This is a genomic window from Phyllobacterium sp. SL163 (assembly GCF_049896885.1).
In the GTDB taxonomy this organism is placed as follows: domain Bacteria; phylum Pseudomonadota; class Alphaproteobacteria; order Rhizobiales; family Rhizobiaceae; genus Phyllobacterium; species Phyllobacterium calauticae.
In genome coordinates this window covers 1-112,073 of the sequence record NZ_JAFCVE010000008.1, presented here as the reverse complement: position 1 = coordinate 112,073, position 112,073 = coordinate 1, and the positions used below count along the sequence as shown (strand labels likewise).

General features: G+C 60.9%; 106 protein-coding genes and 1 pseudogene (1 of these 107 running past the window's edge). 52 read left to right on the top strand and 55 right to left on the bottom strand.

What is annotated here, in order from left to right:
* Positions 1-35, top strand: the 3' end of a protein-coding gene (locus ACP7B1_RS18455) for an alpha/beta fold hydrolase (protein WP_346307469.1). Its footprint begins 730 nt before the window's first position; only the last 35 of its 765 coding nucleotides appear in the window; the start codon falls outside the window, past its left edge; it ends in the stop codon at positions 33-35.
* A 76-nt stretch (positions 36-111) separates the two neighbouring features.
* A complete protein-coding gene (locus ACP7B1_RS18450; protein WP_346307468.1) occupies positions 112-744 on the top strand; it encodes a hypothetical protein in 633 nt (210 codons plus the stop codon).
* A 3-nt stretch (positions 745-747) separates the two neighbouring features.
* Here the strand turns inward: ACP7B1_RS18450 and ACP7B1_RS18445 are convergent, their stop codons facing one another.
* Positions 748-1,671 carry a metallophosphoesterase gene (locus tag ACP7B1_RS18445; RefSeq protein ID WP_346307467.1) on the bottom strand — a complete coding sequence of 308 codons (924 nt, stop codon included), beginning with the start codon at positions 1,669-1,671 and terminating at the stop codon, positions 748-750.
* Positions 1,672-1,756: 85 nt separating this feature from the next.
* Here ACP7B1_RS18445 and ACP7B1_RS18440 point away from each other — a divergent pair, with 85 nt between their 5' ends.
* Positions 1,757-2,227: an NUDIX domain-containing protein gene (locus tag ACP7B1_RS18440; RefSeq protein ID WP_403183917.1), complete on the top strand. Its 471-nt coding sequence runs from the start codon at positions 1,757-1,759 to the stop codon at positions 2,225-2,227.
* 2 nt (positions 2,228-2,229) lie between these two features.
* On the opposite strand, the gene ACP7B1_RS18435 is transcribed toward ACP7B1_RS18440, so the two are convergent.
* Positions 2,230-3,207 (bottom strand): glutathione S-transferase family protein, encoded by a 978-nt coding sequence (locus ACP7B1_RS18435; protein WP_346307466.1) that lies wholly within the window; start codon positions 3,205-3,207, stop codon positions 2,230-2,232.
* A gap of 307 nt (positions 3,208-3,514) precedes the next feature.
* Here ACP7B1_RS18435 and ACP7B1_RS18430 point away from each other — a divergent pair, with 307 nt between their 5' ends.
* On the top strand, positions 3,515-4,027 hold the full coding sequence (locus ACP7B1_RS18430) for a GNAT family N-acetyltransferase (RefSeq protein WP_346307465.1): 513 nt from the start codon (positions 3,515-3,517) through the stop codon (positions 4,025-4,027).
* Between the two features lie 8 nt (positions 4,028-4,035).
* Here ACP7B1_RS18430 and ACP7B1_RS18425 read toward each other — a convergent pair whose 3' ends face one another.
* Genes ACP7B1_RS18425 through ACP7B1_RS18410 form a run of 4 tightly spaced genes read right to left on the bottom strand, consistent with a single transcriptional unit; the run spans position 4,036 to position 10,871 of the window.
* Entirely contained in the window at positions 4,036-6,117 is a 2,082-nt protein-coding gene (locus tag ACP7B1_RS18425; RefSeq protein WP_346307464.1) for a hypothetical protein, read from the bottom strand.
* Between the two features lies 1 nt (position 6,118).
* Positions 6,119-8,950: a DUF4159 domain-containing protein gene (locus ACP7B1_RS18420; RefSeq protein ID WP_346307463.1), complete on the bottom strand. Its 2,832-nt coding sequence runs from the start codon at positions 8,948-8,950 to the stop codon at positions 6,119-6,121.
* Positions 8,950-9,864 carry a DUF58 domain-containing protein gene (locus ACP7B1_RS18415; protein WP_403183911.1) on the bottom strand — a complete coding sequence of 305 codons (915 nt, stop codon included), beginning with the start codon at positions 9,862-9,864 and terminating at the stop codon, positions 8,950-8,952. Before ACP7B1_RS18415 ends, ACP7B1_RS18420 begins: the two co-directional genes overlap by 1 nt.
* Positions 9,864-10,871, bottom strand: coding sequence for an AAA family ATPase (locus ACP7B1_RS18410; protein ID WP_403183908.1), 1,008 nt, complete (start codon positions 10,869-10,871; stop codon positions 9,864-9,866). Before ACP7B1_RS18410 ends, ACP7B1_RS18415 begins: the two co-directional genes overlap by 1 nt.
* Before the next feature lie 134 nt (positions 10,872-11,005).
* Here ACP7B1_RS18410 and ACP7B1_RS18405 point away from each other — a divergent pair, with 134 nt between their 5' ends.
* From ACP7B1_RS18405 to ACP7B1_RS18395, 3 genes are read left to right on the top strand one after another with little or no spacing between them, the layout of a single operon-like run.
* Positions 11,006-11,614 (top strand): DUF1285 domain-containing protein, encoded by a 609-nt coding sequence (locus ACP7B1_RS18405; RefSeq protein ID WP_346306277.1) that lies wholly within the window; start codon positions 11,006-11,008, stop codon positions 11,612-11,614.
* Positions 11,611-12,252 carry a CoA pyrophosphatase gene (locus ACP7B1_RS18400; RefSeq protein ID WP_346306278.1) on the top strand — a complete coding sequence of 214 codons (642 nt, stop codon included), beginning with the start codon at positions 11,611-11,613 and terminating at the stop codon, positions 12,250-12,252. Before ACP7B1_RS18405 ends, ACP7B1_RS18400 begins: the two co-directional genes overlap by 4 nt.
* Positions 12,253-12,254: 2 nt before the next feature.
* Positions 12,255-13,523, top strand: a complete 1,269-nt coding sequence (locus ACP7B1_RS18395; protein ID WP_426137199.1) for a CCA tRNA nucleotidyltransferase — start codon at positions 12,255-12,257, stop codon at positions 13,521-13,523.
* Here the strand turns inward: ACP7B1_RS18395 and ACP7B1_RS18390 are convergent.
* Positions 13,520-13,702, bottom strand: a complete 183-nt coding sequence (locus ACP7B1_RS18390; RefSeq protein ID WP_105732019.1) for a DUF1059 domain-containing protein — start codon at positions 13,700-13,702, stop codon at positions 13,520-13,522. The two genes, ACP7B1_RS18395 and ACP7B1_RS18390, sit on opposite strands and share 4 nt — an antisense overlap.
* Positions 13,703-13,826: 124 nt before the next feature.
* The gene (hemF, locus tag ACP7B1_RS18385; protein WP_346306279.1) at positions 13,827-14,741 is read right to left on the bottom strand and encodes an oxygen-dependent coproporphyrinogen oxidase; all 915 of its coding nucleotides are present in this window, start codon (positions 14,739-14,741) and stop codon (positions 13,827-13,829) included.
* A 147-nt stretch (positions 14,742-14,888) separates the two neighbouring features.
* Here hemF and ACP7B1_RS18380 point away from each other — a divergent pair, with 147 nt between their 5' ends.
* Together ACP7B1_RS18380 and ACP7B1_RS18375 are read left to right on the top strand one after the other, a co-directional pair.
* On the top strand, positions 14,889-15,161 hold the full coding sequence (locus ACP7B1_RS18380) for a hypothetical protein (protein WP_223612567.1): 273 nt from the start codon (positions 14,889-14,891) through the stop codon (positions 15,159-15,161).
* Between the two features lie 238 nt (positions 15,162-15,399).
* Complete coding sequence (locus ACP7B1_RS18375) at positions 15,400-16,503, top strand: ABC transporter substrate-binding protein (RefSeq protein WP_288192683.1); 1,104 nt, start codon at positions 15,400-15,402, stop codon at positions 16,501-16,503.
* Positions 16,504-16,552: 49 nt separating this feature from the next.
* Here the strand turns inward: ACP7B1_RS18375 and ACP7B1_RS18370 are convergent, their stop codons facing one another.
* A complete protein-coding gene (locus tag ACP7B1_RS18370) occupies positions 16,553-17,026 on the bottom strand; it encodes a tRNA (cytidine(34)-2'-O)-methyltransferase (RefSeq protein WP_346306284.1) in 474 nt (157 codons plus the stop codon).
* 410 nt (positions 17,027-17,436) lie between these two features.
* Between ACP7B1_RS18370 and ACP7B1_RS18365 the strand changes: the two genes are divergently transcribed.
* From ACP7B1_RS18365 to ACP7B1_RS18340, 6 genes are all read left to right on the top strand, one after another.
* Positions 17,437-19,287 carry an ABC transporter ATP-binding protein gene (locus ACP7B1_RS18365; protein ID WP_403183900.1) on the top strand — a complete coding sequence of 617 codons (1,851 nt, stop codon included), beginning with the start codon at positions 17,437-17,439 and terminating at the stop codon, positions 19,285-19,287.
* A 179-nt stretch (positions 19,288-19,466) separates the two neighbouring features.
* Complete coding sequence (locus tag ACP7B1_RS18360) at positions 19,467-21,317, top strand: ABC transporter ATP-binding protein (RefSeq protein ID WP_346306281.1); 1,851 nt, start codon at positions 19,467-19,469, stop codon at positions 21,315-21,317.
* Positions 21,318-21,552: 235 nt separating this feature from the next.
* A complete protein-coding gene (gene petA, locus ACP7B1_RS18355) occupies positions 21,553-22,116 on the top strand; it encodes a ubiquinol-cytochrome c reductase iron-sulfur subunit (protein ID WP_105732026.1) in 564 nt (187 codons plus the stop codon).
* 21 nt (positions 22,117-22,137) lie between these two features.
* A complete protein-coding gene (locus tag ACP7B1_RS18350; protein WP_346306282.1) occupies positions 22,138-23,436 on the top strand; it encodes a cytochrome b in 1,299 nt (432 codons plus the stop codon).
* Positions 23,437-23,456: 20 nt separating this feature from the next.
* On the top strand, positions 23,457-24,326 hold the full coding sequence (locus ACP7B1_RS18345) for a cytochrome c1 (protein WP_105732028.1): 870 nt from the start codon (positions 23,457-23,459) through the stop codon (positions 24,324-24,326).
* Positions 24,327-24,438: 112 nt separating this feature from the next.
* Positions 24,439-24,984: an adenine phosphoribosyltransferase gene (locus ACP7B1_RS18340; RefSeq protein ID WP_403183893.1), complete on the top strand. Its 546-nt coding sequence runs from the start codon at positions 24,439-24,441 to the stop codon at positions 24,982-24,984.
* A 20-nt stretch (positions 24,985-25,004) separates the two neighbouring features.
* Here the strand turns inward: ACP7B1_RS18340 and ACP7B1_RS18335 are convergent, their stop codons facing one another.
* Genes ACP7B1_RS18335 through ACP7B1_RS18315 form a run of 5 tightly spaced genes read right to left on the bottom strand, consistent with a single transcriptional unit; the run spans position 25,005 to position 28,487 of the window.
* Positions 25,005-25,475, bottom strand: a complete 471-nt coding sequence (locus ACP7B1_RS18335) for a MaoC family dehydratase (protein WP_346306553.1) — start codon at positions 25,473-25,475, stop codon at positions 25,005-25,007.
* The gene (locus ACP7B1_RS18330) at positions 25,472-25,942 is read right to left on the bottom strand and encodes a MaoC family dehydratase (protein ID WP_223612574.1); all 471 of its coding nucleotides are present in this window, start codon (positions 25,940-25,942) and stop codon (positions 25,472-25,474) included. The genes ACP7B1_RS18335 and ACP7B1_RS18330 overlap by 4 nt, the downstream gene beginning before the upstream one ends.
* Positions 25,943-25,992: 50 nt before the next feature.
* Positions 25,993-27,096, bottom strand: a complete 1,104-nt coding sequence (gene ychF / locus ACP7B1_RS18325) for a redox-regulated ATPase YchF (RefSeq protein WP_346306552.1) — start codon at positions 27,094-27,096, stop codon at positions 25,993-25,995.
* A 12-nt stretch (positions 27,097-27,108) separates the two neighbouring features.
* Positions 27,109-27,822 (bottom strand): aminoacyl-tRNA hydrolase, encoded by a 714-nt coding sequence (gene pth, locus ACP7B1_RS18320; protein ID WP_346306551.1) that lies wholly within the window; start codon positions 27,820-27,822, stop codon positions 27,109-27,111.
* A 26-nt stretch (positions 27,823-27,848) separates the two neighbouring features.
* Positions 27,849-28,487 (bottom strand): 50S ribosomal protein L25/general stress protein Ctc, encoded by a 639-nt coding sequence (locus tag ACP7B1_RS18315; RefSeq protein ID WP_223612577.1) that lies wholly within the window; start codon positions 28,485-28,487, stop codon positions 27,849-27,851.
* 272 nt (positions 28,488-28,759) lie between these two features.
* On the opposite strand from ACP7B1_RS18315, the gene chrA reads away from it, so the two are divergent.
* Positions 28,760-30,067 carry a chromate efflux transporter gene (gene chrA, locus ACP7B1_RS18310; protein ID WP_426137173.1) on the top strand — a complete coding sequence of 436 codons (1,308 nt, stop codon included), beginning with the start codon at positions 28,760-28,762 and terminating at the stop codon, positions 30,065-30,067.
* Here chrA and ACP7B1_RS18305 read toward each other — a convergent pair.
* The 6 genes from ACP7B1_RS18305 to lgt form a co-directional block, all read right to left on the bottom strand.
* Positions 30,064-30,996, bottom strand: coding sequence for a ribose-phosphate pyrophosphokinase (locus tag ACP7B1_RS18305; protein WP_223612579.1), 933 nt, complete (start codon positions 30,994-30,996; stop codon positions 30,064-30,066). The genes chrA and ACP7B1_RS18305 overlap by 4 nt on opposite strands.
* A gap of 133 nt (positions 30,997-31,129) precedes the next feature.
* Entirely contained in the window at positions 31,130-31,786 is a 657-nt protein-coding gene (locus tag ACP7B1_RS18300; protein ID WP_346304955.1) for a hypothetical protein, read from the bottom strand.
* A 69-nt stretch (positions 31,787-31,855) separates the two neighbouring features.
* The gene (locus ACP7B1_RS18295; protein ID WP_346304956.1) at positions 31,856-33,007 is read right to left on the bottom strand and encodes a M24 family metallopeptidase; all 1,152 of its coding nucleotides are present in this window, start codon (positions 33,005-33,007) and stop codon (positions 31,856-31,858) included.
* Positions 33,007-33,804, bottom strand: a complete 798-nt coding sequence (pgeF, locus tag ACP7B1_RS18290) for a peptidoglycan editing factor PgeF (RefSeq protein ID WP_346304957.1) — start codon at positions 33,802-33,804, stop codon at positions 33,007-33,009. Before pgeF ends, ACP7B1_RS18295 begins: the two co-directional genes overlap by 1 nt.
* Before the next feature lie 66 nt (positions 33,805-33,870).
* Positions 33,871-34,953 (bottom strand): class I SAM-dependent methyltransferase, encoded by a 1,083-nt coding sequence (locus ACP7B1_RS18285; RefSeq protein ID WP_346304958.1) that lies wholly within the window; start codon positions 34,951-34,953, stop codon positions 33,871-33,873.
* The gene (gene lgt, locus ACP7B1_RS18280) at positions 34,950-35,801 is read right to left on the bottom strand and encodes a prolipoprotein diacylglyceryl transferase (protein ID WP_223612584.1); all 852 of its coding nucleotides are present in this window, start codon (positions 35,799-35,801) and stop codon (positions 34,950-34,952) included. The genes ACP7B1_RS18285 and lgt overlap by 4 nt, the downstream gene beginning before the upstream one ends.
* Before the next feature lie 162 nt (positions 35,802-35,963).
* Here lgt and ACP7B1_RS18275 point away from each other — a divergent pair, with 162 nt between their 5' ends.
* The 3 genes from ACP7B1_RS18275 to ACP7B1_RS18265 all read left to right on the top strand — a co-directional run bounded on the left by ACP7B1_RS18275 (position 35,964) and on the right by ACP7B1_RS18265 (position 37,645).
* Positions 35,964-36,287 (top strand): accessory factor UbiK family protein, encoded by a 324-nt coding sequence (locus ACP7B1_RS18275; protein ID WP_346304959.1) that lies wholly within the window; start codon positions 35,964-35,966, stop codon positions 36,285-36,287.
* A gap of 487 nt (positions 36,288-36,774) precedes the next feature.
* Positions 36,775-37,275, top strand: a complete 501-nt coding sequence (locus ACP7B1_RS18270) for a YbjN domain-containing protein (protein WP_091877999.1) — start codon at positions 36,775-36,777, stop codon at positions 37,273-37,275.
* Positions 37,276-37,306: 31 nt separating this feature from the next.
* Complete coding sequence (locus tag ACP7B1_RS18265; RefSeq protein ID WP_346304960.1) at positions 37,307-37,645, top strand: tRNA-binding protein; 339 nt, start codon at positions 37,307-37,309, stop codon at positions 37,643-37,645.
* 72 nt (positions 37,646-37,717) lie between these two features.
* Here the strand turns inward: ACP7B1_RS18265 and ACP7B1_RS18260 are convergent, their stop codons facing one another.
* The 3 genes from ACP7B1_RS18260 to ACP7B1_RS18250 all read right to left on the bottom strand — a co-directional run bounded on the left by ACP7B1_RS18260 (position 37,718) and on the right by ACP7B1_RS18250 (position 40,396).
* The gene (locus ACP7B1_RS18260) at positions 37,718-39,289 is read right to left on the bottom strand and encodes a GMC family oxidoreductase (RefSeq protein ID WP_346304961.1); all 1,572 of its coding nucleotides are present in this window, start codon (positions 39,287-39,289) and stop codon (positions 37,718-37,720) included.
* A gap of 48 nt (positions 39,290-39,337) precedes the next feature.
* Positions 39,338-39,913, bottom strand: coding sequence for a gluconate 2-dehydrogenase subunit 3 family protein (locus ACP7B1_RS18255; RefSeq protein WP_346304962.1), 576 nt, complete (start codon positions 39,911-39,913; stop codon positions 39,338-39,340).
* 87 nt (positions 39,914-40,000) lie between these two features.
* Positions 40,001-40,396 (bottom strand): VOC family protein, encoded by a 396-nt coding sequence (locus ACP7B1_RS18250; RefSeq protein WP_346304963.1) that lies wholly within the window; start codon positions 40,394-40,396, stop codon positions 40,001-40,003.
* Positions 40,397-40,626: 230 nt separating this feature from the next.
* On the opposite strand from ACP7B1_RS18250, the gene ACP7B1_RS18245 reads away from it, so the two are divergent.
* Positions 40,627-40,938, top strand: coding sequence for a ribbon-helix-helix domain-containing protein (locus tag ACP7B1_RS18245; RefSeq protein ID WP_223612590.1), 312 nt, complete (start codon positions 40,627-40,629; stop codon positions 40,936-40,938).
* Positions 40,939-40,941: 3 nt separating this feature from the next.
* Here ACP7B1_RS18245 and ACP7B1_RS18240 read toward each other — a convergent pair whose 3' ends face one another.
* The 3 genes from ACP7B1_RS18240 to ACP7B1_RS18230 form a co-directional block, all read right to left on the bottom strand.
* On the bottom strand, positions 40,942-42,237 hold the full coding sequence (locus ACP7B1_RS18240; RefSeq protein WP_426137198.1) for a sensor histidine kinase: 1,296 nt from the start codon (positions 42,235-42,237) through the stop codon (positions 40,942-40,944).
* 175 nt (positions 42,238-42,412) lie between these two features.
* A complete protein-coding gene (locus ACP7B1_RS18235) occupies positions 42,413-43,123 on the bottom strand; it encodes a response regulator (protein WP_223612591.1) in 711 nt (236 codons plus the stop codon).
* Positions 43,124-43,185: 62 nt separating this feature from the next.
* Complete coding sequence (locus ACP7B1_RS18230; RefSeq protein ID WP_223612592.1) at positions 43,186-43,689, bottom strand: MarR family winged helix-turn-helix transcriptional regulator; 504 nt, start codon at positions 43,687-43,689, stop codon at positions 43,186-43,188.
* Positions 43,690-44,050: 361 nt separating this feature from the next.
* Between ACP7B1_RS18230 and ACP7B1_RS18225 the strand changes: the two genes are divergently transcribed.
* From ACP7B1_RS18225 to ACP7B1_RS18215, 3 genes are all read left to right on the top strand, one after another.
* The gene (locus tag ACP7B1_RS18225; RefSeq protein ID WP_346304964.1) at positions 44,051-44,941 is read left to right on the top strand and encodes a branched-chain amino acid aminotransferase; all 891 of its coding nucleotides are present in this window, start codon (positions 44,051-44,053) and stop codon (positions 44,939-44,941) included.
* 178 nt (positions 44,942-45,119) lie between these two features.
* Positions 45,120-45,431, top strand: coding sequence for a hypothetical protein (locus ACP7B1_RS18220; RefSeq protein WP_346304952.1), 312 nt, complete (start codon positions 45,120-45,122; stop codon positions 45,429-45,431).
* Between the two features lie 107 nt (positions 45,432-45,538).
* Positions 45,539-46,183, top strand: coding sequence for an MBL fold metallo-hydrolase (locus tag ACP7B1_RS18215; protein WP_223612595.1), 645 nt, complete (start codon positions 45,539-45,541; stop codon positions 46,181-46,183).
* 55 nt (positions 46,184-46,238) lie between these two features.
* On the opposite strand, the gene ACP7B1_RS18210 is transcribed toward ACP7B1_RS18215, so the two are convergent.
* The 4 genes from ACP7B1_RS18210 to ACP7B1_RS18195 all read right to left on the bottom strand — a co-directional run bounded on the left by ACP7B1_RS18210 (position 46,239) and on the right by ACP7B1_RS18195 (position 49,529).
* Entirely contained in the window at positions 46,239-46,655 is a 417-nt protein-coding gene (locus tag ACP7B1_RS18210) for a BA14K family protein (protein WP_223612596.1), read from the bottom strand.
* Positions 46,656-47,021: 366 nt separating this feature from the next.
* Positions 47,022-47,237 (bottom strand): cold-shock protein, encoded by a 216-nt coding sequence (locus ACP7B1_RS18205; RefSeq protein ID WP_105732051.1) that lies wholly within the window; start codon positions 47,235-47,237, stop codon positions 47,022-47,024.
* A gap of 428 nt (positions 47,238-47,665) precedes the next feature.
* Positions 47,666-48,493 (bottom strand): transglycosylase SLT domain-containing protein, encoded by an 828-nt coding sequence (locus ACP7B1_RS18200; RefSeq protein WP_426137197.1) that lies wholly within the window; start codon positions 48,491-48,493, stop codon positions 47,666-47,668.
* Positions 48,494-48,617: 124 nt separating this feature from the next.
* A complete protein-coding gene (locus tag ACP7B1_RS18195) occupies positions 48,618-49,529 on the bottom strand; it encodes a lipid kinase (protein WP_346304951.1) in 912 nt (303 codons plus the stop codon).
* A gap of 148 nt (positions 49,530-49,677) precedes the next feature.
* Between ACP7B1_RS18195 and ACP7B1_RS18190 the strand changes: the two genes are divergently transcribed.
* Entirely contained in the window at positions 49,678-50,376 is a 699-nt protein-coding gene (locus tag ACP7B1_RS18190) for an HAD family hydrolase (protein WP_346304950.1), read from the top strand.
* Between the two features lie 206 nt (positions 50,377-50,582).
* Positions 50,583-52,490: a DUF3857 and transglutaminase domain-containing protein gene (locus ACP7B1_RS18185; RefSeq protein ID WP_346304949.1), complete on the top strand. Its 1,908-nt coding sequence runs from the start codon at positions 50,583-50,585 to the stop codon at positions 52,488-52,490.
* A 20-nt stretch (positions 52,491-52,510) separates the two neighbouring features.
* Here the strand turns inward: ACP7B1_RS18185 and ACP7B1_RS18180 are convergent, their stop codons facing one another.
* Positions 52,511-54,028, bottom strand: coding sequence for an ATP-binding protein (locus tag ACP7B1_RS18180; protein ID WP_346304948.1), 1,518 nt, complete (start codon positions 54,026-54,028; stop codon positions 52,511-52,513).
* Between the two features lie 54 nt (positions 54,029-54,082).
* Positions 54,083-55,165 (bottom strand): NAD(P)-dependent oxidoreductase, encoded by a 1,083-nt coding sequence (locus ACP7B1_RS18175; RefSeq protein ID WP_346304947.1) that lies wholly within the window; start codon positions 55,163-55,165, stop codon positions 54,083-54,085.
* A 107-nt stretch (positions 55,166-55,272) separates the two neighbouring features.
* Between ACP7B1_RS18175 and ACP7B1_RS18170 the strand changes: the two genes are divergently transcribed.
* Entirely contained in the window at positions 55,273-55,860 is a 588-nt protein-coding gene (locus ACP7B1_RS18170; protein ID WP_346304946.1) for a TetR/AcrR family transcriptional regulator, read from the top strand.
* 174 nt (positions 55,861-56,034) lie between these two features.
* Here ACP7B1_RS18170 and ACP7B1_RS18165 read toward each other — a convergent pair whose 3' ends face one another.
* The gene (locus ACP7B1_RS18165) at positions 56,035-56,925 is read right to left on the bottom strand and encodes an alpha/beta hydrolase (protein ID WP_346304945.1); all 891 of its coding nucleotides are present in this window, start codon (positions 56,923-56,925) and stop codon (positions 56,035-56,037) included.
* 121 nt (positions 56,926-57,046) lie between these two features.
* Between ACP7B1_RS18165 and ACP7B1_RS18160 the strand changes: the two genes are divergently transcribed.
* A complete protein-coding gene (locus ACP7B1_RS18160) occupies positions 57,047-57,604 on the top strand; it encodes a CGNR zinc finger domain-containing protein (RefSeq protein WP_346304944.1) in 558 nt (185 codons plus the stop codon).
* Positions 57,605-57,637: 33 nt separating this feature from the next.
* On the opposite strand, the gene ACP7B1_RS18155 is transcribed toward ACP7B1_RS18160, so the two are convergent.
* The gene (locus ACP7B1_RS18155) at positions 57,638-58,942 is read right to left on the bottom strand and encodes an MFS transporter (protein WP_346304943.1); all 1,305 of its coding nucleotides are present in this window, start codon (positions 58,940-58,942) and stop codon (positions 57,638-57,640) included.
* Between the two features lie 109 nt (positions 58,943-59,051).
* On the opposite strand from ACP7B1_RS18155, the gene ACP7B1_RS18150 reads away from it, so the two are divergent.
* Positions 59,052-59,630 (top strand): TetR/AcrR family transcriptional regulator, encoded by a 579-nt coding sequence (locus tag ACP7B1_RS18150; RefSeq protein WP_223612604.1) that lies wholly within the window; start codon positions 59,052-59,054, stop codon positions 59,628-59,630.
* A 183-nt stretch (positions 59,631-59,813) separates the two neighbouring features.
* On the opposite strand, the gene uvrB is transcribed toward ACP7B1_RS18150, so the two are convergent.
* The 4 genes from uvrB to ACP7B1_RS18130 all read right to left on the bottom strand — a co-directional run bounded on the left by uvrB (position 59,814) and on the right by ACP7B1_RS18130 (position 65,601).
* The gene (uvrB, locus tag ACP7B1_RS18145) at positions 59,814-62,573 is read right to left on the bottom strand and encodes an excinuclease ABC subunit UvrB (RefSeq protein WP_346307429.1); all 2,760 of its coding nucleotides are present in this window, start codon (positions 62,571-62,573) and stop codon (positions 59,814-59,816) included.
* Between the two features lie 124 nt (positions 62,574-62,697).
* Positions 62,698-62,955: a SemiSWEET family sugar transporter gene (locus ACP7B1_RS18140; protein WP_223612606.1), complete on the bottom strand. Its 258-nt coding sequence runs from the start codon at positions 62,953-62,955 to the stop codon at positions 62,698-62,700.
* A 139-nt stretch (positions 62,956-63,094) separates the two neighbouring features.
* Complete coding sequence (locus tag ACP7B1_RS18135; protein WP_346307430.1) at positions 63,095-64,264, bottom strand: alpha/beta hydrolase; 1,170 nt, start codon at positions 64,262-64,264, stop codon at positions 63,095-63,097.
* A gap of 140 nt (positions 64,265-64,404) precedes the next feature.
* Positions 64,405-65,601 (bottom strand): mandelate racemase/muconate lactonizing enzyme family protein, encoded by a 1,197-nt coding sequence (locus ACP7B1_RS18130; RefSeq protein ID WP_346307431.1) that lies wholly within the window; start codon positions 65,599-65,601, stop codon positions 64,405-64,407.
* A gap of 226 nt (positions 65,602-65,827) precedes the next feature.
* On the opposite strand from ACP7B1_RS18130, the gene ACP7B1_RS18125 reads away from it, so the two are divergent.
* Entirely contained in the window at positions 65,828-66,172 is a 345-nt protein-coding gene (locus ACP7B1_RS18125) for an acyl-CoA thioesterase (RefSeq protein ID WP_105733051.1), read from the top strand.
* 10 nt (positions 66,173-66,182) lie between these two features.
* Here the strand turns inward: ACP7B1_RS18125 and ACP7B1_RS18120 are convergent, their stop codons facing one another.
* Positions 66,183-66,599, bottom strand: coding sequence for a VOC family protein (locus tag ACP7B1_RS18120; protein WP_346307432.1), 417 nt, complete (start codon positions 66,597-66,599; stop codon positions 66,183-66,185).
* Between the two features lie 197 nt (positions 66,600-66,796).
* On the opposite strand from ACP7B1_RS18120, the gene ACP7B1_RS18115 reads away from it, so the two are divergent.
* Positions 66,797-67,981 carry a low temperature requirement protein A gene (locus ACP7B1_RS18115; RefSeq protein ID WP_346307433.1) on the top strand — a complete coding sequence of 395 codons (1,185 nt, stop codon included), beginning with the start codon at positions 66,797-66,799 and terminating at the stop codon, positions 67,979-67,981.
* Positions 67,982-67,987: 6 nt separating this feature from the next.
* Here the strand turns inward: ACP7B1_RS18115 and ACP7B1_RS18110 are convergent, their stop codons facing one another.
* Entirely contained in the window at positions 67,988-68,965 is a 978-nt protein-coding gene (locus tag ACP7B1_RS18110) for an extensin family protein (protein ID WP_346307434.1), read from the bottom strand.
* 120 nt (positions 68,966-69,085) lie between these two features.
* On the bottom strand, positions 69,086-69,973 hold the full coding sequence (locus ACP7B1_RS18105) for a DMT family transporter (RefSeq protein ID WP_223612612.1): 888 nt from the start codon (positions 69,971-69,973) through the stop codon (positions 69,086-69,088).
* A 288-nt stretch (positions 69,974-70,261) separates the two neighbouring features.
* Between ACP7B1_RS18105 and greA the strand changes: the two genes are divergently transcribed.
* The 3 genes from greA to ACP7B1_RS18090 are packed head-to-tail and all read left to right on the top strand — an operon-like array spanning position 70,262 to position 72,532.
* The gene (greA, locus tag ACP7B1_RS18100; RefSeq protein ID WP_112526015.1) at positions 70,262-70,735 is read left to right on the top strand and encodes a transcription elongation factor GreA; all 474 of its coding nucleotides are present in this window, start codon (positions 70,262-70,264) and stop codon (positions 70,733-70,735) included.
* Positions 70,707-71,807 (top strand): glycosyltransferase family 4 protein, encoded by a 1,101-nt coding sequence (locus ACP7B1_RS18095; RefSeq protein ID WP_346307435.1) that lies wholly within the window; start codon positions 70,707-70,709, stop codon positions 71,805-71,807. The genes greA and ACP7B1_RS18095 overlap by 29 nt, the downstream gene beginning before the upstream one ends.
* Complete coding sequence (locus ACP7B1_RS18090) at positions 71,804-72,532, top strand: glycosyltransferase family 25 protein (protein ID WP_346307436.1); 729 nt, start codon at positions 71,804-71,806, stop codon at positions 72,530-72,532. The genes ACP7B1_RS18095 and ACP7B1_RS18090 overlap by 4 nt, the downstream gene beginning before the upstream one ends.
* Here ACP7B1_RS18090 and ACP7B1_RS18085 read toward each other — a convergent pair.
* Together ACP7B1_RS18085 and ACP7B1_RS18080 are read right to left on the bottom strand one after the other, a co-directional pair.
* A complete protein-coding gene (locus ACP7B1_RS18085; protein ID WP_223612615.1) occupies positions 72,529-72,999 on the bottom strand; it encodes an Lrp/AsnC family transcriptional regulator in 471 nt (156 codons plus the stop codon). The two genes, ACP7B1_RS18090 and ACP7B1_RS18085, sit on opposite strands and share 4 nt — an antisense overlap.
* 109 nt (positions 73,000-73,108) lie before the next feature.
* Positions 73,109-74,509, bottom strand: a complete 1,401-nt coding sequence (locus ACP7B1_RS18080) for a TrkH family potassium uptake protein (protein ID WP_346307437.1) — start codon at positions 74,507-74,509, stop codon at positions 73,109-73,111.
* A gap of 277 nt (positions 74,510-74,786) precedes the next feature.
* On the opposite strand from ACP7B1_RS18080, the gene trxB reads away from it, so the two are divergent.
* Complete coding sequence (gene trxB, locus ACP7B1_RS18075) at positions 74,787-75,761, top strand: thioredoxin-disulfide reductase (RefSeq protein ID WP_346307438.1); 975 nt, start codon at positions 74,787-74,789, stop codon at positions 75,759-75,761.
* Between the two features lie 60 nt (positions 75,762-75,821).
* Positions 75,822-76,718, top strand: coding sequence for a LysR family transcriptional regulator (locus ACP7B1_RS18070; protein WP_105732078.1), 897 nt, complete (start codon positions 75,822-75,824; stop codon positions 76,716-76,718).
* A 338-nt stretch (positions 76,719-77,056) separates the two neighbouring features.
* Here ACP7B1_RS18070 and msrP read toward each other — a convergent pair whose 3' ends face one another.
* Complete coding sequence (gene msrP, locus ACP7B1_RS18065) at positions 77,057-78,037, bottom strand: protein-methionine-sulfoxide reductase catalytic subunit MsrP (protein WP_346307439.1); 981 nt, start codon at positions 78,035-78,037, stop codon at positions 77,057-77,059.
* A 138-nt stretch (positions 78,038-78,175) separates the two neighbouring features.
* Positions 78,176-79,378 carry a pyridoxal phosphate-dependent aminotransferase gene (locus ACP7B1_RS18060; protein WP_288193566.1) on the bottom strand — a complete coding sequence of 401 codons (1,203 nt, stop codon included), beginning with the start codon at positions 79,376-79,378 and terminating at the stop codon, positions 78,176-78,178.
* A 237-nt stretch (positions 79,379-79,615) separates the two neighbouring features.
* Between ACP7B1_RS18060 and ACP7B1_RS18055 the strand changes: the two genes are divergently transcribed.
* A complete protein-coding gene (locus ACP7B1_RS18055; RefSeq protein ID WP_346307440.1) occupies positions 79,616-80,242 on the top strand; it encodes a glutathione S-transferase family protein in 627 nt (208 codons plus the stop codon).
* Here the strand turns inward: ACP7B1_RS18055 and ACP7B1_RS18050 are convergent.
* The gene (locus ACP7B1_RS18050; protein ID WP_346307441.1) at positions 80,231-81,157 is read right to left on the bottom strand and encodes a LysR family transcriptional regulator; all 927 of its coding nucleotides are present in this window, start codon (positions 81,155-81,157) and stop codon (positions 80,231-80,233) included. The two genes, ACP7B1_RS18055 and ACP7B1_RS18050, sit on opposite strands and share 12 nt — an antisense overlap.
* A gap of 123 nt (positions 81,158-81,280) precedes the next feature.
* Between ACP7B1_RS18050 and ACP7B1_RS18045 the strand changes: the two genes are divergently transcribed.
* Both ACP7B1_RS18045 and ACP7B1_RS18040 read left to right on the top strand, forming a co-directional pair.
* A complete protein-coding gene (locus ACP7B1_RS18045) occupies positions 81,281-82,312 on the top strand; it encodes an NAD(P)-dependent alcohol dehydrogenase (protein WP_346307442.1) in 1,032 nt (343 codons plus the stop codon).
* 211 nt (positions 82,313-82,523) lie between these two features.
* The gene (locus tag ACP7B1_RS18040; protein WP_346307443.1) at positions 82,524-83,945 is read left to right on the top strand and encodes an amidohydrolase; all 1,422 of its coding nucleotides are present in this window, start codon (positions 82,524-82,526) and stop codon (positions 83,943-83,945) included.
* An 89-nt stretch (positions 83,946-84,034) separates the two neighbouring features.
* Here the strand turns inward: ACP7B1_RS18040 and ACP7B1_RS18035 are convergent, their stop codons facing one another.
* Positions 84,035-84,247: a cold-shock protein gene (locus ACP7B1_RS18035; protein WP_027233379.1), complete on the bottom strand. Its 213-nt coding sequence runs from the start codon at positions 84,245-84,247 to the stop codon at positions 84,035-84,037.
* A 333-nt stretch (positions 84,248-84,580) separates the two neighbouring features.
* Between ACP7B1_RS18035 and ACP7B1_RS18030 the strand changes: the two genes are divergently transcribed.
* Complete coding sequence (locus ACP7B1_RS18030; protein ID WP_346307444.1) at positions 84,581-86,365, top strand: ABC transporter ATP-binding protein/permease; 1,785 nt, start codon at positions 84,581-84,583, stop codon at positions 86,363-86,365.
* A 178-nt stretch (positions 86,366-86,543) separates the two neighbouring features.
* Here ACP7B1_RS18030 and ACP7B1_RS18025 read toward each other — a convergent pair whose 3' ends face one another.
* The gene (locus ACP7B1_RS18025; protein WP_346307445.1) at positions 86,544-87,419 is read right to left on the bottom strand and encodes an NAD(P)H-binding protein; all 876 of its coding nucleotides are present in this window, start codon (positions 87,417-87,419) and stop codon (positions 86,544-86,546) included.
* A 218-nt stretch (positions 87,420-87,637) separates the two neighbouring features.
* Here ACP7B1_RS18025 and ACP7B1_RS18020 point away from each other — a divergent pair, with 218 nt between their 5' ends.
* A complete protein-coding gene (locus ACP7B1_RS18020) occupies positions 87,638-87,985 on the top strand; it encodes an ArsR/SmtB family transcription factor (RefSeq protein WP_223612626.1) in 348 nt (115 codons plus the stop codon).
* A gap of 46 nt (positions 87,986-88,031) precedes the next feature.
* On the opposite strand, the gene carB is transcribed toward ACP7B1_RS18020, so the two are convergent.
* Complete coding sequence (carB, locus tag ACP7B1_RS18015; RefSeq protein WP_426137172.1) at positions 88,032-91,514, bottom strand: carbamoyl-phosphate synthase large subunit; 3,483 nt, start codon at positions 91,512-91,514, stop codon at positions 88,032-88,034.
* Between the two features lie 369 nt (positions 91,515-91,883).
* Here carB and ypfJ point away from each other — a divergent pair, with 369 nt between their 5' ends.
* A complete protein-coding gene (gene ypfJ / locus ACP7B1_RS18010; RefSeq protein WP_223612628.1) occupies positions 91,884-92,828 on the top strand; it encodes a KPN_02809 family neutral zinc metallopeptidase in 945 nt (314 codons plus the stop codon).
* A gap of 180 nt (positions 92,829-93,008) precedes the next feature.
* Here the strand turns inward: ypfJ and ACP7B1_RS18005 are convergent, their stop codons facing one another.
* On the bottom strand, positions 93,009-93,731 hold the full coding sequence (locus tag ACP7B1_RS18005; RefSeq protein WP_346307118.1) for an aspartate/glutamate racemase family protein: 723 nt from the start codon (positions 93,729-93,731) through the stop codon (positions 93,009-93,011).
* A 146-nt stretch (positions 93,732-93,877) separates the two neighbouring features.
* Here ACP7B1_RS18005 and ACP7B1_RS18000 point away from each other — a divergent pair, with 146 nt between their 5' ends.
* The 3 genes from ACP7B1_RS18000 (at position 93,878) to ACP7B1_RS17990 (ending at position 96,733) form a co-directional block, all read left to right on the top strand.
* Entirely contained in the window at positions 93,878-94,342 is a 465-nt protein-coding gene (locus ACP7B1_RS18000) for an Lrp/AsnC family transcriptional regulator (protein ID WP_346307119.1), read from the top strand.
* 158 nt (positions 94,343-94,500) lie between these two features.
* Positions 94,501-95,757 (top strand): TCR/Tet family MFS transporter, encoded by a 1,257-nt coding sequence (locus tag ACP7B1_RS17995; RefSeq protein ID WP_346307120.1) that lies wholly within the window; start codon positions 94,501-94,503, stop codon positions 95,755-95,757.
* 55 nt (positions 95,758-95,812) lie between these two features.
* Positions 95,813-96,733, top strand: a complete 921-nt coding sequence (locus tag ACP7B1_RS17990) for an aldo/keto reductase (protein ID WP_346307121.1) — start codon at positions 95,813-95,815, stop codon at positions 96,731-96,733.
* On the opposite strand, the gene carA is transcribed toward ACP7B1_RS17990, so the two are convergent.
* A complete protein-coding gene (gene carA, locus ACP7B1_RS17985) occupies positions 96,734-97,957 on the bottom strand; it encodes a glutamine-hydrolyzing carbamoyl-phosphate synthase small subunit (RefSeq protein ID WP_346307122.1) in 1,224 nt (407 codons plus the stop codon).
* Between the two features lie 298 nt (positions 97,958-98,255).
* Between carA and ACP7B1_RS17980 the strand changes: the two genes are divergently transcribed.
* On the top strand, positions 98,256-98,705 hold the full coding sequence (locus ACP7B1_RS17980; RefSeq protein WP_223612634.1) for a GatB/YqeY domain-containing protein: 450 nt from the start codon (positions 98,256-98,258) through the stop codon (positions 98,703-98,705).
* 140 nt (positions 98,706-98,845) lie between these two features.
* Positions 98,846-99,079, top strand: a complete 234-nt coding sequence (locus tag ACP7B1_RS17975; protein WP_426137171.1) for a hypothetical protein — start codon at positions 98,846-98,848, stop codon at positions 99,077-99,079.
* A 205-nt stretch (positions 99,080-99,284) separates the two neighbouring features.
* Here the strand turns inward: ACP7B1_RS17975 and ACP7B1_RS17970 are convergent, their stop codons facing one another.
* Entirely contained in the window at positions 99,285-100,955 is a 1,671-nt protein-coding gene (locus ACP7B1_RS17970) for a Na/Pi cotransporter family protein (protein WP_346306726.1), read from the bottom strand.
* Positions 100,956-101,338: 383 nt separating this feature from the next.
* Here ACP7B1_RS17970 and dnaG point away from each other — a divergent pair, with 383 nt between their 5' ends.
* Entirely contained in the window at positions 101,339-103,309 is a 1,971-nt protein-coding gene (dnaG, locus tag ACP7B1_RS17965; RefSeq protein ID WP_346306725.1) for a DNA primase, read from the top strand.
* A gap of 305 nt (positions 103,310-103,614) precedes the next feature.
* Positions 103,615-105,639, top strand: coding sequence for an RNA polymerase sigma factor RpoD (gene rpoD / locus ACP7B1_RS17960; RefSeq protein ID WP_105732097.1), 2,025 nt, complete (start codon positions 103,615-103,617; stop codon positions 105,637-105,639).
* A 140-nt stretch (positions 105,640-105,779) separates the two neighbouring features.
* Here rpoD and ACP7B1_RS17955 read toward each other — a convergent pair whose 3' ends face one another.
* On the bottom strand, positions 105,780-106,304 hold the full coding sequence (locus ACP7B1_RS17955) for a TIGR00645 family protein (protein WP_223612639.1): 525 nt from the start codon (positions 106,302-106,304) through the stop codon (positions 105,780-105,782).
* A 130-nt stretch (positions 106,305-106,434) separates the two neighbouring features.
* Complete coding sequence (locus ACP7B1_RS17950) at positions 106,435-108,759, bottom strand: OmpA family protein (protein ID WP_426137170.1); 2,325 nt, start codon at positions 108,757-108,759, stop codon at positions 106,435-106,437.
* A 263-nt stretch (positions 108,760-109,022) separates the two neighbouring features.
* Between ACP7B1_RS17950 and ACP7B1_RS17945 the strand changes: the two genes are divergently transcribed.
* The 3 genes from ACP7B1_RS17945 (at position 109,023) to ACP7B1_RS17935 (ending at position 110,801) form a co-directional block, all read left to right on the top strand.
* Positions 109,023-109,487 carry a YcgN family cysteine cluster protein gene (locus ACP7B1_RS17945; RefSeq protein WP_346306723.1) on the top strand — a complete coding sequence of 155 codons (465 nt, stop codon included), beginning with the start codon at positions 109,023-109,025 and terminating at the stop codon, positions 109,485-109,487.
* A gap of 117 nt (positions 109,488-109,604) precedes the next feature.
* Entirely contained in the window at positions 109,605-109,958 is a 354-nt protein-coding gene (locus ACP7B1_RS17940) for an antifreeze protein (RefSeq protein WP_346306722.1), read from the top strand.
* Between the two features lie 111 nt (positions 109,959-110,069).
* Positions 110,070-110,801, top strand: a complete 732-nt coding sequence (locus ACP7B1_RS17935; protein ID WP_426137169.1) for an SIMPL domain-containing protein — start codon at positions 110,070-110,072, stop codon at positions 110,799-110,801.
* A gap of 69 nt (positions 110,802-110,870) precedes the next feature.
* Here ACP7B1_RS17935 and ACP7B1_RS17930 read toward each other — a convergent pair whose 3' ends face one another.
* Entirely contained in the window at positions 110,871-111,542 is a 672-nt protein-coding gene (locus tag ACP7B1_RS17930) for an HAD family hydrolase (RefSeq protein ID WP_346306721.1), read from the bottom strand.
* A 176-nt stretch (positions 111,543-111,718) separates the two neighbouring features.
* Between ACP7B1_RS17930 and ACP7B1_RS17925 the strand changes: the two are divergent.
* Positions 111,719-112,073 (top strand): annotated as a pseudogene (locus ACP7B1_RS17925) (homoserine dehydrogenase); the annotation flags it as partial.

Below are 112,073 nucleotides of genomic sequence, written 5' to 3'. Positions count from 1 at the left end.
TCAGTCTCATTTCGACAACTGTGCGCACAGGCTGAATTCGGACAAGTTTGTGATGCAACGACGGACGCATATTGTTAATGATGCCTTAACCCCACCTTGCCGGAAACGCCTATGAGTGAGATGCACGACAAGATCAGCCCGATGGATGCCAGGCGCAGGCTGGGCGATGCCATTCGCGGTGCGCAGGTGGCAGCGGCCGACCGCGGCGATGTCGTTATCGACATGAAGGAAGCCGATCTCGCCCGGATCGAAATCCTGGCGCAGGATCTGAAGCCGGTTTTCGATGAAGTTCCTGCCGATGACGAGCAGTGGGATTTTGCCATTTCCACCGGCTTGCAGCCGCGCCTGTGGATCGATGCCACCGCGCATGTGATGATGGGCCGGGACAGGCGCACCTATCGCTTTGTCAGGGATACAAGGCTTGGGCGGAGCGTTCTGGCGGAGTCGCCCGAAGTGAAGCCGATCTCCGACGCGGTCACCACCTACATTGCCGAGCGGATCGTCGAACGGCAGCGCATGATGGAGGGCGAACGGGTCAGCCTGCGCTCCACGGCTGTTGCTGCGCCATCCGGTCCGGCCGAGCCCGCCCCGCAATCGGCGGCGGCACCGGCGGTCCAGTTTCGGCAGCACCGCTCGATGGCGAATGATTTCGTCAATGCGGTCATCTGGCTGCTGATCGGTGCTTTCGCGGGTGCGGGTGCACTGCTCGCCTTTTTCTGGGACCGGCTTTCACCCTATTTCTAACGCTCAGGCGGGCGCGGAAACAGCGCCGACATGAAGTTCGTGCTCGGCTATCGTCTCGACGGTCATGGCGGCATCCACGATGCCGCGCTCCGTCATGCGGCATGACCAGCCGGAAGCGGTCTTCGCGATGGCAAAGATGTTGAAACGGGCCGCTGGCTTGTGGCCGCCGAAGCTCTGGCTGGCGGAAGGCACGCAAACAACGGGTATCTTCCAGCCGGGGCCGTCGATTGCGTAGCGTGTCGCCAGATGCGTATGGCCATGCAGGACAAGTTCCGCCCCGTGCCGCCGCACGGTCCGCTGGAACAGGCCGATGCCGAGCAGCCGCTTGTGCGACGGCGCTGCACCGCGCACCGGCGGGTGATGGATCATGATCACCCGGAACAGGCCGCGCTTGGCGGTTTCATCGAGAATTTCGCCGAGGCGGCGTGCCTGCCGGTCGCGCAGATCGCCGGTTGCCATGAACGGTGCGGTGGCGCGGGCCGATGACACCCCGATCAGGGCGACATCGCCGCGAACCCGCAGGTAAGGGAACTCAACCGGACGCTGTTCGGCTGCCTCGCGGTCGCCCAGCATCCATGGTGCCCAGTAACGCCGGGTTTTTTTCAAAGCGCCGGGCACATAGGCGTCGTGATTGCCGGGGACAACGGACACGTCATGCGGATTGCCCAGGGTTTTGAGCCAGCGTTCGGCGGTCTCCAGTTCCTCATCCAGCGCCAGGTTGACGAGATCACCCGTCACCGCCAGATGGTCCGGCGCCTGCGCCTTCAGATCGGCAACCAGGGTATCGAGCGTGCCTTCCGTCATCGAGCCCTTGCGGTTGGACCGCCAGTTGATATAGCCGGTGATGCGTTTCGACACGAGCTCACGCAGGCTCAGCGCGGGCAGGGGCGACAGGTGAATGTCGGAGATATGTGCAAGACGGAACATTATTTCAGCTTTAAGAGAGTGTAGCGTAGGAATCCAGTGTTAGAACCTTTGTATCGTTACTGGGTTCCCATTTAGGACCGGTGAAATGGCTGACAAAAGCGTGAAATGGCGGCATCGCCTGTTTCACACCTATTTTCTCCTGCGGCGCCCGATGACGTTGGGCGCGCGTGGCGTGATCCTCGACGAAGCGGCGCGGTCGGTCTTTCTCATCAGGCATACCTATGTGCCCGGCTGGCAGTTTCCCGGCGGCGGCGTGGAAACCGGCCATACGATCGAGCACACGCTGGCGAAAGAGTTGATGGAAGAAGGCAATATCGAACTGACGGCCAGGCCGCAGCTTTTTGCCATCTATCACAATGCGCATGCCTCAAAGCGCGACCACGTCGCGCTCTATGTCTGCCGTTCGTTCCGGCAGACCGCACCGCGCCTGCCGGACCGCGAAATCGCCGAGACCGGATTTTTCCGGCTCGATGCCCTGCCGGAAGGCACCACCGCCGCAACGCGGCGGCGGCTTGCCGAAATTCTCGACGGCGCCGAGATATCGCTCACCTGGTGAGTTCAGAACCGGTCGCGGTCGTGGGGGGCGGCAAAATCCAGCTGCGGCCCCTTGGGGACGATGCCCGTCGGGTTGATGGTTTTGTGGCTGCCGTAATAATGCGCCTTGATGTGCAGCATGTTCACGGTCCCGGCCACATCAGGCACCTGATAGAGATCGCGGGTATAGTTGGACAGGTTCGGATAGTCGGCAATGCGCTGCCGGTTGCATTTGAAATGCCCGACATAAACCGGATCGAAGCGCAGCAGGGTGGTGAACAGCCGCCAGTCCGCCTCGGTAACCCGATTGCCCGCGAGATAGCGCTGCCTGCCGAGACGCTCTTCCAGTTGGTCGAGCGTGGCAAACAGCTGGTCGAACGCTTCTCCGTAGGCTTCCTGCGTGGTGGCAAAGCCTGCGCGGTACACGCCATTGTTGATATTGGGATAGACCAGCGCATTGACGGCGTCGATCTCGCCACGCAGGGCTTCGGGGTAGAAATCCCGCGATGCATCGCCAAAGGCATCGAACGCCGTGTTGAGCATGCGGATGATTTCGGAGGACTCGTTCGAAACAATGGTGTTCTGCTGCTTGTCCCACAGAACAGGTACGGTCACGCGGCCGGAATAGGAAGGGTCCGCGCGCGTGTAGATTTCGTGAAGCCGTTTCGAACCGAACAGATGATCCGGTGTGGCTCCATCCACGGCATGGAAGGTCCAGCCTTCGGCGCCCATGAAGTGATCGACGACCGAAACGGAAATGACATCCTCGAGCTTCTTCAACGCGCGAAAGATCAGCGTGCGGTGAGCCCAGGGGCAGGCATAGGAAACATAGAGGTGATAGCGCCCGGCCTCGGCCTTGAAACCGCCCTTGCCGGAAGGGCCGGCAGAGCCATCCGCCGTCACCCAGTTGCGGAACTGCGACTCCGAACGGATGAAGCGCCCGCCGCTGTCCTTGGTGTCATACCACTGGTCGTGCCACTTGCCGTCAATCAGAAGACCCATTTCATACTCCTTGGCGCGTAAACCTGCGTGCAACGGTAACTGCGTTTATTGCCGATTGCCTATACCTAGACACAAATGCCGTCCAAACCACCCCGGTCCAGGTGAACAGAGTGTCACTTTTTGCCATGGACGCGCGAAAATCGGTTTACGGCGGGCGGCTGAGATGCTACGCGGAAAAAAAGGAGACATTTTGTGACAGGATTCCTCTTCATCCGACGATGAAACCCGAACCGGCGCTTGAACAGCGCGGCGGACTTTCCTGTGTTGGCCAAAGGCCATTGTCTACTCCTTTATGAAGATACCCAGCATGCTGACCCATGTCGTGACCTACGCACCGGAAGAACCGGTGCATGACGCTGCCATCGAAGACATCAACAAGGAAGCATTCGGCCCTGGCCGTTTCACCCGTGCCGCCTATCGCATCCGCGAAGGCGGTCCGCATGACAGCACCCTGTCCTTTGTCGCACTGAACGGCGAACATGTCGTGGGGTCGGTGCGGTTGACGCCCATCCTGATCGGCAAGACACCGGCGATGCTGCTCGGTCCGCTGGCGGTCCGGCCGGCCTGGAAGAAGCAGGGCATCGGTGCGGCTCTCATGCGCATGTCCATGGAAGCCGCCCGGCTTGCCGGACACAAGCTTGTCATTCTGGTGGGCGACGAGCCCTATTATGCGCCGTTCGGTTTCCGCCCCATTGTCGGGCATCAGATCGAAATGCCCGCGCCGGTCGAGCCATCGCGGTTCCTTGCCTGCGAACTCACGCCGCGCGCCCTGAAAGACGTGCAGGGCCGGGTGCGGCATGCGGGGATTGACGGTCAGTAGGCCGGTCTTCACCGGCCTTCGCGGTACCACATGCTGCCAAGGACAAGGATCATTGCGGCAAGGCCGAGGAAGCCGGAGAACAGCGGCAGGCGGTTGACGCTTTTCAGCACCGTTTCACTGGTTGGGCGCAAGCCGATCCAGTTGTCGCCGCTGGCACTGGCAAAGCTGCGCGAGGCGACGATGCTGGGCACTTCAATCGATGTCTGGTCTGCGGTTGCCCGCAGGCGGCGGGCACCGCCGCCGGTTTCGCGGGCGAAGCCGTCGAGCTTGGCTGTCGTCGATATGTAATCGGCAAACTCCGGCGCATCGACCGGCCCGACATGGGCCAGCGTCGTCAGATCGCCATTGGCAACCTGAAACAAGCCGATTTCCGTTGTCGGTACCGAGGCGGTGAACACGCCGGGTTCGGTCTCGGTGAGCGGGATGTCCTGTTTCTTGCCGGATGGCGTGATGATGCTGGCCTGCTGGGCGGTCTTCTTCATCGTCTGACGGCGGATTTCCAGATTGCGGCCGCTGCCCGTTGCGGTCAGGGCTTCCTCTTCCAGTTCCGGTTCCTTCATCAGCCAATGGGCAATCCGGCGGTAGAGCGCGGCATGCGGGCCGCCGCCTTCAAAGCCGCGCGCCCACAGCCAGCCCTGATCGGACAGGAACATGCCGACCCGGCCTTCGCCCATACGGTTGAGCACGAGCAACGGCTTGTCGCCGGCATTCATCACCACCGTGCCATCCGGCTTGTTGACATCGATCACGCGGAACCAGCGGCTCCACTGTGGCGGTTCCTGCGTGCTGCCTTCAAGCCCGCGCGTCACGGGATGGCGCTTGCCGTCGTCGCTCAGGCGCGGATAGAAGGCTTTTTCGGTAACGTCGCCCGTCGGCGTAGCCGGCAGGATGGTCAGGAGCGGCGTGTTGGCGATGGAGACGTTGCCGGCATATTCGGGACCGGCGGCAATCAACAATGCGCCGCCCTTCTGCACATAGTCGTTGATGTAGTCGTAATAGAGCAGCGGCAGCACGTCCCGATGCTGATAGCGATCGAAGATGATGAGATCGAACTGGTCGATCTTCTCGACGAACAATTCCCGCGTCGGGAAGGCGATCAGCGACAGTTCATTGATCGGCGTGCTGTCCTGTTTTTCCGGCGGGCGCAGAATGGTGAAGTGGACGAGATCCACAGAAGCATCGGATTTCAGCAGGTTGCGCCATGTGCGCTCGCCATTGTGCGGCTCGCCGGAAACCAGCAGTACTTTCAGGTTCTCGCGGATGCCATCGACCATGGCGACGGCGCGGTTGTTGATTTCGGTCAGCTCATTGGGAACGGCATCGACTGCCAGCTCGACAATATTGACGCCGGCGCGCGGCAGCGTCACCTCAAGCGGCATTTCCTTGCCGATGACGGCATCCTGCGACAATACCTCGTTGCCGTTCACCCGCACGGTGACGCGCGCCCGGCCGCCCTGGGGTTCACCGGCGGCCGTGACCTTGTAGGTCATCTGCTGCGGCTTGCCGGTGATGCCGAAGCGCGGCGCCCGGACAAACTGGATGCGCCGGTCGATCTCGCCCGGCCTGCCGGTGATCAGGCCATGGATCGGCGCGTTGAAACCCAGCGCCGCAACATTGTTCGGGATATCGTGGATCTGCCCGTCGGTGATCATGATGGCGCCGCCGATGCGCGAGGGCGGAACATCGCGGAATGCACCGTTCATGGCCTGGAACAGCCGCGTGGCCGTGGCATCGTCGGTTTCGCTGGCGCGGTTGGTCTCGACGGTCCGCACCTCGAACTGCGGCAGGCGCGCCAGCGCGGCCTGGACCTGCTTGAGCGCCTCGGTCGTATCGGCGGTGCGGTCGCCGATATCCTGGCTCTGGCTGCGGTCGGCGATCACGGCGACGACGCTTTTGAGCGGCTCGCGTTCCTCGTTGATGACAACGGGATTGAACAGGGCCATGGCGAGCGCGGCCACGGCGAGAAGACGGATCACGCTGCCACGCTGGCGCAGGTACAGGCCTGCCAATGCTAGCGCCAGCAGAGGCAGGAGCAGCAAGGCCAGCAGCGGGGTCGACAGCAGGGGCTGGAAATCGAGGGAGAGATACATGTCAGTTCGCCAGCCGCTTCAGGAGATCGGGCACGTGCACCTGATCGGATTTGTAGTTGCCGGTCAGCATGTACATGACGATGTTGATGCCCGCGCGATAGGCGAGAACCCGCTGATCCGGGTCATTGGGGATCGTCGGGAGCAGGGGAGCGCCGCTGGCGTTGACGGCCCAGGCGCCCGCGAGATCATTGCCGGTTATCATGATGGGCGAAACGCCGTCGCCGACCCGCACCGGGCGGTCCTTGTTGGCTTCGGGTGCCTGCGAGGCCTGCACCCACAGCTGGCTGCCGCGGAACCGGCCGGGAAAATCCTGCAGGATATAGAAGGCCTTGGTCAGCACATGGTCATTGGGGACCGGTTCCAGCGCCGGTATGTTCATGCCGGAAAGAATGTCGCGCAAGCGCGCATTGGCCGGTGTCGAGCTGTTGTCAAAGCTGATGGCGGCGGCATCCTGATCGCGCGTGTCGAACAGAACGGTTCCGCCCTGCTGCATATAGGCGTCGATCTTGGCAATCGCGGCCTGCGACGGCATTTTGGCCGCGGGGTCGACGGGCCAGTAGATCAGCGGAAAGAAGGCGAGCTCATCGGTTTCAGGGTTGACGCCTATGGGCTCGCCGGGCTCCAGCGCCGTGCTGTCGGCAAGTGCCCTGGAAAGCCCGAAAAGGCCCGCCTTGCTGATGTCGTCAACGGCACGATCCCCGGTGATGATATAGGCGAGGTGCGTGGCATTGACCGCGTCCAGGATCGTCTGGTCGCCCGGTTTGCTGTCGTTCTGCTGGGCATGGGCTGGAGAGGGGCCGAATGCCAGGATGGCGGGAATGAGCAGGATCGCCAGGGAGGCGGCGGTAACCGTCTTGAAGCGGCGGCGCAAATGCCCGCCAAGCCAGAGAATGGCAAGCGCGTCGAGTGCCAGCAGCAGGGCGGCGAGCCCGAAGAGCGGGCCACGCAGCGGCACCGATTCATCGACGGCATAGCGTGCCGTGGTCACGGGAATGGCAAGCTCGGGACGGACCAGAGGCTTGATAACGCTGTCCGGCTTGAAAAGGTTGAGGGCAGTCATGGAATCCTCAACGCCATAAAAGCCGGGCGGATTGTCAAAGCTCACCATGCCGGTTTCGCCCGGCTTGAGGATAAGCGGTTTGGCATCCGCACCCGGAGGGGTCAAAGCCCCTTCGGCGTTCAATGTTAGATAGGGCGGAAAGGCGCGGGAAGCCCCAGCGCCGTTTTCCTGCGGCGACGGTCCGGTGTTGCGCGACAGGGTAACGATGCGGTGCAGCATGTCGACAAAACTGCCGCTGATCGGCAGGTTCGACCATGTGGCTTCCGGCGTGACGTGGAAGAGGACGAGCTGGCCGCGCCCGCGGGTCTCGCCCGTCACCAGTGGCGTGCCGTCGGCAAGATTGGCCCAGCTCTTCTCGAAGAGGTCGATGGCGGGCTCCGCCAGAACCTGGCGGTTGACGGTGACATCCTGCGGCGTCGGCAGCCCGGCAAACGGACCCGTATCCGGGAATGCGGCAACCGGCTGGGATTCCTTCCACGACAGGGCGCCGCCCAGGGAACGTTCGCCCTTGCGCAGGTTGACCGGCAGAAGCGGGTCGTGCTCGCTGTTGCCCGCAAGGCGTGGCCCGGCAAAGCGGATCAGTGTCCCGCCCTTGGCGACCCAGTCCACCATGGCCTGTTCGGTCTCGCCGGGCAGTTTGCCGATATCGGCCATGATGATGACGGACGGCTTCTGTTCCAGAAGTTCCGGAATGGCCTTGATCAGCTCCGCGTTGCGTGGCCGCAGGAGATCGGCGAAGGGCTCAAGCGCGCGCGAAATGTAGTAGAGCGGCGACAGCAGCGGCTGCGACTGATCCGCTTCGGAACCGGACAGCAGGGCGACGCGGCGGCGCTTGTTGTTGTCGTCGACAAGGAACGTGGCGCCCGCATGCGGGGCATTGTCGATGCGCAGGCTGTGAAAGTCGTTGCGCAGTTCGTAGGGCGCCGCGATGACGGCTTCGCCGGTCGCTTCATTGGCCCGGAAAACCAGTCCGGTTTCGGCGATACGGCGGCCCTTTTCATCATAGGCGCCGATGGTGATGCCGCCCGAGGCGCGGCTGTCATCGGAACGCACGGCGTGGACCGTGAGCCCGTTCGCATTGTTCTCCACCTGCCGTATGGCAGAAAGGGCCGCGATCGACGGCTGATACCAGATCACCGAGGCGATCCCGCTCCCTTCCATGGATTTGATGGCCGTCGCCGCCTGCGGGGTGTCGACACCGTCGTTGAGATAGGCGACGCGCACGCCTTTGACATTGGCAAGGACGGCCTTCAGCCGGTCGAAGGCTGCCCCGCGGTTGACGGGAATCGGCCGGACATTCAGCGCGCGCAGCCGCTCAAGCGCGGTTGCAGCATCGAACGGGCCAACATCGGCATTCAGTTTCTCGGCCGTACCCAGGATATAGATCAGCGCGCCGGAGGCATTGGCATCGGCGATGAGCCGTTCTGCCGTTTCCTTGCGGGCGGTCCATTCCTCATTGGAGGACCAGCCATTGTCGAGCACGATGGCGACCGGCTCCTTGCCGCTCAAGGTCTCGGCGCGCGGATTCCAGACGGGTTCGGCGAGCGCCAGAATGACGAGCGCAGCCAGCACAAGCCGCAGCAGCGTCAGCCACCACGGGCTGCGGTCCGGCGTTTCCTCTTTCTTGAGGATCTGGGCCAGAATTTTCAGCGGCGGGAAGGATTCCCGGACCGGCCGCGGCGGCGTTGCCCGCAGCAGCCACCAGATGACAGGCAGGGCCAGAAGGCCGAAAAGGATTGCCGGTGCACCGAGGGCAAGGGGAAAGGCACCCATCATAGGCCCGTCCTCTGATACCCGGCATCGGCGGTCATGTTCAGATGCACGGAAACCAGCGCTTCGGAGGCAAGACGGTCGGTGCGGTTGGCGGTGTAGCTCCAGCCGATCCGGCGGCAATAGGCGCTGAGTGTTTCACGCCGTGCAAGGAACAGGCGCTTGTATTCCTCGGCATAGTCCTGCGCCCGGCCGACGGTCAGCATCGCGCCGGATTCCGGATCGACGAATTCCGTGCGCCGCTTGTAGGGGAAATCCGCTTCGGCCGGATCGTAGATTTCGACCAGATGCGCGCGGGCGCCGCGCTGGGCAATCTGCTCGAGCAGGGCAAGGGTCTCGCTGACCGGCTCGAGAAAATCGCTGACCAGCACCACATCGGAAAAGCGCCGGACCTTGCTGAAATCCGGTTGCTTCGGCAGATCGATGACATGCGAGAGCGCAACCGCCAACCGCTCCGCGCCATTGGCGGCGGAGGTCGGATCGGTCACGTCGGGAAAGGCGATGCGCTCGCCGCTGCGCGACAAAAGTTCGGCCAATGCTAGGGTAAGCACAAGCGCGCGCGATTCCTTCGACACCTGCGCCATATCCGATTTGTAGAGCATGGAGGCCGAGGAATCGGCCCACAGCCAGACCGTATGGGCGGCTTCCCATTCCTGATCCCTGACATAGGTGCGGTCATCGCGCGCCGAACGGCGCCAGTCGATGCGCGCGATGGCTTCGCCGTCCGTGTAGGGCCGGAACTGCCAGAACGTCTCGCCGACGCCGCTCTTGCGGCGGCCATGCCAGCCGGTATTCGTGGTGTTGGCAATGCGGCGGGCTTCGACCAGAAGATCGGGCAACAACGCGGCGCGCTGGCGTGCACGCGCCAGCGCCTCGCGTGTCGCGGTCTTCTGGACCTGCGCGCCGATGGCTGCCATCAGAGTGCGGCCTTGGTCAGATTGGCGATGACCTCGCGCACATTCATGCCGTCGGCGCGCGCGGCGAAGGTCAGTGCCATGCGGTGCTGCAGAACCGGCTCGGCCAGCGCCCTGACATCGTCAATCGACGGCGCGAGACGCCCGTCATAGAGCGCGCGGGCGCGGGCGCACAGCATCAGCGCCTGGCTCGCACGGGGGCCGGGGCCCCAGGCGATGAATTTTTGCGCGATATCGTTGTCCGCACCGGGGCGGGCCGAACGCACGAGCTTGAGGATGGCCTCGACAACGCCTTCCGCCACGGGAATCCGGCGGATCAGCTGCTGCATTTCGCGCAGGCGCTCGGCAGTGATGGTCTTGGCCGCCCGGGCTTCCGAGGTGCCGGTGGTTTCGAGAAGGACGCGGCGCTCCGCCTCCAGCTCCGGATAAAGGATATCGATCTGCATGAGAAAGCGGTCAAGCTGCGCCTCGGGCAGGGGATAGGTGCCTTCCTGCTCCAGCGGATTTTGCGTCGCCAGTACATGGAACGGCGCGGGCAGGTCGTGCCGTTCACCGGCAACGGTTACATGGTATTCCTGCATGGACTGGAGCAGGGCCGACTGGGTGCGCGGCGAGGCGCGGTTGATTTCGTCGGCCATCAGCAGCTGCGCGAAGATCGGGCCTTTGACATAGCGGAACGAGCGTTTGCCGTGATCGTCCTGTTCCATGACTTCCGAGCCGATAATGTCCGACGGCATCAGGTCGGGCGTGAACTGCACGCGGCGCTCGTCGAGGCCAAGCACCGTGCCGAGGGTTTCGACCAGCTTGGTCTTGGCAAGGCCGGGAACGCCGACGAGCAGGGCATGGCCGCCGGCAAGCAGCGCGACGAGCGTGCGCTCGATCACGCTTTCCTGGCCGAAGATGACAGTGCCGACGGCAGCGCGTACCCTGGAGATATCGGCCAGAGCCTTTTCGGCCTCTGCGATCATGGCCTTCGGATCGGACGGTTCCCCGGTTTTGATGATTGTCATGGTTTACCTCGTCTCTGGCCTGCGGAGCTGGTTTATGGTCAGCTTCACACTTAAATGAGTCTAGATCACTATGACATGCAGACAAGCGGTTTAACGGTGACTATTTCGTGACGAATGAACAAAAAGGTCTTGGTATGGCACAGTCAGAGGGCACGTTGCGCGATGCGGCAGGGCTTGAAGCGCTGATTTCGCGCGCCGCGGCGCAAGGCAAGGGCTTGCCGCCGGTGGAAAAGTGGAACCCCGACTTCTGCGGCGATCTCGATATGGAGATCAAGGCTGATGGCACCTGGTTCTACATGGGAACACCCATCGGCCGCGCACCGCTGGTCCGGCTGTTCTCCACGGTGCTGCGCCGGGATGCCGATGGCAAGACCTATCTGGTCACGCCCGTCGAGAAAGTCGGTATCCGCGTCGAGGATGCGCCCTTCCTTGGTGTCGAGCTTAATGTATCGGGCGAGGGCGCCGATCAGGTCATGACCTTCCGCACCAATGTCGGCGATATCGTCGAGGCTAATGCCGACAATCCCCTGCGCTTTGTCATCGATCCGGCCAATGGCGGGCTTAAGCCCTATGTGCTGGTGCGCGGACGGCTGGAAGCGCTGCTGGCCCGCCCGGTCATGTACGAACTGGTCAGCCATGGCGAAGATATCGTCGTCGGCGGCAAATCCATGTTTGCCGTGCGTTCCGGCGGTACGGTCTTTCCGATCATGCCGTCGGGCGAACTGGAAGAGCAAAGCCTATGAACCAGACAGTATTGAGGGATGACGGCTTTTCCGCCCGGGCCTTTGCGCAGCGCGTCGCGGCGAAGGGCCATGAGACGCTGAGCATCGATCATGGCGACCACCTGCTCAATCCCGACCTCGATGCCCTGATCGCGGCGACCAAACTGCGCGAGGCGGCGGTGCTGATCCCCATCGTCGATCACGGGGATGAAGCGGGCGTCATTCTCACACTGCGCAATGCCAACATGCGCAAGCATTCGGGCCAGGTGGCGTTTCCCGGCGGCGCCATCGATCCGGAAGACGATTTCCAGCCGGAAAAGGCGGCGCTGCGGGAAGCGCATGAGGAGATCGGTCTGGAAGGGCGGCATGTCGAGCTGCTCGGCCGTCTGCCGCGCTATCTCACCACGACGGGCTATTCCATCACCCCGGTGCTTGGGCTCGTTCATCCGCCCTTCGACCTGACGCCCAATCCGGATGAGGTCGCCGATGTGTTCGAAGTGCCATTGTCCTTTCTGATGAATCCTGCCAACCACCGCAGGGAAAGCCGGATATGGCAGGACAAGGAACGCTTCTATTATACGATGCCGTTCGGCGACCGCTTCATCTGGGGCGTTACGGCGGGCATCATCCGCACACTTTATGAAAGGCTCTATTCTTGAGCATGACAGTATCGATTGCCGGCAAGGCCCCATGGCTGAAGAACGAGGCTTTGCAAAGGCTGCTCGCCGCCCTTTCCGCCGATGGCGAGGGCGCGCGCATTGTCGGCGGCGCGGTGCGCAATGCGCTCCTCGGGCAGGAGGTGTCCGATCTCGATATCGCAACCACCTGTGTGCCGGATGAAACGATTCACCGGGCGCAGGCGGCGGGGTTCAAGACCGTGCCGACCGGTATCAGCCATGGCACGGTGACCGTTGTCGCCGACAAGCGGCCGTTCGAGGTGACCACGCTGCGCGCCGATGTCGAGACTGACGGGCGCCATGCAGCCGTAGCCTTCGGCCGCGACTGGCAGGTCGATGCGGACCGGCGCGATTTCACCATCAATGCGCTCTACGTCGAAGCGGATGGCACGATCGTCGATCTGGTCGGCGGTCTTGCCGATATTGAAAGCCGGACCCTGCGCTTCATCGGCGATGCGGAACAGCGCATCCGCGAGGATTACCTGCGCATCCTGCGCTTCTTCCGGTTTTTTGCCTGGTATGGCCATGGCCGTCCAGAGAGCGAAGGCCTGAAGGCCTGTGCCCGCCTGAAGGACGGTCTGGCACAGCTGTCGGCGGAGCGCATCTGGTCGGAGCTGAAGAAGATGCTGGCGGCGCCGGATCCTTCGCGCGCCCTGCTGTGGATGCGTCAGGCGGGCGTGCTGACCGCGGTTCTGCCCGAGAGCGAGAAATGGGGCATCGATGCGATCCACGGTCTCGTCAAAACGGAAAAGGAACTTGGCTGGCCGGCTGATCCGCTGCTGCGCCTTGCCAGCATGATCCCGCCCGATGCGGAGCGCATCCATGCCATGGCGGTGCGCCTCAAGCTTTCCAATCAGGAGCGCGAGCGGCTGGAAGCCTGGGCTGGTGCCGTCCTGCCCAATGCCGAAATTTCCGAGGCGGGTTTTGCCAAGCGGCTTTATCGCAGCGACCGGCAGGGCATGATGGACCGCCTGCGCCTTGCGCTGGTTTCAGCGCGCATGGAAGCGCTCAACGACAATGCCGCCATGATGCGTGCCGGTCATCTGTCAAAATTGCTGGAATTTGCCGGACAGTATGAGAAGCCCAAATTCCCCGTTTCCGGCGGCGATCTCATCGCTGCCGGTCTGGAAAAGGGCCCCGACGTGGGCAAGCTGCACCGCGCGCTCGAGGATGCTTGGATTGACTCGGGCTTTAAGCTGGACCGTGATGAACTGCTTGCCAGAATTCCCGACCTGACAGGAAAGCCTGTCTAAGCAGCCTTGCCCTTTTCAGGCTGGATATTGGCCTTGATCGTTTCGAGCATGGCTTCGCGGATGGCCGTTTCGCCGTGGGTTTCGCGAAGGTGCTCGGTGGCGCGGCGGATGATCTCGGCTTCGGTGTCGTGACGGGTATGCCACTGGCAACCGGGAACGATGCAATGAAGTTCTTTCATGGCCTTTTCTCCCTGTTGTGGGCCCGGTGCGACGCGAGCCCTCTCCATCGAGATACGGCTTCAGATACCGTACCGGCAGCACCATAACGCATGAAAGCCGGGATTGATCCCTGAAAAAATCACATCACGGCCATTTGACCGTTGGCGGCATGGACGAAAGGATCGAATCCACGTTGCCGCCGGTCTTCAGGCCGAAGATCGTGCCGCGGTCGTAGAGCAGGTTGAATTCAACGTAGCGTCCGCGCCGGACCAGCTGTTCCTGCCGGTCTTCGGAACTCCAGTCCCGGTTGAAATTCTGCCGGACGAGATAGGGGTAGACCACCGAAAAGGCCCGGCCGACGTCGCGGGTGAAGGCAAAGTCGGCATCCCAGCCGCCATTTTCGTCGGAAGAATGCAGCCAGTCATAGAAAATGCCGCCCGTGCCGCGCGGCTCCTTGCGGTGCGGCAGATAAAAATACTCGTCGCACCAGTCCTTGAATTTCTCGTGGTTGGCGACCGCCGCATGCTTGTCGCAGACGAATTTCATCGCCTTGTGGAAGGCGGCGGTATCCGGGTCTTCCTGTGTCCGTTTGCGGTCGAGAACCGGCGTCAGGTCAGCGCCGCCGCCGAACCACTGGCGGGTGGTGACAACCATGCGCGTGTTCATGTGCACTGCCGGGACGAACGGGTTCTGCGGATGGGCAATCAGCGAGATGCCCGAGGCCCAGAAGCGCGGATCTTCATCCGCACCGGGTATCTGCTTACGGAATTCCTGGGAAAATTCGCCATGGACGGTGGAGGTGTGAACCCCGACCTTCTCGAAGACCCGGCCATGCATGATGGACATGATCCCGCCGCCGCCATTGCCTTCGTCGCGCTGCCATGGCGTCTGTATGAAACGGCCCGCCGGCCGGTCGGAGAGAGGGCCTTCCAGATCGTCCTCGAGTTGCTCGAAACTGGCGCAAATCTTGTCGCGCAATTCGGCAAACCACGCGGTGGCGGCTGTCTTCTTGTCTTCAAGTGCTTCGGGCAGGATGGCGGGAATATCCGGGCGGTCCATATTAGCGAATCCTTCTTGCTGTATACTTTATCACATCCGGGGCGCGGCAAAGGAAGGTGGTGTTTGGGCTATCCCAAAAAAATGACTCGTTTTCGGGGCGGGGTTTGATCTACTCTCTGCCGTACAGGGTTCAGGAAGGGATGCAAAATGGTCTCCAAAGTACCCAGGACACACTTTCCCAAGCCGCCGCTCGACGGCTTGCGCAAGCAGCTGAAGGAAAGCCGGGGCGAAGCCCCCCGGCAGCGTGGCGCATTCATCCGCGAGAGCTTCCGCCTGCCGCGTCTTGCCGCCCGGGAGAAGGCGAAGGAGTGGTTCGACCAATACCCGAAAGCAGCCTACTGGACGGAAATCGAAAGCTGGTACGAACGGCCTGGCGACATCATCGAATTCACCATGCGCCGTTTGCCCAATGCCGACTAAAATCGGCTGAAAAGACCGCTGCGCGTGCGGAAATCTCGAATTTCCAGGAAAAACCGGCGTGAATTGTCAACAACCGAACACTTTTCTTCATAAATGGCATCAAATTATTTCAATGATGGATTCAGGATTGTCATGAATCGTGGCTGACAGCCTGCCATAAAGACAGTAGAACTTTTTGCAGCGCCGGAGAATCTTCCGGCCGCGCAATCCGCGCAATAAAAAATTCAAGGAGGACACTATGCGCTTATCGTTGATCTCTGGCGTGGCGTTGACGGCTGTCATGGCGATGACTTCATTCGCCCGTGCTGACATCGTCATCGGCAACATCGCGCCTGTAACCGGCCCTGTGGCTGCCTATGGCATGCAGGTGAAGAACGGTGTTGCTGCGGCTGCGGAAGCCATCAATGCCGAAGGCGGCATCAAGGGCGAGAAGATCGTCATCAAGCTTTTCGATGATGCCGGTGAGCCGAAGCAGGGTGTGTCGGTTGCCAACCAGGTGGTCGGCGAAGGCATCAAGTTCGTGGTCGGCCCGGTCACATCAGGTGTTTCGATGCCGGTTTCCGATGTACTGGCTGAAAACGGCATCCTGATGATCACCCCGACCTCCACCACGCCGGATCTGACGACGCGTGGCCTGGACACCGTGTTCCGCACCTGCGGCCGCGATGACCAGCAGGCTGAAGTTGCTGCCCAGTACATTCTCAAGCACTACAAGGATAAGCGCGTCGCGGTTGTCTATGACAAGAACACCTATGGCACGGGTCTGGCCAACAATCTGAAGGCAACGCTCAACAAGGGCGGCGTCAAGGAAGTTGTCGATCAGGGCATCAATGCCGGTGAAAAGGACTACAGCGCGCTCATTACCCGCCTGAAGTCGGAAAAAGCCGACGTGATCTATTTCGGCGGTTACCATCCGGAAGGCGGCCTGATTGCCCGCCAGCTTGCGGATCAGGGCATCAAGGCCCAGATCATCGGTGCCGAAGGCCTGTCGAACACGGAATATTGGGCCATTGGCGGCGCTGCCGCTGCCGGTACGCTGTTCACCAACAGTGCCGATCCGACAAAGAACCCATCCGCTGCGAAGATCATGGAAGCTTTGAAGGCCAAGAACATTCCGGCTGAAGCCTTCACGCTCAATGCCTATGCGGCGCTGCAGGTCATCAAGGCCGGCATTGAAAAGGCCGGCTCCGCCGATCCGGCAGCGGTTGCTGCGGCACTGCATTCCGGCGCACCGGTTTCGACCGTCGTCGGCGACCTGACCTATGCAAAGACCGGCGATCTGACGACGCCGACCTTCGTTCTCTACAAGTGGGAAGACGGCAAGGCAGCCGAAGTCAAGTAAGCTTCCTGTCAGGTGAATGAGGACGCCGGTCAGAAATGGCCGGCGTTTTTCATGCGGGCAGCGAGAACTGCCGCAAGGCTTCACCGGTGGCGATGGCCGCGGACAGTGCCAGGTTGAGCGACCGCGCCCCCGGCACCATCGGGATGATCAATCTGGCATCGGCCGACTGGTGCACCTCATCCGGCACGCCGGCCGATTCGCGTCCAAGCAGCAGGATGTCGCCCTGTCGAAAGGTGAATTGCGTGTAGGGCACAGCCGCCTTGGTGGAAAACAGCAGCAGGCGGCGCTGTTCGCCCTGGCGCCAGTTCTGGAAGTGCTGCCAGTCGGCATGGCGGGTGAGCGCGGCCTGTTCGAGGTAATCCATCCCGGCGCGTTTGAGCGACCGGTCGGACACGTCGAAGCCCGCGGGCTCGATGAGATCGACCCCGATCCCGAAACAGGCGGCCATGCGCAGGATCGTGCCGGTATTGCCCGGAATATCCGGCTGGTAGAGCGCAATGCGCAGGTCGGGTTTGTTTTCAATCACAACCGGTGGGCTCCGTTGGCAATATTTTGCTCAGGCGCATGTATTTCCTGAGAATAGGCTCTCGCTTTTTCCGTTCATAATAGGTATAGGGTTTCGACCGCAACGCTAACTTTGCCAACACAAACTTTGGAGGTGTCGATGACTGAATTTTTCCGACTTCTTCCAAACCGGATGGTTTCTCCCGATGAAGCCGTGCCCGGTGTCGTTGGCGGTCTTGTGTCTGTTCTTTCCGCGTAGTTTTCTTCCCTGACACAAGTCGCAATCGTCCCATGGTTGGCGTTTGCATGTTTGTCTTTCTCTGTTTCCATCATGCTCCGGCAACCCAAGCGCAGTAACCGCCACGCTGCGTCGGAATCATTTTCGTCTCGCGCGTCATGCCGAGACCGTCGCCCGAAAGAGGTTTGATAATGTTTCGCTGGTTTGAAAAAAGGCTTGAGGCGTTTCCATCCGCCGAGCCCGGTGAGCCACCCAAGACACTGGTTGCATTCTGTTTGCACTACACGCGCGGCGTCTGGCCATGGCTCGCCGTCATGGCGGTGTGCACGGCGTCGATCGCCGTCCTTGAAGTGTCGATGTATGCATTCATGGGCAATGTCGTCGACTGGCTGTCCAACCAGTCGCGTGAAACCTTCATTGCGCAGGAAGGCTGGAAGCTGGCACTGCTTGCCGGTGTCGTGCTGATCGTCATGCCCGGCATCGTGCTGCTCGATTCGCTGGTCATTCACCAGACCCTGTTGAGCAATTACCCCATGCGCATCCGCTGGATGGTGCATCGCTATGTCGTCCGCCAGTCCATGACGTTCTTCCAGGACGAGTTTGCCGGGCGGATTTCCACCAAGCTGATGCAGACATCGCTCGCCGTGCGCGAGGCGGTGATGAAGCTGCTCGACGTCCTGAACTATGTGATCGTCTATTTCAGCGGCACGCTCATCATCGCCGCCGCTGCGGATCTGCGTCTCATGGTGCCGTTCCTGATCTGGCTGGCCGCCTATGTCGGGCTGATGTGGTATTTCATCCCGAAGCTGCAGGTGGCATCCAAGGCGCAGGCAGATTCGCGCTCATCCATGACCGGCCGCATCGTCGACAGCTATACGAACATTGCCACGGTCAAGCTCTTCTCCCATTCCAAGCGGGAAGAGAACTATGCCCGCGAGGGAATGGAGGAGTTCCTGTCCACCGCCTATAGGCAGATGCGCATGGTGACGGGATTCCATGTCATGCTCTATGCGATGAACTGCCTTCTGTTGTTCTCGGTGAGCAGCATTGCGATCTGGCTGTGGCTGGGTTCGGCCATCTCCGTTGGCGCCGTGGCGGTGGGCATCGGCCTTGTGCTGCGTCTCAACGGCATGTCGCAATGGATCATGTGGGAAATGTCGGCGCTGTTCGAGAATATCGGAACAGTGGAAGACGGCATTACCTCCATCTCGCTGCCGCGCCTTGTCACCGATGTCCCCAATGCGCCAGAACTGGCCGTCAGCGCCGGTGCGATCCGCTTCGAAGCCATCGGTTTCCACTACGGCAAGGGGGCGGGCGTCATCGACAGGCTGTCCCTCGACATTCGCCCGGGCGAAAAGATCGGGCTGGTCGGACGGTCGGGTGCGGGCAAGTCGACGCTCGTCAACCTGCTCCTGCGGTTCTACGATCTGGAGAGCGGCCGTATCACCATCGATGGCCAGGACATCGCCAAGGTGAAGCAGGACTCGCTGCGCGAGCATATCGGCATGATCACGCAGGATACCTCGCTGCTGCACCGCTCCATCCGCGACAATGTGCTGTACGGCAAGCCCGATGCCTCCGAGGAACTGATGCGCCAGGCCGTGCAGAATGCGCAGGCGGAGACATTCATCGAAGCGGCGTCCGATCCCAAGGGACGGCGCGGGTTCGATGCGCATGTGGGCGAGCGGGGCGTCAAGCTCTCGGGCGGCCAGCGCCAGCGTATCGCCATTGCCCGGGTCATGCTGAAGGACGCGCCGATTCTCATCATGGACGAGGCAACCTCCGCGCTTGATTCGGAAGTGGAAGCGGCCATCCAGGACAATCTTTACCGGCTGATGCAGGGAAAGACGGTCATTGCCATCGCGCACCGCCTCTCCACCATTGCGGCGCTCGACCGTCTCGTGGTGATGGACAAGGGCAGGATCGTGGAGAGCGGCAGCCATGAGGAACTGATTGCCGCCGACGGCATCTACGCCAACCTCTGGGCCCGGCAGTCCGGTGGCTTCCTCGGGCTGGATGACGAGCAGGAAGCGGCGGAATAGCTGCCTTCAACAGTCACACTGCACCAATGCTTCCCGGTTCCGCCGGGGAGCATTTTTCTTTGCCGGGAAATATCTGAATGAACTTTAATTTGACCGGCGAGGGGACTCGCTCAAGAGTATTCTTTCAGTCGCGCGCTGCACGTCTGACCCTGAAAGGCTCCTGATCCGATGTGCACCGCATGAGAAATATCTTCCGTCTGTTCGAAAGCTGGATCGATCCTTACGCCGCACCGCCGGCGGATCATGTCCCGTCGCGGCCGTTCCCGTTCATCTGGTTCTATGTCCGGCAGGCCAAGGCCGCGTTTTTCGCCGTGCTGGTGCTGGGCGGGCTGGTCGCTTTGACGGAAGCGGGCCTGTTCTGGTTTCTCGGCGGGCTCGTCGATATTCTGGCATCGGTCAACCCGGCAAAGGGCTGGCAAGGCCTGATGCAGGATCACGGCACGCCGCTCCTTCTGATGCTGGCGGGTGTCCTGATCGCCCGGACGATCATCCTGACGCTGTCGGCACTGGTCGAGGAGCAGACCGTCGTGCCGGGCTTCTTTAATCTGGTGCGCTGGCAGGCGCATCTGCACACCTATCGCCAGAGCCTCGCCTTCTTCCAGAATGACTTTTCCGGCCGCATCGTCACCAAGGTCTGGGCGACCGGGCAGGCTGTCGGCGATTTTATGATGACGCTTCTGCAGGCCATCTGGATCTGCATCGTCTACAGCGTCACCACCATCGCGCTGATCGGCGACCTTGACTGGCGGCTGGCAACGATCGTCGTCGTCTGGCTCGCTGTGTTCAGCCTGATTGCCCGCTATTTCCTGCCGCGTGTGCGCCGGGCCGCGGCGGAAACAGCCGAAGCGAGCTCCGTCGTCACCGGGCGGCTGGTCGATGGTTACAGCAATATCCAGACGCTGAAGCTGTTCGGCAGTGCGGAGCGCGACGACGCCTATATGCGGCAGGGCATGCAGCGCTGGCTCGATGCCATCATTCCGCTGACGCGCGGCCTGAGCGGCATCCGCATTGCACTCGGCGCAACCAGCGGTGTGATGATCTGCGCCGTGGCGATTGTTTCCATCGATCTGTGGTTGAAGTCGGAAATATCGCCTGGCGCCATCGCCTTCACCATCGGCCTTGTCCTGCGGTTAAGCATGCTTTTGGGACGGACCATGGCCAACCTCAACGGTCTCCTGCGCAATTACGGTACCATCCAGAATTCGATGGAACTGCTGGCGCGGCCGGTCACCGTTGTCGACAAACCCCGTGCGGCACAGCTTGCGGTACCCGCAGGCGCCATCCGTTTCGACAATGTGCAGTTCCACTATGACCGCTCGAAGCCGGTCTTCGACAATCTGTCGCTGAACATTCTTCCCGGCGAAAAGGTCGGGCTTGTCGGGCGTTCCGGTGCGGGCAAGTCCACCCTGGTCAACCTGCTCCTGCGTTTCTACGACGTGCAGGCCGGGCGCATTCTGATCGACGGACAGGATATTGCGGAGGTAACACAGGACTCGTTGCGCGCGCATATCGGCATGGTAACGCAAGACACCTCGCTGCTGCATCGCTCTGTGCGTGACAACATCCTGTACGGCCGTCCCGAGGCATCCGATGAACTGATGCGGCAGGCCGTGGAGAATGCGCAGGCCGACACCTTCATTGCCGCCTTGACCGATCCCAAGGGCAGGCGGGGCTTCGATGCCCATGTGGGCGAACGCGGCGTCAAGCTGTCCGGCGGCCAGCGGCAGCGCATCGCCATTGCGCGGGTCATGCTGAAGGACGCACCGATTCTCATTCTCGACGAGGCGACGTCGGCACTCGATTCGGAAGTGGAAGCGGCTATCCAGGACAATCTCTACCGGCTGATGCGCGGCAAAACCGTCATCGCCATCGCGCACCGCCTGTCGACCATCGCTGCGCTCGACCGGCTTGTGGTCATGGATGGCGGACGCATTGTCGAGAGCGGCAGCCACGACGCGCTGATCGCCGCCAACGGGCTCTACGCCGGACTTTGGGCGCGCCAATCCGGCGGCTTTATCGGGCGGCTGTGAGGCCGCTGCGAAAATGCAAACAGATTCATGGCCAAAGAGTGGAAAAGGTGTGGCGACTTATCCCTGCGACATCCTGCCCTTGTGGCTCTGTCAGGCTGGACAAGCTCATGCGACATGCTTAGAAACCACGCAATATGCTGGGGAATCCGCGAGGCTCATTCTATGGGCCAGTCGTGTATTGTGGTGACAAAGTGGACTCTCCTGCTGCGTTGTTATTCGGAAAGGAACAGGCCCCGTGAGCGCACACGATACGACCGAGCCAACACGGCGTGACTTCCTCTATATTGCGACAGGTATGGCCGGTGTGGTCGGAGCGGGAGCCTTTGCATGGCCCTTCATCGACCAGATGAGACCGGACGCATCCACGCTGGCAGTCTCGTCCATCGAAGTTGATGTTTCAGCGCTGACACCGGGCATGTCCCTGACGGTCAAATGGCGCGGTAAACCCGTTTTCATTCGCAATCGTACGCCGAAGGAAATCGAGGATGCCAAAAACGTCCAGCTGAGCCAGCTCAAGGATCCGATTGCGCGTAACGCCAATCTGCCGAGCGATGCCCAGGCGACCGATGCTGATCGCGGTGCAGGCAAAGGCAAGGAAAACTGGCTGGTCATGATCGGCGTGTGCACCCATCTGGGTTGCATTCCGCTCGGCCAGCAGGGGGATTTCGGCGGCTGGTTCTGCCCATGCCACGGCTCGCAATACGATACTGCCGGGCGCATCCGTTCCGGTCCCGCACCGGAAAACCTGCCCGTCCCGCCACTTTCATTCATTTCCGACACCGTCATCAAGATCGGCTAAGGTTCCAGGGGGAGACACGACATGAGCGGTGGACATTCATCCTATACGCCGAACACAGGTATCGAAAAATGGGTCGATGCGCGACTTCCGTTGCCGCGTCTGATCTATGATTCATTCGTTGCCTATCCTGTTCCGCGCAATCTCAACTACGCCTATGCCTTCGGTGGCATTCTGGCGATCATGCTGGTGGCGCAGATCATTACCGGTGTCGTTCTGGCCATGCATTATGCGGCTGAGACGGGACTGGCATTCAACTCCGTTGAAAAGATCATGCGCGACGTGAATTCGGGCTGGCTGCTGCGCTACCTGCATTCCAACGGCGCATCGATGTTCTTCCTTGCGGTCTGGGTGCATATTTTCCGCGGGCTCTACTACGGTTCCTACAAGGCGCCGCGCGAGCTGTTGTGGATTCTCGGCGTGATCATCCTTCTCCTGATGATGGCGACCGCCTTCATGGGCTACGTCCTGCCCTGGGGCCAGATGTCCTTCTGGGGTGCAACCGTTATCACCGGCTTCTTCACGGCGTTTCCGATCATCGGTGACCCGATCCAGCAGCTGCTGCTCGGCGGTTTTGCCGTGGATAATCCGACCCTCAACCGCTTCTTCTCGCTGCATTACCTGCTGCCCTTCATGATTGCCGGTGTTGTTATCCTGCACGTCTGGGCCCTGCACGTGACCGGCCAGACCAACCCGACCGGTATTGAAGTCAAGTCGAAGACGGACACGGTGGCGTTCACACCCTATGCAACCATCAAGGATGCATTTGCGCTGTCGCTCTTCCTGATCCTCTTTGCCTATTTCGTCTTCTACATGCCGAACTACATGGGCCATCCGGACAACTACATCCCGGCTGACTCGCTGAAGACGCCAGCCCACATCGTTCCTGAATGGTACTTCCTGCCATTCTACGCGATGCTGCGCGCCATCACCTTCAACATCGGACCGATCAACTCGAAGCTCGGCGGCGTTCTGACCATGTTCGGCTCGATCGCGATCCTGTTCATCGTGCCATGGCTCGATACATCGAAGGTGCGTTCGGCCGTCTATCGTCCCTGGTACAAGCTGTTCTTCTGGATCTTCGTTGCCAATGCCATCATGCTCGGCTGGCTCGGTTCGCGTCCTGCCGAAGGCATCTACACGATCCTTTCGCAGCTTGGCACAGCCTTCTACTTCGGCTTCTTCATCATCATCATGCCGTTGCTCGGCCTGATCGAAACGCCGCGCCGCATACCAAACTCGATTACCGAAGCTGTGCTTGCCAAGACCAAGAGCGGCGGTCAGCCCGCGGGTGTTGCGGCGGCTCCGGAAACCAAAGGCTGAGAAACGTGAAGGACTCTCCGATGAAAAAAATCCTCCTCGGTCTCGCAGCTGCCGGTCTCGGTACCATGCTGGCTTTCGGCGGCGGTGCGTTTGCGGAAGAAGCAGCCCACAATGCTGCTGAGCCGACGCACTTCCCGATCAAGCATCCGGAACAGATGAAGTGGTCCTTCGCCGGCCCCTTCGGCACCTATGACAAGCAGCAGCTTCAGCGCGGTCTGAAGATCTACAAGGAAGTCTGCTCCGCCTGTCATTCGATGAAGCTGGTGGCTTTCCGTTCGCTTTCGGAACTCGGTTACAGCGAAGCGCAGGTCAAGGCATTCGCCGCGGAATATGAAGTGAAGGACGGCCCCAATGCGGAAGGTGAGATGTTCACCCGCAAGGCTATTCCGGCCGATCATTTCCCGGCGCCGTTCGCCAATGAACAGGCAGCGGCTGCCGCCAACAATGGTGCCGCTCCGCCCGACTTCTCGCTCATCGCCAAGGCTCGTGCTGTCGAGCGCGGCTTCCCGCAGTTCCTGATCGACATCTTCTGGGGACAGTATCAGGAAGGCGGACCGGACTATATTCACGCGCTGCTGACCGGCTTCGGCGAAACACCGCCGGAAGGCATGAAGATCCCCGAGGGCACGCACTACAACCCTTACTTCATCGCCGCCAAGTCATTGGCCATGGCCCAGCCGTTGCAGGATGGCCAGGTGACCTATGATGACGGTTCGCCGCAGACACTGGCGCAGTATTCGAAGGACGTATCGGCATTCCTGATGTGGGCCGCTGAACCGCACCTGGAAGACCGCAAGAAGACCGGTTTCCGCGTCATGATCTTCCTTGTTCTGTTTGCGGGTCTCCTCTACGTCGCCAAGCGCCGAATCTGGGCCGACATCGAACATTGATCGGCTCTGACAATATCTGATCCGGAAAGGGCGCCTTGCGCCCTTTTCTTTTGCGGTGGTGGTCTATTAGACTGCACCGCTGTGCGCCTTGCAGGCACAAAGGAGTGACGACATGGATTCGACGCTGAAGCAGACGCTGGTGGATGCCATTCGGAATATCCCCGATTACCCCAAACCCGGTGTCATGTTTCGCGACATCACGACCCTGCTTGGCAATGCACGCGCCTTTCGCCGGGCCGTCGATGAACTGGTCCATCCCTATGCGGGCGGCAAGGTCGACAAGGTTGCCGGCGTGGAAGCGCGCGGCTTCATCATCGGCGGCGCCATGGCGCACCAGCTGTCCTCCGGTTTCGTGCCGATCCGCAAGAAGGGCAAGCTGCCGCATGACACGGTGCGCATCGCCTACAGCCTGGAATATGGCGTCGATGAAATGGAGATGCACCGGGATGCCATCGTGCCCGGCGAGAAGGTCATTCTCGTCGATGACCTGATCGCAACGGGCGGCACGGCCGAAGCTGCGGTGAAACTGTTGCAGCAGATGGGTGCCGATATTGTCAGCGCCTGCTTCATCATCGATCTGCCTGATCTGGGCGGGCGCAGGAAGCTCGAAGCGCTCGGCGTCAACGTGCGCACGCTCATCGCCTATGAAGGCCACTGAGGGCCTTCTGCGGCCCCTTACTAGGCTAATCCTATCAACGCGGCGCTGTTGAACTCCAGGACCTTCTGTTCGTTCTGGTTATAGGCTGCGGATGACATCTGCATCATCGCCCAGCCGGGGCGCGATTGCAGCGCGCGAAACCCGTTCAGCGTCCGGGTAAAACGGATCGTGTCCCCGGCATAAACAGGCTTCAGCCATTTCAGGTTTTCAAAGCCGGGCGAGGGGCCGAATTGCGGCGGCGTTTCGCCCCGCTCCATGGCCGCCTTGATCTGGCGTTTCATGTCCTCGACATTCAGCCGCATCCAAATGGCCGTCGTATGCCAGCCGGAGGCACACAGTGCCCCGAAATTGCTATGTTTGGCCGCTTCCGGATCCACGTGGAAACGCTGCGGATCGTACTTCCTGGCAAAGGTGACGATCTCTTCGGCGGTGAATGTGTGCGTGCCGAGATCGCGTTCGATCCCGATAAGGGCGGTGAGGGCTGCGCTCATGCTGCGGCGGGCTCCCGCAATGTGAACATGCCGGTGTTCTGCAGTTCGCAGACCACTTCGCCATGCTGATTGGAGATGGCGTGGTGCAGAACGATGAAGCCGAGGTCCGGCTTGGATTTGGATACGCGCCGTTCGATGACCGTACTCTTGCCGGTCAGCGTGTCCCCGGCAAGAACCGGCTTCTTCCACTTGGCGTAGTCGATGCCCGGCGCACCCTGCGATGTGGAATCGAGGAGATAGGCATCGCACATCATGCGCATGAACATGGAAACCGTGTGCCAGCCGGAGGCGGCAAGGCCGCCAAGGATGCTGGCCTTGCCCGCAGCCTCGTCCAGATGGAAGGGCTGGGGATCGAACTGGGTGGCGAAATCGATGATTTCACCGGCTTCGACGGATTTCGCGGGGAGCAGCCATTCGCTGCCGACCGTGAAATCCTCATAGGCATATCGGGGATTGTAGTCGCTCATGCCACCATAATAGGCATGAGCGCATTTGGTTCAAGAGGCAGAAGCGCGTCTTATGTATTGAAACGGAACAGCATGATATCGCCGTCCTGCACTACATATTCCTTGCCTTCGTCGCGCGCCTTGCCGGCTTCCTTGGCGGGCACTTCGCCGCCGAGGGTGACATAGTCATTATAGGCGATGGTCTGCGCGCGGATGAAGCCGCGCTCGAAATCCGTGTGGATGACGCCGGCGGCCTGCGGCGCCTTTGAGCCGCGTTCAACGGTCCAGGCGCGGGCCTCCTTCGGTCCGACGGTGAAATAGGTGATCAGGTGCAGGAGCTTGTAACCGGCACGGATCAGGCGATCGAGACCGGGCTCGTCCAGGTTCATCGCGTCCAGATATTCTTTGGCCTCTTCATCCGGCAACTGAGCGACTTCCGCTTCGATGGCAGCGGAGATCGTCACCGTCTCGGCGCCCTGGGCCGTTGCCATTTCCTCGACGGCTTCCGTGTGTTCGTTGCCGGTTGCCGCATCGCTTTCGGCGACGTTGCAAACGTAGAGCACAGGCTTTGAGGTCAGGAGATTGAGGCCCTGCAGAATGAGGAGGTCGTCCGGCGCAATGCCGTTCAGCATGAAGCGCACCGGCTTGCCGCCCTGCAGCAGGGACAGTGCCTGCTCCATGACGGGAAGAACGGTGAGGGCTTCCTTGTCCTTGACGCCAGCGCGCTTGCGGAACTGCACGATGCGGCGCTCGAGACTATCGAGGTCGGAAAGCATCAGTTCCGTCTCGACGGTTTCCGCGTCGGAGACGGGATCGATCCGGCCTTCCACATGGGTGATGTCGTCATCTTCAAAGCAGCGCAGCACGTGCACCACGGCGTCGACTTCGCGGATGTTGGCAAGGAACTGGTTGCCGAGGCCTTCACCCTTGGACGCGCCGCGCACGAGGCCAGCGATATCGACAAAGCTGATACGGGTCGGGACGATGTTGGCGGATTTGCCGATCTTGGCGATGGCCTGCAGGCGCGGGTCAGGCACGGCAACTTCGCCGGTGTTCGGCTCGATGGTGCAGAACGGATAGTTCGCAGCCTGCGCGGCAGCTGTCTTGGTCAAGGCGTTGAAAAGCGTCGATTTGCCAACATTGGGCAAGCCAACGATGCCGCATTTGAAACCCATAATCTGCGATCCTTATTCTTTCTTGCCGAAGAGCTTGTTCAGCATGTCGGCCATCGGGCCGGTTTTTGGAATGTTGACGTTCGGCTTGGCCGGACGTGCCTGCCGGATATGGCTTTGACCCGCCGGTTTTGCAACCGGATTCGGCTCGTTCCTGTGGCCGCTGCCGGTGGCGAGCGCCACACGGTTCATGAACCCGGCATCGTCCTTGTTGACGAGCAAACCCGTATTGTCGGCGATGGCCCCGAGAATGGGTTCGACCCATTCCCCGTCCGCCTTGGAAAAATTGCCGAGGACATGGTGTGTCACCATCTCCTTGACGCCGGGATGACCGATCCCGACACGAATGCGCCGGTAGTCCTTGCCGCAATGGGCATCGATGGACTTGATGCCGTTGTGCCCGCCCGAACCGCCGCCCGTCTTCACGCGCAGCTTGCCCGGCGGCAGGTCCAGTTCATCATAGATGACGACGAGATCGCCCAGCGCCAGCTTGTAGAAGCGCATGGCCTCGCCAACGGACTGGCCGGACAGATTCATGAACGTCTGGGGTTTGATCAGAATGACCTTTTCGCCGTCGATCGTGCCGTCGGCGATCAGGGCCTGGAACTTCTTGGTCCAGGGAGAAAAACGATGGCGACGGTGTATTTCATCCGCCGCCATGAAACCGATATTATGCCGGTTTGCAGCATATTGGGAGCCGGGATTGCCAAGACCTGCGATGAGCAGCACGGTGCCATAGCTCCCAATAGAGACGATTACTCGCCGTCTTTTTCTGCCGTTTCAGTGGTCTCGGCTGCTGCCTCAACGGTCTCGTCTTCTGCAGCGAGAACAGCCGGAGCGGCAATCGTGGCAATGGTGAAGTCACGATCGTGGATAACCGATGTTACGCCCTTCGGCAGTGTAACAGCGGAAATGTGGATCGAGTCACCGATCTGCAGGCCGGTCAGATCGATTTCGATCGCATCCGGAATTGCATTTGCCGGGGCATGCAGTTCGACATCGTGACGAACGATGTTGAGAACGCCGCCGCGCTTGATGCCTGGGGACAGTTCTTCGTTGAGGAAGTGAACAGGGACGTTCACGTTCACAACCGACTTTGCCGACACACGCAGGAAGTCAACATGCACTGGCTTGTCGCTGACCGGATCGAGCTGGAAGTCCTTGGGAAGGACCTGAATGGTCTTGCCATCCAGCTGGATGTTCGCGATCGTCGTCTTGAAGCCGCCGCCGTGAATCTTGTAGTAGAGTGTCTTGTAGTCGAGGGTAATCGAGATTGGTGCCTGCTTGTCACCATAGATGACTGCTGGCACTTTACCGTTGCGGCGAATTTCCCGGGAGGACCCCTTACCAACCCGTTCGCGCGCCTCGGCCTTGAGCTCGTATGCTTCGCTCATGGCATTTCCTTTCGAGGTTCAAATCTGGAGTGTTTTCCGGGTTGTCTGCAAAGAAAGCCCAAAAAACATGAAGCGGTCGCATGGCCATCCGGAACCGGATGAAATGACCGCCCCATTCCGCGTTGCCTCCAAGGGTGTCTACGCGGATGGCGGCTCTATAACGGAAAGAGACGCTATGTGCAAGTTTGTTGCTTGACCGGTATGCCGGGAAAGTCTGTCATTCCACCGTCATAGGCGCTGTTTAGGGCGGGACAACGGAACAGGGACGGGCGATGGCCGGGACAATAGCGCTGGAACAGCAAAAAATCGAGGCGCGCGACGCGTTTTATACCTTCGGCAAGATCGGCCTTCTGTCCTTCGGCGGTCCGGCCGGCCAGATCGCGATGATGCACCGCGTGCTGGTTGATGAAAAGCAGTGGATCAGTGAGGAACGCTTCCTGCATGCGCTGAATTTCTGCATGCTGCTGCCCGGTCCCGAAGCGATGCAGCTTGCCACCTATCTCGGCTGGCTGTTTCACGGGGTGAGGGGCGGTGTTGTCGCCGGGCTTCTGTTTATCCTGCCGGGCGCGTGCGTGATGCTGGCGCTGTCGGCGCTTTATGTCAGTTTCGGGCAGGTGCCCGTCGTCGAAGGGCTGCTGTTTGGTCTGAAAGCGGCCGTGCTGGCGATTGTGCTCGAGGCCCTGATCAAGGTCGGCAAGCGCGCCCTGACCGACTATCCCGCCTATGGCGTCGCGGTTTGCGCATTTGTCGCCATTGCCCTCATCAAGATGCCGTTTCCGCTGGTCATCCTGATCGCGGGGATTTTCGGCTTTGCGCGCTATCGCCTGACCAACAGAGTGTCCCCGTCATTGCCCGACAGAACCATTGTCGAACCCGCGGCGCGCGGTGCTTTCCGGTCCGTCCTGATGTGGACCGTGCTCTGGCTGGGGCCGCTTGCGCTCTTGCTGGCCGGGCTGGGGCAGAGCAATGTCTTTGCCGCCGAAGCAGCGTTCTTCTCCAAGATGGCCGTCGTCACCTTCGGCGGCGCCTATGCGGTACTGGCTTATGTGGCGCAGCAGGCGGTGGACTATTATGGCTGGCTGAAGCCTGACGAAATGCTCACCGGGCTGGGGCTGGCTGAAACCACCCCCGGACCGCTCATCCTGGTGCTGGCCTTTGTCGGTTTCGTCGGCGGCGCGCGCCTGTCCGGCTTCGATCCGCTCACCGGCGGGCTGCTTGGCGGGCTGACGGCGCTGTGGTTCACCTTCGCACCGTGTTTTCTCTGGATTTTTGCCGGTGCGCCCTTTGTCGAGCGGCTGCGCCATGTCGGCTGGCTGAAAGCCTCGCTGGCGGCGATCACCGCCGCCGTCGTCGGTGTCATCGCCAATCTTGCCGTATGGTTCGGCCTGCATGTGCTGTTTGGTGCGTTTCAGGAAAGGCTGGTTGGGCCGCTGCATCTGCCGGTATTGGACCTCGCCGCCTTTGACTGGGCGGCGGCAGCCATAGCGTCGGGAGCGGCAGTCGCACTGATTGCGCTGCGCTTCAACATGCTTGTTGTGCTGGGATTGGCAGCGCTGGCCGGAATCCTGCTCCGGCTCTAGTCGAACAGGCTGGAAACCGATTCTTCCGAGGCTGTGCGCGAAACCGCTTCACCGATCAGATCGGAAATCGACAGGACACGGATATTGTGCGCCGCTTCGATGGCCGGTGTCGGCTGGATGGAGTCGGTGATCACCAGTTCCTTCAGCTTCGAGCCGGCAATACGGGCGACCGCACCGCCGGAAAGCACGCCGTGGGTGATGTAGGCGGTGACGCTGGTAGCACCCTTGGCAAGAAGCGCTTCGGCCGCGTTGCACAATGTGCCGCCGGAATCGACGATATCGTCGAACAGCAGACAATCCTTGCCGGTGACTTCACCGATAACGTTCATGACTTCCGATTCACCGGGACGGTCGCGGCGCTTGTCGACGATGGCAAGCTGCGCGTCGATGCGCTTGGCCAGCGAACGGGCACGAACCACACCGCCGACGTCGGGCGAGACGACCATGACATTCGATGTGCCGTAATGAGCGCGGACATCGCGGGCGATGACCGGAACGGCATAGAGGTTGTCGGTCGGGATATCGAAGAAGCCCTGGATCTGGCCGGCGTGCAGATCGAGCGTCAGCACGCGGTTTGCACCGGCTTCGGTGATCAGATTGGCAACCAGCTTGGCGGAGATCGGGGTGCGCGGACCGGGCTTGCGGTCCTGGCGGGCATAGCCGAAATACGGAAGGACTGCGGTGATGCGCTTTGCCGAGGACCGGCGGAAGGCATCGATCATGATGAGCAGTTCCATCAGGTGATCATTGGCCGGGAAGGACGTCGACTGCATGACGAAGACATCTTCGCCGCGCACGTTTTCCTGGATCTCGACAAATATCTCCTCGTCGGCGAAGCGCCGGACGCTGGCCTTTCCAAGCGGAATATTGAGATATTTGGCGACAGATTCAGCGAGAACGCGATTGGAATTGCCCGCGAATAGTTTCATGCCCGTATTTTCCCCGGTGCCAGCCAAGTGAAGGATATGCGGGGCCTTTTACTGTGCCTGACGCACATTGCAAGCGGGCAGGGCAGATTCATGCACAGTTCCTCGCTAATATCGCGTCAAACGCGTAAATATGTCACGTCTTGGCGCCGGATACCCATTTCAGATAGCCGTCGATGGCCTTGTCGGCGATTGATTCCATCACCTTCGGCGGCACGGTGCTCCAAGGGTCCGTTCCGTTGCCGGGGACGATTTCCTGTCCCTGGATACGGTGAAGCCGGGTTCCCGCAGGGTCGAGCACGTCCCAGACATAGATGATCGTCGTCTGGTTGCCGTCAGGCAGGGCGGAGAAGTAGCCCTTCATGATATGCGTGTTGTCGGTATCGGCGGCCGTACCCAGAACGATGCCCTTGGCCTTGGCCAGCGCCGAGAGCCGTTGCGACAAGGGTGTGGCGGCGGCAATCGGGGCGCCGACGATCGGGGCGAAACGCAGTTTTGCCGTGCGGGACACACCCGGCTGCGCGGCGCCCGATGCAACGGCGGTGCCAGCGGACGTTGCGGTTCCCGGTTGCGGCGTTGCTGCGGGTGTCCCTGGCGCCGTGGCCGTCGGCGTCGCGGTGGTCACCGTTGCCGGCGTGGTGCCCGGCGTGACCGTTCCCGGCGCTGCAGCTGTGCCTTGCGCTGCCGGAAGGTCTTTCTTTGTCACGCCCATCGGCGATTCGGCGCTGTTGCAGGCACTGAGGCCAAGAGCCGCCAGCGCCACACAGGTATAGGTCAGTGATTTGCGAGACATCATCTTTGGTCTAACCCCATCATGAGCCATAGTTGTGCCATCTCGAAAAAACGAAAGCTGACAAAAGTTTTATTTTACGATCAAGTCAAGAGGTTGGCGCGAAAGTGGCTCGGCAGCGCCATTGGTCGTGAGGTAGGTCCGTCCCAATGTCATGGCCGTACCGCTGTCGGAATCCATAATGATCATATGGGCAAAAAGCGTCATGTCGGGCTGTATCCGCTCCGGATTGCCGGCATAGAACATCGGCATGTCCATCCATGAGGGTGTGAAGCGCGCGCCTTGCGAATAGCCACAGGCATTGAGCCGGTGCCGCGTCAGGTCATGCGCCTCCATCACCTGGGAATGCGCGTCAAACACATCACCGAAAGTTGATGCCGGAGTCATCGCCTCTTCAACTGCCTCGAGCGCCTCGCGGGCCGCGTCATAGAGCTCCAGATGGCGTTTCGACGCCTTGCCGGTCAGCACGGTGCGCATCATTGCCGCGTGGTAATGGCGATAGACACCGGCCCATTCCAGCGTGAGCTGGTCGTTTTTCGTGAGCTTGCGCCGCCCGGCCTTGTACCGGCACAGCAGGGCATCTTCGCCCGAACCGATGATGAATTCGTTGGCCGGGTAATCGCCGCCGCCGGCGAAGATGGCGCCCTGCATGGCCGCGAGGATGTCGCCTTCGTCGGCACCGGCCTTGATGAGCTTCAACGCTGCATCCAGCGCCTCGTCGCCAAGTTCGGCCGCCTTGCGGCTATAGGCGATTTCAGCCGGGCTTTTCAGCACGCGCAGCCTGTCGACAAGACCGGATGCGTCGACGATTTGGCCAAAGGCGGCGAGTTGCTCATCGAGCTTGCGGCCATTGGCGGCGGTCAGGCCATGGGTCTGGTATTCGACGCCGATGCGTTTGCCGAGCAGGTCGAGATCGTTGAGGAGTTCGCGCAAATCCGCTGCCGGATTGGCATTGTCGCGGTCGGCCCAGATCACGATGTTTTCGATGTTCGAGGTCTGGCGGGCCTGGCGCAAATCGGCCGAGCGGGTCATCAGCACCTGGCTGCCATCGGACTTGACGACGAGACACTGGAAGAAGCAGAAGCCGAACGTGTCATAGCCGGTCAGCCAGTACATGCTCTCCTGCGCGAAGAGCAGAATGGCATCCAGCTTCTGCTCGGCCATCACCATCATCAGGCGGTCGCGGCGTGCCGCAAATTCCTCGGGCTCGAAATGAAGGGCCATCATTGTTCCTCTAGAATGGTGATCGCCGAGATCTGGCGACCATAGTCCGGTTCCTTGCGGTGGGTGGTGCGCCGGTAGGAGAAAAACTGGTCTTCCTCGGCATAGGTGCATTTCTCCAGTGCGGCGGCGTTCACCCCGGCATTGCCCAGCCGCATGGTGATGAAAGCCCAGAGATCGAACATCTTGTGGTTTTCTTTGGCGGAGTCGCGGAAAAAACGGGTGTAGGACGGGTCGGTTCCGGTGAACTGATCATAGAATTCCGCGCCGACTTCGTAATTGTCGGGGCCGATCGTTGGTCCCAGCACCGCCTGGATGTTGCCGCGTTTCGCACCGAGCGCAATCATCGCGTCGATGGTGTTTTCCAGTACCCCGCCAAGGGCGCCGCGCCAGCCCGCATGGGCCGCGCCGATGACTTTCGCATCGCGGTCGGCAAACAGGATCGGGCCGCAATCGGCCGACAGCGCACCGATGACAAGGCCGGGTGTCGCCGTCACCATGGCGTCGGCCTTGGGCCGCTCGCCGGTGAGCGGCGCCGTAACCGTGATGACATCGGGCGAATGCACCTGATGCACGGTGACGAGATGAGAGAGGTCGGCGCCCAAAGCATTGGCGACGCGCCTGCGGTTTTCCCGGACATGGTCCTGATTGTCGTTGGAGCCGCTGCCGACGTTCAATCCGGCGTAGATACCTGTGGAAACACCGCCGATACGGGTGAAGAACCCGTGAGCGATTCGATCTTTCTCGGGAGACCCCAGCAGGGAAGCGTGCAGCGCTACTGGTTTTTCAGACGTGATCATGCCGGATTGCTCTTTCTCAAGGCTGCGGATGGTGGTGGAGCATCGACGCGAAGTCAATTGCTTCCGTCATATGGATTCGAATGGAAACAAATGTGTGGCGGAGTCCGCGACGCAAAGCACCTTGAACAGCGTGCCCATCTGATCGGGGCCTGCCAACCGCTCGACATCGGCGCGGATCTGCTCCTGGAACGCCGCCGGCTTGCCGCGGCCGAGGGCACCGGCGCGGTCGAGCAAGCCCATGGCGATGAGAAAATCTCCCTGCGTCATGGCATTCGCCGTGCAGCCTTCAGAACGCGCGGCCTTTGCCAGCATGGCAAAATCCACATGGCTGGTCAGGTCGGCTTCACCCGGCGTGTCCAGCACATCAACAGGCGTATGGCTGCGCAGCGCCTGCAGCGTATCGCCGAAACCCTGCTGCAGATGGCCGTAGTCGAAGAGCAGCGCCGCGCCGCGCGCGCGGTGCAGGCGTTCGGCGATATCCTGCATCAGCGCGCTGCGTGCCGGGGCAATCTCGACAACGCTGCCATCGGGTGCCGTGCTGTATCCGGCGGGCAAGAGCGCCGTATCGATCGATCCGCTTCCCGCCGCAAATGCCAGGTTGCCGCCGTCGTCGACGGTGACGATGCGGTCGACGAAACGCCCGCCCGATTTGACGTACTGGCGGACCGGAATGGCATCGAACAGCTCGTTGGCCAAGAGAACCAGCGGACCGGATGGCAAATCGCCGAACTGCGCATGCCACTGGATTTCTAGGCCCGATGGCGCGAGTGTCTCTTTCTGGATCTGCACGAGGCGCGGGCTGATCTCGACCATGCGGATCTGTGCCGCCGCGATGAAATCCGGAGCAAGCTTTAATGCCGTGCGCAGCACGTCCTGCATCAGCGTGCCGCGTCCGGGCCCCATCTCGCACAGAATGAATGCGGCGGGCGATCCCATCGCCTGCCAGGCACTGACACACCAGACGCCGGCAAGCTCGCCGAACATCTGGCTGACTTCCGGGGCGGTGATGAAATCGCCCTCGCGGCCGAACGGTTCGCGCGTCGTGTAATAGCCGGCATCCGGATCGAACAGGCACAGCGCCATGTAGTCGGCAACGCTGATCGGGCCGGTCAGCCCGATCTGCCGGATGATGCGTTGTTTCAGTGTCATCGTCCGGTGGAAACTTCCGGGTTGCGGGCGGTCAGCAGCGCCCACAGGCCGACAAGCACCATGGGAACGGACAGGATCATGCCCATCGTCAGCCAGCCGCCATAGAGATAACCGAGCTGGGCATCCGGCTCGCGGAAGAACTCGACAAAGATGCGCGACAGGCCATAGCCGGTGATGAAGGCGCCGCCGATAAAGCGCGGGCTCTTCAGCTTGCGGCCGTAAAAGATCAGCAGCGCCAGGGTGGCGAACAGGACGATGCCTTCCAGCGCCGCCTCGTACAGCTGGCTCGGATGGCGGACGAACGGGCCGCCGGTCGGGAAGATCATGCCCCAGGGCACATCGGTGATGCGGCCCCAGAGTTCGCCATTGATGAAATTGGCAACCCGGACCAGCCCGAGGCCGACAGGAACGCCCGCGGCGATGGTGTCGATCATGCTGAACACCTTGATCTTGCGCGAGCGGGCGAAAAGAATCATCGCCAGCGTGGTGCCGATCAACCCGCCATGGAAGGACATGCCGCCTTCCCACACCTTGAAGATGTCGAAGGGGTGGCTGATGTAGCGGGCGAGATCGTAGAACAGGATATAGCCGATGCGTCCGCCCAGAACCACGCCGAGCGCAGCCCACAGGACGAAGTCGTCGAGATCGTTGGGCTTCATCGGCGGCGTGTTGTTGGCCCATAGGCGCGGCTTGCTGATGAGTCTCTTGCCGTACCACCAGGCGAAGAGAATGCCGACGACATAGCCGAGGCCATACCAGTGAACGGAGAACGGCCCGATGGAAAAGATCACCGGATCGATATTGGGAAATGCGATCGCGGCCATCGTCGGGACAAGTATTTCGCTCACAATAGGCACTCCGTCATCATCTGGTTCATCGGCGCGGACCATGCGCGAGGGCAGGAACAGCGTCAAGCCGCCTGTCCGGTAACATTTGCGCAATTATGACCTTCGCTTGCAATCGCCTGCCGCGGCGATTATTTGATGGGGAAAGCAACAGAGGTATCTGCCATGACCAATGGATCAAACCGCGTTCTTGATGAACTGGCCAAGCTCGTGACCGACGCCGCCGGTGCAGCGCAGGGCGTCCGCCGCGAAGTCGAAACCGCTTTCCGTGGGCAGGCTGAACGGCTGCTCAACACCATGGATGTGGTGCAGCGCGAGGACTTCGAAGCGGTGCGCGAAATGGCCATCCGTGCCCGTGCCGAAAACACGGCGCTGCTCGCCCGTATAGAAGCGCTGGAAGCGCTCGTCGGTCACAAGGAAAAGCCCGCCGCCGATGCGGCAAAACCGGCAAAGGCAGCGGCGTCCGGCACGCGCGCCAAGAAGGACTGACCGTCAAAAGAATCGCATTTTTGCAGGCCCATTGCCCGTGTCCGGGCAGTGGGCCTTTTGCATTTTTGACCGCTCCGGAATCGCGGACACGCTCTGCGGGGCGCACGGGCGCCGTTTCGCGGTGATTTATCCGGCATATTCGGGCTGTCCCCAAAATAAATCTTAAGAAATTATCAACAGGTGGAAATCGCCGAAAATCGTTTTCTTAGAGTCAGTTAAAGGCTGGTCGTGAATCATTTTCATAACATCTGTCCACACCCATTCGCGCCATTTGGTCAAAAGGGGACTGGCGCTCGGACTCAGCATCAATACACTGAAATTACAGCATGATTCGTTTCAATGGTCATGCAGCGGGTAACAAGTTCATATCCGTGGTCCGGCTGGTGCGTACTGCCTGCCGGTGAGTTTTCAAGCGTTAGGTGTCCTTTGGGTGGGTGCGCTGTGCTCCCGCAGCGTCAGATGAGATTCGATTGAGCAGGTAATGGCGATGAGCCTTCTGGAAATAGAGATTGCGCGTGATTTGCATCCGGTCGATGTGATTGAACATGTGGCCCATGCCAATGAATGGGCTTTCGAGCGCACCGGGGACGACGAGATTGCCATTACGGTCGAGGGCAACTGGACCGATTACCAGATTTCCTTCTCGTGGATGGAAGATTTCGAGGCGCTGCATCTGGCCTGCGCCTTTGACATCGCGGTCAGCGAACCGCGCGTCAACGAAGTGATGCGATTGCTGTCGCTGATCAACGAACAGCTGCTGATGGGGCATTTCGATCTGTGGCGCCAGGAAGGCGCGGTGATGTACCGCCAGTCGCTGCTTCTGTCCGGCGGTGCGGAACCGACGAGCAAACAGGTGGAAGTGCTTCTGTCCAGTGCGCTGGATGCCTGCGAGACCTATTTCCAGGCATTCCAGTTTGTTGTCTGGTCGGGCTCGACAGCACGGGAATCGCTCGATAGCATTCTGTTCGAGACGGTCGGTTCCGCCTGACCTGAAGCATGTCGGTTTGTTTGAGTTGAATATGATGACCATCAGTTTTGATGATTTTGAGAAAGTGGATATCCGCGTCGGCACCATCGTCGAGGCGGAAACCTTCCCGGAAGCGCGCAAGCCGGCCTTCAAGCTCAAGATCGATTTCGGCCCGGAAATCGGGGTGAAGAAGTCCTCCGCGCAGATCACCAAGCACCATACGCTGGACGAACTGAAAGGCCGCCAGGTGATGGCGGTGGTCAACTTCCCGCCGCGCCAGATCGGCCCGTTCATGTCGGAAGTTCTGACACTGGGTTTTCCGGACGAGGAGGGCGGCGTTGTTCTGGCCGCCATCAGCAAGCCGGTGCCGAACGGCGGCAAGCTGTTCTAAATACGAGCTCTTGATGAGATTCATGGGCGCAAAAGTCGGCTTTTGCGCCCAGAGCTTTTTCAGTTCCTAAAACTAGATCGTCTTCGCCGCCATCTCCTTGGCGATGTAGTCCGCCTGCCGGATGGCAAGCGTGACAATCGTCAATGTCGGGTTTTCCGCCCCGCCCGAGGTGAATTGGCTGCCGTCGGAGACGAAGAGATTCTTGATGTCGTGGCTCTGGCCGAACTTGTTGACCACGCCATCCTTCGGCTTCTCGCTCATGCGGTTGGTGCCCAGATTATGGGTTGACGGGTAGGGCGGTGTCGGCAAGGTGCGGGTTGCGCCGACGGCCTTGTAGAGGGCCTGACCCTGTTTGTAGGCATGGTTGCGCATCGCGGTGTCGTTGGGGTGGTCGCTGAAGTTCACATTGGCGATGGGCAGGCCGTACTGGTCCTTCTCCTCCTTGTGCAGGGTGATGCGGTTGTTCTCCTGCGGCATGTCCTCGCCGACGATCCACAGGCCGGCCATGTTGGCATATTCATCGAGCGCCGAGGTGAAGGAACGGCCCCAGCCGCCCGGATCGAGAAACGCCGCCATGAAGGGCAGGCCGAGCGACAGCGTTTCCATTTCATAGCCGCCGACAAAGCCGCGCGCCGGGTCATGCCGTGCCTCGTCGCGGATGATACCGGCCATAGTGGTGCCGCGATACATGTGCACGGGCTTTTCGAAGACGCCGTAGACCGAGCCGGTGGTGTGGCGCATGTAGTTGCGCCCGACCTGGCCGGAGGAGTTCGCCAGTCCATCGGGGAACATCGTCGAGGCGGAATTCAGCAGCAGGCGCGGACTCTCGATCGAATTGCCGGCCACGGCAACGATGCGGGCCTTCTGCACATGCTGCTTGCCGTCCTTGTCGACATAGAGCACGCCGGTCACCTTGCCGCTCTTGTCGTGCTCGATCTTCTGCACCATCGCATTGGGGCGGACTTCCAGCCTGCCGGTGGCTTCCCCCTTGGGGATTTCCGTATAGAGCGTCGACCATTTGGCGCCCCATTTGCACCCCTGGAAACAGAACCCTGTCTGCTGACACGCCATGCGGTCATCCCGCTCGGCGGAGTTGATCGCCATGTTGCCGGTGTGGCATTCCTTGTAGCCGAGCTTGTCGGCCCCGGCTTTCAGCACCTTGAAGTTGTTGTTGCCCGGCAGGCCGGCAATGCCATTGGTGCGGGTCACGCCCATCTTGTCCTCGGCCTTGGCGTAGTAGGGCTCGAGCTCCTTCAGGGTGAGAGGCCAGTCGAGCAGATTGGCGCCCTCAAGCTTGCCGTAATGGCTCAGGGTGCGGAATTCGTGCTCCTGCAAACGCAGCGAGGCACCGGCCCAATGGGTGGTGGTGCCGCCAACCGACTTGACGATCCACGCGGGAAGGTTGGGAAAATCCTTGGCGACCCGCCAGTCGCCGGATGTGCTGCGTTTGTCGACCCAGGCAAGCTGGCCGAAACTGTCCCATTCGTCATTGATGAAGTCTTCATATTCATGCCGGGCGCCGGCTTCGAGTATGACGACGTCGATGCCCTTCTGCGCGAGTTCGTTGCCAAGCGTACCGCCGCCGGCGCCGGAACCGATGATGACGACAACGTGGTCGTCCTTGAGATCATAAGGTGCAGCCATGGTTTCCTCCCGATAGGCTGAAGAACAATGTGCGATGGCCGAGACGGCTCAAAGCCACTCGATGTCGCTGAAGCCGCGGGCGATATAGCCGCCCTTCGAGTAGGATTCGCCTTCATAGCCAAAGAGTGGCCACAGCTCCTTCTGGTTGTAGAGCCCGGTGACAAGACCACCTCGAATTGTCTGGAAGAACGGCGTGTCCTCGATCTGGCGCAGCAGTTTCAACCGGTGCTCTTCCCAGTCGAGACCGAGATAGCCGCCTTTGCCGGCCCGCCTGTCGAGGTCGGCGATGCCGGTCTCGATCAGCTCCTTCTGCTTGGGATCGGACCCTGCCTTGGCGTCGTAGGGTTTGACGGCAATGGCGTAGAAGCGGTCCGGAATGTTGTCATGCGGGTAGATATCGCGCGCCAGCTGGATTAGCGTCGCCATGGTCTCGGGCTTGAGACTGGATGTCTCGAGGCCCCAGGCCTGCTGCGGATGGATGATGGAATTGCCGCTGATGACCAGCAGAGCGCCGAGGCTGGCCATGCCGCCCCGTTTGAGCAGTTCACGCCGCGACAGGCCCGCCTGCGCGGCGCTGCCGGATTTGCCCGGCTCCGCGGCCTTGCGGTTGAATATCGTTACCATGGATTTCCTCCCTTGCTTGCTATCGGCGCTCTCCCCCGAGCGCGCCCTTGCTGGCTGATGGCGTCCTCCAACGCCGTTCAGCCGGTTTCAGACGAACCGGCCCTGTTGTTGCAGGACTTCAATCTTGTAGCCGTCCGGGTCTTCGACGAAAAAGAACCGGGCCAGCAGCGCGCCCTCACGCTTGAATTCGACAATGTCACGGATTGTGAAATCAAGACCTTTCAGCCTGACATGCTGGGCGTCGAGATCAGCGACGCTGACCGCGAGATGGCCGTAGCCGTCACCGAGATTGTAGGGTTCGGTGCGGCCCTTGTTGATTGTCAGTTCGAGCTCGAATGCCGTTTCGCTGTTCCGCAAATAGACGAGCGTGAAACTGTCGAAATCCAGCCGGTCGGCGACTTCGAGGCCGAATGCCTGTTGATAGAATGATACGGACCTGTCCTCATCGAGCACGCGGATCATGGAATGGATGGCTTTTGCCAAAAAGACCTCCTTTGACGTTGCGCCCCGCGGCAAAACTTCGGTTGCAGTTGCAGGGCATGTCGGCGATTATGGACCCGGGAAAACAGAATGGGTGGCAATCGGCTACCACACCGCCGGAAGAGCGGAATAATTTTCGCCGGAAACCGATCCGGTGCGCAAAATTTCACCTGCCGGGATGAAGCGCATCAAGGGGATGGCCGAGGGCGAAGCAGAAAAGGGAGGTTCGTTGGATGTGTAAGGTATTTGCAGAACAGGATCCGGAAGGCTACCGGCAGATCAACCGTTCTGTGCGCATTGCCGGGCATTCCACCAGCATCCAGCTGGAAGTCACGTTCTGGAAGCTTCTGGACGAGATCGCCGTCAGTCAGAACATGACGACGCCGCGCTTCATCTCGACGCTCTACGATGAGGCCCTGCAGGCCAATGGCGAGATTCCGAATTTCGCCTCGATGCTGCGCACCACCTGTGCGCTGTATTTGCGCGGTGTCCAGGCAACCGCCGAAACCTCCTGCGTGACGCCGATCGGCAACCGGGCCGCCTGACGATCAGGCGGGAATACGCACGACGGCGCGCAGGCCGCCCATGGGGCTTTCGTCCAGGGTGATATCGCCGCCATGGCTGCGGGCAATGTCAAGCGCGATGGCAAGCCCGAGCCCGGTGCCGCTGGCATCCTGATTGCGCGCCTCATCCAGCCGGAAGAATGGCTTGAACACCTCGTCGCGCATCTCCTTGGGGATGCCGGAGCCGTCATCGTCGATGGTGATGCTCAGCCAGCCGTCGCGGTGATCGGCGGTGACGACGACATTCTTGGCATAGCGGAACGAGTTCGATACCAGGTTGGAGATCAGCCGCGAGAAGGCATTGGGCCGGACCTGAATCTCCGGTTCGCCGCGAATGCTGGACTTGAAGCCGCGCTCCAGCAGGGTGCCTTCCTCTTTCAGCTTGGCGAAGAGGCGTTCCAGGTTGAAGGTGCCGGTTTCTTCCTCCGCCTCGCTGCGGGCAAAGGCGAGATAGCCCTCCAGCATGGACTGCATGTCCTCGATATCCTGCTCCATCGCTTCCGTATCGACCTTGTGGCCGACCAGCGCAAGCTGCAGCTTGAAGCGGGTGAGGATTGTCCGCAGGTCGTGACTGACGCCGCTCAGCATGGTGGTGCGCTGCTCGATCTGGCGTTCGATGCGCTCGCGCATGACGATGAAGGCCGCGCCCGCCCGCCGGACTTCCTCCGCGCCGCGCGGCTTGAAATCGGGCGGTGTCGCCCGGCCCTTGCCGAAACTGTCGGCGGCCGCGGCCAGTTGCTGGATCGGCTTGATCTGGTTGCGCAGGAACAGGATGGCGATCGCCAGCAGCACCAGCGCCGAGCCGGACATCCAGACCAGGAGAATCAGCGTGTTCGAGGCATAGGCCTGGCTGCGGCGGGCAAAGACCCGCAGAACCTTGCCTTCCAGCTGGATGCGGATTTCGACGAGATCGGAATCGCCTATTGTGTCGATCCAGAACGGGCGGTTGATCTGCTTGGTGATCTCGGCGCTCAGCGGTTCGTCAAGAATGGAAAAGAACGGCTTCGGACCGGGTGCAGGCAGGGGGTCGGGCGGCAGGATGGAGATGTTGAGCGACAACCTCTCGCGCGCAATGCGGATGAGGTTTTCATAGCCGGGGTCCTGCGGATAGGTGTCCATCAGGTCGATGATGCCGGAGATGTCGCGCACCACGGCCGTCGACAGGCGCTGGGTGACCGTCTGCCAGTAACGCTCCATGAACACGAAGGCGATGACCGACTGCAGCAGCACCATGGGTGCGATGATGATGATCAGCGAGCGGGCATAGAGCCGTTTCGGCATCCACTGCGCCAGCCAGCGGGAAAATTTCCGCCAGGGGCCGAGCAGCGTGCTGCGGCGGCGGCGCCAATGCCGCTGCCTGACTGCCAATGCGCGTTTTGCACTGTCCGTTTGTGCCATATGATCGGTGCCCACTCGCGCATTGGTTATTGCGTCCTGATCCCGCGGATCGGGACGTTTACTCCACGCTCAATTTATAGCCGACGCCGCGCACCGTCTGCAACCAAACCGGATTGGCCGGGTCATTTTCTATCTTGCGGCGCAGCCGGTTGATCTGCACGTCGATTGTCCGTTCACCGACATCGCCTTCCTGGCCGGTCAGCTCATGCCGGGGCACGGTTTCACCGGCACGGGCCGCGAATATCGCCATGATATCCTGCTCGCGGTCGGTCAGGCGGATCAGTTCACCCGAACGCTTCAATTCGCGCTTGGCGATGACGAAGGTGTAGGGCCCGAAAACGATCTGCTCGATCTTGGCCTGCGATGCCGGGGCGCCGCGGCGCAGGATATTGTTGATGCGCAGGATCAGTTCGCGCGGATCGAAAGGTTTCGGCAGATAATCATCCGCACCCGCTTCCAGACCGCTGATGCGGCTGTCGGTTTCCGATAGGGCCGTGAGCATCAGGATGGGAACGCTCTTTTCCTGGCGCAGGGACTGGGTGAGGGCCACGCCGCTTTCACCCGGCATCATCACATCGAGGATCAGCAGATCATAGTCAATGCCGGCAAGCTTGCGCCTGGCCTCGTCCGCATTGGCAGCCACCGTAATGCGAAAGCCGCTGCCGGTCAGATATTGCGACAGCAAGTTTCGAATCCGGGTGTCATCGTCGACAATGAGCAGGTGCGGCGCATCGTCTGAAAGCGGAAGTTCTTCACTCACCAAAATCATTCCTTCTCTCTCCGGGCATTGGCGCCCGCCCTTGGTCCCCGGACGTCCCTATCCGGCATAAACTAACCTGCCTGTGGCAGACTGTCGATCTGTTGCCTTTGGCCCGGATTGACCATCGCTTTGAGGAAATGTTCGATCACGGCCCGGTCAGCCAGACCGATTTGCTCCAATGCACTGCCAATGCGGCGTGATTGCGGTGCGGCAAGCTCAAGCGCGAGTTCTCTGCCCTTCATGGTGGGATAGAGTTCGCGCTGCCGCCGGTCGCGCGGGCCGGGTATCTGCACGACATGGCCCGTGTCGATCAGCTGCTTGAGAACACGGGCGAGACTCTGCTTGGTGATTTGCAGCACATCCAGCAGTTCCGCAACGGTCATGCCCGGCTTACGGTTGATGAAGTAGAGAACCCGGTGATGGGCGCGGCCGAAAGCCAGCTTTTCCAGAATCAGATCCGGGTCGGCGGTGAAGTCACGGTAGGCAAAGAAAAACAGCTCGATGAGGTCGAGTTCGCGCGCATCCGCCTTGGTCAGGGCTGTCTCAATATGCCGATCCGGTGTATAAGGTTTCATGCAGGGCTCCCGCTCTCATTCATGTGTCGCCGAATAATATGTCAGTCTTGTTGACTTAATTTTAGACTGCTGATAATTTTTGGCAAGCTGTTGGCCGCATTTTGAATGAAACGAAAAGCCAATAAGTGTTTCCGGGACATTTTTCCTCATCGAAACGCCTATTGCTGCCACGCATGGTCCGAAAATCGGTACGATTTTCATCGGGGATCAGGCGTGAATTCGAAATGGACAGCATCCTTTGCGCGTTCAAGAAGAACGCGCGGCGCTGTCGGGAGCCAAGGTTCACCAATTGTGAAACGGGAACAATTGGCGTCGTCTCAAACCCGTCAAACGATCAGGAATCAAACGCCTGGAGGAAAACATGGCATCCGTACCATTTGATCAGCTTGAAGGTTACATCTGGATGAATGGCGAATTCGTTCGCTGGGCAGATGCTAAGGTTCACGTGCTGACTCATGGCCTGCATTATGCAAGCTCGGTCTTTGAAGGTGAGCGCGCCTATGGCGGCGAAATCTTCAAGCTCAACGAACACACGGAGCGTCTGCACGAATCGGCGCGTATTCTTGGCTTCACCATTCCCTATTCGGTCGAAGAACTGAACGATGCCTGCCGCAAGCTCCTTGCCAAGCAGGGCTTTCAGGATGCCTATGTGCGCCCGATCGCGTGGCGCGGCAGTGAGTCGATGGGCGTTTCGGCCCAGAACAACAGGATCAACGTGGCCATCGCCATCTGGCAGTGGCCAAGCTATTTCGACCCGGCGCAGAAGCTCAAGGGTATTCGTCTGGATATGGCGGAATATCGCCGCCCGGATCCGAAGACGGCTCCCTCCAAGTCCAAGGCCGCCGGCCTGTACATGATCTGCACGATCTCCAAGCACGCCGCTGAAGCCAAGGGCTATGCGGACGCGCTGATGCTCGACTGGCGCGGCCAGGTGGCCGAAGCCACCGGCGCCAACGTGTTCTTCGTCAAGGACGGTGTCATTCACACGCCGAAGCCGGATTGCTTCCTCGACGGCATCACCCGCCGCACGGTCATCGAGCTGGCCAAGCGCCGCGGCTATGAGGTTGTCGAACGGGCGATCATGCCGGAAGAACTGGAAGGTTTCGAACAGTGCTTCCTGACCGGGACGGCTGCGGAAGTGACGCCGGTCTCGGAGATCGGGCCACACCGCTTCACCGTTGGCGAGATCGCAATCAACCTGATGAACGATTACGCCGCCGAAGTAACACCGAAGAAAGCAGCGGCGGAATAACTCGCAGTATCAGAGCGCAAATAAGGCGCGCTCAGCCCGATACTGCAAGCTTGCTAACGAAAACAACCGGTTGATACCTCTTTATTGAGGCATCAACCGGTTTGACATTGCCCAAAACTTAGTCAACATGCCAGTGTCAGGCATGAGTCTGACGCGAAACGTTGACGGGGTGTCAATTATGGGTGCACTTCTTCCTCTCATCATCCAACTGATCTCAGGGGCTGTCGGCGGCAATATTGTCGGCGGTATTCTCAAGAACCTGACTCTTGGCCCGACTGGCAACACGATTGCCGGCGGCGTTGGTGGACTAGTGGGTGGCTACTTGACGCAATACCTTGGCGCCGGTGGTGCCCAGCTCGTGGCAAACGCAGCATCATCGTCGGGATTGGATCTCGGCTCAATCATCGGCAATGTTGCCGGTGGCGGTGTTGGCGGTCTTATCCTCACTGCAATCGTTGGTGCGATCAAGAACGCGCTGGCCAAATCCTGATCATCACAGGACGCAAGCGATTTTCAAGGGCGGTCCCATTGGCCGCCCTTTTTATTTGGGCTAAAGCCTGATGTACGAGATTTCCGAAAGCATAGGGTTGGAAGAAAATGGGACAATTGCAGGCCGGTATTATCCCCGTGACGGCCTTTCAGCAGAACTGCACGATCCTCTTCGACAGCGATGACAAGCATGGCGTCCTGATCGATCCGGGCGGTGACAATGATCAGGTGCTCCATGCCATCCGCTCCAACGGCATCACCATCGACGCCATCTGGATCACCCATGGCCATATTGATCATGCGGCAGGTGCCATGGATATGAAGGAGGCACTCGGCGTCGATATCATCGGTCCGCACCAGGCGGATAAATTCCTTCTTGATTCAATGGAGGAGAAGGCGGTCCAGTACGGCATCCAGGGCAGCGGCGTGCGCAACTGCACGCCGGACCGCTGGCTTGCGGATGGCGATACGGTGTCCTTCGGGTCGCATGTGTTCGAGGTGCTGCATTGTCCGGGCCATGCGCCGGGCCATGTGGTTTACTACAACCGGGCCGCCAAGTTCGCGCATGTCGGCGATGTCCTGTTCAACGGCTCGGTCGGCCGCACGGATTTGCCGGGTGGCGACCATGAGACCCTGATCAACTCGATCAAGAACAAGCTGTTTCCGCTTGGCGACGATATCGGCTTCATCTGCGGGCATGGCCCCGGCGGCCGTTTCGGCGAAGAGCGCCGCACCAATCCGTTCCTGACCTGACAAAAAGGCCGCCGGAACGATCCGGCGGCCTTTTTTCAATCCGGCTGATCAGCGATCAGTTGGCGTTGCAGAAATATGCACGTCCGTCATAACCGCGGAACGTACCGGTTTCTGGATTGAAAGAGCGGTAGCGGTCGGCGCAATAGCGATACCAGGCGCGTGACCACGGCTGGGCGCTGCCATAATAGACCGGGCGCACTTCGCGATAGACGCGAACCGGCGCGGCGCGATAGACGGGACGATCATCGTAGTCGCGATAGATCACGTCGGGTTCGCGTGGCTGGGCGAGTGCGCCGCCGATGAGCGCACCTGCGGCAAGGCCGATAGCGCCGGCTGCGAGTGCATCGCCGCCGCCGCGATGATGATGACGGCGCCAGCCCCAATCATCAGCCGATGCCGACGAAGCAAGCGGAACGGCGATCGTTGCAAAAGCTGCCGTCGCAAGAATGGCAATCTTCATACCTTTAAACATCTGTGCCTCCTTTGAAGCATCCTTGGCGGAACTTTTGGAGCCGCCTGATCGTGTTGGGCTGGACTTTCAGTGGGGGCGCCAGCCGTGATGTGTGTTTTAAACGTTCCAGAATGAATGCAAGCTGAACGGAAAGCGGGCACTTTCGTTCCCTGCACCCCATGCGGGAAAGGCACATCGACATCATAATATCAGCAAATCCATGGCAAGAAACGCGCGAAGGGTGCCCAAACTGGATAATTGGGGGGAATTTCCACGCAAAGCATCCGCTTTGCGGACGCGCAGCCATCGCCGCGACCGGGGAGGTGGACTTTCAGGGAAAACCCCCGGGCGTGTCCGGGGGTCCCGAAGCGGCTTGCGCCGCCTGAATTATTCCGTAACCGTGATGTTGACGGCCTTGGGGCCTTTGCCACGACGGTCAGGCTCGGTATCGAAGGAAACCTTCTGATTGTCTGCGAGACCTGTGAGGCCGGATGCCTGAACGGCGGAGATATGGACAAAAATGTCCGCTGCGCCATCATCCGGTTTGATAAAGCCAAAGCCTTTTTCACTGTTGAAGAATTTGACCGTACCGGTCTGTGCCATGCTCCGTTCCTTTTCCTTACTTACCGCGTTCCCCTCCGGGCTTGCGGGATTGGTAGTGCCGCCTTTTGTAAGATACATCCGGCGTAAATCATGCAGGCAGTTCTCGAATTCAGGAAAGGAGCCGATCATTGCCGGGATTTCTCCCGACCCGGTATTCTTGCGGTTCCGGCGCGCCGTTCTTCCAGTCTTCCAGTGTTCGCAGATGCCCGAACGCTTTGAGACTGCTAGAATAAGTGTTTTTTGGCAAGCAAAAGTTTTTCCATCGTTTAGGCGACTATATCGAACAGCTGTGCAGCCGACATACTTCGCCGCGCAAAATCGTTGCCTGCAACCCATGTATTAACCGCGCGGGCCGCCGCAATTCGAGGTTGTATGCGGTAGTGATGCCGCATAAAACTGTCCAAATGGTCAAATTTTGGCTTCTAACTCTAGCGGTTGCGCAGAACAATACATGCGCCGCCGGCGCCATGCAGCTTGGCGCAGATGGCATTGGCCTCGCCGCGCGTATCGGCGCCGATGCGCACGGCATAGATGCCGCGCCGGCCCATCGGCGTGCGATAGCGGCTGATGACCGGCTCGTGCTGGTTCAGGATGGCCGGAAAGGCGCGGCGCAGCCGTTCCATCTGGTTCACGGCGGCTGAGCGGCGGAAGTTTCCGGCAATCTGGATGCCCCAGGGTTTCGGCTTGATCTGCGCCATGGAGATCGTCGCCGAGCGGACAACCGGCAATTGGCGGCACGCGGTATCGAAGCCCAGTTTGACATTGAGCGGCGCAGCGCCGATCTCCGCGCCCGCCGCAAAGTCATCGGCCGGACGCCCCGTGATATCAAGCACATAGTCCTCGGTTTCGAGTGGCAGGAAACCGCCGCTCGACAGCCATTTCGACACGCGTGTCGGTCCGGCATTGTAGGCGGCCGCTGCCAGTCCCCAATTGCCGAAGGTGGCGCGCAGATCCTTGAGCAGCGCCGCCGATGCCGGAAGCGCCTGGGCGAAATCGAAGGGATTGGCCAGTTGCCGCTCCCGGGCGGTGCCCGGCATGAACTGGGCGATGCCTTGCGCGCCGACCGGGCTTTCCGCCTGATCGTCGAAGCGGCTTTCCTTCCAGATCAGGCGGGCAAAGAAGTCGCGCGGCACGCCGTGGCCGTCGGCCTGGGTGGCGATGGCGGCGCATATCTGGCTGACGGTCGGGGCGGGCGGCTGCGGCGGTGCCGGTACGGACGGGTTATCGGCCGCAAGCACAATCGATGCGGTCAGCAAGGTGAGTGATGCCCCCAGAGCGATCTTACAAAGTGCGTTCACCCAGCCCCCATTCGTCACGCATTCCACTGATGAGCATAAAGCACAGAGACATTGCGGAGGAAAGTCTGGAGAGGCTGTCGATCTAGACAGAAGCTGCTCTGGCCGGTGTTGCCGGAGCAAAGACCCGGATTGCCTTCTCCCGTATGCGGAAATGCGCAGGGGTCCAGGTGGTAAGGTCGCCGTCGGTGTTCACGGGGCGCGGTTTACTGGTTTTGATGGTGACTTGCGTCGTCTGGAAGGCCCGCACATCGTCCCAGCGGCCGTGGGTGCCTTTGCGCAAGCTGGGCAGGAGACCCAGCAACCGCCACCAGTGATCCACCTCCAGACTGTAGAAATCCAGCCGCCCGTCGTCGGCGGTCGCGGTTTCCTCTACGGTCATGCCACCGCCATAATGGCGGCCATTGCCGACGGAAACCTGCATTGTCCGGATTGTTTCGACCGAGCCGTCATGCTCGACATAGGCGGTGAACAGCCGGGAGCGGGCGAGGAGGCGGGCGGCAACCATGGCATAGCCGAGCTTGCCCCAGCGCTTCTTGGCCTTTTCCGTCAATTCCGCGGCCAGTTCGGCACTGAAGCCGATGCTGGCAACATTGAAGAACAGATTGCCGTTGACTTCGCCGAGATCAATGGGGCGCGGTTCGCTGGAAAGGATCAGTTCCACCGCCTTGAGCGGGACGGGTGGCAGGCCGATCGTCCGGGCGAAATCATTGGCCGTGCCCAATGGCAGGACACCCAGTGGCAGGCCGGTCTCGACAAGACCGGCAGCGGCGGCGTTCAGCGTGCCATCACCGCCGCCGATGATCACGAGATCGCATGCATCCTGCATGCGCCTGATGAGGTCGGAGATGGATTCGTCCTTGTCCGGTGACGCATCGACCAGCGTCAGCCCGCCGGTTTCCAATGCCTTGCGGATGGGATCGATCGGCTTCCGGCCGCTGCGCGCATTGGGATTGACGATAAACAGGGCGCGTCGTGGCGGTTTGGCTTGGGTCAACAGGCTGGTGCTCCGGTTTCCAGTCCGCCGCAGGTGGGGTTTGATTTGTGGCGAAACAAGGCAACGTCTGCCCCGGCTGGTGGATTTTGCCGGTGGCAAGCGCTACACAACTAGGATCACCATTTCGGCAACGCATGAGAGTTCGAGAATGACCTCCCTCACCACCATCGGTTTTGACGCAGACGATACGCTCTGGGAAAACGAACAGTTCTTCCGCCTGTCGGAAAAGCATTTCGAGACGCTGCTTGCTCCCTACACGGATGTGCCCGACCTGTCGGACCGGCTTCTGGAGGTGGAACGGCGCAATCTCGATCTCTATGGCTTCGGCATCAAGGGTTTCACCCTGTCGCTGGTCGAGACGGCGCTGGAGGTGACGGATGGCAAGATACCGTCATCCGTGCTCGGCGAAATCCTGGCGGCGGGGCGGGACATGCTGCGTCATCCCATCGAAACCCTGCCGCATGTGCAGGACACGCTGGAGCACTTGGCCGGGCGCTACCGGCTGGTCCTGATCACCAAGGGCGATCTCTTCGATCAGGAGCGCAAGCTGGCGCAATCGGGCCTTGGCGATTTTTTCGATGCGGTTGAGATCGTCAGCAGCAAGGACCGGGCCACCTATGAGCGGATTTTCAGCCGCCATGGCGATGGCCCGGAGCACAGCATGATGATCGGCAATTCGCTGAAATCGGATGTGGTTCCGGCCATTCAGGCCGGCGGCTGGGGCATCTATGTCCCGCATGCGTTGACCTGGGTGCTCGAACATGTGGATGCGCCGGTGGCGGAGCCGCGCTTCCGCCAGATCGACCATCTCGGCGATCTCGCACCGCTGCTGGCTGAACTCGGCTAGAGCCTTTCCGGCTTAAACAGAACCGGTTCTATTTGAGCAGGAAAGGCGCTAATCCAAGCGGCATCTTTCCAAGTTTGTCAGGCTTGGGGTATGGTTTGTTTCCCCAAGGAATTTGCCTTGAGGGGGTGTCCCGTGCGGACATCCATATATGTTTTTGAGAATATTCAATATTAGTTACGTAATAACATTAATTTATAGGAGTCATAATGTCGTTTATTTTTATGAAGTCTCCCTTTGGAACGCTACGGTTGGGCCTCCTCATTTTATGGCTGTTTGCATTGCTGCAGCAGGCCCATGCACAGGATGCAGTGCCTGTGGTGAAGGAAGAATACATCTCCGCTTCGGATGTTATCACGGTTGAGAAGGATGGCAGCTACACCGTGGAGTGGCAGACAACGCGCCGGCTGCTTGATGCCAGCGGCCGCGACAGTTTTGCGAAGAAGACATTCAGCTTCAACGATCAGCTGGCAAGCCTTGACATCATCGAGGCGGAAACCATCAAGGCGGACGGGCGGCGCATCCAGGTGCAGCCGGATCAGATCCGGCTGCAGGAGGACCCGGCGGCGACGGGGCAGCCGGTGTTCAGCACGAGCAAGCAAAAGACCATTATTTTCCCCGACATCGAGATTGGCGACAGCGTTCGCTATCGGGTGCGGAAAATCCAGAGGGAACCGGATTTTCCCGGGCATTTTGCCTATGCGGATTCTTTTGCTCCGGACGAACGGGTGCTTGCCTACACGCTGGTGTTGAAGGCTCCGAAGTCCCTCGATCTGCGCAGTGAAGCCCTGGCGATGAACGAGGTGCGGGCGACGGATAAAAAGGGTGACGACGTTTGGAGCTGGAGCTTTGCCCAGCCCGACACCAGACCGCTTGACCACGGCAAGGCGGACGTCTTCGTAAACAGTCCGCATATCATCGTTACGAGTTTTGCCGATTGGAATGCCATCGCCCAGGCCTACCGGGCGCGCGCCGACGACAAGCTTGCGGTAACGCCGGAGATTCAGGCGCTTGCCGACGAACTGACGAAAGATGTTCCCGGTCGGCGCGAGCAGACGCAGCGGATCTATAACTGGGTGCGCGGCAATATCAGGTATGTCGCCCTGTATCTGGCACAAGGGGGCTACGTGCCGCATCCGGCCGGGGACATTCTGCGAAACCGCTATGGCGACTGCAAGGACCACGTTGTCCTGTTCGAGGCGCTTCTGCGCGCCAGGGGGATTGAAAGCCATGGCGCTCTCATTGCTTCGGGCGATCTGTTCAGTCTGCCCTCTGAAGCGCTGCCGGGCTATTTCGATCACATCATTACCTATGTGCCGGAATTTGATCTTTATCTCGATTCCACGGCCGAATATCTGCCATTCGGTTTGAAAGGCTATTGGCTGTCGTCGAAAGCTGTCTTGCACGTGGATGGCTTGACGGGCGTCCGCACAACGCCCGCCATGACGGCGCCGGAGAATTCATTGTCCACCAGCACGACCTGGTCACTCAACATGGATGGATCGCTGCAAGGCAGGATTGTGGAAATTTCGCGGGGCGGCATATCGATTGACCGGCGCCGCGCCGTCGCGGGCGTCGATCCCCTGCAGCGTGCCGGTCTCGTGCAGCAGCTTCTTGCCCGCAACGGCTTGAAGGGCAAGGGCAGCTACACTGCGGACGATCCGAAAAGCGATGCACGGGATTACAAGATCGATATCGATTTCACCGTCGATCAGACCGGCCTCGATCTGTCCGGTCCCGAGGCGTTTGCCATCACGCCCCCCTTGGCGTTGGGCTACTCCATACCGGACATGACCAGCTTTGCCATGGAGCGCCCCGAACCGCACTATGCAACGTCCTGTGCGGCCGTCGAGCTCGACGACACCTATGATGGAACCATTCCGGAAGGCGTCGGCGTCCGCTCCCTGCCAAAATCCGTGTCGCTGGCCGAAGGGCCCATCCGGTATGATGCCGCCTACGCGGCGGAGGGACGGAAAATCCACGCAAGACGTCACTACGTCATGTCCATCGACCGGGGCTATTGCACGCCGAAAGATGTGGAACAGATGGCGGAGGCTGTGGGCAAGGTGCGCCAGGATCTGCAGCGGAAAGTTCTGCTGGCACCCGCCAGCGATTGATCGGAAACGGAGCAGGCCTCTTACTCGGCGGCGTGCTGGTCCTGCGCGCCGTCATCGGGACTGTTGGGATCGCCCGCCATTGTCTCGCAGCCGAGATCGGGGAAGGCGACGACGCGGTTTCCGGCAAAATCGGTGCGGACGACCACCAGTCCCTGTTCCTCGAAATAGGTCAGGAGCCGCCGGGCGCGCCGGGCGGAATGGGTGCCGTAGGCGCGGGCAAGCGTTGCATCGGACGGGCAGGGATTGCCGGTGACCGCAGCCTGCGCGACAATGAAGAACACACCCTGCACATCATCGGGCAGGCTCTTGGACAGTTCCAGCGCCTGCTGCCACGGCTCGCTTTGCGCGGTTTCACCGTCAATGCCTGCACGCGCCACCGCCAGCTTGCGGCGGAAGGCGGGCAGTGACAGCGCGTCGCCGGGGACGCGGCGGATGCGGCAGCGCACCAGAAAATCCTGATAGAGCACCGCATCGGTGCGGAAACCGGCATCCGGGTCGCCCAGCATTTCCTGCATGACCGCATCGATCAGCGCGCTGCGTTCGGCTTCGTCGATTTCCGGGAACAGCGTCAGGGCGGGCGCTTCCGCTTCGGCCATTGCCTTGGCTTGGGTCAGCTGCGCCAGGATGTCGGCCGTTGGGGTGGGTGGCGGCGGCGTGGGCGCGCGCCGCACGACCGGGCGCCGCTCTTCGGGCGCCGGCGTGAAGATCAGCTCATGCGCGTCGTCGGCCTGCTGCGGCAGCGGGGTCAGCTTCGGGCTGGACGAGCGGGCGGAGGTTTCGACCGGGCCGATGGTGACCGGCAGCGGGCGGCGCGACAGCGCGGGTCCCAGGGCAACGAAGTGTCCGCGCGCCAGATCGCGGAACTGTTCCGCCTGCCGCCGCTCCATGCCGAGCAGATCGGACGCGCGGGCCATGTCGATATCGAGGAAGGTGCGGCCCATCAGGAAGTTGGAGGCTTCGGCGGCAACGTTCTTGGCCAGCTTGGCCAGCCGCTGCGTGGCGATAACCCCGGCAAGTCCGCGCTTGCGGCCGCGGCACATCAGGTTGGTCATGGCTCCAAGGGACAGCTTGCGCGCCTCGTCGGAGACCTCGCCGGCAACCGCCGGGGCAAACAGCTGCGCCTCATCGACCACGACAAGCATGGGATACCAGTAGTCGCGCTCGGCATCGAACAGGCCGCCGAGAAAGGCCGCCGCGCAGCGCATCTGCTGCTCGACATCGAGGCCTTCGAGATCGAGCACCACGGACACCCGGTGCTGGCGGATACGCGCGGCAATGCGGGTCAGTTCATTCTCGGTGCGGGCGCCGTCGACGACCACATGGCCGTATTTGTCGGCAAGGGTGACAAAGTCGCCTTCCGGATCGATGACGCATTGCTGCACCCATTGGGCGCTCTGTTCGAGCAGGCGGCGCAGCAGATGGGATTTGCCCGAGCCGGAATTGCCCTGCACCAGCAGGCGCGTGGCCAGAAGCTCTTCCAGGTCGAGCATGGCTTTTGCGCCTGCGGGCGCCGCTCCCATGTCGATATCGACCTTCATTGCTTCTCCAGACCGGTGGTGATTCCGCGCACGGTCAAACGCGCGCGGACCTCCTTAGCATTCCTTTTCCGCTCGTGCGCGAGCGATATGCCGCTTCTCCCCGGAAACCCACAGATGGTTTTCCGCATCGGTGCGGCGCAACACCGCGCCGAACTCCTGCATCCGCGCAACCACATAATCCGGTTCCATCAGACCGTCGGGGAAATACAGCCCCGGTGCCACCTTTTCCCCGCCGGAAAGGCCAAGCAGGCGCTCGACTGACAATGCCACATTGAGGGCAGTCAGAGGTGCCTGACCCTGCGGATGGACGATATCCAGGCGGGTTGTCGTCTGCTCGCCGGTGTTCAGTTCGCCACTGATTTCTATGACGATCTCGGTGGAAAAGGGCTCGCCCCGGCGGCGGCTGGCCGATTCGCCATACGCCATGTCGAAGCGGATGGAGTGCGCGCCGGTGGCAACGCCAAGGCTGAGGACGTCGAAGGGGGAATAGGCGCTGGCTTCGATCTGCTTACCGTCGATATCCGTGAAACTGCGGGTGGCTTCCGCGCCCGTGACCCAGCGCCATTTGCCGTTCTTGAGCGCCAGCGGATTGGGGGCGGATTGTGTCAGCCGTTCGAAATCGGCAAAGGCGGCCGGCCCGCCCATGTCCTGCTCGTCCAGCACCACCGCAATCGTGATTTCGTCTATCCGGCGGAAGTCTCGGGCGACCTGAAGCACGGGGAAGGTGGCCGACCCTGCCAGCCATGTACTGGCCATGAGAATCGCCGAACTGTTGGGTTTGTGGATGTAATGCGCCATCTCGGGGCCGACTTCGAACACTCCGCTGGAAACGCTGAGATAAGGCAGCTCACGCGCCTGCGCGAATTTCAAGCTGTTGAGCGTCTCGTCTTTCACGAACAGCACGACGGCGCTGAAGGCCTTGCCGGCGGGCTGGCCGAGATCGGCCCGGTCAAGATCAATGGAAACCGCTTCGGCACCGCCGAGAGTGTCGGCGACGGATTTTGCTTTGGCCAGATCACGTCCGCCGATGGCGATGGGCAGATCCAGGTGGAGCTTGCGCAGGGTTTGTGCGGCTTGCGAACCGACGATACCGGATCCGCCAATGATGAGGACAGGGGCTGCAATGGTTGTGGACATGGGAATTCCCTTCATGTTACTATAAGTAAGTTACCTTTAGTAATATATGGGCGTGCGATTGCAAGTCAAGGGGTTGGATTGCTAATCTGGTGAAAAAGGGAATCCGCATGAGCAAGACCGCAGCCGCCAAGAAAATGCCGAAAGCCCAGCGGCGGGAGCAGCTCATGGAAACGGCGCTGGAGATCGTTCGCACACAGGGAACCGATGCGCTGACGCTTGGCTATCTGGCGGAGCGCGCGGGGGTGAGCAAGCCGATTGCCTATGAGCATTTCGGCACACGCTCCGGCCTGCTGATCGCGCTGTATCAGCAATTGGACCAGCAACAGGTCGATGATTTGTTGGCGGCGCTGGAACAGGCACCGAAGCAACTGGCGAGCGTCGCCCGGCTGATGAGCGAGGCCTATATGGCCTGCTACCGCTCCATAGGCCCGGAATGGCACGCCATCTCCGCCGCGCTCAAGGGCGATGAGGAGATGGAAGCATTTCAGAAAGCGCTGATCGACGGCTATGTCGATCTCTACCGCACCGCGCTGGCACCCTATTCGGCACTTTCTGCCGATGATCTGCGCCTGCGCTGTGTCGGTATCATCGGCGCAGCCGAGGCCATTTCCCGGGAAATGACCTGCGGCTGCGTTGACGAAGCCACCGCATCCGCCGCCCTGGGATCGCTGATCCTGCAATGGGTGGCCAACTGATACCGGATTTGCATCGAGGTGTTGCGTGGTTCGCCCTTCGACAAGCTCAGGAAGCTCACCATGAGGGAGGTGGTTTGGTGCAAGGCAAATCACAATCGCTGCAGACTATAACTCCCTGCAATCCTCAACATCCCTCATGGTGAGCTTGTCGAACCACGCACTACAGTTTTTGCTTTAGATGCTCACTGTACGCCCAAGAAACTCCCGCATCAGCACGGCGACTTCTTCGGCATGATCTTCCAGAAGAAAATGCCCGCCATCGAAAATATGCAGCTCAGCATTGGGCAGTTGTCCGGCATAGGCCCTGGCCCCGGCAAGCGCGAAGAAGGGATCATGCTTGCCCCAGGTGATCAGCATGGGCGGCTGATGCTCGCGGAAATAGGCGTGGAAATGCGGGTACTGCTTGAGGTTTGACTGGTAATCATGGAGCAGGTCGAGCTGGGCCTCGGCAATGCCGGGACGGTCGAGGCCGTTCTGCGCGTGGGTCCAGGCATCGGGGCTGATGCGGGCCGGATCTTTCGCGCCGAACAGGTATTGGCCTCTTGTGTCCTCGATCGAGAGGTGGCGGCGCATGGCGGTCTCCGTCTCCGCATTGCGGTCGGCCCACAGGCGGCGCGCGGCGGCAAAGCCGTCCGACAGGCCTTCTTCATGCGCCACGGCGTTCTGTACGACAATCGCCGTCACCCGTTCGGGATGGCGGGAGGCGAGGCGGAAACCGACGGGGCCGCCGAAATCCTGCGCATAGAGGGCGTAGCGCTTGAGGCCAAGCTTCCGGGTGAATGCGTCGATGATGTCGGCGAGATGATCGAACGTATAGCGGAACGCCGTGTGGGACGGGGCGTCGCTATAGCCCGAGCCGGGATAGTCCGGCGCGACAACGTGGTAGCGGTCGGCCAGCAGCGGAATGAGATCGCGGAACATATGCGACGAGGTGGGAAAGCCGTGCAGCAGGAGCAGCGTCGGCGCGTCCTTCGGCCCGGCTTCGCGGTAGAAAATCTTGAGACCGTCGATCTCCTCGGTCCGGTAGCTGATCACCGGGCGTGCGTGTTCGTTCGATTGTGACATCGTTTCTGCTCCTATTGGATGAGTGGTTTCACCGTCTAAATTACATTTTGATGGTTACTCAAATAGAGTAACTTGTCAAATTGAATTTTGATGGTTACTTCTAGGGGCGAAAGGACATGCGATGCCGTTCATTTTTCTGGGCAATGCCCTCTGGCTGGATTTCGTCAACACACAGATCATCGATGGCGCGCTCATCGATCTCATCGGCAATGACGGTGCGTTTCTGCAGTGGGCGAAGACAGCCGATCTTCAGGCTGATGAGGACGATACGGCCACGTTCGACGCGGCCTTGACCGAGGCGCAGACGTTCCGCGCGCACTTGCGCGCGGCGGCGGACAGTCTCGCGGCCGGGACGGCGCTCAATCCTGCCTTTGTCGCCGATATCAACCGGCGCATGGCGGAGCATCCGGTTGCAACGGTTCTGGAGAATTCAGGGAGCGGATGGGCGACCAGCGCAAAGCCTGTCACCAGCGGGCCGCAAAGCGTATTGGCTGCAATCGCCACTGACTTTGCCCGGTTTGTTTCCACCGAAGCGACGAATGTCCGCCACTGCAGCAATGAGCGCTGCTGCATCGTGTTCTACGACACCAGCAAGAATCACACGCGCCGCTGGTGCAGCATGGAAACGTGCGGCAACCGGGCTAAAGCTGCCGGTCGCCGCGCGCGCGTTGTACAGTAGTCTTTACTGCTCGAGTCGCAGAAGCCTTGCGGCTTAATGCGCGATGGCGGGTTCGCCGACGCGGTCGTCCTTGCTGCTCTTGCGGATGGTCAGCGCCAGCAGCGCGGCGATCAGGCACAGGATACCGGCGGTGAAGAAGGCGGGGAGATAACTTGCATATTCCGTGCGGGCAAAACCGCCGCCATAGGCTGCCGACGCTGCTCCAAGCTGGTGACCGGCAAAGACCCAGCCGAACACCATGCCGGCCTTTTCACGGCCGAAACGGTCCGTTGCCAGCTTGACCGTCGGCGGCACGGTGGCGATCCAGTCGAGACCGTAGAACATGGCGAACAGTGACAGGCCGTAAATCGAAAAATTGCTGTAGGGCAGGAACAGCAGCGAGGCGCCGCGCAGGCCGTAGTACCAGAACAGCAGCCAGCGGTTGTCGACGCGGTCGGACAACCAGCCGGAGCCGATCGTGCCGAAGAAATCGAAGAAACCCATCATGGCCAGCACGCTGGCGGCGGTGACGGCCGCAAGCCCGTAATCACCGCAGAGCGCGACGAAGTGGGTCTGGATGAGGCCGTTGGTGCTGGCGCCGCAGATGTAGAAGGTGGCAAACAGCACCCAGAATGTGCTGGTGCGCGATATTTCCTTGAGGGTGGCCAGCGGCAGGATGATGAGCGACAGCAGGCCGCCGGTAATCGGCGCGGTCTTCGCCACGTCCTTCTCGCCATAGGCGGGCAGGCCGACATCGGACGGGCGGTCCCGCATCAGCAGGAAGACCGCGACGGCTGCGACGGCGAGCAGGGCGCAGACCATCATGGTCGCCGCGCGCCAGCCGTAGTTTTCACTGATGGAGGCCATGAGCGGCATGAAAGCCAGCTGTCCGGTGGCCGAGCTTGCGGTCAGCATGCCCAGCACCAGCCCGCGCCGGTCGGTAAACCAGCGGGTGGCAACAGTCGCACCAAGCACCATGGCGGTCAGGCCGGTGCCGAAGCCGATCACCACGCCCCACAGCAGGATGAGCTGCCAGATCTGCGTCATGCCGAGGGACAGGAAGGAGCCGCCCGCGATCAACGCAAGCGCCACACACACGACCTTCCGTACGCCGAAATAGTTCATGAACGCCGCAGCGAACGGGCCCATCAGCCCGAACAGCAGCAGCCGGATGGAAAAGGCGGTGGCGATCTGTTCCGTCGTCCAGCCGAATTCCTTTTCCAGCGGCACGATGAGCACACCGGGAGCACCGACCGCTGCCGCCGTCACAAGCATGGTGAGGAAGGTGACGGATACGACGACCCAGCCATAGTGGATATTGCGCCGGGCGAGCGCGGCAGCGAGAGGCGATGAAATCATGTTCGTGTTCCCTGGAGGGTAATCGGCCTTTAGATGACGGTCATCATGTTGACTATTGATGACGGTCATCATATAAATTGTCAATGCAGTTTTTTTGAAGGATTGTTTCATGCGCGTCAGCAGGGACCAGGCAGCACAGAACCGCGCCCGGATCATAGAGATCGCCGGACAGCAGTTCCGCGAAAAGGGTTTTGACGGCATCGGCGTCGCCGATGTGATGAAAAGCGCGGGGCTCACCCATGGCGGTTTCTATGGTCATTTCAATTCGAAGGATGACCTGATCGCCGAGGCCTGCGCGGCGGCCATGGCTTTGTCGGTCCGGCGGTGGACCAGCCTGTCCGAGGCCTCGCCCGACGATGCGCTCGGCGCGATCACCCAATCCTATCTGGCTGGCGACGCCCATGGCGAGGGACAGATGAGCGGCTGCATGATGGCAGCATTGGCGCCGGATATCGCGCGGCGCGGCGGTCCCGTCCGTTCGCGTTTCACCGAGGGCACCAAGGCGCTTCTCGATATTCTCGTCAACGCCGTGACCGGCCGCAGCAAAGCCCGGCAGCGTGAAAAGGCCATTGCCATCATGGCGGGGCTGGTGGGCACCGTGGTGCTGGCGCGCGCCGTGGATGATCCTGATTTCGCCCGGGAGATCAAACGGGTCGGTGCGGCTGTGTTCGGCAAAGACGCGGAGTAGGGAGGGGATTTACACCCCCCTCTGCCCTGCCGGGCATCTCCCCCTTGTGGGGGAGATCAGCTTTCAGAACCTTTCAGCCAATCTTCGGCATCGAAAATAACGCGAAACCATTGATGCCGACGTGATCTCCCCCCTTGTGGGGGAGATCACGTCGGCAGCCCAGAGGGGGGTGAGTATTCTGATCTACCGCCCCGGACGTCCCGTTTTGCCCGGTCGGCGCTTCTTGCGCGCATCGTTTGCGTCCTCATAGGAGCCGATGCCGCTGCGCTCGCGGCGGATGATGGCATCGTCATTCCGGTTGGTAGCACCGGGAAGTGCCGGTTTTTCCGGCACGGCGCCGCGTACCGGCTTCTCTGTCCGGCCAACAGTCATCTCATCCAGCGTGTTCTTGCGGAACAGCGGCGAGTTCGGATCGCTGTTCTCGTCGGTGACCACGCGGTGCATGGCGCGGCCGGCATTGTGCCGGCCCTTGGTGCGGCCGCTGACCGGGCTTTCCAGTTCCACTTCGCGCGCCATCGGGTCGTCCGATATGGCCAGCTCCGTCTCGCGCAGCCGCTTGATTTCGTCGCGCAGCCGTGCCGCCACTTCGAAGTCGAGATCGTCGGCGGCTTCGCGCATCTGCTTTTCCAGATGTTCGAGGTGCGATTTGAGGTTGTTGCCCATCATCGCGCCGGACTCGGCAAAGCCTGAAATATCCGCCCGGACGTGATCGCGCTCGTAAACGCTGTTGAGGATATCGCCGATGTTCTTCTTGATGCTGGCGGGCGTGATCCCGTTGGCCGTATTGTAGGCTTCCTGCTTTTCGCGGCGGCGGCTGGTTTCGGCCATGGCCCGTTCCATCGAACCGGTCACGTGGTCGGCATAAAGAACAACCTTGCCGTCGACGTTGCGGGCGGCGCGGCCGATGGTCTGGATCAGCGATGTCTCGGAGCGCAGGAATCCTTCCTTGTCCGCATCGAGAATGGCGACAAACCCGCATTCGGGAATGTCCAGGCCCTCGCGCAGCAGGTTGATGCCGACGAGCACGTCGAAGGCGCCGAGCCGCAGGTCACGCAGGATTTCGATGCGCTCGAGCGTGTCGATGTCCGAGTGCATGTAGCGCACGCGGATGCCCTGTTCGTGCAGATATTCCGTCAGATCTTCCGCCATGCGTTTGGTCAGGACGGTGACCAGCGTGCGGTAGCCCTTTGCCGATGTCTCGCGGATTTCGCCGAGAACGTCGTCGACCTGCGATTTGGCCGGACGCACCTCGACCGGCGGATCGATCAGGCCGGTCGGCCGGATGACCTGCTCGGCGAACACGCCGCCGGCTTCTTCCATTTCCCAATTGCTCGGGGTCGCCGAAACCGCAACGGTCTGCGGGCGCATCGCGTCCCATTCCTCGAAACGCAGCGGACGGTTGTCCATGCACGAGGGCAGGCGGAAGCCGTACTCGGCCAGCGTTGCCTTGCGCCTGAAGTCGCCCTTGTACATCGCGCCGATCTGCGGAACGGTCACATGGCTTTCGTCGATGAAAACAAGCGCATTGTCGGGGATATATTCGAACAGCGTGGGCGGCGGCTCGCCCGGCTTGCGGCCGGTGAGATAACGCGAATAGTTCTCGATGCCGGCGCAGGAACCGGTCGCCTCGAGCATTTCGAGATCAAAGGTGCAGCGCTGCTCCAGCCGCTGCGCTTCCAGCAGGCGTCCCGCCTGGTTGAGTTCCACCAGCCGGTGCTTCAGCTCTTCCTTGATCGACTTGATCGCCTGGTTCAGCGTCGGGCGCGGCGTCACATAGTGCGAGTTCGCGTAAATCTTCACCTGGCTGAGATCGCCGGTCTTCTGGCCCGTCAGCGGGTCGAATTCCGTAATCGTCTCGATCTCGTCGCCGAACATGGAAATGCGCCAGGCCCGGTCCTCAAGGTGGGCAGGGAACAGTTCGATCGTGTCGCCGCGCACCCGGAACGAGCCGCGGGTGAAATCCATCTCGCGCCGCTTGTACTGCTGCGCCACCAGATCGGCGAGCAGTGCCCGCTGGTCGAGCCGGTCGCCGATCTTCATCTCGAAGGTCATGGCCGTATAGGTCTCGACCGAGCCGATACCGTAGATACAGGAGACGGAGGCGACGATGATCACGTCATCGCGTTCCAGGAGCGAACGGGTAGCCGAGTGGCGCATCCGGTCGATCTGCTCGTTGATCGACGATTCCTTCTCGATGAAGGTGTCGGAGCGCGGCACATAGGCTTCCGGCTGGTAGTAATCGTAATAGGAAACGAAATACTCGACCGCATTGTTGGGGAAGAAGGATTTGAACTCGCCGTAGAGCTGTGCCGCCAGCGTCTTGTTGGGCGCGAGGATCAGGGCCGGGCGCTGGGTTTCCTCGATGACCTTGGCCATGGTGAAGGTCTTGCCCGAACCGGTAACACCCAAAAGCACCTGCGTCTTGTCATCGTCGGCAATGCCGGAGACGAGATCGCGGATGGCCGTCGGCTGGTCGCCGGAGGGCTGGAAATCCGTTTCCATGCGGATGGCGATGCCGCCTTCGGATTTCGAAGGGCGGGCAGGGCGGTGCGGTTGCCAGGCCGTGCCGTTCTTGAACAGCGGATTGCCGCTTTCGATCAGGGCGGAGAGCGCGGCAACGGTGGCGGTGGCGCCGCCTGCGGGCAGGTTGGCGGTGTCTTCAAGCGCAATATCCAGGCCGGCGACCGGGTTCAGTCCGGCCGCGGCGCGCGTCTTCGGATCGCTCGATCCGCCGATGGAGGTGCCGCGCGAGGTCCTGGAACTGCTGGTTGGCTTGGCGGCTGCCTTCTTCGGCTTCGTCACCTTGGGCTGCGGCTTGGCCGTTTCCTCGGAAATCTGCTTGGCCCAATCGCTGATCGAGCCGGAGAGCGGTGTGCCTTCCAGTTCCGATTGCGGCGCTTCGCCGAAACCATCCGCGTTATATTTGTCAGGAGATTTAACCATGAGTTGAATATGGTGGGAGTCCGGCAAAATGGAAAGAGCCAAGTCCGCAAAAGTCGCCGGAAACGGCAGGCTCCTGACATAAGGTTGTCAGGAGGATTGTCAGGGTCCGTCCTGTTCCGGGGTATCAGCCGTAGCGCAGCTTGAGGCCGAGAATGGTCAGGATCAGCAGCAGCGTCGTGGCGTTTGCCGCGATGACCGGCCAGGAACTGATCATGATCCCGTAGAACAGCCAGAGCAACACGCCAAGTGCCAGCGAAGCATTGCTGATGAGCGAAATGCTGCCGGTTTCCCGGTGCCGAACGATCTTGATGATCTGCGGAACCCAGCACAGGGTGGTGATCAAGGCAGCAAGACTGCCAACGAGCTCGATATGGAGAGGCACGGACCGATCTTTCAGAAAAAGAGAGAATTGATATATGAGCGAATTCTTCAAAAAAATACAGCGGAATCATGACTTAACCAACAATCCGCGATAAAAATTTATGTCGCGGATTGTTGGTTTCGCGTCTCCCGCCGCCGGCCTATTGAACGGCGCCGAGAAGCCGGGCGGGAAGATAGATCACAAGCGACGCTGCGCCTGTTATGACGGAGGTGCCATCGGCGAGAACGGACTGCCCGGCTGGTGTCTCATCACCGGACAGCACTTTCTGCGACAATTGCCCGCTGCGCACCATGTTCATCAGCGTCGGCGAGCTTGCGAATACCCCATGCGACCCGCCGTCGAGGTCGGACGCATCGAGGACGACGATGCCGAGTTTCTGCAGCACGGCGATGCTGGAGCCGTCGCCGACGCGCGGGTGGCCGCCGGTAATCCGTCCTGACACGCTCAGGGCACTGTCGGCGCGGGAAACCAGCACCGTAAAGGGTTTTGGTAGTTCGCCGATATCCCGGACCTGTCCCTGAAACACGTCGATATCGATGTCCGGCGCCGCCAGCATGACGCCCGACAGGCGGCGGAACACGTCGCGATGGCCGGTCTGCGCCAGTTGGCTCAGGGCTTCCATGACCACGAACGAGCCCATGGAATGGCCGACCAGCAGGATTTTCGTCGCCTTGGTCGCCGCAGCCAGTTGCAGAAGTTCGGCAAGACCGTCGCGGCCATAGGTGGCGCTGTCGCGGTCATAGACGTAAAGGCCGAGTGAACCTGCCGACGGCCAGGAATAGTGGACGGAAACGGCGGGAAGGCCGTAATCATAGGCGAACTGCGCCTGCCGGAAGACGCTGTCGGCAAAATTGTTGTTGTAGCCGTGGACGAAAACAAACAGCTCGCGCTGGTTGGCGGGACGTTTGGCCAGTTCCGCGTTGATCTTCTCGACGAAGACCTGCTTGCTGCCATAGGGCTGGAACGCCGTTGCGGCAAAATCCCGGGCCGGATTGGGTTTGCTGCTGCTCTTTTCCACTTCGCCGCGCTTGTGGTTCGGCGGGATGCCGACATCGACGCGGGCAAAATTGAGGGTTGGGGAGCGCTTGGCCGAATAGGGCAGGGAGAGATTGTCCGACCGCTCGCGGCTGGTCGCGACGAAAATCGGAATGACGGCCTTGGGTCCGGTCTTGTCGTTGAGCACCGGCGCGGGCACCGCCGCATTGGCCTTGACGACGTGTTGGGACGTGAGACCCAGCACAGCACGACCACCGCACCCTGTCAGCACAAGCATGACGAGCAGAAAGGCCGACAAGCGGGATACGGTCATGAACACACTCCGGACAGCACTCCGGAAGTTAGAACCAGTATTTCGGCCGCACTGCAACTTAAAAGCACCGCCCGGCCGGCGGCAGGCACGCCGAACTGCCGCCGGCGTGACAATTTTTCAACAACCGGGTGCTGCCGCGGTCAGACGATCAGCGGGTCGCGGCCCATGTTCAGATGCAGTTCGTGGCCGTCATAGGCATGGGCTTCGGCCACCGCTTCGTCGAGTTCGACGCCGAGGCCCGGCGCCGTCGGCGGGATGACATAGCCGTTTTCCCATTCAAGCGGCGTCTTGAGCAGCTTGGCATGGAACCCGCCAAAGGCCTGGATGCATTCGAGAATGAGGAAATTCGGGCTGCAGGTGGAAAGCTGGATATTGGCTGCGCCGACGATCGGTCCGCAATAGAGATGCGGGGCGATCTGCGCATGAAACGTTTCAGCCATGCCGGCGATCTTCTTGGCTTCCAGGATGCCGCCGACGCGCCCCAGATCCATCTGCAGGATATTGGCGGCGCGGTTCACCAGCACCCGCTGAAACTCATATTTCGTGGCGAGGCGTTCGCCCGTCGCCACCGGGATCGTGGTGTGCTGCTGCACATAGGCCATGTTCTCCGGCATATCAGGCGGGACAGGTTCTTCGAACCACAAGGGATCGTAGGGTTCGAGCCGTCTGGCCAGCCGCACGGCGCTGGTCGGTGTCATCTGGCCATGGGTGCCGAACAGGATATCCGCCTTGGAGCCGACAGCCTCGCGCACCAGACGGACAAATTTTTCGCCGAGATCGAGTTCTTCGAGTGAAAGCTGGCGCGGGTCGAAGGAGGTGTAGGGCGCGACCGGATCGAATTTCACGGCGGTGTAACCCTGCGCCACATATTCCGCGGCGCGCTCCGCCGAGGCTTCGGCATTCCAGTAGATCGCCGAAGTCTCGCCCAGCTCGGGTTTGGGATAGAGATAGGTGTAGCTGCGCAGCCGCTCATGCACCCGCCCGCCCAGCAATTCGTAGACGGGCTTGTCGGCTTCCTTGCCGATGATATCCCAGCAGGCCATTTCCAGCGCCGATACGGCGCCCATGATGGTTACGTCAGGACGCTGGGTGAAGCCGCCGGAATAGGCGCGGCGGAAAAACCGCTCGATGTGGTGCGGGTCCTGGCCGATGAGCCAGCGCTCGGCGACATCCTCGATCACCCTGCGCATCACCTGCGGGCTGACCGTCGAATTATAGGCCTCGCCGTAGCCGACAACACCCGAATCGGTGGTGAGCTTGACGAAGATGAACCACGTGCCTCCAAACGATGGCGGCGGGTTGCCGACGACGAAGGTTTTTATATCGGTGATTTTCATGGCCTGCTCCGGTGGTTCACTGTCCGCCCGACCCTAAGGGAGAGGGCGCGCATGTCAAAAACCGTGCAACGACCCCGCATGTCGGCTTTCTGACAGTTCTTGCACGGAAGGTCTTTCCATTGCCTCTATTGCACTGCATCATAAGCCCACATGCACATGCCTATGGAGACCGGACGTGAGTGAAGAAACCAAGCCGATCGGCGAACTGACCCTGCGCACGCTTGCCATGCCTGCGGATGCCAATGCGGCCGGCGATATTTTTGGCGGCTGGGTCATGGCACAGATGGACTTGTCCTGCGGTATCCGCGCGGCGGAACGGGCGCGCGGCCGGGTGGTGACGGCGGCGGTAAAGGAAATGGCCTTCGCCAAGCCGGTCAAGATCGGCGATACGCTGTGCGTCTACACGCATATCGAGCATGTCGGGCGCACCTCCATCACGCTGAAGGTGGAAGCATGGGCACAACGCTACCTCTCCGACCTGATGGAGCGGGTCACCCATGCGGATTTCGTCATGGTGGCACTCGATACATCGGGCAAGCCGACGCCGGTGCCGCCGGAAACCAAGGCCTGAGGTCCAGACCCTAGCCTCCGATCATATACTTGTCCCAGAAACCGGCCTGCGGTTCGCTCTGCTCGACAATGTCGATCCACAGGCCCGAAGGATCGCGAAAACCGAAACGGCGCTGGCCGAAAGGCTCGTCGGTCAACGGATATTCCACCTGCAATCCGCTTGCGGTGACCTTTTCGAAAGCCGCCGCCGCGTCATCCACCTGCAGCTCGAAACACATGCCCTTGCCGCCAAAGCTTTCCGGGCCGGGCGGCGCTGACGGATGGTCCGGCGTCATGAAGGCGATGGAGGCCGTATGGTCCTCGCCTGCAAGCCAGCAGAACCATGTGCTGTCAAAACCGCTGGTGAAGCCGAGATGCCGTATCCAGAAATCGCGGCAAGCCTCTTTTTTCTCGGTGACGATGATCGGATAGCGGTCCGTGAAGCGCATGGTAAGCCTTTCCCAATGGTGGTGATTTGCAGCATTAGAGGCAGTCGGCATGGCGATGACAAGGGCGTTTTGTCAGTAGTCTTCACACACCCGCTTGCGGGATACACGCACCATCCTGTGGTTAATATCGCAAAAGGCTTGGATTGGCGGCATTAATCAGGCAGCGTTTTTCAGGGTCTGATGTTGGAGGGCGATGCATGGCACTGTCTGGGGCAATCCGGAATTACGCGCGTATACGGGGCGGGAGCGACAGCGCGAAAGTCGATTTCGTCGAGTTGTTCTTCGATCTCGTCTTCGTCTTTGCCGTCACCCAGATTTCGCACTTCCTGCTGCATGACCTCAGCCTCAAGGGGCTTGGCGAAAGCGCTCTGCTGCTCGCGGCGGTCTGGTGGGTGTGGGTCTACACGGCGTGGGTGACCAACTGGCTCGATCCGACGACGCCGCCGGTGCGGGCGATGCTGTTCGTGCTGATGCTGGCGGGGCTGGTGCTGTCAACGTCCATACCCACGGCCTTTGCCGGCCGCGGGCTGGTTTTTGCCCTGGCTTTCGTCACCATGCAGCTGGGCCGCTCGCTCTTCGTCATGTGGGCGATGCGCCACCACAACCGCTCCAACTACCTGAACTTCGTGCGCATCTCGGTCTGGCTTGGCGTTTCCGCCGTATTCTGGATCAGCGGCGGGCTGGCCGATCCGGAAAACCGGGTGTTTTTCTGGCTGGTTGCGCTGCTGATCGAGCTGGCGGGTCCGGCGCTGGGCTTCCGCACCCCCGGCCTTGGCGCTTCGACGACGGCGGACTGGGATGTGGACGGCGACCACATGGCCGAGCGCGCCGCGCTGTTCATCATCATTGCGCTCGGCGAATCCATCCTTGTATCCGGCGCGACATTCGCCGAGCAGGAATGGACCTTCATTGCGTTCTCGGCCTTCCTGACGACCTTCGTCGCTTCGGTGGCCATGTGGCTGATCTATTTCAATGTCGGGCAACTGCGCGCGCACCACAAGATCGCGTCGACCGATGATCCCGGCCGGATCGCCCGCGTCGCCTATACCTATATCCATGTGCTGCTGGTGGCGGGCATCATCGTGGTGGCCGTTTCCGATGAACTGGTGCTGGCGCATCCACTCGGCCATTCCGCGCCCTCGGTGCTCTGGACCTCGATCGGCGGAACGGCACTCTATCTCATCGGCAACCTGCTGTTCAAGGGCTATGTGGAGGGCAGGCCACCGCTTTCGCATATGGCGGGACTGGTCCTGTGCGCCGTTCTGGCCTTTGCGGGCGGTGCGCTCTCGCCGCTCGTGCTCGGTGCTGCAACCAGCCTGATCCTGATCGTGGTGACGATCTGGGAATATGTCGGCCGGATCGAGGAACCCGGCCACCATTAGGACGCGCTAGCGGCAGGCGCGATGGCCGTTGCGCCGCTGCATCAGGTCGAAGTGGAAATGGTCGCGGTGGAAAATATCGTAGCCGGGGCCGAGCACCGTGGTGAAGTAGTCGCAGGCGTCGGAGCGGACATTGTTGAGCAGGCCGCGCTGCCGGAAGGCGAAGAACCCCGGCTTCTGCACCTTGATGTCGGTGCCGTTGTTCAGGGTGATCTTGGCGATATCCAGCGCATTGCCCTTGGAATGTTCGGACATGTTGGCGCCCGGCCGGTTGCTCATGGTGCGGCAGGAATAGCTTGAGGCCTGATGAATGGTGTTGACGCCGGAGAGATAGCGCAGCCGCGTCGACGGCTGCAGGTCGCCCTTGACCCAGCGGGCAAAGGCCAGAGTCATCTGGCAGTTCAGCGTCGCACTCGGTTTCAGCCGGATCTGGCCGCTGGCGAAGCCGCTGACCGTCAGCGGGTTGTCGATACGGCACACGCCGCCATCATTGATCGGCGCGTGTTCCTGAAAGACGACGCCAAGCTGCTTGAGCTGGGTCCGGCAGGCGATTTCACCGGCGGGTATGGCGTAGCGGCTTTCGCTGCGCGCCATGGGGTCGCGCAGACCGCCACCGGCATAGCCGTAATTCTGTTCGCGGCTGGTCAGCGCGTGGTTCTCTTCCGTCATCACGGGCTCTGCAGCGGCGAGGTTCTGTTCCTGCGCCACCGGCTGGTCGGCTTCATTGTTGGCAATGCGGTTTTCTTCACCGGCCAGGGAATTGTCAGCCATTGTATTGTCGGGGGCAGCCGTGTCGGGTGTCATGTCCGCGGCGGGCGCCACCGCTATATAGTCGCTGGACTCCGCAGGGCTCGCGCCATGGCCGACATTGGCCTGCGGACGGCGCACATCGCCCATGCCGCAGGCGCTGAGCGCGGTTGCCGTGCACAGGACAAAGACGGTCGCAAGGCGCCGCAAGGGCACGGCGGACGACAACGCAAAACTCATGTCACCACATCCTTTTCGCCTGAAACCAAGCGCAGACATGGATAAAATAAGACCAAAGTGTAAAGGAAAGGTCAGCGGCGGCGGTAATGCCTGTGTCGGCAACAAGGCAGGAATTGCACCCTAGGCGGCATCCGTCCGGTTGCGCAGGGCCGGGACGATTTCAACCGTGATCATGGCGATGAAGATCAGCGCACAGCCGATCATGCCGTGGACCGTCATGCGCTCGCCGAGGAGGATGGCACCGAAGAGCGCCGCGAACAGGGCTTCGGAGGAAAGCATGATGGCCGCCTGCGGTGCGCTGGTATAACGCTGGCCGACCGCCTGCAGGGTGAAGGCAATGCCGCAGGAGAACACGCCGCCGAAGAGGATGGCCGGCCAGGACAGCATGACCGATGGCCAGTTGAACGGTTCCATGAACGCGGCAAGGGTAAAGCCGAACACGGCGCAGGTCAGGAACTGCACGAAGGAAAGCATGAAGGGCCGGCCGTTTTCATGCGCGAGACGGTTGATGAAGATGATCTGCAGCGCCCAGAAGACGGCGCACAAAATGGTCAGCCAGTCACCGGTCGTCAGGTTGTTGAGCTGTCCGCCCGACAGGAGATAGATGCCGCCCAGCGCCGTCAGCGCACAGGGCCAGACGATCGGGCTCGGCCAGCTCCAGAACAGCATGACGCCGAGGATCGGCACCATCACCACATAGAGGCCGGTGAGAAAGCCGGAATTGGTGACCGTTGTCGTGGCAAGACCCATCTGCTGCAGAACCGAGCCGATGGACAGGAACAGGCCGATGAAGATGAAACTGCCGTAATCACGGCGGGTGAGGCGGTGTTTCGCCAGCCGTGCTTCGCGCCATGCCAGCGGCGCAACGGTGAGGCTTGCCAGGGCAAAGCGCAGTCCGATGAACAGAAAGGCGCCGACATTGCCGACGGCGCTCGCCTGTGCAACAAAACCGAGGCCCCAGATGGCGCCTGCGACAAGCAGCAACAGATTGGCACGGCCTTGCGTCATGATGAATCCACAGAATATCCGCGGTCATCCCTTGCCCGCAACCTGCTCTATCGATTGCCGTGATGGACTGCAAGAGCCCCGAAGGCAGCATTGCTAACCGGCGATACAGGGAAAACTGGCCGATCCGCGACATTTTCTACTTTCTTCGTGAAATCGCCGGAAAGAGTGCTATATTAAACGACGAATGACTGAACGGTTCCGAAGTCTTGAGCTTCGGTGACCGTTTTCTTTTTGTGTCGCGCGGCCCTGGCGGGGCGCATTTGACACTTGACTGCGAAAGGAGAGGGCATGGAAAAGGTCCCGATGACTCAAGGCGGATTTGACAAGCTCAAGGAAGAATTGCGCTGGCGCCAGCAAGAAGAGCGGCCTCGCATCATCCTGGCAATTTCGGAAGCGCGCGCCCATGGCGACCTCTCGGAAAATGCCGAGTATCATGCCGCCAAGGAAGCCCAGAGCCACAATGAAGGCCGCGTCAGCGAGCTGGAAGGCTATATCGGGCATGCCGAAATCATCGATATCTCGAAATTGTCCGGCGACAAGATCAAGTTTGGCGCCACCGTCCAGCTGATCGACGAAGATACGGAAGACAAGAAGATCTACCAGATCGTCGGCGATCAGGAAGCTGATCCGAAAGCCGGCCGCATTTCCATTTCCTCACCCATCGCCCGTGCCTTGATCGGCAAGAGCGAAGGCGACACGATCGAGGTCAATGCACCGGGCGGCGCCCGTTCGTATGAAATCGTCGGGTTCAAGTTCGCCTGATATCGTGCCGGAACCGGTAAGCAACGTCGAGGTGATCGCTCCGAATTTCAAGCGCAAGCTTTCCGGGGTCACCTCGACTATCGTGCAGCTCATTCCGCTGCAGCGGGCCAACGGGGTCAAAATCGTGGCCATGGGGCCGGGTCTTCCCGACACCCTGCCGAAAATCGGGTGGCGTTCGCTGCCCGGTTTCTGGTTCAGGCCAAAGACCAGACCCTTCCGAATCTGGCATGCCCGCCGCAACAACGAGATGCTTGCGGGCATTCTGATGCGCCATGTCCTGCGCATGAAGCTGTCGCTGCTCTTTACCTCGGCAGCGCAGCGCGACCACAAGCCCTTCACCAAATGGCTGATCCGGCGGATGAATGCCGTGATTGCCACCAGCGCCAAATCCGGCAGCTATCTGCAGGTGCCGCACACCGTGATCATGCACGGGGTGGATACGGACACGTTCCATCCGCCGGCAACGCCTGAAGATGCCTTTGCCGCCTCGGGCCTGCCGGGCACATATCTTGTCGGCTGTTCCGGGCGTATCCGCCATTCGAAGGGCACGGATCTTTTCGTCGATGCCATGATCAATCTCCTGCCGCGCTATCCCGCGTGGACGGCCGTCATGACGGGCCGGACAACCGCCGAACACAAGGGGTTCGAGCAGGCGCTGCGCGAGAAGATTGCCACGGCGGGATTGCAGGATCGCCTGCTTTTTCTGGGCGAAGTGCCTGACGTGAAACTCTGGTACCGCCGCATGAGTCTCTATGTCGCGCCGTCGCGCAATGAAGGTTTCGGCCTGACGCCGCTGGAAGCCATGGCCTCGCAAACCGCCGTTGTGACCAGCGATGCCGGCGCCTATGCGGAGATGGTGGAGCGCGCCACGGGCACTGTCGTTCCGGCGGGTGACCGTCCGGCACTGGAAGAGGCCATCGAACGCTATCTCGCTGATCCGGCAAAATGCGAGGACGCCGGAAAGGCCGGGCTCGAACATGTGCGGGAACATTTCCCCCTGCAGAACGAAGCGGAGAAAATCCTGACCGTCTACGAGCGCCTGTTCGCGGGCAGCAACCGGGCCGGATCATGAAGGCTGCCGCGTTCATCATTCACCTCAAACGCGCTGAAAAACGCGGCGCGCATGTCAGGGCATTGATGCAGCGGTTACCGGTTGCAGCGGAGATTATCGACGCCGTCGACGCGCAGCAGCTCAGCGAGGCCGAAATCGCAGCGGTCTACAGCCGGACATCCCGGCATTTCCCGCCTTATCCCTTCCCGTTGCGCACCACCGAGATCGCCTGCTTTCTCTCGCATCGCAAGGCGTGGCAGGCGATTGTCGACGGCAATCTCGATGCGGGCCTGGTCATCGAGGACGATGTCGATATCGATCCGGGCTTTGCCGACCAGCTGACGCTGGCGATGGAGACGGTGCGGCCCGGCGATTACATCCGCTTTCCGCGCTGGACGCGGGGCGAAAAGGGCGGCGAGATCGCCCGCCAGGGCGGCAATGCCGTCATGCAGCCCGCATTGCCCGGCCTCGGCATGCAGATGCAGCTGATCGGCCGTGATGCCGCGATTGCGCTGCTTGCAGCGACGAAGCGGTTCGACCGGCCGGTGGACACAACGCTGCAGATGCGCTGGCTGCATCCCGTGCGCATGCTGTCCGCCCGGCCCATCACCATTCGCGAGATCGATTTCAATCTCGGCGGCACGGTCGTCCAGGGCAAAAAGACTCTGTCGGACAAGCTGAAGCGCGAAGTGCTCCGGCCGTACTACCGTGTCTTGCTGTTCTTCTATTCGAAAATTCGCGGTTAGAGCACCATCAATGGTTCGTTCTTGACCGCACGGATCGTCAGCGACGTGCGGACGGAATCGACATTCGGCGTCGACGTCAGGTCTTCGATGACGAAATTCTGGAAAATGCTGATGTCGCTCGCCACGCAATGCAGCAGGAAGTCGGATTCGCCCGACACCATCCATGCGCGGCGCACGATGGTCCAGCTGTTGGTTTTTTCGGCAAAGCTCTTCAGGTCGGCGTCCGATTGCCGGTGCAGCCTGATCATGCAGAAGGCGACGATATCCTGGCCGAGGATCGAACCGTTCAGGATGGCCCTGTAGCCCTGGATGATGCCGCCTTCCTCCAGCTTGCGCACCCGGCGCAGGCAGGGCGGTGCCGATATGCCGACACGTTCGGCAAGCTCCACATTGGTGATGCGGCCATTGTCCTGAAGCTGTTTCAGGATTTTCCAGTCGATCTCGTCCAAGTCCGCCTTCAAAGGCATGGTCTGATTATATCCCTGTCAAAAAGGCGCTTACGGCGAGCACCATAGGCGATTCCTGCCGCTGTGTAATGCATTCGCATCCGGTTACAAACAGGTTCATAGCATGGACCTACCGGCTCCAGAAGCTGCGCGTAAACAGAATGACGACGGTGATGATTTCCAGCCGGCCCGCCAGCATGAGATAGCTCAGGAGCAGAAGCGAGGGGTCGCTGAGCGTCGAAAAGTTGCCGACCGGCCCGATCGTATCGCCGAAACCCGGCCCGACATTGGAAAGCGCCGTCAGTGCCCCGGTGATCGACGTGCCGAGATCGTTGCCGAGGATCGTCAGCGCCGTGGCTCCAACGATCAGGGACGACATGTAGAGGAAGATGAAGAGCAGCGCGGATTGCGCCACCTGCGGGCTGATTTCCGCGCGGCCGTAGCGCATTTTGATAACGGCATTCGGCATGATCAGCCGCGTCAGGCTGGCGGATGCCAACTGCCAGAGAATGATCAGGCGATTGAGCTTGATGCCGCCCGACGTCGACCCGGCACAGCCGCCGATGAACGTCACGATGAAGAAAATGCCGAGGGCTTCCGGCCCCCAGCGCGTATAGTCTTCGGTTGCAAAACCTGTGGTTGAGATAATCGAGACGAGATTGAACGCGGCTGCAATCAGGGCATCGCCAAACCCGATGCCGGTTTCCAGCGTGAGCCCCACCGCCAGGAAAAAGCTCAGGCTGGCGACGATAACGAGGAACAATGTCACCTGCGGGTCGGCGAGCGAGGTCAGGCGCTGCGGCATGACGGCCTTGATGTAGAGCACGAAGGGCAGGGCGCCGAGCATCATGAAGATGGTGGCGATGACGAGAATGGCCCGGTTGTGGGCATAGAAGCCCAAGGATGAATCATGCGTGGAAAAGCCGGCGGTGGCAACGGTTGTCATGCCGTGATTGACCGCATCGAACATGCCCATGCCGGCGGCGAAATAGGAAAGGGTGCACAGCACCGTCAGGCTGACATAGGCGATGATGATGCCGGTGGCGATCTGGTGGATGCGCGGCAGGATTTTCTCCGACTTGTCGGAGGATTCCATGTGCAGGAGCTGGATGCCGCCCACGCGCAGCGACGGCAGCAGCAACAGGCCGAGGCCGACGAAACCGAAACCGCCGAACCAGCACAGCAGCGAGCGCCAGAGCAGGATGCCGCGCGGCATGGCATCGAGCCCTGTCAGCACGGTGGCGCCCGTCGAGGTGATGCCGGACATGGATTCGAACAGCGCCTTGGCGAAACTGATCGGCAGCGTCGAGAAATAGAGGGGCAGGGACCCGAGCAGCGCCGCCGTGAGCCAGACGGAAACGATCAGGAGAAAGCCGAGGCGCGGGGTAAACCGGATATCGGGATTGTGGGTGGCAAGGGCGACAAGCCCGCAGAGCACACCGGTGAAAATCGCCGATTCCACGAAGGTGATCCAGTCCCGGTTGCCGATATGCAGATCAACAGCGGCGGGAATCAGCATGGCTGCCGCCATGACCAGACCAAATCGCGCGCAAATATTGATGATGGTGCGAAAAATGAGCGGACCTCAGAACGGGAAGAGAGACATGGGAATGTTTCATAACCGGTTCCGTCAGGCGCCACAATGCGCGCCAAACGGCAAAACACCGCGTACAAGCTGTGGCTAACCGGCCTATATCACGCGCAGACCTTGCAACGGAGGGGGCTGACCCACTACCTTATGGCATTGGAAATGATCATAAGTCTGCTCCCAACCCGTTCTGGCTGAACATCTGTTTATAGGTCTTGATATGTCACAGCGCCACGTGCCCGTCCTCATTATCGGTTCCGGTCCTGCCGGCTATACCGCAGCCATCTATGCGGCCCGCGCCAACCTGAAACCTGTGATCGTTGCCGGATTGCAGCAGGGTGGCCAGCTGATGATCACCACGGATGTCGAGAACTATCCGGGCTATGCCGATCCGGTGCAGGGCCCCTGGATGATGGACCAGATGCGCATCCAGGCCGAACATGTCGGCGCCGAGATCATTCACGATATCATCACGGAAGTGGACATTTCCGTCCGGCCGTTCCGTCTCGTCGGTGATGGCGGCACGCAGTACACCTGCGATGCGCTGATCATCGCGACCGGCGCGCAGGCGAAATGGCTTGGAATCCCGACCGAACAGGCCTTCATGGGCTTCGGCGTTTCCGCCTGTGCCACATGCGACGGTTTCTTCTACCGCAACAAGGATGTCGTCGTTGTCGGCGGCGGCAATACGGCCGTCGAGGAAGCGCTCTATCTTGCCAATCTGGCAAAGTCGGTCACGGTCGTGCATCGCCGCGATCATTTCCGTGCGGAAAAAATTCTGCAGGACCGCCTGTTTGCCCGCGAAAATGTCAAAGTCGTCTGGGACAACGTCATCGACGAAATCACGGGTACGGAGGCAAAGCCGCCTATGGCAGCATCGGTTTCCGGCGTCCGCCTGAAGAATGTCAAGACGGGCGAGACGACGGACATTGCGACGGACGGTGTTTTCGTGGCGATCGGCCATGCACCGGCAGTTGAACTGTTCAAGGGGAAACTCAAGCATAAGCCGAATGGCTATCTGTGGACTGCTGCGGATTCGACGGCGACCGATGTTCCCGGTGTTTTCGCCGCCGGCGATGTCACCGACGATATCTATCGTCAGGCCGTGACAGCGGCCGGAATGGGCTGCATGGCGGCCCTTGAGGCCGAACGCTGGCTGGCGGCACAGGAACCGGTGCGCCAGGCTGCCGAATAAGGGCGTTTGAGATAAGGCCGGTTGCGATATGCGGAACCGGAATGGGGGAGAGACTGCGCCATGTCGCTTGACTGGGACAAATTGCGAATATTCCATGCTGCGGCGGAGGCTGGGTCATTCACCCATGCCGCCGAGACGCTGCATCTGTCGCAATCGGCCATCTCCCGCCAGGTGAGCGCATTGGAGCAGGATGTCGGCGTTCCCCTGTTTCACCGGCATGCGCGCGGCCTGATCCTGACCGAGCAGGGCGAGGTGCTGTACCGCACGGCGCATGAAGTGCTGATGAAGCTGGAAAACGTCCGCTCGCGCCTCACCGAAAGCAAGGATCGCCCATCGGGCAAGCTGCGCGTCACCACGACAGTCGGTCTCGGTTCCGGCTGGCTGATCGAGCGCGTGCAGGAATTCATCGAACTCTATCCGGAAGTGCAGCTGCAGCTGCTGCTCGACAATGAGGAGCTGGATCTGACGATGCGCCACGCGGATTGCGCCATCCGCCTGCGTCAGCCGCAGCAGCCTGACCTGATCCAGCGCCGGCTGTTCACGGTGCATATGCACGTCTACGCCTCGCCGGGCTACATCGCCAAATATGGCAAGATCGAAAACATCGACGAGATCGATTCCCATCGCATCGTCAGCTTCGGCGAACCGGCCCCGTCTTACCTGACCAACCTCAACTGGCTGGAAGGGATCGGCCGGTCCGACGGCAATCTGCGGCCTGCCGTTCTGCAGATCAACAACCTCCTGTCGATCAAGCGCGCCATCCAGAAGGGTGTCGGCCTCGGCGTGCTTCCCGATTACATGGTCGAGAAGGATTCGACCCTCGTGCGCCTGCTGCCGGAGATGGAGCTGCCATCCTTCGATACGTTCTTCTGTTATCCCGAGGGAATCAAGAACGCAGCGAAATTGCACGTGTTTCGGGATTTCCTTTTCTCGAAGGCGCGCACCTGGTCCTATTGATCGGCTGTTTTCGCATTTTTGCGGAAAAATTTTCTTTCGCAAGCGGGCCGGTTCGGAGCATGATCTTGCCGGATTGCACCGCAAACACGCGCTCTCATTTCAAAAATGCCGATAAATTGTCGGTATGCATTTGGTGCATGGGTGCATTGCACAATTGGGGGATTGCAAGAAACGGTTAAAGGGCCCATATCCACATCACTAGCCGATGCGTCTCCTCCTCCCATTGCGCATCCGCTAGTGTTCCCCTCTGGAGGTTTTGCCAGAAATGGCATCCTTCAAAACTTAAGGCCGGGCAATTGTCCGGCCTCTTTTCTTTTCCGGGGTATGTTTCCAAAAAATCAGCGATAGAGCGTTTCGTTTTCGAGCCCCGTGTAGAGGGACGCGACCTGATCGCCATAGCCATTGAACAATAGCGTCGGCACGGTTTCACCCGTGTGCAGCACACGCTCCTGCGCCTGGCTCCAGCGGGGATGCGCCACTGCCGGATTGACATTGGCCCAGAAACCGTACTCGTTCGATGCCAGTTCCTCCCAGAAACTTACCGGCCGCTTGTCGGTGAAGGTGATCCTGCGGATCGACTTGATCGACTTGAACCCGTATTTCCATGGCAGAGCGAGGCGGATCGGCGCGCCGAACTGGTTGAGCAGGGGCTTGCCATAGGCGCCCGTCACCAGGAAGGCGAGCTCATTGGCCGCTTCCGCCATGGTGACACCTTCCACGTAAGGCCATGTATAGAGAAAGCCGTTCTGGCCGCTGGCCATGGACGGATCGTTGAAGGTCTCGAAGCGGATGTATGTGGCCGAGGCGAGCGGTTTTGCCAGCTCAACCAGCTTGGCGAGCGAAAAGCCGGTCCATGGGATGGTCATCGACCATGCCTCAACACAGCGATGGCGATAGAGGCGCTCTTCCAGCGGGATTTTTGCTTCAAGATCGGCAAATTCGATGGTGAAAGGTTTTTCCACCATGCCGTCGATGTCGATCGCCCATGGGTTGGTGATCAGGCTCTGCGCTTCCGCATAAATCCCCTTGTCCGATCCGAATTCGTAGAAATTGTTGTATGTCGCGTTGATCTCTTCCGGTGTCAGGCTGCGGTCGAGCGTATAGGCGTCATTGCGTCTGGCCGGATAGAGCGCCGGATTGCCGGCGGGTTTATGCTCCGCTGCGGCGCGCGCTGCCTTTGGCAGTGCCGTGAGCGCAGCGGTTGCCAGCGCACCAAGGCCCCAGGCCTGCAGGATCGACCGCCGGTTGAGGAATGCCGCCTCGGGGGTTGCCAGGGCTTCGGCTATCGCCCAGGCGGGCTTGCGGTGAATGGCGGCCATAACTGTTCTTTCATCTCTGCGGCGTTGCGGTGGAAATATGCCATTTCCGTGCAAGAACGATCAACACAAAGCCGTGAAGCTTTTGCGGCAAAGAAAAGGGGCCGATGGGCCCCTTTTGTCTTCAATCCGGTCGTACGATCAGCGCAGGCTGGCGCAGAAGCGCTGGATGCGCTTGCCGGCTTCCTCGAGCTTGGCATCCGATGTCGCATAGGAAATGCGCAGGTTCGGTCCAAGGCCGAAGGCCGAGCCATGCACGGCGGCAACGGCTTCGCTCGACAGCAGTTCGCTGACGAAATCCTCGTCGGTTTCGATCACCTTGCCCGACGGCGCTGTCTTGCCGATGGCGGCTGCGCAGGACGGGTAGACGTAGAAGGCGCCTTCCGGCTTCGGGCACTGCAGCAGCGGTGCCTGGTTCAGCATGGAAACGATGAGATCGCGGCGGCCTTCGAACGCCTTCTTGAACACCGGCAGGTGTTCCTGCGTGCCATCCAGTGCCTCGACGGCGGCCCACTGCGAAATCGCACTGGTGCCGGATGTCTGCTGCCCCTGCACCATGTCCATGGCGTTGATCAGTGCCTGCGGTCCGGCGGCGTAGCCGATGCGCCAGCCGGTCATGGCATAGGCTTTCGACACGCCGTTCATGGTCAGCGTGCGGTCATAGAGGCTTGGCTCGACCTGTGCCGGGGTGACGAACTTGAAGTCGCCATAGGTCAGGTGTTCGTACATGTCGTCGGTGAGAACCCAGACATGCGGATGACGGACGAGAACGTCGGTGATCTTCTTCAGCTCATCCCAGCTGTAGGCGGCGCCCGAAGGATTGGACGGCGAATTGAGAATGACCCATTTGGTCTTCGGTGTGATGGCGCGTTCCAGATCTTCCGGCTGCAGCTTGAATTCATGCTGCTGCGTGGCCGAGACGATAACCGGCGTGCCGCCGCACAGCGCCACCATTTCCGGATAGCTCACCCAGTACGGTGCAACGCAGATGACTTCGTCGCCGGGGTTCAGCGTGGCGAGCAGCGCGTTGTAGATGACGTGCTTGCCGCCCGTGGAGACGATGGTCTGGCTCGGCTTGTATTCGAGTTCATTTTCGCGCTTGAACTTGCGGGTGATCGCCTCGCGCAGCGGCACGATGCCGGAAACCGGGGTATATTTGGTCTCGCCGCGGCGGATGGCGGCAATGGCGGCTTCCTTGATGTTGTCGGGCGTATCAAAATCCGGCTCGCCCACGGAGAGCGAGATCACATCCCGGCCCTCGGCTTTCAGATCTCGTGCTTTCTGGGTGATCGCAATCGTTGCGGAAACCTTCACACGGGAAAGGGCGTCGGCGAGGAATGCCATGGTATCGTTCTCCTGAAGCGGGTGTTTGACAAGGGGTAGCCGGTGTGCGGGTCTGCTATGTCGCAACAGGCGCGGAATCGCAAGCAAAAGCGTGCGCAAAAGGCTTCACATCGCGCTGTTTCTATGCAGGGTGTGACATGAAACATTCAAAGCATCACCGCCGTTCATGCGATGTTTCACGCAAACCGATGAGACCGGACACCAGCGGCGATTTTCGCCCGCCACAGGAGACCAGCCATGCCGATACTTTACTCGCAGCTCAGCTCCGGAAATTGCTACAAGCCGCGCCTGCTGATGGCGAAGCTTGGCCTGCCGTTCGAGCATGTGGCCATTTCATCGACGGACGGATCGACGCGAAAACCGGAATTCACCGCCAAGAACCCCAATGGCAAGGTGCCGCTGCTGGAGCTTGACGATGGCCGGTTCCTGGCGGAGTCCAATGCCATCCTGCTCTATCTGGCTGAGGGAACCCGGTTCATCCCCGATGATGCCTATGCGCGCGGCCTGATGTATCAATGGCTGTTCTTCGAACAATATACGCACGAGCCCAATATCGCGGTGCGCCGCGCCCTGCTTGTCTATCCCGAACGGGCGAAGGATGCGACGCCGGAACGGCTGGCGGCAACGCTGGAAGGCGGCAACAAGGCGCTGCTCGTCATGGAACAGCAGCTGCAGAAGACGCCCTATTTCGCCGGTGACGTCATCAGCATCGCCGACATCGCGCTCTATGCCTATACCCACGAGGCCAACCAGGGCGGCTATGACCTTTCCGCCTATCCGTCCGTGGCGAAATGGCTGAGCCGGGTTGCCGGTGACGAGGGCCACGTGCCGATCACCTGGCTGCCGGAGGCGTCAGGCGGCTGATTTGATTTCGCCGTCCGTGCCGGTCATGCCGGGCAGGCGGGAGGCGAGGGCGTCGATGAGTACGCGCATGCGCGCCGGCATGAAGGGCGCCCGCGGCCAGACGGCATAGGTGTCGAAAACCAGCGGTTCGACGTCGGGCAGAACCCGGACAAGACTGCCGCTGTGCACCCGTTCGCGAATGAGCCAGCAGGGCAGCCACGCGAGCCCCATGCCCGCGACCGCCATATCGGCGGCGGTATCCAGATCATCGAGGATCAGCCGGGTGCGGGCCGGGGCCGCATAGCTACCGCCCTTGCCGTCAGGGAAAAGCCAGGGCCGGGTGTTGCCGTCGCGGCCATAGACGATGGAGTCGTGCCCGGCGATATCCTCGATGGTGCGCGGGGTTCCGCGTGCGGCGAGATAGGACGGCGCTGCACAGATGGTCATGCGCTGGCGTGCGATGCGGCGGGCGGTGAGGACGGCGCTGTCCGGCAGGACCGCGTTGCGGACGACGAGGTCATAGCCTTCCTCGATCAGGTCCACCGGCCGGTCGGTGAAAGACACGTCGAAGCGCAACGCCGCGTATTGGCGGGAGAGGTCGGCGATGACGGGCGCCACGCAGTAACGGCCGAATATCACGGGAACGCTGATGCGCAGGCGGCCAGCCGGTTGTTCCCTGTCGGAGGCCAGGGCGCCTTCCGCCATGTCGAGTTCCGCCAGGATGCGCACACAATGCGCGTAGAAGGCGTTGCCGTCGCTCGTCAGCGTGAACGCCCGCGTGGTGCGATGGCAGAGACGCACGCCAAGCCGCTCCTCCAGCCGGGCGACCGCCTTGCCGACGGCCGAGCGCGACAGGTGCAGTTTTTGCGCGGCGGCGGAAAATCCGCCGGCATCCACCACCGTGACAAACTCCTGAATACCTGCAAGCCGGTCCATTCTTCGCTCCATTGTAGAATAGAACGATACAATAATGGGTGGAATGGGCGCAACTGCATCGTGTTGCGATCATATAAAACGCTGTTCTCACCCCGGCTGGCGGGGCATGCAAGGACAGAGATGATGACGAAGACGATGAAACGCTGGACGCTGAATGGCGCCGGACGCGACAATCTCAAGCTGGTCGAGGCCGAGGTGCCAACGCCGGGGCCCGGTGAAATCCTGGTCAAGGCCGCAGCGGCTTCCCTCAATTACCGCGACAAGCTGCTGGTCGATCTCGGCTTTGGATTGCCGGCACCCCAGACGGAACCGCTCACGCCGCTGTCGGATCTGTCCGGCACGGTTGCGGCGGTCGGCGCCGGCGTGACGCGCTTTGCCGTGGGCGACCGCGTCATCTCGACCTTCCTGCCCGACTGGATCGATGGCAATGGTCCCGGCACGGCGCGCGATCCCAATGGCCGCACCCTTGGCGGGCCGATGCAGGGGGTTCTGGCCGACTATGTCGTGCTGCACGAGGACTGGGCGGTGCGGGCGCCGGACACGCTGACCGGTCTCCAATCCAGCACGCTGCCCTGCGCCGGCCTCACCGCATGGACCGCCCTGGTCGAACGCGGCAGGCTCAGGGCCGGGCAGACCGTGGTCGTCATCGGAACCGGCGGCGTGTCGATCTTCGGCATGCAGATTGCGCTGATGCATGGGGCAGAGGTTATCGTTGTCTCCGGCGACGACAAGAAACTCGCCTGGGCCCGGGAACTTGGTGCCCATCATGGGATCAACCGCCAGAAGGAGGATTGGGTCGAAGCCGTCTACCGGCTGACCGGCGATCGCGGCGCCGACCACATCCTTGAGACGATCGGCGGCGTCCATCTCGACAAATCCCTGCACGCGGCGGCGGTCGGCGGACGCATTTCGCTGATCGGGGTGATCGACGGTTTTGAGATATCCGGCGGCTTTGGCCCGTTTGCCCGCAAGCGTGTGGTCGTCGAGGGCATTCAGGTCGGGCACCGGCGGGCATTGGAGGATCTGGTTGCCGCGTTCGAACTGTCGGGTGCTACCCCCGTCATCGATGCCGTTTACACCATGGCGGATTTTGCCGACGCGCTCGATCATCTGGACCGCGGACCGTTCGGCAAGGTGGTTGTCGAGATCGGCTGAGGGCGCCGAGATTCACAATCGGCAGGCTCGATCCGAGCTTGCCGATTGTATGCAGTGAATATCCTGAACGAACGGTTGCATGGGGCATGGTTTCATTCTGCCAATGGCCAGGCTCCGTTCTTGACAGCGCCCCGGGTTGGGGTACCATCCTGTTTTATTGCATTTGAACGAATTTTATTGCCTCTCATTTTCAGCACGAAGGTTGATTGCCATGAAATTATTCACGCCCGCAAAGTCTTCTTCACCGCAGCGATTTGTAGCCGAAGCCATTGATGACGTGCTTGAGCGCCGTCAGTTCCTCAAGACCCTATGTGCCTGTTGCGGATTGTTCGCGCTGGGCGTCTCGCCACTGCACGCCGCATTGAATATTGAGCCCGCCCCGGCGCGAAAGATACACGGCGTCTTCGATGTGCAGGCGCGTGACATCGAAGAACGGATGATTGCCTGGCGGCGGGATATCCATGAAAATCCGGAACTGGGCAACCAGGAGGTCCGCACCTCGGCGCTCGTGGCGCAGCACCTGAAGGCGCTTGGCTATGACGTCCGGGAGAAAGTCGCCACCACCGGTATTGTTGCGGTTTTGAAAGGTGAGGCGGGGGCAGGTCCGGTCATTGCCCTGCGTGCCGATATGGACGCCCTGCCTGTCGAAGAAAAGACCGATGTATCGTTTGCATCCAAGGCGCGGGCAATCTGGGATGGCGATGACGTGCCTGTCATGCATGCCTGCGGTCATGATTGTCACGTGGCCATCCTGATGGCCGCCGCTGAAATCCTCGCGCAGAACAAGGCACATCTCAAGGGAACGGTAAAGCTGCTGTTCCAGCCTGCCGAAGAGAAACTGCCGAGGGGTGAGGTCGGCGGCGCTCGAAAGATGCTGGAAGAGGGCGCCTTCGCTGATCCGAAACCCGATGTTGTGTTTGGCTTGCATGTCGGCAGCAATCTTGCTGCCGGAATGGTTGGTTATTGTTCCGGTCCTGTCACTGCAGGGTCCGATGCTTTTCGGCTGACGGTGAAGGGCAAGCAGACGCATGCCGGGGCCCCCTGGAATGGTATTGATCCCATCGTCATCGCTTCGGAAATTGTATCGTCCATGCAGACGCTGGTCAGCCGTGAAACCGATGTCGTGCGCGAGCCGGCGGTTCTCAGCGTCGGCGTGTTCAAAGGCGGGACACGCTACAACATCATCCCTGCCAAGGTGGAACTGGCAGGCACGCTGCGCACCTCGGCCGAGCGGCAACGCCAACACATGATGGAGCGCTTCACCGAACTGGCGACGCTGGTCGCCCAGGGCATGGGGGGTGAAGCAGAGGTTATCTGGGAGGCGAACGGCTATCCGCCTGTCATCAACAACCCGGAACTGACAACCAGGATGGCCCCGACGCTTGCCCGTGTTGCCGGGATAGACAACACGAAGCTGGTCGAGCGCGGCATGGGCGGCGAGGACTTCTCCTATTTCGCGCAGGCCGTTCCCGGCTTTTTCTTCAGGGTCGGGATCACGGGCAAGGGGCTGGATCCGCGCGAAGTGCCGGCCAACCACTCCGATCTGTTCCTGGTCGATGAAAGCGGCCTCATCGTCGGCTTGCGCGCCATGCTGCAACTGGTGGCTGACTACTCCGAAAGCGATATCGTCTGAGCCAGCCCGGAAATGCAAAAAGGCGGGATCAAAATCCCGCCTTTCCAAATTTGTATATTCGAAAACCTGTCGATTTTCGCGTGCGGCGATTAGCCGGCAACGCTGAGGTTGTCAGCGGACGACTTGCCCGAACGACGATCCTGTACGATTTCGTAGTTGACCTTCTGACCGTCATTGAGGCCGCGCAGTCCTGCGCGCTCAACAGCGGAGATGTGTACGAATACGTCTGCACCGCCGGTGTCAGGCTGGATGAAACCATAGCCCTTAGTGCTGTTGAACCATTTCACTGTTCCCGTAGCCATGGGAAATTCCTTTCAGAGATATAAGACAGGCAACATACAGCTATGCTGCCCAGGGAATCGAACCTATGCAATGGAGTTCATCAGGAAGCGCAACGGGTTACGCAGGTCGCAAAGTCACTCGACCGATAAATCGATGCGGGATACATAAGACAGAATCGGAGCCGAAACAAGCGGGATTCAAATCAGCCGCATGTGCCCGTCACGCGCCCGCCCTTGACCGGGCGGAATTCAGCCTTACTTCCCTTGGGTAAATCCGGCGCTTTATCCGGTGCAATCCAATCAACAATGATAAAGTGGAGAGGCCGAATCACGGTCGTCCACGGGGGCTAGCTCATGGCGGAAGACAAACAGAGCAAGACGTCCGCCATCGCCGTTGCCGGCGAAGTACAGGCGGGCCTGCTTTCTCAGCTCCGCGTTATCTTGCATGTCTACTGGATATCACCCGTCCGCAACCGGCTCGTCCTGCTGCTGCTCAGCATGTTTGCCATCATCATCATCACCTCCGCCGGCCAGGTTCGTCTCGTGCAATGGAACGGGCGCTTTCTCGACGCGCTTTCCCATCGCGATTTCACCGCGTTTCTCAACGAACTGCTGGTTTTTCTGGGCATCGCCATCTGCCTGTTGATTCTGGCTGTCGGGCAGACCTGGTTCAATCAGATGACCCGCATGAAACTGCGCGAAGGTCTGACCCGCGACCTCATCGGCGAGTGGCTGGTTCCCCGGCGGGCCTTCAAGCTGTCGAATTCCGGGCCGATCGGCGTCAATCCGGATCAGCGTCTGCACGAGGATGCGCGCCATCTTGCCGAAATGTCGACCGACCTCGGCTTCGGCCTGTTGCAGGCCTCCATTTTGATGATGAGCTTCATCGGCGTGCTCTGGGGCCTGTCCAGCGGCTTCATCTTCAACGTCTCCGGCCACAGTTTTTCCATTCCGGGCTATATGGTGTGGGCGGCCATCCTCTATGCTGGATCCGCTTCATCCATCAGCTGGTTTGTCGGGCGCAAGCTGATCAAGCTCAATGCCGACCGCTACCAGCGTGAATCCGACCTGCGCTTTTCGCTGATGCGCGTCAACGAGCACATCGATGCGATTGCGCTCTACCGGGGCGAACAGGATGAAAAGGTCCGGCTTGGCCTGGATGTCGATTCGCTGCTCGCCGCTATCCGCCAGCTGGTAACGGCCTGGACGCAGCTCGTATGGGTGACCTCCGGCTATGGCTGGTTCACGCAGGTCGCCCCCTATCTGGTGGCCGCCCCGGTATATTTTGCCGGTAACCTGTCATTCGGCGGTCTGATCATCGCCGTCGGCGCCTTCAATCAGGTCCAGGCATCGCTCAAATGGTTCGTCGACAATTTCAGCGCCATTGCTGACTGGCGCGCCACGCTGTTGCGCGTGACGTCATTCCGGCAGGCGGTCCAGTCGATGGACACGCTGAACAGCGTCGAGCAGCGCATCAAGTTCTCCCAGTCGGAAGGCAACCAGCTTGTTTTCGATACGCTCAAGATCACGGCGCCGCTGGCAACCGTGCGCCTGAAGGAGAAAAAGGCGGTCGTCAATGCCGGCGAACGGGTGCTGATCACCAGCGAACCCGGCATCGACAGGACATTGCTTTTCCGTGCGATTGCCGGTCTGTGGCCATGGGGTGCCGGCAATATTGCCCTGCCGAAAGACACGGCGATCCTCTATATGCCGCGCTCGCCCTATTTTCCGCCGGGCAGCCTGCGCGAAGTCATGTCCTATCCGCTTGGGAAGGATGCCTTTCCCGACAGCGAACTCATTTCGGCGCTGCATGAGCTCGGCCTGGACCGCCTCAAGACCATGCTCGACTTCCGCTCGCGCTGGGACCGCGAACTGAGCGACGACGAGCAGCAATCCCTGGCCTTTGCCCGCCTGATGCTGCACAAGCCGGATTGGGTGGTCATCGACGAGGCGCTGGATGCCATGGAAGCGGGCGCACATGACCGGGTGATGGCCGTGCTGCGCGACAAGCTCGCCAAGTCCACCGTGGTGCATATCGGGCGCGAGGACATGAGCAACCACGTCTTTTCCAAGGTGCTGCACTTTGTCAGCGATCCCACGGGACACGGCATGGAAGCGGAAGGGCTGAGCGGCGTCTAGGCGCTTTGCCGCTGCGCCATTTGTGGTGCGTGGTTCGACAAGCTCACCATGAGGGATGGAGTCGGCTGCAGGGAGCTAAGTTCTGCAACGTTTGTGATTAACCTTGCACCAAACCACCTCCCTCATGGTGAGCTTGTCGAACCACGCACGCCAAATAACATGCCGTCTTGCTATTGCCTCACATGAACAGCGGGGCATGCTCCTTGACCCAGTGGCTGAAGCGGCGGGGCGGGCGGCCGATGACCTGCTGGACGCTTCCGGTGACGGCACGCCCTTCCGGCGGCGGATTGCTGTTCCATGCCACGACATAGTCGATGACGTCTTCGCCGATGCCGAGTTCGCGCATGGATTGCCGCGTGTGCTCCTCGCTCACCTCGATATAGCGGATCGGCTTGCCCGTCACCGCGCTGATCGCTTTGATTTTGTCCGGTATGGTCAGGACTTCGCAGCCCGTCAGCTTGAGGGTCCTGCGGGCGTGGCCGCCATGGCTGAGAATCCGGGCGGCGACCGCTGCCACATCCGCCTCGTGGATGAGGGTTCTTGCCGTGCTGCCATAGGGCTCGCGCACGATATTGGCCGACTTGATGCTCTTGATCCAGCCAAGCGTGTTGGACATGAGGTCGACGGGCTGCAGGATGGTCCATTCCAGATCGCTCGCCTCCACCGCCTCCTCGACGCTTCCGGTCCGCCCGTCGCTGAGCACGCAGATGCGCTGCACACCCTCCCAGCGCGCCAGCTGGATAATCTCGGCGCCGTTGTCGAGAGGCGTGTAATCGTCGCCGCCGATGGTGATGAGATGCATGCCGGCCACGCCGGCAAGCGCCCGTTCGAATGTTTCCGGCCGCGTCAGGTCGCCCTCGACCACCTCGACGCCCGCGGGCAGATTGGCGCGCCGCGCATCGCGGGTGAGCGCCCGCACGAGATAGCCGTTTTCCAGCAGTTCATTGACGACGTGCCGGCCGACATTGCCCGTCGCGCCTGTCACAAGAAACCGTTTTGCCTGAAACAGCCGGAGAAACTGTGCGTCTGTAAGTCGTTCGATATCGGTCAACATGCGTGCTCCTGAGTGGATGGATTCCGGGCGGAGTGAAGCTTATAAAACCTCAACTTAAGTTGAGGTCAATCGCGGATGCAGGTCATTTTGTCCAAGCTCCGGCGGGTCTGGTTTCCGCTCTTTGCTGCCGTTACCATCGGCGTGCCGAATCTTGACAAGGCCCGGGCTTTGCAATATTAAACTATTTAGTTATTTAACCAATAGGTAATGTAAAAAATATGACGCCTGACCGTCTCAGTGGCATTCTGGCCGCGCTCGCCGATCCGACGCGGCGCGCCATTCTGGCGCGGCTAGCCGAAGGTGAAACATCCGTTACCGAACTGGCGGCGCCGTTCGATATGAGCATGCCTGCGGTTTCAAAACATCTGAAGGTTCTGGAGCGGGCTGGGCTGATTGCCCGCGGCCGGGCGGCGCAGTGGCGCCCCTGCCGTCTGGAAGCCGGGCCGTTGCGCGAAGTGTCGGACTGGCTCGACCATTACCGGCGTTTCTGGGACGAGAGCCTCGACCGGCTCGAGGATTATCTGCAGGCGCTGCAGAAGGGCGACCCCGAAGGAACGCCCAACTGAGTGAGGGAAAATCCGGTCACGGCATGGGCCGCGACCGGAGCAAGTGTCAGAAATAATCCTGCAGCGGGCGCACTTCGAGCGAGCCTGCCTTGAGTGCCGCAATGGCTTCGGCCACCGCATCGGCACCCGACAGGGTGGTGTAGTAGGGCACCTTCTGCATCAGCGTGGCGCGGCGCAGCGATTTTGAGTCCGAGATCGCCTTGGCGCTGTCGGTGGTGTTGAACACCAACTGCACCTGCCGGTTGCGGATGGCGTCCTCGACATGCGGACGGCCTTCCTGGACCTTGTTGATCTTCTGCGCGGCAACGCCGTTTTCCGCGAGGAAACGCGCCGTGCCGCCGGTCGCCAGCACCTTGAAGCCAAGATCTGCCAGCCGCTTGACCGGCGCAAGAATGCGCTGCTTGTCCTCGTCGCGCACCGAGACGAACAGGGTGCCGTCACGCGGCAGGTCGACACCGGCACCGAGCTGCGCCTTGGCAAAGGCCAGCGCATAGTCGTAGTCGAGGCCCATCACTTCGCCGGTCGAGCGCATTTCCGGTCCGAGCAGGATGTCGACGCCGGGGAAACGGGCGAAGGGGAAGACAGCTTCCTTGACGGCGATGTGCTTGCGCGCGGTGCCGGACGGCTTGCCGCCATAATTGGCCAGCGCCTCGTCCAGCGTTTCGCCCGCCATGATGCGCGCGGCGATCTTGGCGATCGGCTTGCCGATGGTCTTGGCAACGAAGGGTACCGTGCGCGAGGCACGCGGGTTAACTTCCAGCACATAGATCGTGCCGTCCTTGATGGCGTATTGCACGTTCATCAGGCCGACAACGTTGAGGGATTTTGCCAGCGCGGCGGTTTCTGCCTCGAGCTGGGCAACGATGTCAGCCGAAAGCGAATGCACCGGCAGCGAGCAGGCGCTGTCGCCCGAGTGAATGCCGGCTTCCTCGATATGTTCCATGATACCGGAAACCCAGGTGTTCTTGCCGTCGCACAGGCAATCCACATCGACTTCGATGGCTTCGCTGAGATAACGGTCGAACAGCAGCGGGTTCTTGCCGAGCAGGGTGTTGATCTGGCCGGTCTTGTCGTTCGGATATTTCTGCTTGATGTCTTCCGGCACGAGTTCGGGAACCGTGTCGAGCAGATAGCTCTGCAGGGCACGCTCGTCATGGATGATCTGCATGGCGCGGCCGCCGAGAACATAGGACGGGCGCACCACCAAGGGGAAACCGAGTTCACCGGCAATGGTGCGGGCCTGTTCCACGGAATAGGCGATGCCGTTCTTCGGCTGCGTCAGGTCGAGCTTGATCAAGAGCTTCTGGAAGCGGTCGCGATCCTCAGCCAGATCGATGGCATCCGGCGAGGTGCCGAGGATCGGGATTCCGGCCTTCTCCAGCGCATCGGCGAGCTTGAGCGGTGTCTGGCCGCCGAACTGGACGATGACGCCGTGCAGTGTCCCGGCGGTCTGTTCGGCGCGCAGGATTTCCAGCACGTCTTCGGCGGTCAGCGGCTCGAAGTACAACCGGTCCGAGGTGTCATAGTCCGTTGATACCGTCTCGGGGTTGCAGTTGATCATGATGGCTTCGTAGCCGGCATCGCGCAGGGCGAAGGCGGCATGGCAGCAGCAATAATCGAACTCGATGCCCTGGCCGATCCGGTTGGGGCCGCCGCCGAGGATGACGACCTTCTTACGGTCGGAAACCTGGGCTTCCGAGGCGAGGGCACCGGCGAAGGGCACTTCATAGGTCGAGTACATATAGGCGGTCGGCGAGGCGAACTCGGCCGCGCAGGTATCGATGCGCTTGAAAACGGGGTGCACGTCAAGCTTCTTGCGCAGCTTGACCACCTCGTTGGGGTCGACTTTGGCCAGGCTGGCGAGACGGGCATCGGAGAAGCCCATGCCCTTCAGCATGCGCAGGTTCTGTGCGTCCTGCGGCAGGCCGTGCTCGCGCACACGCTCTTCCGTGGCGATGATTTCCGCCATCTGCTGCAGGAACCACGGATCGATCTTGCAGCCCTCGTGCACTTCCTCGACGGAAAGGCCGAGGCGCAGCGCCTGGGCCACCATGCGCAGGCGGTCCGGCGTCGGCGTGCCGATGGCGGCGCGGATGGCATTGTTGTCGCTGCCTTCGCCAAGGCCGGGAATGGCGATTTCATCGAGACCGGTGAGACCGGTTTCAAGGCCGCGCAGCGCCTTCTGCAGCGATTCCTTGAAGGTACGGCCAATGGCCATGACTTCGCCGACGGATTTCATTGCCGTGGTCAGCGTCGGCTCGGCGCCGGGGAATTTCTCGAAGGCAAAGCGCGGGATCTTGGTCACGACATAGTCGATGGACGGTTCGAACGAGGCCGGGGTGGCGCCGCCGGTGATGTCGTTTTCCAGTTCGTCCAGCGTGTAGCCGACGGCGAGCTTGGCGGCGATCTTGGCGATGGGAAAGCCGGTAGCCTTGGACGCCAGCGCCGAGGAGCGCGACACGCGCGGGTTCATTTCAATGACGATCAGGCGGCCGTTTTCCGGATTGACGGCGAACTGCACGTTCGAACCGCCGGTCTCGACGCCGATCTCGCGCAGCACCGCAATCGAGGCGTTGCGCATGATCTGGTATTCCTTGTCCGTCAGGGTCAAGGCCGGGGCAACGGTGATGGAGTCTCCGGTATGGACGCCCATCGGATCGATGTTCTCGATGGAGCAGATGATGATGCAGTTGTCCGCCTTGTCGCGGACGACCTCCATTTCATATTCCTTCCAGCCGAGAACCGATTCCTCGATCAGCACTTCGGTGGTCGGCGAGGCATCGAGACCGCTGCCGATGATTTCGTAGAATTCTGTGCGGTTATAGGCAATGCCGCCGCCGGTGCCGCCCATGGTGAAGGAGGGGCGGATGATGGCGGGCAGGCCGACATGGTCGAGCGCCGCACCGGCCATGCCGAGCGCGTGCGAGACGTAACGCTGCTTGCGGTCGCCTTCGCCCAGCTGCCATTCGGTTTCGAGCTTGTCGAGCGCCGCATCAAGTTCGGCGCCGGAATATTTGGCCTTGACGATTTCGCGCTGCTCCTTGTGCAGGCGGCGGTCGAGGTTTTTCACGTCGGTCGCATTGGCCAGCATGGATTTGGGTGTTTCCAGGCCGATCTTGGCCATGGCCTCGCGGAAAAGCGCGCGGTCCTCGGCCTTGTCGATGGCTTCGGCATTGGCGCCGATCATTTCGACATTGTAGCGGTCAAGCACGCCCATGCGGCGCAGCGACAGGGCGGTGTTCAGCGCGGTCTGGCCGCCCATGGTCGGCAGCAGGGCGTCCGGACGCTCCTTGGCGATGATCTTGGCGACGACCTCAGGGGTGATCGGCTCGATGTAGGTGGCATCGGCCAGTTCCGGATCGGTCATGATGGTGGCCGGGTTGGAATTGACGAGGATGACGCGGTAGCCTTCCTCCTTCAGGGCCTTGCAGGCCTGCGTGCCGGAATAATCGAACTCACATGCCTGACCGATGATGATCGGTCCTGCGCCGATGATCAGAATAGATTTGATGTCGGTGCGTTTTGGCATGGCTTCTTCCTATCAACAGCGTGCTGCACAAAAAACCGCACGGACTTGACCGTACGGGCAGACACAAAATTCCTAATGCGAGGCTAAGGCTGCCTTATAGGCAAAGCGATCGGATTACGTAACCCCAAAAACGCGCAAATCCATGCTTTTTCGCCGCAGTTTCGGATGGAAAAGGAATGCGGCGGCGCTTTGTGCTCATCCTGCTCCGAAACAACGGGCGGACTCTGCATTATTCGGTCATGAAAATTGATTGGGAATCCATTGCAGCCAGCAGTTGAAAATAGCATCGTGCATGGAACAAATAAGGAGCTATACTGTTGATGTGCAACATATCGGCGGCATGGCCGAGGGTTCATCTGGAGGTGGGGAATGCGCTGGCAAGGCGGTAGGCAAAGTGACAATGTTGAGGACCGCCGCACCGATGGTGACGATGGCGGCACACCCGGCGGCATGGGCAATGGCGGCGGCTTCCGCTTTCCCAGCGGCGGCGGCATACAGTCCGTGCGCGGCGGCGGCATATCCGGTATCCTTGTCCTTGCGGCCATTTTCCTGTTCCTGAAATTCTGCACCAATATCGATCCGATGCAGATTCTGGTGGATGGCGGCATGATGGATCAATCATCGCCGGGACAAAGCCAGAGCCAGTCGCCCGCCTCGCGCCCGACGGCGCAGGCCAATGACCAGATGACGCAGTTCGTCAAGACCGTCCTGGCCGAGACCGAGGATGTCTGGAGCGGCATTTTCCAGGCGGAGGGCAAGCAGTATCCGCCGCCCACCCTGGTGCTGTTTAATGGACAGACCCGTTCGGCCTGCGGTTCCGCCAGTGCGGCCACCGGACCGTTCTATTGTCCGGGCGACCGCAAGGTCTATATCGATCTGAATTTTTACAACGAGCTGGACAAGAAGTTCGGCGCGTCGGGCGACTTTGCCCAGGCCTATGTGCTTGCCCATGAAGTGGGCCACCACGTGCAGAACCTGATCGGCGTCCTGCCGAAGTTCAACCAGATGCGCCAGAACATGAGCGAGGCCGACGCCAATGCCATGTCGGTGCGGGTCGAACTGCAGGCGGATTGCTTTGCCGGTATCTGGGGGCATTTCACCCAGCAGAAGGGTATTCTGGAAGCGGGCGACCTGGAGGAAGCGCTGAATGCCGCCAAGCAGATCGGCGACGACACCCTGCAGCGCAAGATGCAGGGCTATGTGGTTCCCGAAAGCTTCAACCACGGCACGTCTGCCCAGCGCAGTTCGTGGTTCAAGCGCGGCTTCGACAGCGGCAAGCTCGACAGCTGCGATACGTTCAGCGGCGCGATCTGATAAGACGCGCGCTGCATGATGAGTGGTGCGTGGTTCGACAAGCTCACCATGAGGGAGGTTGAGAGTTGCAGGGAGCCTTATTCCGCGACGTTCGCGATTGGCATGCAGCTAACCCACCTCCCTCATGGTGAGCTTGTCGAACCACGAACCACGCACCTGCAAGCTTGAAATCACAAGAGGCTAAACGGCGGTCTGCTGATCCGTGAAATCCCGTCCCAGCGCCAGCGATACGGCGGCCTCGGAATGGATCGTGGTCGAATCGAACACCGGCAGGGCGACATTGTCATCGGTGACGGAGAGGCAGATTTCGGTGCAGCCGAGAATGACGCAGTCGGCTCCGGCTTCCTTGCCGCGCACGATGATCTTTTCCAGCGCCTGGCGGGACTCTTCCGTCACGATGCCGCGGCAGAGTTCGTCAAAGATCACCGCGTGGACTTTTGCCCGGTCGATTTCGTTGGGAACCATAACCTCGATGCCGAATGCATCGCGCATATAGTCAGCGTAAAATCCGTGTTCCATGGTGTAGCGCGTCGCCAGCAGCAGCGGGCGTTGCTTGCCGGCGGCGGCAAGCACCCGGCCGGTTTCCTGCCGGATGTCGATCAGCGGAATGCTGACGGCACCTGCTACCTCGTTGGCAACAAGGTGCATCGTGTTGGTGCAGATGAGAACGCAGTCGGCGCCGGCCGCTTCAAGTCGCCTGGCTGCATCCGACAACAGCGCAGCGGCATCGCCCCAGCGGTTGCTCTTCTGCAGGGCGACGACTTCGGAGAAATCCAGCGACTGCAAGGCCACCTTGGCGGAGGCAAGGCCGCCCAGCCGGGCGCGGACGGCTTCGTTGATCTGCCGGTAATAGACGGCCGTGCTTTCCCAGCTCATACCGCCAATCAGCCCAATCGTGCGCATTCTCATTCTCCCATGGAAGTCATTGCGGGAATAATAGTTCAGATGCCGCGCGAACGGTTCGCAAAGTTTGCGGATTAAATCTGTCGTCACGCAAAAGATTGGCGTATATTCAGGCCGCAACGCCGAAATATTGCGCAGGAATGGATATGCTCGACCATCGTGACCGTAAAATCCTGGATTTGCTGCAAGCGGATTCGTCCATTGCCGTGTCGGATCTGGCCGACCGGGTCAGCCTGTCCGTCTCCGCCTGTTCCCGCCGCATCCAGCGTCTGGAGGAAGAGGGCTATATCGCCCGCCGCGTCGTTCTGCTCGACCGGCCGGTGATGGGGCTGCCGACGACGATGTTCGTCATTGTCCGCACCGCGCGCCATTCCGCCGACTGGCTCGAGCAGTTCCGCGCCGCGATCATCGATATCCCCGAAATTGTCGAAGTGCACCGGATGACCGGCACCTTCGACTATATCCTCAAGCTCGTTCTCCCGCGCGTCGAAGCCTATGACGGCATCTACAAGGCGCTGGTGGAAAAGGTCGAGTTTTTCGACATATCCGCTTCGGTTTCGATGGAGACGTTGAAGGCAACCACCGCCCTGCCGACCCATTATGCCAGGTAGGGATGTGGCAGCATATGTCAGGAGATATTGGCCCGGCGCACAATCGGGACCTATTTTCCCGATTTTCTGACTATGTTCACGTATTGTTTCGCTCGTGGAAATCGATTATGAGCATTTTCCGGATCAATTTCGTTCCGGAACGCCAAAAGTGAGTTTCGATGATTGATCCTGTCCTTGCCAAGCGCGGGCTGACTCTTGTCTTTGTCATGCTCCTTATGGATGTCATCGGCATCGCGATCATCGTGCCGGTCATGCCAGCCTATCTCGAACAGCTGACGGGATCGGATGTCAGCCACGCGGCCATTGACGGCGGTTGGCTGCTGTTTGTCTATGCCGCGATGCAGTTCGTTTTTGCCCCGCTGATCGGCAATCTGAGCGACCGTTTCGGCCGCCGTCCGGTGCTGCTTGCCTCGGTGTTCACCTTTGCCATCGACAATCTGATCTGCGCGCTCGCAACGAGTTTCGGCATGCTGTTCATCGGCCGCGTGCTGGCGGGCATCAGTGGCGCGAGCTTTTCCACCGCCTCCGCCTATATCGCCGATGTCAGCACGGACGAGAACCGCGCCAAGAATTTCGGCCTTCTCGGCATTGCCTTCGGCGTCGGCTTTATCCTCGGTCCGATCATCGGCGGCTTGCTCGGCGAGTTCGGTCCGCGCGTGCCGTTCTTCGGTGCGGCGCTGATCGCCTTCCTGAATTTTCTCGTGGCCTATTTCTTCCTGCCGGAAACGCTTGCAACGAAGAACCGCCGGACGTTCGACTGGAAGCGCGCCAATCCGCTCGGCGCTCTCAAACAGATGCGCGGCCACCGGGGGATTCTGTGGATCGGTCTCGTCTTCTTCATGCTCACCCTTGGCCACATGGCCTATCCCTCGGTGTGGTCGTTCGTCAGCGCCTATCGCTATGACTGGAACCAGCGGGATATCGGCCTGTCGCTCGGCGTGTTCGGCATGGGTGGCGCGCTGGTCATGGGTTTCATCCTGCCGCGCGTCGTCGCCCGCTTTGGCGAGTGGCGGACGGCGGTGATCGGGCTGGTTTTCACGGCGCTCGGTTTCTTCGGCTATGCAGCGGCGTGGCAGGGCTGGATGGTCTATGCGGTCATCGTCGCGACCTGCCTGGAAAGCCTGGCGGATCCAGCCATGCGCAGCATCGCCGCCACCAAGGTTTTGCCGTCGGAGCAGGGCGAATTGCAGGGCGCGATGACCAGTCTGTTCAGCATCACCAATGTGATCGGCCCGCTGATTTTTACCCAGATTTTTGCGATGTTCACCGCGCCGGCGGCATCGGTCGCCTTCGGCGGCGCCCCCTATGTGCTCGGCGGGCTCTTCGTGGTGATCGCCGTCGCCGTGTTTGTCCTGCGGGTGGAAAAACCTGCCATTGCCGTGCATGAGCCGCTGGAACAGGCGGCAGCTATTTGACTGGCCGCCCCTTTGCGCTATGCAACGGGTCCCACCCGCCGAAACGAGGTTTTCCATGTCCATTGAAAAACGTATTCCGCTCAATTCCGATGGTCTGTCGCTGTCCCGGCTGGTGCTGGGCGCCTGGCGGCTGCTCGATCAGGGCGCAGAACCATCCGCGGCTGAGGTGGCACGCCTGATCGACGAGGCGATTGCGCTTGGCCTGACCAGTTTCGATCACGCCGATATCTACGGTAATTATGGTGTCGAGGCGGCTTTCGGCGCCGGTCTTGCCGGCTGGAGCGGCAAGCGCCAGTCGATCGAGCTGATCACCAAATGCGATATCATGCTGACCTCGGACCAGCGCCCAGAAAACCGGGTGAAGCATTACGATACGAGTGCGGCGCATATCAAGGCGTCCGTCGACCGCTCGCTGCAGAATCTGAAGACCGATTATATCGACGTGCTGTTGCTGCATCGCCCCGATCCGCTGATGGATGCGGATGACACGGCGGCGGGATTGCAGGCGGTTGTGAAGGCCGGAAAGGTGCGCGCCGTGGGCGTGTCGAATTTCACGCCGCCGCAGATCGATCTGCTGGCATCGCGCCTGCCATTTCCTGTGGTAACGAACCAGATCGAAATGTCGGTGACCGCCACCGAGCCGCTCACCGATGGCAGTCTCGACCACGCCCAGCGCCTGCGCTATGCGCCGATGATCTGGTCACCGCTTGGCGGCGGCAGCCTGTTTACCGGCACGGGCGAGCAGGAGCAGCGCGTGCGCGCCGCGTTGCAGGCGGTGGGGGGTGAACTCGGTGTCGATGATATCGCGGCGGTTGCCATTGCCTGGCTGTTGCGCCATCCGGCGCGGCTGGTTCCCGTGCTCGGCAGCCTGAAGCGGGAGCGTCTGGCGAAAATGGTGGCGGCGCTCGATATCACGCTCGAGCGCCAGCAGTGGTTTGCCATCCTGAAAGCCAGTACCGGCCGGGATGTCGTCTGATCAGGCGGCCTGATCGCGCTCGGGCAGGGGCGCAAGACCCTGACGGGCGCGGATCAGATTGGCGAAGCGGCGGAACAGGTAGTGTGAGTCCTGCGGGCCGGGCGAGGCCTCCGGATGGTGCTGCACCGAGAAGATGGCCTTGCCGGTGACGCGCAGGCCGCAATTGCTGCCGTCGAACAGCGAGACGTGGGTTTCCTCCACGCCATCGGGCAGTGAATCCGCATCAACGGCAAAGCCGTGGTTCATCGAAACAATCTCGACCTTGCCGGTGGTGTCGTCGCGTACCGGATGATTGGCGCCATGGTGGCCCTGGTGCATCTTCTTGGTGTCGCCGCCGAGCGCCAGTGCCAGCATCTGGTGGCCGAGGCAGATGCCGAAGACGGGAATGTCGGTCTTGATCAGGTCCTGGATGGCCGGAACCGCATATTTGCCTGTGGCGGCGGGATCGCCGGGGCCGTTCGACAGGAAAATGCCGTCGGGCTTGTGGGCAAGCACGTCGTCCGCCGTCGCCGTGGCCGGAACGATGGTGACCTTGGCGCCGAGCCCGGCGATGAGACGCAGGATGTTGCGCTTGATGCCGTAATCGATGGCAACCACGTGGAATTCCGGCGCGATCTGCTGGTCAAAGCCTTCGTTCCACACCCATGGCTTCTCGGTCCAGACCGAGCTTTGGCCTGATGTGACGTCCTTGGCCAGATCGAGGTCGAGCAGGCCGTGCCAGGCGGCGGCGCGTTTGGTCAGGGCCGGAATGTCGAAATTGCCGGCGGGATCGTGGGCGATGACGCCATTGGGCATGCCCCTTTCGCGGATGAGTGCGGTAAGCGCACGGGTATCGACACCGGCAAGCGCGATCACGCCGCGCGCCTTCAGCCAATCGTCGAGATGTTCGGCGGCGCGGTAGCTCGAAGGCGCCGTGATGTCAGCCTTGAAGATGGCGCCGACGGCACCGGCGCGGTTGGCCGGGGTCAGGTCTTCGATGTCTTCCCGGTTGGTGCCGACATTGCCGATATGGGGGAAGGTGAAGGTGACGATCTGGCCGGCATAGGAGGGGTCGGTGAGGATTTCCTCATAGCCGGTCAGCGCGGTGTTGAAGCAGACTTCCGCCTCGCAGGCGCCGGTTGCACCCAGTCCCTTGCCCTCGATCACCGTTCCATCGGCCAGAACCAGCACCGCTGTCGGTTTGAATTCTGTCCAGGCTGCGGTCTTTGCACCTGCGTCTGTCATTATCGGGGCGGTCATGCGGCACTCCTGCGTGGGCTTGCGTCGTCGTTCTTCATTGGGCATTGAAAAATGCCGTTCGGTATTCCATATGACATGGCTGAACGCGGTGGTCGATTGACCTTACCACCGCTGCAACAACCCAAAATGTCTGGCTAGGTCACGGACCTTAGAGAAAACCGCGCTTCCGGTCAATTGCGACACGACAACTCTTCGTGGAAATCGGTGCCGAACCGGTTCGCCGCGATGATTGATTTCGTTCGGACCCGCCGGTAGGCTGCGCGGACAACAGGAGAGTAAAGCCATGCGCGATACCATCGCCGGGGCACTGACAACCGCCATCAAGGCACAGGACAAGCGCCGCGTCTCAACGCTGCGCCTGATCATGGCCGCCATTCAGGATCGGGATATTCTCAATCGCGGATCGGGCAAGGACCCGGTCACGGGCGATGAAATCAGCGCGATTCTGGCCAAGATGATCAAGCAGCGCGAGGAATCCGCGAAGCTCTACGAGGACGGCAACCGGCTTGAGCTTGCCGAGCAGGAGCGCAGCGAGATCGAGATCATCCGGGGCTTCCTGCCCAAGCAGCTGGGCGACGAGGATATCCGCCAGGCCTGCTCGCAGGTCATCGAGGAAATCGGCGCGGGCGGCCTGCGCGACATGGGCAAGTGCATGAATGCGCTGAAGGAAAAATACGCCGGCCAGATGGACTTCACCAAGGCCAGCGGTATCGTCAAGGAAATCCTGCAGTAAGCTGCTGACACGGCACGCACAGCGGATGGGATGCGCCGGGCGCGGCATTGCCTTGCCACGCCCGCGATCGCATCTGGCCATTGCAAAAGAGGAAAGACGGGCGGTCCCTGGAACGCGGGTCTTGGGGTATGCGGTATGCGATGCTTGCGATCCTGGGACCACCCGCCCCGGCGATTTCAGGTCTTGCCTGTTCTGCCTTGTTTCCTCATCGGAAACGCGCACAGCGTCAGCGCAACCTCCTCATCCCGCAGGTTTTCCTGCGGGACGAAGTGCCGATCCTTTCCCGACTTTCGAAGGTTTCCGGAAGCATTCCCGCCGGAAAGGACAGGGATGAGAATATCCCGGGTTGGGACGTGGTGGATAAGTTGGCGTGATTTTTGTTTGATGGGTGGATGGCAGAGCCATTGTGCGTGGTTCGACAAGCTCACCATGAGGGAGGTGGAGGGCTGCGGAGCGTTACATCCTGCAACGTTTGTGATTGGCATTGCAACCAAATCACTTCCCTCATGGTGAGCTTGTCGAACCACGCACCGTGCTTCTGTCATCTCTGCAAACCAACAGCGCCCTATCGCCAATAAATCAGTTGTTCAGCGCGCGCAGGCGAGTGGTGTTGAGCAGGCCCTGTTCCTCCAGCACCGGATAGGCCATGGCGGCCAGCAGCGAGTTGATCTGCTTGAGGTCGCGGATGGTATCGAGGTGGATCGAGCTGGTCTCCAGGCTGCGCAGCGTCCCCTCGCGCAGGCGGCTGAAGTGGCGCTGGCTGCTCTGCTTTTCCAGATCGCGCAGAAGATCCTTTTCCAGCACCAGCTGGTGCGCCATTTCGCTGTCGCGCGACACCAGAACGTTGAACGCCATGCGCGCATTGGTCAGGACCTTTGCGTGGAAGTTGCTGAGTTCCAGCCAGCCCTCATCGGTGAATTTCAGCTTGCGGTCCATCTTCTTCTGCACGAGCGCGAGCATGTTGCGCACGATGATGTCGCCGACCTGTTCGAGCTTGACGCAGGCGCCGAGCAGTTCCTGGGCGCGGCTGACTTCCTGCGGCGACAGGGCGCGCGTGGTCAGCTTGGCCAGGTAAAGCTTGATCGCGGCATGCTTGCGGTCGACCTTGTCATCGAGGCCCGACAATTCATCGATGCGCGCCTGCTCGGGATTCTCGTAGAGCCCGATGATCCGCTGCAGCATGATTTCCACGGTTTCGCAGACGCGGACGGTCTCGCGGGTGGCATTGGCAAGGGCAAGGCTCGGTGCATCGAGCACACTTTCATCCAGCGCGCTGAGCTCCGCCTGCTCCAGCGACGGGGTTTGCGGCGCCGGGGCATTGAGCGCGACGATGGCCTTGGTGGCCTTCAGGACAAGGCCCGACAGCGGCACGCCGGCGAGCAGGATGATAATGTTGAAAAGGATATGCGCATGGATGATCTGGTCGGCCGGCGCCGCACCGAGGAAGGCCACCGACGGCTTGAAGGTGAGGTAGGCGATGAGGATGACAAGAGAACCGGCGCCGCGCATCAATAGGTTGCCCATCGGCACGATCCGGGCCTGCGGTGCGGCATTGCGCGTCAGCAGCGGTGCGATGAAGGACGAGCCGAGATTGACGCCGAACACCATGACGACGCCGAGTTCCGGATCGATCAGCCCGCGCGAGGCAAAGGTGACCAGCAGCAGGATGGCCGCGATGCTGGAATGGAACAGCCAGGTCATCAGCGCCGCCAGCATGAAGGCGGTGACCGGGTCGGTGCTCAGATAGCTGACGATGACAGGCAGGAGGTCACTGTTGCGCAGCGGCTCGGTGGCCTGGCCGGTCATCTCGAGCGACAGCACGAGAAGGCCGATGCCGACGAGAATGCGGCCGATCTGGCGCCAGTCGCCGCGCTCGGTCGACATGAAGATGACGGTGCCGGCGAGCAGGCACAGAGGCACCAGCAGGGTCAGGTCGAAACTCAGGATCAGCACGACGAGCGCCGAGCCGACCTCGGCACCGCGTACCGCCATCAGCCCGGAAATGCCGCTGACAATGCCGGACCCGACGAAGGAGCCGACGAGCAGGCTGACGGCCGTCGAACTCTGCAGGGCGATGGAAAGCATCGTACCCCAGAGGACGGCAAGGACGGGATTGTGTAGCACGCCGCGCAGGCTTTGGCGCATGCGCTCGCCATAGGCGCGCTCGACACCGGTGCGAACCATGCGCGTGGCCCACAGCAGAAGGGCCACCGCACCTGCGAGATGCAATAAAACTGTCGAACCGTTCACTTGAGCCAATCCTAACGAGGTGGAAAAATGCGGTATACAACCAGACCAATTCTAGTTGCCAATTATTAAGATAACATATCAATCCAAAAGGGGAAAAAATATGTTCCGGCTAAGAAAAATTATGTCGTTTTTGACAAAGTGTAACAGTTTTATGACAGTCTTTGGCTGTGCCGGTAATGATGAGCCGGCTTTTTAATATCCGATCTGATAATTAAATCAAAAAGATAGGATGAGCGGGGGATGACCGGCTTGCAGACCTTTCACCGCCCCCCGATATGATGCAATATGGAACCGGTTCTGCAGATAGTTGTTGAAACCGTGGAAAATGGAGGCATTCAGGGCGTGAGCCCCCGAATCGCCGGATGAAGTGAACGAAGAGCAGCATGCGATTTCCGCCATCCTTTCTCGATGAGATCAGGGAGCGTGTACCGATTTCCAGTGTGATCGGCACGCGGGTGTCGTTCGACCGGAAAAAAACCAACGCGCCGAAGGGTGATTTCTGGGCGTGCTGCCCGTTCCATGGCGAGAAATCGCCGAGTTTCCATTGCGAGGACCGCAAGGGCCGCTACCACTGCTTTGGCTGCGGGGTGACGGGCGATCATTTCAAGTTTCTCACCGAGCTTGAGGGCCTGAGTTTTCCCGAGGCGGTGCAGCGCGTCGCTGACATGGCCGGTATTCCCATGCCGGCGCGCGATGCCGAGATGGAAATGCGCGAGGCCAAGCGCGCTACGCTTTATGACGTCATGGACATGGCGACGAAATTTTTCGAAGAGCAGCTGCAGTCGGCGGCAGGCGCCAAGGCGCGGGCCTACCTGCGCGATCGCGGCCTGTCGGCAACCACCCAGCATGCCTACCGGCTGGGTTATTCGCCGGAGAGCCGCAATGCGCTGAAGGAGCATCTGGCGCTGAAAGGCGCGACACGCGAGCAGATCGAGGCCTGCGGCCTCGTGGTCTATGGCGACGACAAGCCGGTGTCCTACGACCGCTTCCGCGACCGCATCATGTTCCCGATCGAGGATCTGCGCGGGCGGGTCATCGCTTTCGGCGGCCGAGCGCTCACACCCAATGCCCCGGCCAAATATCTCAATTCCAACGAGACCGAGCTGTTTCACAAGGGCAAGGTGCTGTTCAACGCCCTGCGTGCCCGGCGGGCCGCGCAGCCGCAGGCGGGGCAGGCCGCCAAGGCCGTTATCGCGGTCGAAGGCTATATGGATGTGATTGCGCTGGCGCAGGCGGGCTTTGGTCAGGCGGTCGCGCCGCTCGGCACGGCGCTGACGGAAGACCAGCTTGATCTGCTCTGGCGCATGTCGCCCGAGCCGGTGCTGTGTTTCGACGGCGATCAGGCCGGGATCAAGGCGGCCTACCGTGCCATCGATCTGGCCATGCCGGCGCTGAAGCCGGGGCGGTCGCTGCGCTTTGCCGTGCTGCCGGAAGGCAAGGACCCGGACGACCTGGTCAAGGCATCGGGCCCGCAGGCGTTTCAGGCGGTGCTGGACGATGCCCGGCCACTCGCCGACATGTTGTGGACGCGCGAGACCAGCGGCGGGGTTTTCGACACGCCGGAACGGCGCGCCGAACTGGAATCCCGGCTCAAGCAGATGACGGCGCTGATTGCCGACGAGAATGTGCGCCGCCATTATGCGCAGGATGTGCGCGACCGCATCCAGCAGTTCTTCGGTTCGAACCAGCGCAGCAACAACAACCGGCGCGACGGCGACCAGCGCGGCAACGGCCAGAATGGCTATGGCAACCAGAACGGCTACGGCCAGCGGGGCAGGGGTGCGGCCTCGGGGCGGCTCGCCGTTTCCGACAGTCTTGCCCGCTCGGTGCTGGTCAAGACCACGTCGGCGGCGCCGCCCCTGCGCGAGACCGCCATCCTGATGACCCTATTCAACCATCCCCGGCTGATCGAAGAGGATTTCGAAACGGTGGTGCGGCTGGAATTCAGCCACCCGGACCTGAAGCGCTTTCATTCGGCCATGCTCAATGCCCTGGCCGAGCACCACGTGGTGGACGGGCTGGAAATGCGCAAGGCCATGGCCGAGGCCGGACACGGCACGTTGATCGAGGCGCTCGAGGCGCTCGTGCGGCGCGCCCGCATGTGGACCGCGACGGCGGAAGCGGCGGAAGAGGATGCGCTGGAAGCATTGCGGCAGGCCGTTCACTTGCATCAGCGCGCAAGCACACTACATAAAGAGCTGAAAGTAGCTGAAACCGCGTTGGCGACGGAAACGACCGACGAAAACCTCAACCGGCTGCTCGATATTCAGAACGACATCCGCAACGCCCAGGCGACGGAGGCACTGATCGAGGGCTTTGGAATCCCCTCCGGACGGTCCGGAAAGGGTTTTTGACGAAATTGATTCGCTTTTTTGCCGCGAATCAGTTGAGTCGGGGTTGACGTGGGTCAATAATGACGGAATCAGATTGCGCGGAATTGAAAATATTGGGTTGATGTTTGTAGGTTTGGCTGAAAAACCGGCAAATACGGCAAATATACAATGTGCTCGCCATCGGAATAACAAGGTTAATCCGGCATTAACGGGATTTCGGCTAGTCGATCATTTATTACCTTGACGCTGCAGGGGAACCGGTGCGCCACCGCACTCGTTAGTTCCCATGCATGAACAAAGCGAAACGTCGCTTGGAGACATAGAATATGGCAACGAAAGCAAAGGAAAACGAAGAAGTAGAAGTCGAGCGCGAAGGCGCGCCGGACGGACCGCTTCTCGACCTTTCCGATGACGCTGTCAAGAAGATGATCAAGCTCGCGAAAAAACGCGGCTATGTGACGATGGACGAGCTCAATGCCGTTCTGCCGTCCGAAGAGGTCACTTCCGAACAGATCGAAGACACGATGGCCATGCTCAGTGACATGGGTATCAACGTTGTCGAAGATGACGAGCAGGATGCGGACGCCGAAGAAGCTGACAACAGCGACGACGAGAGCGATGCCCGCGAGCTTGCCGACGCAACCGGCACCGCCGTTGCACCGACCACGACCAAGAAAGAGCCGACCGACCGCACCGACGACCCCGTGCGAATGTATCTGCGCGAGATGGGCACTGTCGAGCTTCTGTCGCGCGAAGGCGAAATTGCCATCGCCAAGCGCATCGAGGCCGGGCGCGAGACGATGATTTCCGGGCTGTGCGAAAGCCCGCTGACCTTCCAGGCCATCATCATCTGGCGCGATGCCTTGAACGACTCGCAGATTCTGCTGCGCGAAATCATCGACCTTGAAACCACCTATGCGGGCCCCGAGGCCAAGCAGGCTCCGGTGATCGAGCGCGTCGAGGAAGAAAAGCCGGCCGCCGGCAATGACCGTTCGCGCAGCCGCCGCGACGACGACGACATCACCAATGTCGGCGGCGATACGCCCGTTGAAGACGATGATGACGAGGATGATGAAGCCAATCTGTCGCTCGCCGCGATGGAAGCCGAGCTGCGTCCGCAGGTCATGGAAACGCTCGACGTCATCGCCGACACCTACAAGAAGCTGCGCAAGCTGCAGGACCAGCAGGTGGAAAACCGCCTCGCTGCCTCCGGTTCCCTGTCGCCAAGCCAGGAACGCCGCTACAAGGAACTGAAGGATCAGCTGATCAAGGCGGTGAAGTCGCTGTCGCTGAACCAGAACCGTATCGAAGCGCTGGTTGCCCAGCTCTACGACATCAACAAGCGTCTGGTGCAGAACGAAGGCCGTCTGTTGCGTCTTGCCGAATCCTATGGCGTGCGCCGCGAGGACTTCCTCAAGGAATATCAGGGCAACGAGCTTGACCCGAACTGGCTGAAGGCCGTTTCCAACCTCACCACGCGCGGCTGGAAAGAGTTCACCAAGAACGAAAAAGACACGATCAAGAACCTGCGCACGGAAATCCAGAACATGGCGCAGGAAACTGCGATCTCGATTTCGGAATTCCGCCGCATCGTCAACCAGGTGCAGAAGGGCGAGCGCGAAGCGGCTCTTGCCAAGAAGGAAATGGTCGAGGCAAATCTGCGTCTCGTGATTTCCATCGCCAAGAAGTACACGAACCGCGGCCTGCAGTTCCTCGATCTCATTCAGGAAGGCAATATCGGCCTGATGAAGGCGGTCGACAAGTTCGAATATCGCCGTGGTTACAAGTTCTCGACCTATGCGACCTGGTGGATCCGTCAGGCGATCACCCGTTCGATTGCCGATCAGGCGCGCACCATCCGCATTCCGGTGCACATGATCGAAACGATCAACAAGATCGTCCGGACATCGCGCCAGATGCTGCATGAAATTGGCCGTGAACCGACCCCGGAAGAACTGGCGGAAAAGCTGGCCATGCCGCTGGAAAAAGTGCGCAAGGTGCTGAAGATCGCCAAGGAACCGATTTCGCTGGAAACACCGGTCGGTGACGAAGAGGATTCACATCTCGGCGATTTCATCGAGGACAAGAATGCGCTTCTGCCGATCGATGCGGCCATCCAGGCCAATCTGCGCGACACGACGACCCGGGTTCTCGCTTCGCTGACGCCGCGTGAGGAACGCGTGCTGCGCATGCGCTTCGGCATCGGCATGAACACCGACCACACGCTTGAGGAAGTCGGCCAGCAGTTCTCGGTGACGCGCGAGCGTATCCGCCAGATCGAAGCCAAGGCGCTGCGCAAGCTCAAGCATCCGAGCCGCTCGCGCAAGCTGCGCAGCTTCCTCGACAGCTAAACCGCAGACAATGCGTTGGAAATGCAGACGGGATGGGTGAAAACCCATCCCGTTTTGCTTTGCGGGACCTGCCATCGCCGGAAGGGCGCGGGCCGGAAAAGAAAAAGCCCGGAAAATCCGGGCTCTTTGTTTCATTCGGTTCAGATGGACGGCTCGTTCGATTTCTTCCCGCCTTTGTCCTTGGCCATGATCTTGTCGATATAGGCGAGGAACAGCGCGGAGAAGACGAAGGCGAGGTGGATCACCGTGAACCACGTCAGCTGTTCGGTCGTGTATTTCGTCAGGTTGAGGAACACCTGCAGAAGATGGATCGACGAGATGGCGACGATGGTCGATGCCACCTTGATCTTGAGCGAACCGGCATCGATCGTGCCGAGCCAGTGCACGTCGTCGGCCTGGTCAAAGCGGCTGACGAAGTTTTCATAGCCGGAGATGATGACCATCACCACGAGGCTGGCGACCAGCGCCGCATCGATCAATCCCAGCATTTTCAGGATGGTTTCGGTTTCGTCGAGGCTCGTCACCTTCATGACGAAATCCAGCAGCTTTCCGGCAAAGGAAAAGGCATAGATGGCAAGCGCAACGGCAAGCCCAAGATAGAAAACAACAAGCAGCCAGCGCGACGCCAGGATGATGTTTTCGATGAATATTTCGATACGTTTCATAAACAGCAGGGTCCGATTGATCTCATGCATCAGATAGCGATGCGGCCGGCGAACTCAAGACAAAACCACCGGCCATCACAAAAAACCCGGACCGAAGTCCGGGTTTTCGCATGACGGCCTGCGGATCAGGCTATTTGCTGGCCAGCGGCTGCACCAGCGGGGTGATGCGGCGGATGGCGACGCGGCGGTTCTGCTGTTCGGGACCGTCGGTCTTGATCTTCAGGTAGCGTTCGCCGTAGCCCTGCGTCGCCATGTTTTCCGGCGGGATGCCGAAGACATTGGTCAGCGCCTGGGCAACCGATTCCGCCCGCTTGTCCGACAGCACGAGGTTGGCCTGATCGGAACCGACGGCGTCCGTATGGCCTTCGATGAGGAAGGTTTCCGCCGGGTTCTTCTTCAGGATCTCGGCCATCGCCTTGGCAACGCTGTCGAGATGCGGGATCTGGTCTTCGGTGATATCAGCCGAACCGAACTTGAAGGTGATGGTGTCCAGATCGATGCGGCGGACCTTGTCGCGGATACGGGCCGAGCGCTTGACCTCGTCGACCGAATAGATGCGTTCGACGCGTTCCACCGGCGGGCGGGAGAAGAAGTCATAGACATCTGCTTCCGGCACCTGATCGGCATCGAGGATGTAGTCGGCAATCGGGATATCGAGCACCAGCGGCGGCAGGTCAAGGCCGGGATCGCGCCACTGATAGCGTTCCTCGCGGTCGTAATCCGGCGTGTAGCTCAGCAGAACCTCACGCCCGTCGGGCATGACGCGCGACCGCTGGATCACATCGCCATAGCGGTTGCGGATCGTGACGACCTGGACGCCATTGTCGCGCACGATGGTTTCACGGGTGCGGTTGCGCGGCAGGTTCTCATAATAGACATCCTGCGCATCGCGCGACATGCGCGGACGATCGGAGCTTTCCACGAAGATGTTGTTGTTGACTTCGACGATCGTGCGGTTGTCGATCTGCTTGATCACCTGCACGTCGGCCGGGCGCTCCTCGCGCGGCGCCTGCTTGACGCGGGTGCCTTCCTCGGTGCGGATGGGCTCGATCCTGACCGGGACAAGCGCCTTCTGCACGTCCGCATCGTTCTTCGGCGGCGGTGCGGGCGGCGTGGCCGGGGCCTGAACGGCGGGCTGCTGGACAACCGGCGTTGCACCGGCCGGCTTGCCGGCGGCCTGGCCGCCCGTGCCCTTGGCCGGCGGTGCGGGTTTCTGGCTGTCAAGCACCGGCGCGGCATTTTCCGGCAGCGGCGATGGTTCCTTCGATGCGGGTTTTCCAGCCTCGACAGGGGTTGCGGGCTTTTCGCCCGTTGCGGGTTCGGTGACCGGCGCGGGTTTTTCAGCGGCGGGTTTTGCAGCCGCAGGTTGTTCGGCAGCCGGCTTCTGGGCTTCGACGGGTTTGGCCGGCTTTTCGCCTGCTGCCGGTTCAGTGACCGGCGCGGGTTTTTCAGCGGCGGGTTTTGCAGGTGCAGGCTGTTCGGCAGCCGGCTTCTGGGCTTCGACGGGTTTGGCCGGCTTTTCGCCTGCTGCGGGTTCTGTGACCGGCGCGGGTTTTTCAGCGGCGGGTTTTGCAGGCGCAGGCTGTTCGGCAGCCGGCTTCTGGGCTTCGACGGGCTTGGCCGGCTTTTCGGCCGCTGCGGGTTCAGTGACCGGCGCAGGCTTTTCAGCGGCGGGTTGTTCCGGTGCTGGCTTCTGCGGCTTGGGCTGTGCCGGTTTTTCGGCGGGCTGTTCGGCGGCCGGGGCTTCCTTGGCGGCCTTGTCGGCTGCCTTCTGGGCAGCGTCGGCCTTCTTGCGCGTCTCGTCTTCTGCCGCCTTCTTGGCCTGTTCAGCCTCTTGCGCAGCAGCAGCCTTGGCAGCCTGCGCATCCGCAGCGGCCTTTTGCTTGGCCTCTGCTTCCACGGCTTTCTGCTGTTCGGCGGCTTTCTGTGCCTCGGCCTGGGTGGCGCGCTTGGCCTGTTCGGCTTCCTGGGCGGCGGCCTTTTCGGCGGCCTTGGCAGCCTGTGCCTCCTCCGCCGCTTTCTGCTTGGCCTGGGCTTCTACGGCCTTCTGCTGCTCGGCCGCCTTCTGCGCTTCTTCCTGGGCGGCACGCTTGGCCTCCTGGGCGCGTTCGGCTGCCTGTGCTTCGGCGGCGTGCGCTGCCTCGTCGGCGCGCTTCTTGGCCTGTTCTTCCGCCTGCTGCTGGGCGTGGGCGGCGGCGGCAGCCTCCTTTTCAGCGCGTTGCTTTGCCTCTTCGGCGCGGGCGGCGGCTTCGTGCTCCGCTGCCTTTTGCGCTTCTTCCTGCTGCTTCTTCGCCAGCTCGGCAGCCGGATCGGCTGCGGCCTGGGCCATCAGCAGCGGTGCTTCATTGGTGTTGGAGGAGATGTAGGGGCGAGGGAGAGGCGACTGCTCCGCCATCGCCGAGGGCGAAGAGAACAGAATTGCTGTCGAAGCAAAAAAGAGCGCTGTACGTTTCATTGTCATCCCTGTCTTGCGTTTCCTTCCTTGGAAACACGTCAAATGTTTGTGACCGGAGGTTGTGCCAGCTTTGTGGCAGCCGATTGTCCATCGCGGTCTTCTCACCAGATTCCTTGAGCCTCACACCGGTACATGTGTGATCCTGCCTGAACCCGATTACAGCAAGATTGCACGGGTGCGCCTGTATCCGATGTGAAGGCACCGTTCATCTTGCGTTCATGCAAAACTCTGGACGCGGCGTTACGGTCGATGTATTGCAACGCATGCCCAAGGAACCATTCTGGAAAACCAAGACGCTCGACGAGCTGAACCGCTCGGAGTGGGAGAGCCTGTGTGACGGCTGCGGCCGCTGCTGCCTGCACAAGCTCGAGGACGAAGACACGGAAGAAATCTATTTTACCACGGTGGCCTGCACCCTGCTCGATGCGGGGACCTGCCAGTGTTCAGATTATGTGCACCGCAAGAAGAAAGTTCCCGATTGCGTCTTCCTGACCCCGGAAATCGTGCGCGAGGTGGACTGGCTGCCCGATACCTGCGGCTATCGTCTGATCGACGAGGGAAAAGACCTGTACTGGTGGCATCCGCTGGTTTCGGGCAGCGCGGACACCGTGCACGAGGCGGGTATTTCGGTGCGCGGCAAGATCACCGCCTATGATCATGACCTGAAAACGGACGAAGATTATTTCGACCATATGATGATGGCGGAATCGCCGTCTTCGGAAAATTAATCCTACTGAACGGGAGATGAACGGCGCGTTGAAGCTTTGTTCAGGTGAATAGTGGAACAAACGGTCACCTTCCGGACTTTCCCGTCCGGAGCAACAAGCAACAAAGGAGAAACGCCCATGTCCCGCATGTCCATCAAGATGCTCGCTGTGACCGCTGCTCTCGGGCTCGGTTCGGTGTTCGGTGTGAGTGCCGCCTCGGCAGCGCCGGTGGCATCGTCCATGGCTGATGCCGCCGGTCCGGTGTCCAATGTCGTCAAGGTCGATCATCGCTACGGTCACCGCTATCATGGCGGCTATCGTCCCGTCCGCGCCTGCAGCGTCAACCAGGCCCTGAACAAGGCAAGCCGCATGGGTATCCGCAACCCGCGCGCGGTTGTGAACCGCAATGCGGTCCGCGTCACCGGCTGGCGCTATGGTCATCGCTCGGCGGTTGTCTTTGCCCGCGCACCGGGCTGCCCGATCATCCGCTGATTTCATCCGTACACGTAATGCACGCGTAGGGCGAAAGTTGTATCTTTCGCCCTATTGCGCCCATAATCGGCTGCGACGCAGCTGTGTCACTTCATCTTGGGGAGATCATCCATGACACCAAAATTTCTAGCCGTGGCTTTTGCCGCAACCGCAATGATGGCCGTTCCGTTCGCTGCCATGGCAGATGAGACACCGCGCCCGCGCATTACGGTGACCGGGGAAGGCGAAGCCACTGCCGCGCCTGACATGGCTATCGTTTCACTCGTCGTGCTGCAGGAAAAGCCGACCGCACGGGAAGCTTTGACCGCCAACAACGAGACCATGGCCAAGGTTCTCGACGCGATGAAGAAGGCCGGAATCGCCGAGCGCGACCTGCAGACATCCGGTTTCAATATCGATCCGCGCTATGTCTATCCGGACAACAAGCAGGGCCAGCCGCCGCAGGCACCGAAGATCGTCGGCTATGCCGTCTCCAATTCGCTGTCCGTGCGGGTGCGTGACCTGAAGAAGGTCGGCGAGATTCTCGATCAGTCCGTCACATTGGGCGTCAACCAGGGCGGCAACCTGACATTCACCAATGACAAACCGGAAACAATCGTCGAGGAAGCGCGCAAGAAGGCCGTGGCCAATGCCATTGCCAAGGCGAAAACCCTGACGGCTGCGGCGGGCGTTGAAGTCGGCAAGGTCATCGAGATCAGCGAGCAGACGTTCCAGCCGCGCCCCTATGGCGGTGCGCCGCGCGCCAAGATGATGGCGGCCGAAGCATCTGATTCGGTCCCGGTGGCTGCGGGCGAGAACAGCTACAATGTCACGGTCAATGTGACGTTCGAGCTGAAGAACTAGGATTGGCTTGAGACCAAGCGAAAAGGGTGCCCCACGGCACCCTTTTTGTTTTTACGTGCACGCTGCCGGTCAATCGTTGGCGGCGCGCATCCAGTAGGAAATATCCTTCCAGTCGGCGAAGACGGCGCTGGCGCCCTTGTCGAGCAGGGTCTGGGCGTGGGCCGTGTAGGTGTGGCCACCGCCGGTATAGCCGATGGCCGTCATGCCCGCCGCCACGGCGCCTTCGACACCATAGGGCGAATCCTCGATGACAACGCAGGCCGATGGTTCGTGGCCCATGTCGCTCGCCGCATGCAGGAACAGGTCCGGGGCGGGCTTGCCGCGCTTGACCATGGACGAGCTGTAGATCGCGTCGCCAAAATATCCGGCAAGGTCCGTGGTTTTCAGGCTGAAGTGGATGCGCTCCAGCGACGATGACGAGGCAACGCAGCGGGGCGTTTCCAAGTCCGCGAGCAGGGCGGCGATACCGGCGGTCGGCTGCAGGAACCGGCTGAAGACCTGTTTTGTCTCGGGCCACAGCCCGGCTTCACCCGCGTCGGACAGGTGAAAGCCGGTCAGCTCGCCGATTCGCCGGATGATATCGGCCTGCTTCATGCCGACGCACTGGGCAATGGTGCCTGCGGGCAGGTCCATTCCATGGCTGGCATAGACATTGTGATAGGCCAGTTCCGCCAGCGGCTCGCTGTCCACAAGCACGCCATCGCAATCAAAAACTATCAGATCGAACCTGTTTTGCGGCATTTCCATCTCTCTTCAAAGCCTGCGTTCCATGGGTCGACGCAGTAGTTACGGGATCATCGTTATCATCCTTATAATGCACATAGGTCTTGACTAAAATACAAATGTTCAATATTCGATTGGCAGGATAAGAACGGTTTCCGGCATCGCATCGGAAGCCTTTTGAGGAGCGTTTTGGTATGGCGAGCAATGTGGCATTGACGGGATTGGCGCGGGACATGCAGGCGCGGGCGGATGCGGGTCGTCCGATCCGCATCGGGCTGATCGGCTCGGGCGAGATGGGCACGGACATCGTCACGCGGGTGGCGCATATGCCCGGCGTCGAGATCGGCGCGATTTCCGAACTGAACCTGCCCAATGCGCTCAAGGCCGTCGATATCGCCTACCAGGAACCCGGGCATGCCAAGGAAGTGACCACCGCCTCGGCCCTGACCGCGGCGATGGAGGGCGGCAGGATCGCCGTCACCGACAATGCCGACCTCATCCTCGAAAATGACCTGATCGACGTGGTGATCGATGCGACGGGCGTTCCGG

Coding starts and splice junctions, on each gene's coding strand:
- ACP7B1_RS18450 (WP_346307468.1), top strand. CDS start 112: ATGAGTGAGATGCACGACAAGATCAGCCCGATGGATGCCAGGCGCAGG.
- ACP7B1_RS18445 (WP_346307467.1), bottom strand. CDS start 1,671: ATGTTCCGTCTTGCACATATCTCCGACATTCACCTGTCGCCCCTGCCC.
- ACP7B1_RS18440 (WP_403183917.1), top strand. CDS start 1,757: ATGGCTGACAAAAGCGTGAAATGGCGGCATCGCCTGTTTCACACCTAT.
- ACP7B1_RS18435 (WP_346307466.1), bottom strand. CDS start 3,207: ATGGGTCTTCTGATTGACGGCAAGTGGCACGACCAGTGGTATGACACC.
- ACP7B1_RS18430 (WP_346307465.1), top strand. CDS start 3,515: ATGCTGACCCATGTCGTGACCTACGCACCGGAAGAACCGGTGCATGAC.
- ACP7B1_RS18425 (WP_346307464.1), bottom strand. CDS start 6,117: ATGTATCTCTCCCTCGATTTCCAGCCCCTGCTGTCGACCCCGCTGCTG.
- ACP7B1_RS18420 (WP_346307463.1), bottom strand. CDS start 8,950: ATGGGTGCCTTTCCCCTTGCCCTCGGTGCACCGGCAATCCTTTTCGGC.
- ACP7B1_RS18415 (WP_403183911.1), bottom strand. CDS start 9,864: ATGGCAGCCATCGGCGCGCAGGTCCAGAAGACCGCGACACGCGAGGCG.
- ACP7B1_RS18410 (WP_403183908.1), bottom strand. CDS start 10,871: ATGACAATCATCAAAACCGGGGAACCGTCCGATCCGAAGGCCATGATC.
- ACP7B1_RS18405 (WP_346306277.1), top strand. CDS start 11,006: ATGGCACAGTCAGAGGGCACGTTGCGCGATGCGGCAGGGCTTGAAGCG.
- ACP7B1_RS18400 (WP_346306278.1), top strand. CDS start 11,611: ATGAACCAGACAGTATTGAGGGATGACGGCTTTTCCGCCCGGGCCTTT.
- ACP7B1_RS18395 (WP_426137199.1), top strand. CDS start 12,255: ATGACAGTATCGATTGCCGGCAAGGCCCCATGGCTGAAGAACGAGGCT.
- ACP7B1_RS18390 (WP_105732019.1), bottom strand. CDS start 13,702: ATGAAAGAACTTCATTGCATCGTTCCCGGTTGCCAGTGGCATACCCGT.
- hemF (WP_346306279.1), bottom strand. CDS start 14,741: ATGGACCGCCCGGATATTCCCGCCATCCTGCCCGAAGCACTTGAAGAC.
- ACP7B1_RS18380 (WP_223612567.1), top strand. CDS start 14,889: ATGGTCTCCAAAGTACCCAGGACACACTTTCCCAAGCCGCCGCTCGAC.
- ACP7B1_RS18375 (WP_288192683.1), top strand. CDS start 15,400: ATGCGCTTATCGTTGATCTCTGGCGTGGCGTTGACGGCTGTCATGGCG.
- ACP7B1_RS18365 (WP_403183900.1), top strand. CDS start 17,437: ATGTTTCGCTGGTTTGAAAAAAGGCTTGAGGCGTTTCCATCCGCCGAG.
- ACP7B1_RS18360 (WP_346306281.1), top strand. CDS start 19,467: ATGAGAAATATCTTCCGTCTGTTCGAAAGCTGGATCGATCCTTACGCC.
- ACP7B1_RS18350 (WP_346306282.1), top strand. CDS start 22,138: ATGAGCGGTGGACATTCATCCTATACGCCGAACACAGGTATCGAAAAA.
- ACP7B1_RS18345 (WP_105732028.1), top strand. CDS start 23,457: ATGAAAAAAATCCTCCTCGGTCTCGCAGCTGCCGGTCTCGGTACCATG.
- ACP7B1_RS18340 (WP_403183893.1), top strand. CDS start 24,439: ATGGATTCGACGCTGAAGCAGACGCTGGTGGATGCCATTCGGAATATC.
- ACP7B1_RS18335 (WP_346306553.1), bottom strand. CDS start 25,475: ATGAGCGCAGCCCTCACCGCCCTTATCGGGATCGAACGCGATCTCGGC.
- ACP7B1_RS18330 (WP_223612574.1), bottom strand. CDS start 25,942: ATGAGCGACTACAATCCCCGATATGCCTATGAGGATTTCACGGTCGGC.
- ychF (WP_346306552.1), bottom strand. CDS start 27,096: ATGGGTTTCAAATGCGGCATCGTTGGCTTGCCCAATGTTGGCAAATCG.
- ACP7B1_RS18315 (WP_223612577.1), bottom strand. CDS start 28,487: ATGAGCGAAGCATACGAGCTCAAGGCCGAGGCGCGCGAACGGGTTGGT.
- chrA (WP_426137173.1), top strand. CDS start 28,760: ATGGCCGGGACAATAGCGCTGGAACAGCAAAAAATCGAGGCGCGCGAC.
- ACP7B1_RS18305 (WP_223612579.1), bottom strand. CDS start 30,996: ATGAAACTATTCGCGGGCAATTCCAATCGCGTTCTCGCTGAATCTGTC.
- ACP7B1_RS18300 (WP_346304955.1), bottom strand. CDS start 31,786: ATGTCTCGCAAATCACTGACCTATACCTGTGTGGCGCTGGCGGCTCTT.
- ACP7B1_RS18295 (WP_346304956.1), bottom strand. CDS start 33,007: ATGGCCCTTCATTTCGAGCCCGAGGAATTTGCGGCACGCCGCGACCGC.
- pgeF (WP_346304957.1), bottom strand. CDS start 33,804: ATGATCACGTCTGAAAAACCAGTAGCGCTGCACGCTTCCCTGCTGGGG.
- ACP7B1_RS18285 (WP_346304958.1), bottom strand. CDS start 34,953: ATGACACTGAAACAACGCATCATCCGGCAGATCGGGCTGACCGGCCCG.
- ACP7B1_RS18275 (WP_346304959.1), top strand. CDS start 35,964: ATGACCAATGGATCAAACCGCGTTCTTGATGAACTGGCCAAGCTCGTG.
- ACP7B1_RS18270 (WP_091877999.1), top strand. CDS start 36,775: ATGAGCCTTCTGGAAATAGAGATTGCGCGTGATTTGCATCCGGTCGAT.
- ACP7B1_RS18265 (WP_346304960.1), top strand. CDS start 37,307: ATGATGACCATCAGTTTTGATGATTTTGAGAAAGTGGATATCCGCGTC.
- ACP7B1_RS18260 (WP_346304961.1), bottom strand. CDS start 39,289: ATGGCTGCACCTTATGATCTCAAGGACGACCACGTTGTCGTCATCATC.
- ACP7B1_RS18255 (WP_346304962.1), bottom strand. CDS start 39,913: ATGGTAACGATATTCAACCGCAAGGCCGCGGAGCCGGGCAAATCCGGC.
- ACP7B1_RS18245 (WP_223612590.1), top strand. CDS start 40,627: ATGTGTAAGGTATTTGCAGAACAGGATCCGGAAGGCTACCGGCAGATC.
- ACP7B1_RS18240 (WP_426137198.1), bottom strand. CDS start 42,237: ATGCCGAAACGGCTCTATGCCCGCTCGCTGATCATCATCATCGCACCC.
- ACP7B1_RS18235 (WP_223612591.1), bottom strand. CDS start 43,123: ATGATTTTGGTGAGTGAAGAACTTCCGCTTTCAGACGATGCGCCGCAC.
- ACP7B1_RS18230 (WP_223612592.1), bottom strand. CDS start 43,689: ATGAAACCTTATACACCGGATCGGCATATTGAGACAGCCCTGACCAAG.
- ACP7B1_RS18225 (WP_346304964.1), top strand. CDS start 44,051: ATGGCATCCGTACCATTTGATCAGCTTGAAGGTTACATCTGGATGAAT.
- ACP7B1_RS18220 (WP_346304952.1), top strand. CDS start 45,120: ATGGGTGCACTTCTTCCTCTCATCATCCAACTGATCTCAGGGGCTGTC.
- ACP7B1_RS18215 (WP_223612595.1), top strand. CDS start 45,539: ATGGGACAATTGCAGGCCGGTATTATCCCCGTGACGGCCTTTCAGCAG.
- ACP7B1_RS18210 (WP_223612596.1), bottom strand. CDS start 46,655: ATGTTTAAAGGTATGAAGATTGCCATTCTTGCGACGGCAGCTTTTGCA.
- ACP7B1_RS18205 (WP_105732051.1), bottom strand. CDS start 47,237: ATGGCACAGACCGGTACGGTCAAATTCTTCAACAGTGAAAAAGGCTTT.
- ACP7B1_RS18190 (WP_346304950.1), top strand. CDS start 49,678: ATGACCTCCCTCACCACCATCGGTTTTGACGCAGACGATACGCTCTGG.
- ACP7B1_RS18185 (WP_346304949.1), top strand. CDS start 50,583: ATGTCGTTTATTTTTATGAAGTCTCCCTTTGGAACGCTACGGTTGGGC.
- ACP7B1_RS18180 (WP_346304948.1), bottom strand. CDS start 54,028: ATGAAGGTCGATATCGACATGGGAGCGGCGCCCGCAGGCGCAAAAGCC.
- ACP7B1_RS18175 (WP_346304947.1), bottom strand. CDS start 55,165: ATGTCCACAACCATTGCAGCCCCTGTCCTCATCATTGGCGGATCCGGT.
- ACP7B1_RS18170 (WP_346304946.1), top strand. CDS start 55,273: ATGAGCAAGACCGCAGCCGCCAAGAAAATGCCGAAAGCCCAGCGGCGG.
- ACP7B1_RS18165 (WP_346304945.1), bottom strand. CDS start 56,925: ATGTCACAATCGAACGAACACGCACGCCCGGTGATCAGCTACCGGACC.
- ACP7B1_RS18160 (WP_346304944.1), top strand. CDS start 57,047: ATGCCGTTCATTTTTCTGGGCAATGCCCTCTGGCTGGATTTCGTCAAC.
- ACP7B1_RS18155 (WP_346304943.1), bottom strand. CDS start 58,942: ATGATTTCATCGCCTCTCGCTGCCGCGCTCGCCCGGCGCAATATCCAC.
- ACP7B1_RS18150 (WP_223612604.1), top strand. CDS start 59,052: ATGCGCGTCAGCAGGGACCAGGCAGCACAGAACCGCGCCCGGATCATA.
- uvrB (WP_346307429.1), bottom strand. CDS start 62,573: ATGGTTAAATCTCCTGACAAATATAACGCGGATGGTTTCGGCGAAGCG.
- ACP7B1_RS18135 (WP_346307430.1), bottom strand. CDS start 64,264: ATGACCGTATCCCGCTTGTCGGCCTTTCTGCTCGTCATGCTTGTGCTG.
- ACP7B1_RS18130 (WP_346307431.1), bottom strand. CDS start 65,601: ATGAAAATCACCGATATAAAAACCTTCGTCGTCGGCAACCCGCCGCCA.
- ACP7B1_RS18125 (WP_105733051.1), top strand. CDS start 65,828: ATGCCTGCGGATGCCAATGCGGCCGGCGATATTTTTGGCGGCTGGGTC.
- ACP7B1_RS18120 (WP_346307432.1), bottom strand. CDS start 66,599: ATGCGCTTCACGGACCGCTATCCGATCATCGTCACCGAGAAAAAAGAG.
- ACP7B1_RS18115 (WP_346307433.1), top strand. CDS start 66,797: ATGGCACTGTCTGGGGCAATCCGGAATTACGCGCGTATACGGGGCGGG.
- ACP7B1_RS18110 (WP_346307434.1), bottom strand. CDS start 68,965: ATGAGTTTTGCGTTGTCGTCCGCCGTGCCCTTGCGGCGCCTTGCGACC.
- ACP7B1_RS18105 (WP_223612612.1), bottom strand. CDS start 69,973: ATGACGCAAGGCCGTGCCAATCTGTTGCTGCTTGTCGCAGGCGCCATC.
- greA (WP_112526015.1), top strand. CDS start 70,262: ATGGAAAAGGTCCCGATGACTCAAGGCGGATTTGACAAGCTCAAGGAA.
- ACP7B1_RS18095 (WP_346307435.1), top strand. CDS start 70,707: ATGAAATCGTCGGGTTCAAGTTCGCCTGATATCGTGCCGGAACCGGTA.
- ACP7B1_RS18090 (WP_346307436.1), top strand. CDS start 71,804: ATGAAGGCTGCCGCGTTCATCATTCACCTCAAACGCGCTGAAAAACGC.
- ACP7B1_RS18085 (WP_223612615.1), bottom strand. CDS start 72,999: ATGCCTTTGAAGGCGGACTTGGACGAGATCGACTGGAAAATCCTGAAA.
- ACP7B1_RS18080 (WP_346307437.1), bottom strand. CDS start 74,509: ATGGCGGCAGCCATGCTGATTCCCGCCGCTGTTGATCTGCATATCGGC.
- trxB (WP_346307438.1), top strand. CDS start 74,787: ATGTCACAGCGCCACGTGCCCGTCCTCATTATCGGTTCCGGTCCTGCC.
- ACP7B1_RS18070 (WP_105732078.1), top strand. CDS start 75,822: ATGTCGCTTGACTGGGACAAATTGCGAATATTCCATGCTGCGGCGGAG.
- msrP (WP_346307439.1), bottom strand. CDS start 78,037: ATGGCCGCCATTCACCGCAAGCCCGCCTGGGCGATAGCCGAAGCCCTG.
- ACP7B1_RS18060 (WP_288193566.1), bottom strand. CDS start 79,378: ATGGCATTCCTCGCCGACGCCCTTTCCCGTGTGAAGGTTTCCGCAACG.
- ACP7B1_RS18055 (WP_346307440.1), top strand. CDS start 79,616: ATGCCGATACTTTACTCGCAGCTCAGCTCCGGAAATTGCTACAAGCCG.
- ACP7B1_RS18050 (WP_346307441.1), bottom strand. CDS start 81,157: ATGGACCGGCTTGCAGGTATTCAGGAGTTTGTCACGGTGGTGGATGCC.
- ACP7B1_RS18045 (WP_346307442.1), top strand. CDS start 81,281: ATGACGAAGACGATGAAACGCTGGACGCTGAATGGCGCCGGACGCGAC.
- ACP7B1_RS18040 (WP_346307443.1), top strand. CDS start 82,524: ATGAAATTATTCACGCCCGCAAAGTCTTCTTCACCGCAGCGATTTGTA.
- ACP7B1_RS18035 (WP_027233379.1), bottom strand. CDS start 84,247: ATGGCTACGGGAACAGTGAAATGGTTCAACAGCACTAAGGGCTATGGT.
- ACP7B1_RS18030 (WP_346307444.1), top strand. CDS start 84,581: ATGGCGGAAGACAAACAGAGCAAGACGTCCGCCATCGCCGTTGCCGGC.
- ACP7B1_RS18025 (WP_346307445.1), bottom strand. CDS start 87,419: ATGTTGACCGATATCGAACGACTTACAGACGCACAGTTTCTCCGGCTG.
- ACP7B1_RS18020 (WP_223612626.1), top strand. CDS start 87,638: ATGACGCCTGACCGTCTCAGTGGCATTCTGGCCGCGCTCGCCGATCCG.
- carB (WP_426137172.1), bottom strand. CDS start 91,514: ATGCCAAAACGCACCGACATCAAATCTATTCTGATCATCGGCGCAGGA.
- ypfJ (WP_223612628.1), top strand. CDS start 91,884: ATGCGCTGGCAAGGCGGTAGGCAAAGTGACAATGTTGAGGACCGCCGC.
- ACP7B1_RS18005 (WP_346307118.1), bottom strand. CDS start 93,731: ATGCGCACGATTGGGCTGATTGGCGGTATGAGCTGGGAAAGCACGGCC.
- ACP7B1_RS18000 (WP_346307119.1), top strand. CDS start 93,878: ATGCTCGACCATCGTGACCGTAAAATCCTGGATTTGCTGCAAGCGGAT.
- ACP7B1_RS17995 (WP_346307120.1), top strand. CDS start 94,501: ATGATTGATCCTGTCCTTGCCAAGCGCGGGCTGACTCTTGTCTTTGTC.
- ACP7B1_RS17990 (WP_346307121.1), top strand. CDS start 95,813: ATGTCCATTGAAAAACGTATTCCGCTCAATTCCGATGGTCTGTCGCTG.
- carA (WP_346307122.1), bottom strand. CDS start 97,957: ATGACAGACGCAGGTGCAAAGACCGCAGCCTGGACAGAATTCAAACCG.
- ACP7B1_RS17980 (WP_223612634.1), top strand. CDS start 98,256: ATGCGCGATACCATCGCCGGGGCACTGACAACCGCCATCAAGGCACAG.
- ACP7B1_RS17975 (WP_426137171.1), top strand. CDS start 98,846: ATGCTTGCGATCCTGGGACCACCCGCCCCGGCGATTTCAGGTCTTGCC.
- dnaG (WP_346306725.1), top strand. CDS start 101,339: ATGCGATTTCCGCCATCCTTTCTCGATGAGATCAGGGAGCGTGTACCG.
- rpoD (WP_105732097.1), top strand. CDS start 103,615: ATGGCAACGAAAGCAAAGGAAAACGAAGAAGTAGAAGTCGAGCGCGAA.
- ACP7B1_RS17955 (WP_223612639.1), bottom strand. CDS start 106,304: ATGAAACGTATCGAAATATTCATCGAAAACATCATCCTGGCGTCGCGC.
- ACP7B1_RS17950 (WP_426137170.1), bottom strand. CDS start 108,759: ATGAAACGTACAGCGCTCTTTTTTGCTTCGACAGCAATTCTGTTCTCT.
- ACP7B1_RS17945 (WP_346306723.1), top strand. CDS start 109,023: ATGCCCAAGGAACCATTCTGGAAAACCAAGACGCTCGACGAGCTGAAC.
- ACP7B1_RS17940 (WP_346306722.1), top strand. CDS start 109,605: ATGTCCCGCATGTCCATCAAGATGCTCGCTGTGACCGCTGCTCTCGGG.
- ACP7B1_RS17935 (WP_426137169.1), top strand. CDS start 110,070: ATGACACCAAAATTTCTAGCCGTGGCTTTTGCCGCAACCGCAATGATG.
- ACP7B1_RS17930 (WP_346306721.1), bottom strand. CDS start 111,542: ATGCCGCAAAACAGGTTCGATCTGATAGTTTTTGATTGCGATGGCGTG.